A 115,343-nucleotide genomic window follows, 5' to 3' on the forward strand; every position below is an offset into this window, starting at 1 on the left:
TCTCGTCCGGGTCGCCGACGCGCTGAACCGGCTGGCCGACCACGACATCCGGGTGGCGACCCATGTGGTCCGGCGCCCCACCCTCGACGACGTCTTCCTGGCCCTGACCGGCAGCCGTGCCGCCGCGGCCGGCGCCGCCACGTCGTCCGCTCGGAAGGGAGAGGGCAAGTGACCGTCGACGAATCGACGACCCGGCAGCGGGACACCCCCACGCCGGCGTGGGAGGCGCCGCCCGAGCGGCGGGGGCCCGGCTGGTTCGTGGGTGACGTGCTGCTGCTGGCCGGCCGCAACATCCGGCACATGCAGCGCCGCCCCGACCAGCTGATGGCAGCGATCCTGCAGCCGATGATGTTCTTCATCCTCTTCACCTACGTGTTCGGCGGCGCCATCTCGGTGCCGGGCGGCGACTACAAGCAGTTCGTGCTGCCCGGCGTCTTCGGGCAGATCGTCGTCTTCGGCGGCATCGCCGGCATGTGCGTGGGCATCGCGGAGGACCTCCGCAACGGCATGATGGACCGGTTCCGCTCGCTGCCGATGAGCGACAGCGCAGTGCTGATCGGCCGCACCCTGGCCGAGACCTTCCGCAACCTGATCGCGCTCGTGGTCACCGGCGCGGTCGGGTACGCCTTCGGGTTCCGGCTGCACGGCACGTTCCTGCAGGTGCTCGCGGGGATCGGCGTGCTGCTGCTGTTCGGGTTCGCGCTCTGCTGGGTGCTGTCGATCGTGGGCGTCACCGCCTCCAGCGCCGAGGGTGCGCAGAGCACCGCGATGCCGTGGATGTTCCTGCTCGGCTTCGTCAGCTCGGCGTTCGTGCCGTCCGAGTCGATGCCCGGCTGGCTGCGGCCGTTCAGCGACAACAGCCCGGTCACGCTGACCATCAACGCGGCGCGCGACTACTTCAACGGCGTCTCACCGGGCGGCGACGCCCTGGCGTCGGTCCTGTGGTCGCTCGGCCTGCTGGTGGTCTTCGTGCCACTGGCGACGGCACTGTTCCGCAAGGCCACGGCGCGCACCTGACGGTGGGGGTCGACCCGGCGATCGGCAGGAGGAACCCACGACATGGAGGTCATCGGCGTCGGCTTCGGCCGTACCGGCACCGCCTCGCTGCGGGAAGCTCTCAACATTCTCGGGATGGGTCCCACGTACCACACGAAGGAGATCCTCAAGGATCCCGCCCGGCTGGCCGACTGGCAGGCGGCTGTGGGCGGGGCCGACGTGGACTGGGACCAGGTGTTCGCCGGCTATCGGTCCACAGTCGACTGGCCCGCCGCGGCGTTCTGGCGCGAGCTGGTGGAGCGGTACCCGGAGGCGAAGGTCATCCTGACCGTGCGCGACCCGGTGCAATGGCACCGCTCGTGCATGCGCACCATTTTCATGGCGTACCGGCAGGACCTGGTCAGCCGTCTCCTCGTCCCCGCCATGCAGTTGCCGCTGCGGGCCCTCGATCGCCGTTTCGGCGCGTTCAACGAGATCTTCGACGGCGTTTTCCGCCGCCATTTCGGGGACGGTCCGATTCAGGACGAGAAATACGCCGTCGAGGTGTTCGACAAGCACGTCCGCGACGTCCAGGAATGCGTTCCGGCTGAGCGCCTCCTGGTTTATCGAGTATCGGAAGGATGGCCCACCTTGTGTAAGTTCCTCGGTGTGGGAGTGCCCATCGTCGCCTTCCCGCACGACAACGACCAGGATGCCTTCCAGCGGGACAGCCGGCTGTTCGTCACCCGCGGCCTGGCCCGCATGGTGACCGGTCCGGTGCGCCGCGCGGTCGGCCGGTTCCGGCGGACGCAGGACGCCCCGGAGGCGGCCGGCCAGAACCGCTGAGGCCGCCGTCCCGGTCGTCCCGCCGGCCGCCCCGGCAGTCCGGTCGTGTCCGGCGCTGCCGCCGCGGCCGGCCTTCGGCCTGCGCGTTCGTCCGGCCGACCCGTTTGCACGATCCCTGCGACCGGACCGGGAGTGTCGATGGACAAGGAACTCGAGGAGTACGCGGACCGCGCCTGGCGCGGTGACGAGCCGCTGTTCGCCTACTACAAGGGTGAGCTTCGCCGGGACGGGCTCCGCCGGATCGACGACGGTGTGTGGATGTGGGCGGCAACCGGCAACGTCTACGTCTTCGAGACGGCCGACGGCCTGGTCCTCTTCGACACCGGCGACCGCAACACCGCGGCCGCGCTGCACGAGGCGGTGCGGGCACGCAGCACCGCGCCGGTCGTCACCGCCGTCTACTCCCACGGCCACATCGACCACGTCCTCGGGCTGTCGCCGTTCGAGGCGGAGGCCGCCGAGCGCCACGACCCCGGAATCTCGGTCGTGGCGCACGCCGCCGTGCCGGAGCGCTTCGCCCGGTACCGGCTGACCGCCGGGTACAACGCCACAGTCAACCGCAGGCAGTTCCGCGCTCCGGGCATCACGTGGCCGACCGACTACCGCGAGCCCGACCGCACCTACCTCGACACGCTCACGCTGCGGCACGGCGATCTGACGATGGAGCTGCGGCACGGCCGCGGCGAGACGGACGACGCGACGATGGCCTGGCTACCCGACCGGCGCATCCTGTGCTGCGGCGACTTCTACGCCTGGGTGGCACCCAACGCCGGCAACCCCCAGAAGGTCCGCCGCCACGTGGCCGAGTGGGTGCGGGCGCTGCGCTGGATGGCCGGCCTCGGCGCCGAGATCCTGCTGCCCGGCCACGGTCTGCCGGTGGTCGGTGCCGATCGCGTCCGCGAGACGCTGCTCGGGTCGGCGACGTTGCTGTCGACACTGCACGACGGTGTGGTGGCGATGATGAACGAGGGCTGCACGCTCGACGAGATCCTGCACGCCCCCCTGGTCACGCCGGAGTTGTCAGCCCTGCTGGCCCAGCCGTGGCTGCGCCCCACCTACGACGATCCGCAGTTCATCGTCCGCACCGTCTGGCGTACCTACGGCGGCTGGTACGACGGTGACCCGGCCACCGTGAGACCGGCGCCGCGCGCCGACCTGGCCGCCGAGGTGGCGCAGCTCGCGGGCGGGGCGTCCCGCCTGGCCGAGCGCGCCCTCGACGCGGCGGACCGCGGCCGGCTCGACCTCGCCGGTCACCTCGCCGAGTGGGCGGCGTTGAGCGCTCCCGAGGACCGTGACGTGCAGCGGGCCCGCGCCGACGTGTTCGGCCGGCTCGCCGCCGGCACGCCGGCGTTGATGGCGCAGGGCATCTACACCTGGGCGCAGGCCGAGGCCCAGGCCAAGGCCGACGACGTCGACCCGTGGTCGACGATGCGCGGGGGCCGCTGGGCGCCCTGACGCCGGGAACACGGCCGGACACCACAGTGGGGGCGGTACCCGGATCCGGGTACCGCCCCCACCGTCCTGCCGTCAGTCGCCGGACTCCTCGACGATCATCACGCCGTTGCCGTCCGGGTCCTCCACCGAGAAGAACGCGCCGAACGGGGCGTCGAAGACCGGCGACGCCTCCACGCCCGCCGAGGCCAGCTCGTTGTGCAGGCCCTTGACGTCCTTGCACGCCACGGAGATGTGCTGCGCTCCGGGGCGGAGGCCGCCCACGCCCCAGGTGGCGAGCACCACTGTGGTCTCGCCTCCCGGAGTGCCCAGCTGCAGCCAGCGCAGGCCCGGCTCCGGCGGCATCTCGTCCGGGGTCATCTCGTGGTCATTGATCACCTCGAATCCGAGGCGGGCGTAGAAGTCCTTCGCCTTGTCCTGGTCGGTGACCGGGATGGTGATCAATGTGATGTGGCTGATTCCCATGGAATTTCCCATCTCACGGCATATGGGCGAACAGTGCGATCATCCTACCGAACCGGTCCCCGTTGTGCATGCCTGAGACGCGCATGTCCGGCGCGGATTCTCATGGTCGCGCCGGACGAGTGCGATGGCGAGATCAGTTCGATTTCACCATTTCCCGGCGCAGGGTGTCGGCCGCGTTTCCGGTACGCATTTCACACACCCGGACGAGCGTGTCGTAGGCGACGAGCGCCCCGCGTACCGTCTCGTTGTAGAGATCCTGCGCGGCCACGCCGAGGTCGCGCATGGGCTGCATGAACAGCAGGAAGAACGCGTTGAAGTCGTACCCGTTCAGGATCTCCTCGCCGATCGGCTCCATGCGCTGGAGCAGCTGCACCCGCACCCGCAGCTTGCGCAGGTAGGCGATGCGCGCCTGGGCCATGCCGGCGAAGCCGCCCTCACCGGCCTGACGCAGCCGGTTCTCGAAACACTCGTCCCGGCCCTTCGCCAGCGCGAGCGCGCTGTACCGCTGCAGCTCCCCGTACTCCCGGACCGCGGTGTCGATCTGGTCCACGGTCCCGTCCAGGGCCCGGAAGGTCTGCGAGTAGGTCTTCAGGACGCCCGCCATCTGCGCGGCCACGTTGGCGGCGTCGAACGAGCCGTCCGGTGACACGGCTCCGGCGGAGGCTTCGACGACGTACCGCACCGTGTCGTCGAGGCAGGCCAGCGAATCGAGGCAGTCGCGAACGGCGCGCAGCGTCGCGCCGGTCGCCACCGCGTCGGACACCAGGCCGGTGACGATCTCGCCGGCGTCTCCGGCGGCGTAGTTGGTCGGGGGGCACTCATTGTGTAGACCCAGTACACCCACAGCTTCCTCCCTCACTGGTGATCGAGCTCTCCCTCGACCCTAGGGGCGCTGCGGGGGCCGGGACTTCTCCTGTGTTGCCCGCCGGTACGACCGGCCGGGATAGGCAAGCGGCGAGAAGCCGGGCCGCGGACGGGCGCGAAGAATGATCGCGGAGAGCGCGGCGAACCTGCGGAAAGGGTGGTGCCCGATGCCCGGCGACGCGACGACCGATGCGGTGTCGACTCCGGAGCTGGCGGAGGTGTTCGACCGGGCGGCGCCACGCTACGACCGCACCGGCGTCCGCTTCTTCGGCCCGATCGGCGCTCGCCTGGTGGCGGGGCTCGATCTGCGCCCGGGCGAGGACGTGCTCGACGTCGGCTGCGGGCAGGGCGCCTGCACCGTTCCCGCCGCCCGCGCCGTGGTGCCGGGCGGCTCGGTGATCGGCATCGACGTGGCACCGGCCATGGTGGAGGGGGCCCGCGCGGAACTCGCCGACGAGGGACTGACGAACGCGGAGGTACGGGTCGGTGACGCGGCCACACCCGGCTTCGCGCCGGCCCGCTTCGACGCTGTCGTCGCGGGCCTGGTGATGTTCATGCTGCCCGACCCGGCGGACGCCGCGGCCCGCTACCGCCGGCTGCTGCGCCCGGGCGGGCGCTTCGCGATGACCACGTTCGGCGCCGACGACCCCGCGTTCTTCCACGTCACCGACGCCGTCGTGCCGTACGTGGACGGTGGCATGCCCCCGGTACCCGGCCGCACCGACAACCCGTTGCGCTCCAAGGAGGGGATCCACCGCCTGCTGCGCGACGCCGGCTTCGCCGACACGCGGATCGAGGACGAGACGCTCGACCTGGAGTTCACCGACCCGCGGCAGTGGTGGGCCTGGCTGTGGCAGACGGCCGGCCGGATGGTGCTCGAGCGGGTGCCCGCGGAGCGGCTCGGTGAGGCGCGGGCGGCGGCCGAGGCCCGGATGGAGGAGGTCGCCGCCGACCGCGGACGCCTGGTCGTGCACTGGAACGTCTGGTACTCGTACGCCACCGCCGGCTGACTTCGAGCCCGTCCCGAAGGGGGATCCGTCATGGCCGCAACCAGCCCGCCGACGTTGCAGGGCCTGCCGCTGTTCGGCAACGCCTTCGCCTTCATGCGTGACCCGGTCGCGCTGGCCCGCGCCGGCTACGCCGAGCACGGTCCCGTGTTCGCGCTGCGGATGGGGCCGCGACGCTCGGTCGTCGTGGCCGGCGTCGAGGAGAGCCGGCACGCGATCGCGCTGCCCGAGACGATCCTCGCCGTCCAGCCGGTCTACCAGTGGCTGAAGCCCATGTTCGGCGCGGTCATGCAGGCCGCCGACCACCCGGACTACCTGCGTCAGCGGGCCGCGCTGCTGCCCGCCTTCCACAGCCGCAACCACGCGGACTACCTGGCCGCCATTATCGGCGAGACGAGCGACTGGATGGACCGGCTCGGCCCGCGCGGCGAGTTCGACGCGCGCGCCGACCTGGAACGGCTGAGCATGGACATCGCCGTACGCCTGTTCCTGGGGTCCGGCTTCCGCGCCCGGCACGGCGACCGGTTCCGGTCGCTCTTCCTCGACATCGCGGCCGGGATGGAGTTCTTCCTGCCGGCCAACCTGCCGACGCCGCGGCTGCGCCGGCGCGACCGCGCGCGCCGGGAGATGTTCGAGCTGATGGGGCCGCACCTGCGGGCCGTCCGGGAGGATCCGGACACCGGCCGGTACGGCTTCCTGCCGCACCTGCTCTCGGGTGGCGCGGACTTCGACGACGAGACCGTCATCGGGCTCATCCTGATCCTGGTGTACGCGGCGTACGAGACGACAGCGGCCCAGCTGGCCTGGTCGCTCATCCTGCTGCTGCAGCACCCGAAGGAACTGGCGGCGATGGAGGAGGAGATCGCCGACCTGCCCCGGCACGCCGGCGACTGGACCGTCACGGATCTGCACCGGCAGCGACGGCTGTTCGAGGCGCTGCTGGAGTCCCAGCGGCTGCGGCCGGTCACGACGCTACTGACCCGGCAGACAGTCACCGCGTACGAGGTCGGCGGTTTCACCGTGCCGGCCGGCTGGCAGACGCTGTTCTGCCCGCCCGTGACGCACCGCGTGCCGGAGGTGTTCCCGGACCCGGACCGGTTCGACCCCGACCGGTTCAGCAGGGACCGGGACACGGACGGCCGGGCGGCGGCCGGCCTGCTCAACCTCGGCGGCGGCCTGCACGCCTGCCTGGGCGCCCGCTTCGCCGACCTGGAGATGAAGGCGGTGCTGGCGATGCTGACCCGCTCGTACGACATGGAGCTGGGGATCGCCGAGCCGCGGCAGGCGCCGGGGCTGGGTGTGGCCCGGCCCGCGTCGTGCCCGGTGCGGTACACCGCCCGGTCCTGACCTCGTGGCCGTCGGTGGACCCGGTTCCACCGGCGGCCACGGGCACCGGCGCGGCCGGGGATCTCAGCGGACCTGTGCCCGCCGCGGCCCGGCCTGGGACTCGAGCATCAGCAGGGGGAACGCGAGCAGCAACGGCGGGTCCAGCAGGGCCGGCCGGCGCAGCGGGATGCCGACCGCGACGGTGGCCTGCGCCGCGACCGGCTCGTCGGGGATCTCGGCGGAGCCGACACAGATGCCGGCCGAGGGCTCCTCGGTGAGGACCTCGCCGATGGTCACGTCGGTGCGGGCGCTGACCGCGAGCACGCTCGCCCTGCCCGCCGCCGCGAGCGGTAGCGGGAACACCCCCGGCGAGAGGATCGCGGCGCAGGACGAGGGCCGTTGCTGCGGTATTCCGGACCGGAAGGTGGCGACCACGGTGAGGCCCGGGTGGTCGTCCGGGCGGGCCCCGACGTGGAGGAGCGCGAACGGCTGACGTGCGGGGGCCGGTGGGGTGGAGACCAGTTCGCGCAGGGGCACGTCCGCGACGGCGCGGCCGTACGTGCGGAAGCGGCCGGGTGACACACCGACGAGGCGGGTGAACTGGGTGGTGAAGGTGCCGAAGCTGGAGTAGCCGACCGCCATGCTGATGTCGGTCGCGCTGGCGTCGCTGCCGAGGAGCCGGCGTTTCGCCTCGGCCATCCGCACGGCGGTGAGGAACCGGCCCGGCGTGACGGCGGTCAGCATCCGGAACACGCGGTGGAAGTGGAACGGGCTCATCAGCGAGGCCCGGGCGATGTCGTGTAGCCGGTGTGGCTCGTCGAGGTGGCGCCGCATCGATGTCACCGCCTGGGTGATCGCTCCGATGTGTACGGAGGTCGCGGGCGCGGTGGTGGTCCCTGTTTCGTGGACGGCAGGCATGGGGCGTCGGACCTCCTGAGGGGATTGCGGAGATCGATCAACGACGGCAGCAGCAGGGCCGGATGGACGTCGGCGGAGCGCTGTCGGACTCGATGCTATAAATTCATATAGCAATCGGCAAGCCCATGAGAGCTATGTGTGAACAGTCCGCCACGGTAGGTGCTGCACCGGTTGGAGGGTAGCTGCGCCATTTTCGACACCGGCAATCGATTTCATAGGTTTGTTTCCCGACAGAGCGCATTCGCCACCGAAGGCGCCGCGCCGAAACGGTCGAGCAGTTGCAGGCCGATCCGGCGGATTGTCCGCAACATTCGATAGGACGTGCCGTGCTCGTCGTGCCGCGCCATCAGGAGCGACTTGTCGACCAGGCGGTTGAGCAGCGGGCGCAGATCGATCCGGACGTCCTGTTCGCAGTAGGAACGGGCCGTCTTCTCGACCATGTCCGGGCTCACCGGTTCCTCCATCCCGCTGACCAGCGCGAGGCACTGCTGCTCGGCGAGCGTGAGCCGGTCCACTGTGCGTACCACCGCCGCGTGCAGCGAACGGTGGTGCGCGGGCGTGCCCCGGCGGCTCGCGTCCAGCAGCCGCAGCGGATCGCGGCACTGCTCGGCCAGCTCGGGCAGACCGGTGGTGCGCAGCACGCGGGCGGCCAGTTCCAGCGCGAGCGGCAGGCCGTCGAGCCGGCGGCAGATGGTGGCGACCAGGGCGCAGTTGTCCTCGTCCACCGAGAAGGACGGGCACGCCTGGGTGGCGCGCCGCGCGAACAGCGCCACGGCGGGCACGCTCAGCAGCGCCGCCGGGTCGGCCGGTGTCTCCGGCCCGGGCGGGCGGAGCGGGCCGATCGTCAGGATCGTCTCGTACGGCAGGCCGAGCAGCTCCCGTGAGGTGACCAGGACGCGTGCCTGCGGACAGGACCGCAGCAGGTCGTCGACGAGCCCGGCGCAGGGCTCCAGGACGTTCTCGGCGTTGTCCAGGAGGAGCAGGAGCTGCCGGCCGGCCAGATCGTCGAACGGCCGGGCCGCAGCGGCGTGACGCTGCGGGAGCATCGGGTGCAGGGTCCGCCGTACCGCGTCGGCCGCGTCCGCGGCGCCGCAGGCAGTGGCCAGGTCCACCACCGCGACGCCGTCGCGGAAGTCCGGCCCGGCGGCTGCCGCCGCCGCGCGCGCGACGGCGCTCTTGCCCACCCCGGCGGGCCCGCTCAGCGTGATCAGCCGTTGCTGGACGAGCAGGTCACGCAGCTGTCGCAGCTCGGCCTCGCGGTCGATCAGCGGGTCGACCGCCGGTCCCGGCCCGAGCCAGCCGCCGGGTGGAGGGCCCGGGACCCGGCTCCCGCCGGCGGCGACCAGTTGCCGGTGCACCCGGCGCAGCTCGTGGCCGGGTTCGACGCCCAGCTCGGCCTGCAGCCGGGTGCGGATCCGGTCGTAGTGGGACAGGGCCGAGGCGCCGTGGCCGGCGCGTCGCTGGGTCTCCAGGTAGAGCGCCTGCGCGGCCTCGTTGAGGGGGTCCACCTGGGCGAGACGTTCGGCGGTGGGCAGGACCGCGACGGCGCCCTTGCTGGTCAGGCCGGCCCGGACGTACGCCATCGCCACGGTGGTCCACTTTCCCCGGAGCAGGGTGACGTCCTCGCACCCGGGCAGCAGGGACTCGAGACCGGTGGTCAGCGAGGCGGGCCACTCGCCGAGTGCCCGGCGCAGCAGACCGTACGCCTCGCCTGCGGCGCCGGAGGCCAGCAGTTGCAGCCCGTGGTCGGCGTGGCTGTGGAAACGGCTGACATCCACCGCGTCCGGTGGCAGCCGAAGCTGGTAACCGGTGCCGCTGTGCCCGATCACGTTGGTGCGGCGCCGCGCCGGAGTGTCCGGCTCCATCACCTGGCGCAGCCGGGCGATGTACGTGTGCACCAGCGACTGCGGCGTGCCGGGCGGCTGGTTCTCCCAGAGCGCCTCGATGATCTCGTCGATCGGCACCGGGGTGCCGTGGCGCAGGGCCAGCAGGGCGATGATTGCCCGTTGTTTGCGGGGCCCGAGGTCGACCTTGCGGGAATCGATTACTGCGTGGGTGGCGCCGAGGACATTAATCTCCACAATTGCCGCACGCAACACGTTGCCCCCAGGTCGCCCGTATCGACGTCAACCAACGTCAGCGTAGTAATTACTTCGGGAAACCTGAAGTGCACAAATATTGCGCCGGAAATTGGTTTCCTATATGTAGCCTGGGTTGCGTGCCGAGGACCGGGCGGCCGAAGGCCGAGTTGGTGTTGACCGACGAGGAGCGCGCCACGCTGGTGCGCTGGTCGCGTCGGGCGAAGTCCTCCCAGGCCCTGGCGTTGCGGTGCCGGATCGTCCTGGCGTGTGCCGAACCCGGGGCGACGAACGCCGCCGTGGCGGCCGACCTCGGGGTGTCGCGGCCGACGGTGGGGAAGTGGCGCAGCCGTTTCCTGCAACGGCGTCTGGAGGGTCTGGCCGACCGCGACCGGCCGGGCCGGCCGCCGTCGGTCAGCGCCGACCGGGTGGAGGAGGTGCTGGTGTCCACGCTGGAGGAGACGCCCCCGGGTGCCACCCACTGGTCCCGCAGGTCGATGGCCGAGAGGACCGGGCTCTCGCGGTCGACAGTCGGGCGGATCTGGCGCCGATTCCATCTCAGGCCGCACCGGGATCCCCCGTTCAACCTCTCGACCGACCCGGTGTTCATGGCGAAGGTGGTCGACGTGGCCGGGTTGTATCTGAGCCCGCCGGCCGGCGCGGTCGCGCTCGTCGTGCACGAGACGGCACGGATCCCGCCGGGGCCGCCGACGCCCGGCCGGCCTGCCCCGGAGCACCCGCGCGCCGGCGCCGCCGGCCTGTTCGCCGCGCGCACCGTCGCCGACGGCGCCACCGCGGGCCGCCGGTACCGGGCGGCGGATCTCAAGAGGTTCCTCGCCCGTGTCGACGCCTCGGTCCCCGCCGAGCTGGACGTCCACCTCATCTGGGACAACCACGGCGCGCACCACGCGCCGGCAGTCACGTCCTGGCTTGACCGGCACCCCCGCTTCCGCGCGCACGTCACCCCGACCGCTTCGGCCTGGGTCGCGCAGCTCGACCACTGGTTCGGCTTCCTCGCCGACCAGATGGTCCCGCGCGGCACCCCCCAGTCCGTGCAGGCCCTGGAGGCCGGCATCAGCGCGTGGGTCGCGGAGCGGGACGAGAACCCCGGCCCCTTCACCTGGACGAAGACGACCGACGAGATCATCGAATCCCTCGGTCGATTTAATCAACGGACATCTGACGCAGGCGAGTAGTGAGATCAGCCGCGGAAACGCGATTTCGTTACTATATGTAATTCAAGTTTTCTTCAAGAACGGATGTGCAGACTGGCGCCGCACGGACACTGTGGACCGACTCCGCGGGAGCGTCATGAGAACCGACAACGCCACGCTCGACGAAACCCGCCCCCGTAGCTGGCGCCGCCTGCTGCATCAGCCGGACCGCCTCGCCGACTTCACGGTCCGGGGCTTCGCGTCCGACCCGCCCGAACTGCGCGCCAGGCTGGAGACCGCCGCGGGAACCTTCCTCGACGGCTTCAACGAGGGACTCGCCGCCCCCGCCGGCGCGCCTCCGCGATTCGACGACCAGCCGGACCACCTGCGCGGCTTCGCCGTCGAAGGGCTGGCCATGCAGGCCGCCCTGCTCGACCTTCTCGTCCCGGGCAGCCGCCGGCTGCCGGCCGTGCTGCGCCTGCACGGCCCGGCCCACATCCACCTGATCCACGTCGGCGTGGGCTGGGCGATGGCCAAGCTGCGCTGGCCGTTCTGGGCCCGGCTGTCCGGGCTGGACCCGCTGCTGCGCTGGCTCGCGCTCGACGGCTGGGGCTTCTCCGCGGGCTTCTTCGCCGACGCCGGCGGGCTGCGCCGCATCACCGCCCACCCGCGCCGGTGCTCCGAGCGCTGCGCCATCCGCTACCAGGGTGTGGGCCGCAGCCTGTGGTTCCGGGGCACCGCGGAGCCCACCCGGGTGGCGGACCTCGTCGCCACGCTGCCGCAGTGGCACCACGGCGACGCGTGGAGCGGTGTGGGCCTCGCGGCCGCGTACGCCGGCGGGGTGTCGCCGGAGGGACTCGCCACGCTGCGCGAGCGTGCCGGAGCGCACGCCGGTGACCTCGGCCAGGGTGTGGCCTTCGCCGCCGCCGCCTGGCAGCGCAGCGGCTGGACCCCGCCCGAACTCGCCACCACCGTGCACGCGCTCGCCGGCACCGACCCGCGTACCGCCGCGGACTGGACCCGCGAGGCCGAGGCCGGGCTCCGCACGCCCGCCACCGGCCCGGTCGAGTACCAGACGTGGCGGCAGCGCATCCGGGCCCGCGTGCTGCTCGCGTCGCTCTGATCCGCCCGCGACCATCCGAGGGGGAACCTGTGCCGTCCGCTGTTCGTAGAACGCTCGTACCCGCCCTGGCCCTGCTGCTGTGTGTCGTGGCCGGTCTGTTCACCCGGCTGCCGTCGGTCTCCGCGTCCGACGCCGACGCCCTGAGCGCCCGCTTCGCCTTCACGCCCGCCCCGCTGAACGCCACCGGGGACACCCGCCGGCTCCGCGAGGTCCAGCCCGCACTGAACCATCTCGCCGCGTGGATCTCCGCGGTCGGCGCGGGCGTCGGCCTCGGCGACTTCGACGGCGACGGCCTGCCGAACGACCGCTGCCTGGTCGACCCCCGCGACGACTCGGTCACCGTGGCGCCGGTGCCCGGCACCGGCGAACGGTACGCCGCCGTCACCCTCCAGCCGGCCGGTGTCGCGTACGACGCCCGCACCACAGCGCCCATGGGATGCCTCCCCGCCGACTTCAACGGTGACGGCGCACTCGACGTCCTGGTGTACTTCTGGGGCCGCGTGCCGCTGCTCTACCTGCGTCAGCCCGGCGGTGGCGCACCCGGTGCCGCCGGCTTCCGGGCGAGCGACGTGGTCGCTCCCGGCGAGATCTGGAACTCGACCACCGCCAACGTCCTCGACGTCGACGGCGACGGCGGCCTGGACATCCTGATCGGCAACTACTTCCCGGACGGCGCCCGGGTGCTCGACCGGACCGCCGCCGACGACCCGGTGATGCGGATGCAGGACTCCATGTCCCTGGGCCGCAACGGCGGCCGCAACCGGCTCCTGATGTTCGACGGCAACACCTCCGCCGCGGGCGGCGCGGCCGTTCCCGCGTACGCCGACCGGTCCGACGCCTTCACCACCGACCAGGCGCGGGCCTGGACCCTGGCCACCGGGGCGCAGGACCTGACCGGCGACGGCCTGCCGGAGATCTACTTCGCCAACGACTTCGGGCCCGACAACCTGCTGGTGAACGAGTCCCGCCCCGGCCGGCCCGAGTTCCGCGAGGTGAGCGGCACGCGCGACCCGCTGGCCCCCAAGTCCAAGGTGATCGGGCACGACTCGTTCAAGGGCATGGGCGTCGCCTTCGACGACCTCAACGCCGACGGCCGGCCGGACCTGCTGGTCAGCAACATCACCTCGCCGTTCGCCCTGCAGGAGAGCAACTTCGCCTTCGTCAGCACGGGCGGCCGGTTCACCGCCGGGCGCGCGCCGTACCGGGACCGCAGCGAGGAACTCGGGCTGTCCCGCAGCGGCTGGGCCTGGGACATCAAGGCCGCCGACTTCGACGCCGACGGCCGCCGCGAGATCACCCAGGCGGTCGGCTTCCTGCACGGCGGGACCGACCGCTGGGCGGAACTCCAGGAACTCGCGATGGCCAACGACACCTTCCTGAAGTACCCGTGGGCCTGGCCGAACTTCCGGCCCGGCGACAGCCTGTCCGGGCACGAGCGGAACCCCTTCTTCGTACGCGGGCCGAACGGCCGGTTCGTCGACGTGTCGAAGCGGCTGGGGATGACGAACACCCAGGCCTCCCGAGCCATCGCCGTCGGCGACGTCGACCACGACGGGCGGCTCGACATGGCGGTCGCCAACCAGTGGGCCGCCTCGGAGCTGTTCCGCAACACCGGTCCGGCGGCGACCCACCTCGGGCTGCGGCTGGTGGTGCCCACCGCCAACGGCGCGACCCGGGCGGCGATCGGCGCCCGCGTCGAGGTGCGCCGCGCCGACGGTACGACGCTGACCGACCAGCTGTACCCCGCCAACGGACACACCGGCGTGAACGCCGACGAACTGTACTTCGGCCTCGGCGGCAGCCCGTCCGCCCAGGTCCGGATCACCTGGCGCGACGCCGCCGGACAGCACGAGACGAGCACCACGCTCGCCTCGGGCTGGCACACGGTCACGCTGCGACCCGAGTCCTGATCGAGGAGAGAACCATGGCCAACAAGGACCCCCGGATCGTCGCGCTGCGCCGGTTCGCCCTGTCCATCACCGTGTTCACGCTGCTGGGGCACACGGTCCTCGGATTCGAGCAGTCGTGGCTCACGCCGATCGCCGCGCTGCTCACCGCGTACGCCCTCGAGCTTCTCCTGGAGACGCTCGAGGCCCGCGTCGAGCGCCGCCCGGTCCGCTACCGCGGCTCCGCCGTCGATCTCCTCAACTTCCTGCTGCCCGCGCACATCGGCGGACTGGCCTGCGCGATGCTGCTCTACGGCAACGAGCGGCTGTGGCCCACCCTGTTCGCCGTCACCGTCGCGATCGCGAGCAAGTACGTGGTGCGGGTGCGCTTCACCGCCGGGGGACCGGCGAAGCACGTCCTCAACCCGAGCAACTTCGGCATCGTCGTGACGCTGCTGTGCTTCACCTGGGTGGGGATCGCACCGCCGTACCAGTTCACCGCGAACATCAACGGGATCTGGGACTGGGTGGTGCCCGGCGCGATCCTGGCCGCCGGCACGATGCTCAACGCCATGCTGACCCGGCGCGGGCCGCTGGTGGCCGCCTGGGTCGCGGGCTTCGCCGCACAGGCGGTGCTGCGGTCGGTGATCTTCGACCACGCTCTGGTGGCGGCGCTCCTGCCGATGACCGGCGTGGCGTTCGTCCTGTTCACCAACTACATGATCACCGACCCCGGTACCACCCCGCACGCGCCGCGCCGCCAGGTCGTGTTCGGCCTGGCCACCGCGGCGGTCTACGGCACGCTCGTGCTCCTGCACATCGAGTTCGGTCTGTTCTTCGCGCTCACCACCGTGTGCGTCGGCCGCTGGGTGGTGATCGTGACCGCCCGCCGGATCCGCGAGCGGCGGCAGCCGGTCACCGGAGCCGGTGCGCCGGAACACGCCTCCCAGCCCGCCGTCCCGGTCGGAGCCCAGGCATGACCGGCACCGGAGCCCCGATCGTCGTGGTGGGAATGGCCTGCCGGTACCCGGACGCCGCGGACCCCGGGCAGCTCTGGCAGACGGTGCTCGGACGCCGGCGTGCCTTCCGGCCCCTGCCGCCGGAACGGCTGCCGGTCGCCGACTACCACCGGCCCGGGCCCGACGAGGTCGACCACACCTACGTCGACCGCGCCGCCGTCCTCAGCGACTGGGTGTTCGACCGGTCCCGCTTCCACGTGCCCGGTGAGGTCTTCCGGGCGGTCGACCTGACCCACTGGCTGGCCCTGGAGGTGGCCGCGGACGCGCTCGCCGACGCCGGCTGCCCGGCTGGCGCGGGCCTGCCCAACGACCGGGTCGGCGTGATGCTCGGCAACTCGATGACCGGTGAGTTCAGCCGCGCCAACGGGCTCCGCCTGCGCTGGCCCTACGTGCAGCGGCTGCTCGCCGAGACGCTGGCGGGGCTGGACCTGTCGGACGCCGAGCGGGAGAAACTGCTCGCCACCGCGGAGGACCGGTTCAAGGAGCCGTTCCCGCCGCCGGGCGAGGAGACGCTCGCCGGGGCGTTGTCGAACACGATCGCCGGCCGGATCTGCAACCACTTCGACTTCCACGGCACCGGCTACACGGTCGACGCCGCCTGCGCCTCGTCGCTGATGGCGGTCGCCACGGCCGCCCGGATGCTCGCCGACGGCGATCTCGACGTCGCGCTGGCGGGCGGTGTGGACCTCAGCCTCGATCCGCTGGAACTGGTCGGTTTCGCCCGGGTGGGCGCGCTGGCCACCGGCGACATGCGGATCTACGACTCGCGGCCGACCGGGTTCCTGCCGGGGGAGGGCTGCGGGATCCTGGTCCTGTGCCGTGAGGACTTCGCCGCCGAACACGGCCTGCGGCCGTACGCGCGGCTGCACGGCTGGGGCACGTCGTCGGACGGCAACGGCGGGCTGACCCGGCCCGAGCCCGCCGGTCAGCTGCTCGCGCTGCGGCGCGCGTACGACCGGTCGGGTCTCACCCCCGAGCAGGTGTCGTTCGTGGAGGGGCACGGCACCGGCACCGCCGTCGGCGACGAGACCGAACTGTCCGCGCTGCGCGACCTGCACGCCGGCCGCCGGCTCCCGGCGGTGCTCGGCAGCGTGAAGGCGAACATCGGGCACACCAAGGCGGCGGCCGGGGTCGCCGGGATGATCAAGGCCGTACTCGCGATCCACCACCAGGTGATCCCGCCGACCACCGGCTGCGAGTCACCGCATCCCGCACTGGCCGCCGCCGGGTCGCCGCTGGTGGTGACCGACGAGCCGACGCCGTGGCCCGGCCCGGACCGGTACGCGTCGGTCAGCGCCATGGGCTTCGGCGGCATCAACGCCCACGTGGTGCTGGGCGGGATCTCGCCCACCACCCGCCGGGTCGTCACCGACGCCGAGCGCCGGGCCGCCCGCCCCCTGCCGTCCCACGAGGTGGTGGTGTGCGCGGCGGCCGACCGTGCGGCCCTGACCGCGCGGCTGACCGGCCTGGCCGATCTGGCCGGCCGGCTGTCCCGGGCGGAACTGGGCGATCTCGCGGCCACGCTGGCCGCGGAGCCGGTCGCCGCGGGCGCCGTCCGGTTCGCCGCCGTGGTACGCGACCCGGACGGCCTGGTCCGCGCCGCCCGGCGCGCCGTGACCGCGCTGGCCGGCGCGGGCACCGAGCTGTTCGACCCGGAGGCCGGTGTCTTCCTCGGCGCCGGTGACTCGCCCCGGATCGGTTATCTGTTCTCCGGACAGGGATCCCCGGTCCGTCCGGACGCGGGCGCGCTGGGGGAGCTGCTCGACGGGCCACTCGCCGGGTACGACTCGGAGGTCGAGGTCGCGGCGGGCGGCGTTCCGGACACCGCGGTCGCCCAGCCCGCCATCCTGCGGGCCTCGCTCGCCGGTCTGACCTGGCTGCGCCGGCTGGGCGTGGAGGCCGAGGCGGCCGTCGGGCACAGCCTCGGCGAGATCGGCGCGCTGTGCTGGGCGGGGGCACTGGACGACAAGGAGGCCCTCGAGCTGGTACGCGTTCGCGGCCGGCTGATGAGCGACGCGCCGGGTCGCGGCGCGATGGCCGCCGTCGCCGGGCCCGCGGACCGGGTTCGCGAGCTGCTCCGCCCGGGCCCGGTCGTGGTCGCCGGGGAGAACAGCGCGGGGCAGTGCACAGTGTCCGGCCCGGCCGCGGAGGTGGCCCGGTTCGTCGACGGCGCCCCGTCCGCCGGCCTGCGGGCCACCGCACTGCCGGTCTCGCACGCCTTCCACTCGCCGATGATGGCTCCCGCGAGCCTCGCCCTGCGCGATCACCTCACCGGACTCGCCGGGCGGGTACCGCGACGGCCGGTCTGCTCCACGGTGACCGGCGACTGGCTCGGCACCGGCACCGACCTCGCCGACCTGCTCATCCGTCAGCTCGTCGAGCCGGTCCGCTTCCGCGACGCGCTGGCGCGCCTGGCCGAGCGAACCGACCTGCTGATCGAGGTGGGCCCCGGCGCCGTGCTGGCCGGGCTGGCCGCGGATCTGCCGGAGGCCCGGGTGGTGGCTCTCGACTCGGGCGCGCCCGGCCCGCACGGCGTCGCCACGGTGACCGCCGCGCTGTTCGCCACGGGCGCCGGGCCGGACGTGGGCGCGTACTATGCGCGCCGGGCGTGCCGCCGGCTCACGCCGGACTGGCGGCCGGTCTTCCTGCGCAACCCCTGCGAGGGCACCGGCGGGCCGGCGCGGGCGCCGCAGCCGCCTCGTCCCCGTCCGGCGCCCGCCATGCCGACGTCCGCGCCGCCGGTGGTCACCGTGGACGACACCGACCTGCTGAGCGCCGTCACCCGGCGGGTGGCGGCCATGGTCGAACTCGACGCGGCCACGCTGCGCCCGGACACCCGGCTCGTCGCCGACCTGCACCTCAGCTCGCTGCGGGTCAGCCAGCTCGCCGTGGACGCCGCCGCGGCGGTCGGCCGGTCGGCGCCCGCGGTCCCGGCCGCCCTGGCCGACGCCACCATCGACCAGCTCGCCGCGATGCTCGCCACGCTGCCCGCGGCAGGGGAGGCCGACGCCCCGCCGGCCGGCATCGCCAGTTGGGTGCGCGCCTTCACCGACCGGTTCGTCGAGTCGGCCGCCCCGGCGGCCCGGCCGGGCGCCCGGCGCGGGTGGACAGTGCTCGGCACCGAGGACCACCCGCTGAGCAAGGGGGTGGCCGAGCACTTCCCGCTCGCCGACACCCCGGACGCGCGGTTGCTGCTGCTGCCACCGGGCCTCACGGTGCCGGCGGAGCTGGTCGTGACCGCGCTGCGCGCCACCGCGGCCGACGGGCTGCCGCTCGTGGTGCTGCACCACGGCGGCGTGGGCGCCGCGGTCGGGCGCAGCATCGCCATGGAGCGGCCGGGCGCCGCGGTGATGGTCGCCGAGACCCCGGTGGACGACCGCTGCCTCAAGCTCGTCGCCGAGGCGTCCGTCGACTGGACCGGCTACGTCGAGGCCGTCTACGACGAGGACGGTGTCCGCACCACCCGGGTCGCCGCTCCGCTCGCGCTGTCCCGCCGGGACGAGCGCATTCCGCTGGCTTCCGGCGACATGCTGCTGGTCACCGGCGGGGCGAAGGGCATCGGGCTGGAGTGCGCAGCCGCGGTGTGCCAGGCCACCGGCGCCACCGCGGTGCTCTTCGGGCGCAGCCCCGGCACGGACCCGGAGGTCCGGGCCGGCCTGGACCGGCTCACCGCGCTCGGGATCACCGCCGGCTACCACGCTGTCGACGTCAGCGACGGGCAAGCCGTCACCGCCGCCGTCACCGCTGTCGAGGAGCGGTACGGACCGGTACGCGGGCTGCTGCACGCCGCCGGCCACAACACGCCGCGGCGGATCGAGGACGTGACAGTCGAGGGTCTCCGCGCGACGCTGGCACCGAAGGCCGACGGCTTCGACCACCTGGTCGCGGCCCTCGGCGACGATCTGCGCTTCGCCGTCGCCTTCGGATCCGTCATCGGCCGCACCGGGCTGACCGGCCAGTCGGAGTACGCCGTCGCCAACGAGTGGCTCGCCCGGCGCTGCGCGGAACTGACGCGGGAGCGGCCCGGCACCCGATGGCTGACGGTGCAGTGGTCGGCCTGGTCGGGCGTCGGCATGGGGGTCCGCCTCGGGGTCCTCGACGCGCTGGTGCGCGACGGGCTCGAACCGATCAGCGTCCCGGCCGGCACCGACCTGCTGCTGCGCCTGCTGGCGGCGCCGGACACCGGGCCGTGCGTGCTGGCCGCCGGCCGGCTGCCCGCCGGACCGACCCTGCGCTACCGAGACGACGACCGCACCGGCGGGCGGTTCGCCGAGCGGGTGCTGGCGCTGACGCCCGGGGTGGAGAGCGTCCTCGGCGCCACCCTGACCGCCGGCACCGACCCCTACCTGTCCGACCACGTGGTCGACGGCGTCCCGCTGCTGCCCGCCGTGCTGGGCCTGGAGGCGATGACGCAGGCCGCCACCGCGCTCACCGGGGCGCCGGGGACGCCGGTGCGCCTCACCGGCGTACGGCTCGAACGGCCGGTGACGGTGACCGACCGGCGCGACATCCGGGTCGCGGCGCTGGTCCACGACGACGGCCGGGTGGAGACCGCGCTGCGCAGCGACGACACCGGCTTCGCGGTGGACCACTTCGCGGCGGTCGTGACCACCGGCGCCGTGCCCGCATCCGATCCGGCGGTGCCGGCGCCGGCCGTGCGGCTCGGGGAGCCGGGACTGCCGGCGGCGGGCCTCTACGGCGGCCTCTACTTCCACGGGCCCGCGTTCCGGCGGGTGCGCGGATATCACGCGCTGAGCGCGTACCGCTGCGTGTTCTCGGTCCGCGCCGAACCCGGCACCGCGTGGTTCGGAATGTACCTCGACGCGTCGCTGCGGCTCGGCGACCCGGGCGCCCGTGACGCCGTGCTGCACGGGCTGCAGGGCTGCGTCCCGGACCGGCGCGTGCTTCCGGTCTCCGTCGAGCGGATCACCGTGTGGCACCGGCCGTCCGGCGTGCTCACCGTCACCGCCCGCCAGCGCGCGGAGGACGGTGCCGAGTTCGTCTACGACGTGCTGGTGAGCGACGAGTCGGGACGCCCGGTCGAGGAGTGGACGGGGCTGGTCCTGCGCGCGGTGGCCGAGATCGGCTGGTCCGAGATGCCGGCGTTCCTCGCCGGTCCGGCCGTGGCCCGGCGGCTGCGTCACCGGCATCCCGGCATCGACGCCGCGGTGCTCCCCGCGACGCGCGGCGACGGCGGACCCACCGTCCGGTTGGCCGACTGGCTCGCCGGCGCCGTGCTGGGCGAGCCCGCGGGCGCACGGCACGCCGGCGACGGGCGGGTCACGGTGCCGGGCGGCGGTGGCGTCTCGGCCAGTCACCTCGACGACCTCGTGCTCGTGACGGTGGCGCCGGGCCCGGTCGGCGTCGACTGGGAACGTGTGGACGACCGCCCGCCGCCGCTGGAGGAACGGCACCGGGCCCTCGCCGTGCGGCTCGCCGCCGAGTCCAGGGAGGACGAGGCCGTCGCGGCCGTCCGCGTGTGGACGGCGATCGAGGTGACCCGCAAGCTCGGGCTCGGGCCCTCGGCGCCGCTGGTGTTCACCGGCCGGGAGCCGTCCGGCACGCTCGGCCTGCGCAGCGGCGACCACGTGCTGAGCAGCGTGCTGCTGCGGACGGCAGGGGACGCGCGGCAGGTGGCGGTGTGCGTGGGGACGCCGGCATGAGCGCCCCGGTCTACCGCTACCGGCACCGGGTGACGTTCGACGAGACGAACCTGGTGGGGAACGTCTACTTCGCCCACTACGCCCACTGGCAGGGGCACTGCCGGGAGCACTTCCTCGCCGAGCAGGCGCCCTCCGTGCTCGCCGCCCTGTCGGACGGGCTGGCGCTGGTCACCGTCTCGATGTCGGTCGAGTTCTACGCCGAGAGCCACGCCTTCGACACTGTCGAGATCGAGATGTCGCTCGTCGAGCTCAACGGCAATCGCATCACGATGAGCTTCGACTATCGCCGGGTCCGCCCGGATGGCGCTCCCGCCGAGCTGATCGCGCGGGGCCGGCAGACGGTGGCCGTGATGGAGCGGGTCGACGGCCAGTTGCAGCCCGCCCCGGTACCGGCCGACCTGGCGGCCGCGCTCGCCGTCTACCGCCGTCCCGCGGCGGGGGTGTGGGTCCGATGACAGTCGGCGTCATCGGCTGCGGGCGGATGGGCGTCGCCGTCACCCGCGCGGTCGCCGCCGCGCGCTGCAGCGTGCTGCTCGCCGGACGGACACCCGGCGCGGCGGCCGCCGCCACCGCCGGCGTACCGGGGGCCTTCGCCGCCGACATCCGCGTCGTCCTCGAACGGGCCTCGCTCGTCGTGCTCGCCGTTCCGCTCGGTCCGGCCTGCCGGGTGCTGACCGAAACCCCGGTGCCGGGCCGGGGCCGTCCGCTCCTGGACGTCACCAACCCGGCCCTCGGCGGCGAGGAGGTGCCGCCCGGCTCGTCGGGGGCCCACCTGATCGCGGCGGCGGCACCCCCCGGCTGGCACGTCGTCAAGGCGCTGAACACCGTGCCCGCGGCGATGGTCGGCGAGCCGCTCTGCGGCGGGCTGCCGGTCTCCCTGCCGCTGGCCGGCGACGACGCCGGGGCCAAGGGGGTCGCCGGTGCGCTGCTGTCCCGGCTCGGCTTCGCGCCGATCGACGTCGGGGGGCTCGAACACGCCCGGGAGCTGGAGTCGCTGGCCATGCTCCTCCAGGCCGTCAACCAGCGCCACGGCGTACACGGGCGGATCGGGCTGCACATCTGCGGCCCGGACGGCCCGGTGCGATCGCTCCACGCACCCGCGGTGCCGGGTGTGCGTCTCCCGTAACCGATCACCCATCGAGGAGGAACCATGTCCGTAGCCGACCGGGGAGCAGTCCCGGTAGTCACCGTCGACGCGACACCGCAGGGCCGCACCGCCACGGCCCTCGGCTTCGCCGTGGCGGGCGCGGTGGCCGGGGTGCTGCTCGCCGTCGCCTGGTCGTTCACCTTCGTCGACTCGGTGATCGGCGACAACATCGCCAACTCGCTCCTGGGTCACGACGCCAAGGCGACGGCGATCGGCGGCTCCGTCGCCGGGCTCGCCTTCGCCTTCGTGTCCGGCCTCGCCGGCACGTTCACCGCCTGCAACGTCGCCGCGTTCGGGATGGTCCCGCAGGTCACCAGGGAGACGACGAGGTCCGGACTGCGCGGACTGCTCGCCCCGCTGGGCTGGCTCACCGCCGGGAGCATGGCTGTCGCGCTGACCTACGGCGCCGTGGGCGTGCTGCTCGGGGACCGCCTGCCGCAACTGTCCACCGCGACCACGGCCGGCGGCGTACCGGTGCGGCTCGTGCAGGCGTCCGTCGTCTTCGGGCTGGCCGGCCTGGCCCTGCTCTACCTCGGCCTGGCGGCGTTGAAGCTGGTTCCGGACCCGTTCGCCGGCCGGCCGCGGGCCCGCCTGGTCGCGCTGGGCGTCATCATCGGCGCCTTCCTGATCGGCCGCCCCTTCCCGCTCTTCCACAAGCTCTTCCTCTACGCGGTGGCCGACGACAACCCGGCGTACGGCGCCGCCGTCTTCGGCCTGCAGACGCTCGGCAACATGCTGGTGATGGTCCTCGTCGTGGTGATCGCGTCGAGGCTGACCGGCGGGCGCCTGCTCACCGCCCCGAGCCGGCGCGGCACCGTGCTGTCGGGCGTCGCGCTGGTGCTCGTCGGCGTGTTCCTCATCGTCTACTGGGACGTACGCGTGCCGGCGCTCTTCGGCGTGGGGTGGTTCCCGACCGCGCCCTGGAACTGAGCCTGCCGCACCGGCGGGCAGGCGCGTGACCTGCGTTACCTCTCGCCGAGACGGGAATGTGATCACCGGGGGCGTATTTGACTCACTGTGTGAGTGCCGCACCCTCCCGCGCCCGGTCGCACGACCGGGCCGGGACGCCCCAGACGACAGATGCCGCCCCGACGCCCACCCCGGGTGACCTGATGAGCCGAGGCCAGCGGCTGAAGCTCGTGCTGGTCCTCGGCTCGCTGATCGCCGTGGGTCCGCTGACGATCGACATGTATCTGCCGGCGCTGCCCGCGATCGTCACGGACTTCGCGACCACGTCGGCGGCGGTCCAGTTGACGCTCACCGGCACGCTCGCCGGGCTCGCCGTCGGGCAGCTGCTGATCGGGCCGCTGTCGGACGCGGTCGGGCGGCGCCGCCCGCTGATCGCCGGCCTCCTGCTGCACATCGTGGCGTCGGCGCTGTGCGTGATCGCCCCGAACGTCGCCGTCCTCGGCGTCCTGCGCGTCGTGCAGGGCCTCGGCGTCGCCGCGACCGCCGTGGTGGCGATGGCGGTGGTGCGTGACCTGTTCAGCGGCGCGGCGTTCGCCACGCTGCTGTCCCGGCTGCTGCTGGTGATGGGCGCGGCGCCGGTCCTCGCGCCGACGCTGGGCGGCGGCGTGCTGCGGTGGACCGACTGGCGTGGCGTGTTCGTGGTCCTGGCCGTCTTCGGGGTGCTGCTCGTCGTGCTGGCCACGCTCGCGCTGCCCGAGACGCTGCCGCCCGCGCGGCGCCGGCGCGGCGGAGTCGTCGCGACCGTGCGGACGTACGGCGGGCTGCTGCGGGACCGGGTCTTCCTCGGGCTGGTCCTGGTCGCCGGGCTGGCCATGGCCGCGCTGTTCGCGTACGTCGCGGGGTCGTCGTTCGTGCTGCAGGACGGGTACGGGCTCGACGAGCAGCAGTTCGGCCTGGCGTTCGGCGCGGGCGCGATCGGCCTGATCGGCGCGACCCAGTACAACGTGCGGCTGCTGCGGCGCTACCCGTCGCAGTGGATCCTGGTGACCTCGCTGGCGGCGGGCACGGTGGCCGGGCTGGCCCTGGTGGTGTTCGCCGCGACCGGCTTCGGTGGGCTGCCCGCCCTGCTGGTGTCGCTGTGGCTGGTGCTGGCGGCGGCCGGCCTGGCCATGCCGAACGCCCCGGCGCTGGCGCTGTCCCGCCACGGGGAGGCGGCCGGCACCGCCTCGGCCCTGCTCGGCGCCGTGCAGTTCGGCGTGGGCGCGGTGGCCGCGCCGCTGGTGGGCGTACTCGGCACCGGCGCGGTGGCGATGGCCCTGGTGGTGGCCGGCGGGATGGTGGCGGCACTGCTGGTGCTGCTGGTCGTCGTCCGGCCGTCCCAGCTCGCCGGCCTGGAGGCGGCGCCGGCGGTCGCTGTCGCGCACTGACCCGGCCGCCCCGGATCGCGCCGGGTGCGCTCGGTGCCTACGCTGCTGCCATGACCGCCCCGGCTCGCATCCTGGTCGAGGGCATCCACGGCTCCGGCAAGTCGACGCTCGCCGCGCATCTGGCGCAGCGGTTCGGCCTGCCCTGGTATCCGGTCGACGACCTGCTGTGGGAGCCCGGCTGGGTCGAGGTGCCGGTGGCCGAGCAGCGTCGCCGGATCGAGGCGATCTGCCGGCGCGACAGCTGGATCCTCGACGGCGCGTACCACGGCTGGCGGGACGTGGTCCTCGGCCGCGCCGACCTGGTGATCGGCCTGGACTACCCGCGCGGCGTCTCGTTCCGGCGGCTACTGCGGCGCACGCTGCGGCGGCTGGCCGGCGGGGAGCTGATCTGCAACGGCAACCGGGAGACGCTGCGCAGCGTGCTGTCCCGCGACTCGATCCTGGTGTGGCACCTGACCGGGTTCGGCCGGGCACGCCGACGCCTGCGGGACTGGGCGGCCGACCCGGCCGGACCGCCGGTGCTGCTGTTCGGCGACCAGGCCGCGCTCGACGCCTGGCTGGCCCGCGGAGCGCCGGTGACACCGCATGCCGGTCCGGACCGGGGCGGCCCGCGGCCGCTGACGTGACTACATCGGGAAGCGGCCCCGGCGCCACTGCCAGTGGCGACCGGCCCGGAAGTGGTCGATCACCGCGCGCTGGAGCACGGTACGGCGCGGCAGCCGGTCCAGCGGCGTGTCCAGGGTGCGGAACACGAACCGCAGCACCTCGACGTCGCCGTCCAGGCCGGGCTGCTCCTGGTAGGGCTCCAGGGTGAACCGCCGCTGGAACCGGACGATGTTGGAGTCCTCCGGGAGGTATTCGCGCAACTGCGGGTCGAGCAGCCAGGAGCCGCAGGAGAACGCGGTGTAGCGCTCGCCGGGGAAGTGGCGCGGGAAGAACGCGCGGGCCCGGTCGAGCGACGCGTCGACCGCCGCCGGGGTCAGCGGTCCGGTGTCCGGGATGTGCAGGTCGATCGCCTCGGCGTCGCCGCGCTGGTGCTGGAGCCGGCCCAGCTCGTAGAGGCCGCCGCGCGCGTGCAGCGTCAGCCAGCACTGCATGACCGGCCAGCCCTCGCCGTTCATCCGCCGGTCGACGGCGAGGTTGTTGCCCAGGTCGGCCAGCGTCGCCCAGGACACGTCGTCGGGGACGCCGTGGTCGCGGTGGTAGGCCCGGACCACGTCGACGAGTGCGAGGTACGCGTAGACGTAGAGGTGCCGCCAGGCCGGACCCCGCTCGCGGGGCAGCGCCGGGCCCGGCGGCAGCCAGGCGTGGCCGCCGAGGTCGGCGCGAACCAGGGCGATCGAGCGGTCGAGCAGCCAGCGCAGCTCCGGGGTCCACAGTGGTGAACCCGGTTCCGGCCAGCCCGCGAGGATCTCGGCGGCGTCGTCGGGGCGGACCGCGAGCCGGTCCAGCAGGGCTGGTGCGTCCGCCCGGCCGGGCAGCGGCGCGGAGGGCAGGTCACCGGCGAGCCGGTGCACCCGGTCGACCTCCTCGGCGGGCACGCCGAGCCGGCCGGCGACGTCATCGACATCCATGGCGGTGACGCTACCGGCCGGCGCCTGCCCCGACAGCCCCGCGCGTGCTCAGCGACGTTGCTGGCACGGCACGCAGAAGCGGGCCGAGGGCAGGATCTCCAGGCGGGCGGTCGGGATGTCCTGCCCGCACCGCTCGCAGACGCCGTACGTGCCCTCGGACATCCGCTTCAGCGCCTGGGCGGTGTCCGCGATGCCCTGCCGGGCGGTCTCGACGAGCCGGCGCAGCGTGTCCGGGTCGTGGCCGCCGTAGTCGGGCTGCCGCGTGTGCAGCGTCAGCTCGGTGAGCTGGTCGGTGTACTCGCCGAACTGCCGGTCCAGCAGTTCGCGCAGCGTGTCGGTGCGGTTGAGGGCGTGCGTCATGATCAGGCGCTCCTTTCCGGGCGGCGCGGGGTGTCGTGCGGGTGTCGCAGGGCCGAGATGGCGGCCATGCCGGCGCCGGTCAGCGCGGCGGTACGGGGGGACGCGGCGCGGTGCACCGTCGCGCCGAGCGTGGCGACCAGGCGGGCGGTCACGTCGGGCCGGGTGGCGCCGTCACCGATGACGATCGGGCCACGGGCCAGCGCGTCGCGGACCACGGGCCGTAGCGTCCCGTCCTGCCGCAGCTCGCGTACCAGCCGGGCGGTGGTGTCGGCGAGCATGGCGGCGGTCGTCGCGTGGTTGAGGTCCCGCGTGCCGACGTCGGCCCGGCGGGCGGCGACCACCCGGCCGTCCTCCAGCAGCGCCACCTCGGTGAGCTGGGCGCCGATGTCGGCGACCAGCAGGGTGCCGGCGGCGGCGCCGGCGCCGATGGCGCCCGCCCGGACGCTGTCGAGGAACAGCAGCCGGGACGGCGCGAGCACGGCGGTGAGCACCCGGCGGGTCGCCTCCTGCTCGGCCGGCGCGGCGAGCACCGGACGGCAGGCCACGACCAGCGCGCCGACCGGGACCGGGGTGCGGTGGTCGCGCAGGATCCGCCGCAGCTCGGAGACGCAGGCCGGGCCGTCGATGATCCGGCCGCGCCGCACGACCGGGCTGCGCAGGCCGTGGCCGAGCGGGACGCTCAGCGTCCGGCCCGGTCCGAGCCAGATCCGCAGCAGGCTGCTGCCGAGGTCCACGGCGATCGGCGCCGCGTCGACGGTGACCGGCGGGCGGCTGCCGTGGGAGCGGCCGATCAGCATGCCGGTACGGACCGGTGGGCGAATGGCGGTGACAGGGTGCGGCATACCGACCTCTTTCGGATCAGGGTGCCCAACGGGCGGTGGACGTGCGGGGGAGGGGCGTGGCCGGGGCCGCGGGCGTCGGATTCACTCGACGACGCCGGCGGCCGGGGGCTCAGACGCGCTTCTGGTCGCCGCTCGCAGATCGGGACGCGAGGAGACCGGCGAACACCGGTGGCGGAGCCATCGACGTGCGGGTCATGCTCACCACCTCCTCGCTACTCGGGTACCGCCTCGGACCTCCAGCGTCGCCGGGAACCTCACGCGCGGCACTGCGCGCCACCGGCCAACAAAGGGCGCAATGATTGCCGGTCGCCGGAACCCGGATCCGCCCATACCCCCTGGCTATGGTTGACACATGGAGAACGCGAGCTCAGCTCGAACGTCCACCGCGTCGCCGTAGCTCCGGCCGGCTCCGGCCGGTCCCCGGCGGCCGCGTGCGAAGGAGGTCCCCGTGATCATCGAACGTACGAACCTCCCCGGCATCGGGGTCCGGCACACGCTGGTCACCGAGGAGGGCCGTCGCATCGGGGTGATCGACTACCAGGTGGGCGGCCGGCGCGATGTCGTCCACGACGACCCGGACGACCCGGACCGCATGGTCACGCTCACCCTGACCCGTGACGAGGCGTCGGCCCTGGCCAACCTGCTCGGCTTCCCGGAGCTGGTCGCCGTACCGGCCTGAGGCGCCTGTCACACCGGCGGCGGGCCCGGGCCGGCGGCGGCCCTACGCCGGCAGCGGCCGGCGGGGCCAGTCCAGCGCCCGCGCGCCGAGCACGGCGGCGTGCAGCGTGAACCGGTCCCGCGCGTCGGCGGGGTCGTAGCCGCTCAACGCCCGGATCCGGGCCAGCCGGTAGGTGACGGTGCGCACCGACACGTGCAACCGGCGGGCGGCCTCGGTCGACACCTCGCCGCAGGCGAAGTACTCGGTGAGCGTGTCCAGCAGCGGCTCGGCGCCGCCACGAGCCTGGGCCAGCGGCGTCAGCACCGCCCGCACGAGGTCGACCATGGCGGGCTGGTCGCGCAGCAGCACGCGGTAGATCAGCAGGTCGTGCGCGTCGATCACGGATGCCTCGCTGTGCAGGCGCCGCGCCGTGGTGAGCGCCTCCCGGGCCTCCTCGTACGAGCGGGCGATGCCGTAGACGCCCGGGTGCGGACGGCCCACCGCCACCTGCCACGGCCGGCCCCGCACCAGGCGGTCCAGCTCACCGTGCATCAGCGCGCCGAGGTTGCCGGCCGCGCCGGCGCCGCGGCCCTGGTCGGCGGTGACCGGGTCCGCCGGGGCGATCACCACGAGCAGCCCTTCCTTCGTGGCCACCAGCACGTCCCGGTCACCGAGCCGGTCGAAGATGACCCGCTCCAGCGCGCTGATCGCCGCCTCGGTGTCCGGCAGCCGCCGGCCGGGCGCGGCCAGCGCGACCTGGTGCACCCGGGCCAGGTCCAGGCCGAACGGCTCGGCCCGCTCCACCAGCCCGCCCAGGTCGGAGTCGCCGCGCAGCAGGTCGTCGACGAGTTCCCGGCGCAGCGACTCCTCCCGCCGGACCAGTTCCCGGCGGGCCACCGCGTACCCCTCGGCGAGCGTGGCCACCGCGGTGTCGACCACGTGCAGGACGGCGTCGGCGGCGGCGCGGACCGCCTCGCTGTCGTCGGACCGGTCCAGGTGCGGCAGCTGCCGCCAGACGCGCCGCGCCGCGGACAGGTAGAGACGTACCGCGCGGCCGGCGGAGATCCCCTGCTCGGCGGCGCGCCGGCCCAGCGCGCCGACCGCGTCGAGTTCGGCGCGGCGCGGGCGACGGCCGGTCACCGCCGCGTCGGTCAGCAGCCGCAGGTAGTCGCCGAGCAGCTCCACCGGCACGCCGCCGGCGTCGGCGCCCGCCGCGCGGGCCACCTCGGCCAGCCACTGCTCGTCCTCGCCGCCCGCGGCCGGAGCCGGACGGCGGACGCTGTCGGTCATCGCGGTCCCCCCGGGCGGGGCCGGCACCGGACGCCGGCCCATCGCATCAGCCTAGGCGGGCCGTCCGGCGCCCGGCCCGCGCGCGCCGCCTGTGTCATGCCCGCGACGACGGGTCGATCACCAGCGCCGGGCCGGTGCGCCGCCCGCCCCGGGGCCCGCGGGTCAGCAGCTCCGCCGCCCGCGCCGGGTCGCCGCCGGCGGCCACCTGATCGAGTACGCGCAGCCGGCGCTCGCCGTGCGCGTCGGTGAAGCCGGTGCCGACGACGGCGATCCGGCGGCCGGTGACCGGGCAGGGTGCGGCATGTTCGCCCGGCTCGGTGGAACCGATCGCCGGCCCGGCCGGCACCCCCGCGGGTTCGGCGCGGTCCCCGGCGGCGACGACGAGATCCGGTGATCCGCACCGCGTCGCGCGGACCGATCCGGCGCGGTCCACCTCCACGATCGTGGCCCGCAGGTGCCCCGCCGGGGCGAGGTCGCGGACCACCCGGTCGAGCGCGCCGGCCAGGTGCGGCACGGTGCGCCGCGGTCCGGCGGCGGCCCGGCGGAACGCCTGCTCGATCGCCCGGCGGCCGGCGGGCGTGTCCAGCGCGGCGCCGGTGACAGTGCCGAGCAGGACGCGCAGCCCGCCACCGCGGACAGGTACGGCGGCGCCGATCTCGCCGGCCGTGCCGCAGATCGCCAGCGCGGCGCTTCCCGGCCCGGCCGGCACGGTGAACACCGCGACGTCCGGCGGCGCGGCGGCGCGCGTCACCGCCGCGGTCCGCGTCCGGCGGCGGGCCCAGGCCAGGACCGGCACCACGGCCAGGCCGGCCGCCGAGGCGAGCAGCGCCTGCGGATCACTGCGGTGGCCGGGGATCACCGGTACGACGACGGACAGCGCGACCAGCACGCCCGCCCACGCCGACACCAGCGCCGCCACCCGGGGCCGGGCGGAGACGCCGAGCAGGCCCGGCAGCAGCACCCAGCCGACCGGCGTGCTGACCTCGGCGAGGCCCATCAGCATCGCGTTCCCGGTGGTGCCCGCCAGGGCGGCTCGCATCGGCAGCACGCCGACCACCCTATCGGGGTGACCGCCGGACGCCGACCGGTGTACCGGGCAAAGCAAACCTCACTCCTTACCCGAAACACAGCGCAGCCGACACGACACGTTCGCGTGATTCTCTCGACATACCGCCTCGCCGAATCGCCGGTTAGGGTTGACGTACCGCAGGTCGATCTTGAGGAGTGTGTGTGCTGGTTCTGGTGGCGGTCCATGCGTTCGCAGCCGTGACCGCCCCCGTGCTGGTACGCCTCCTTGGTCGGCGGGCTCTCTACCTGCTGGCGGCCGTCCCGGCGGCGGCCCTGATCTGGGCGGTGACCCGCACCGAACCGGTCCGTGCGGGCCGGCCCGTCGTCGAGACCGTCACCTGGGTGCCGCAGCTCGGCCTGGAACTCGCGCTGCGCATGGGCACGCTGTCCTGGCTGCTGGTGCTGCTCGTCGGTGGGGTCGGCGCCCTCGTGCTGGCCTACAGCGCGCGCTACTTCCGCTCCGACGATCCCGGCCTCGGCCGGTTCGCCGCGGTGTTCGTCGCGTTCGCCGGCGCGATGCTCGGCCTGGTCGTCTCCGACGACCTGCTGCTGCTGTACGTGTTCTGGGAACTCACCACCGTCTTCTCGTACCTGCTGATCGGCAGCGACCCGACCAAGCGGGCCAGCCGGCGCGCCGCGATGCAGGCGCTGCTGGTGACCACGCTGGGCGGCCTGGCGATGCTCGCCGGGTTCGTGATGCTCGGCCAGCACGCCGGCTCGTACCGGTGGTCGGAGATCGCCGGGAACCTGCCCGAGGGCGGCTACCTCACCGTCGCGCTGGTGCTCGTCCTGCTCGGCGTGACCAGCAAGTCGGCGATCTTCCCGTTCAGCTTCTGGCTGCCGCGCGCGATGGCCGCGCCCACGCCGGTCAGCGCATACCTGCACGCCGCCGCGATGGTCAAAGCGGGCGTCTTCCTGGCCGCGCTCATGGGCCCGGCGGTGGGCCAGACCACCGTGTGGCGCGGCGTCCTGCTGGCCGGCGGCCTGATCACGCTGTTCCTCGGCGGCTGGACGGCGCTGCGGCAGGTCGACCTGAAGCTGCTGCTGGCGTACGGCACGGTGAGCCAGCTCGGCCTGCTCATGGTGATCCTCGGCGCGGGCACCCGGGACACCGCGCTGGCCGGCGCCGCGATGCTGCTGGCGCACGCCCTGTTCAAAGCCACACTGTTCCTCGTCGTCGGCGTCGTCGACCACGTCACCGGCACCCGTGACCTGCGCGAGCTCAGCGGCCTGGGCCGGCGCGCGCCGGTGCTGGCGGCGGTCGCCGGACTCGCGGCCGCCTCGATGGCGGGCCTGCCGCCGCTGATCGGCTTCGTGGCCAAGGAAGCCGCGCTCGAGGCGTTCCTGCACGGCGGCGCCACCGAACTGGTCGTGCTCGCCGGGGTGGTGACCGGCTCGGCGCTGACCGTCGCGTACACCGCGCGGTTCCTCTGGGGCGCGTTCGCCGCCAAGCCCGGCGTCGCGGAGACCCGGCCGCACCGGATCGAGCCGGCCTTCATCGGCCCGGCGGCGGTGCTCGCCCTCGCCGGCCTCGCGGTCGGCGTGCTCGCCCCGGCGGTGGACCGGGTGCTGGCCCCGTACGCCGATCAGTTCCCGACCGCCGACCCCGGCTACCACCTGGCCCTCTGGCACGGCCTGACCCCGGCGCTGGGCCTGTCGGCGCTGGCGGTGACCGCCGGTCTCGGGCTGTTCCTGCTGCTGCACCGGCGCCGGCCCTACCTGCCGCGGCTGCCGTTCGACGGCGCCACCGGCTACGACCGGCTGGCCGGCGCGGTCGACCGCGCCGCGGTGGAGCTGACCGGCGCCACCCAGCGCGGCTCGCTGCCCTTCTACCTCGGCGTCATCCTGCTGGTGCTGGTCGTGCTGCCCGGCGGCGCGGTGCTCGCCGGCGCGCCGTGGGCCCGGCGGTTCCAGCTCTGGGACACCCCGTTGCAGGCGGTCGCCGGCGCGGTCATCGTGGTCGCGGCGCTGGTGGCCGCGCGCGCCCGCCGCCGGCTGACCGCGATGATCCTGGTCGGCGTGACCGGCTACGGCACGGCGCTGATGTTCATCCTGCACGGCGCGCCCGATCTCGCGCTCACCCAGTTCCTGGTGGAGACCGTCACGATCGTGATGTTCGTGCTGGTGCTGCGGCGGCTGCCGCGCCGGTTCTCGGCCCGCCCGATCCGCGCCACCCGGCGGTTCCGGGTCGCGCTCGGCGTCGCCGTCGGCGTGGTCACCGCCGGGATGGCGTACGTGGCGGCGGGCAGCCGGACCGCCACGCCGATCTCGGTCGGCTTCCCGGAGGAGGCTGTCTCCTACGGCGGCGGCAAGAACGTCGTCAACGTGACGCTCGTCGACATCCGGGCGTGGGACACGATGGGCGAGATCGCCGTGCTGGTGGTGGCCGCCACCGGCGTGGCCAGTCTGATCTTCCGCGGCTCCCGCGCGCTGGACCTGCGCAGCGGCATCCCCGGCGCGGGCCGGCAGCAGTCGTCGCGCCCGCGCTGGCTCACCAGTGGCGCGACCTCCCGGCAGCAGTCGGTGATCCTCCAGGTGGTCACCCGCCTGCTCTTCCACGCCATCCTGCTGTTCTCGATCTACCTGCTCTTCTCCGGCCACAACGCCCCCGGTGGCGGGTTCGCCGCCGGGCTGGTCGCCGGGCTGGGGCTCGCCGTGCGATACCTGGCGGGCGGGCGTACCGAACTCAACGGCGCCGCGCCGGTCGACGCCGGCCTGGTGCTCGGCGCGGGCCTGTTCGTCGCGGTCGGCACCGGCGTGGCCGCGATGCTGCTGGGCGGCGAGTTCCTGCAGAGCGCGACGCTCGACTTCCACCTGCCACTGCTGGGCCACGTGCACTTCGTGACGTCGGTCTTCTTCGACGTGGGCGTCTACCTGATCGTGGTCGGCCTCGTCCTGGACATCCTGCGCAGCCTGGGCGCCGAGATGGACCGCCAGGAGGAGGTCGACGAACAGGAGACCGAACCGGCCGGCGTACGGGAAGAGGAGCTGGTGTGAGCCCGAACATCCCCAACCTGGTCTACGTCGTGGTCATCGGCGTCCTGTTCGCCACCGGCGTCACCCTGCTGCTGGAACGCAGCCTCACCCGCGTCCTGATGGGGGTCATCCTGCTCGGCAACGGCGCCAACCTGCTGCTGCTCACCGGCGGCCGGGCCGGCGGCCCGCCGATCGTCGGCACCACCGCCGAGGAGGACATGTCCGACCCGCTGCCGCAGGCGATGGTGCTGACCGCGATCGTGATCACGCTCGGCATGACCGCGTTCCTGCTCGCGCTGGCCTACCGGAGCTGGCACCTCAACGGGCACGACGAGGTGCAGGACGATGTCGAGGACCGCCGGATCATGGTGCTGGCCGACCGGGACGAGGGGCCGGGCACCTCCGACTCCGACACCGCCGACACGCTCGACGGCAGCCCCGAGGCACGGGTGCTCGCCGCCGGTGAGGCGGAGGCCCTCCGATGACCTGGCTCGTCCCGCTGCCCGTGGTGATGCCGCTGCTCGGCGCCGCCCTCACCCTGCTGCTCGCCCGCCGGGCCCGCGCCCAGCGGTGGGTCAGCATCATCGTGCTCACCGCCACCGTCGCGGTGGCCGCGATGCTCCTGGTCCGCTCCTCGCTGGACGGCCCGCTCGTGGTGGAGGTGGGCGGCTGGGCCGCCCCGATGGGCATCGTGCTCGTCGCCGACCAGCTCGCCGCGCTGATGCTCGTCGTGTCCGCCTCGGTCACCCTGTGCGTGCTCGTGTACTCCATCGGGCAGGGCATGGCCGACGGCAACGAGGAGACGCCGCTGTCGGTCTACCACCCGACCTACCTGGTGCTGACCGCCGGCGTGTGCAACGCCTTCCTCTCCGGCGACCTGTTCAACCTCTACGTCGGCTTCGAGATCCTGCTCGTCGCCAGCTACGTGCTGCTGACGCTCGGCAGCACCGAGACGCGGATCCGGGCCGGCACCACGTACGTCGTGGTCAGCCTGCTCTCGTCGCTGATCTTCCTGGTGGCGATCGGCCTGGTCTACTCCGCCACCGGCACGCTGAACCTGGCGCAGCTCGCCGACCGCCTGGACGCGCTGCCCGACGACATCCGCCTGGTGCTGCAGGGCATGCTGCTGCTCGCCTTCGGCATCAAGGCGGCGGTGTTCCCGCTGTCCGCGTGGCTGCCGGACAGCTACCCCACCGCGCCCGCGCCGGTGACGGCGGTCTTCGCCGGTCTGCTCACCAAGGTCGGCGTGTACGCGATCATCCGCACCGAGACGCTGCTGTTCCCCGGCGGCCGCACCGCCGACCTGCTCATGGTGATAGCGGCGCTGACCATGGTGGTGGGCATCCTCGGCGCGGTCGCGCAGTCGGACATCAAACGGCTGCTGTCGTTCACGCTGGTCAGCCACATCGGGTACATGCTGTTCGGGGTCGGCCTGACCACCCCGCTCGGCCTGTCCGCGGCGATCTTCTACGTGGTGCACCACATCACCATCCAGACCACCCTGTTCCTCGCCGCCGGCCTGGTCGAACGACGCGGCGGCAGCACCGCGCTGGACCGCCTCGGCGGCCTGGCCCGGCTGTCACCACTGCTGGCGGTGCTGTTCTTCGTGCCCGCGCTGAACCTGGCCGGCATACCACCGTTCTCCGGGTTCCTCGGCAAGCTCGGCCTGGTCCAGGCCGGCGTCGACGACGGCGGGTTCCTGGCCTGGTCGCTTGTCGCCGGGGGACTGCTCACCAGCCTGCTCACGCTCTACGCCATCGCCCGGGTGTGGAACCTCGCCTTCTGGCGGGCACCGCACGCGGACATGCCGGAGCCCGGTGACGCCGAGCAGGCGGCCCGCACCGACGGCGCCGAGCAGCCGCACGACGGCCCGTCGCCGGCCGGAGCGGTGCTGCCCCGGCTGATGACCGTGTCCACCGCCGCCCTCGTGGTGCTCGGCCTGGCGTTGACGGTGGTGGCCGGGCCGCTGTTCGACATCAGCACCGACGCCGCCGACGACCTGTTGCGCCGTGCCCCGTACGTCGAGGCCGTGTTCCCGGAGGGACCGCCGTGACCAGTCAGCCGAAAGCGCCGCTGACCCGCCGTGACCGCTGGCGCAACCGGGCCATCGCGGTGACCGGCCTGGTCACCGTCTGGGTGCTGTTGTGGGGCACCTTCAGTTGGGCCAATGTGATCAGCGGACTCGTGGTCGCGGCAGTGCTGCTGGTGGTCTTCCCGCTTCCCCCTGTCACGTTCGCCGGCCGGATCCGGCCGGTACCGCTGCTGCGGTTCGTGGTCCGCTTCCTGTACGACCTGGTGGTCGCGTCCGCCCAGGTGGCCTGGCTGGCCGTCCGGTCCGGGCACCCGCACTCGGCGATCATCGCGGTGCGCCTGCGGGTGAACACCGACCTCAACCTGACCCTCAACGCCGAGGCGCTGTCGCTGGTGCCGGGCAGTCTCATCCTGGAGGCCGACCGGAGTACCGGGACGCTCTACGTGCACGTCATCGGAATCCGGAGCCCCGACGAGGTGGAACGGTTCCGGCGCAGCGTGCTGGAGCTGGAGGCGCGCATCGTCGCCGCCGTCGGCTCGGCCGAGGAGCGCGACCGGATCCGCCACGACGAGGCCGAACCCGCCGGTTCGGTCGAACTGGAAGGAGCACCGACGTGACCGTCGTCGCCGTGATCGTCACCGCGCTGCTCGTCGCGGCCGGTGGACTCACCCTCGTCCGCATCATCCGCGGGCCGTCCATCCTCGACCGGGCCGTCGCCACCGACGTGCTGCTCGCCGTCGCGGTCGCGGCCATCGCCACCGAGGCGGCCTACAGCCGGGACGCCACCGCGCTGCCGGTCCTCGTCGTCCTCGCCCTCGTCGGCTTCGTCGGCTCGGTGAGCGTCGCCCGGTTCGCGTCCCGGAGAAGCACGAAGTGATGATCGACGCGATCCTGGACATCGTCGCCGGCGTCTGCCTGATCGCCGGCGCGCTGCTCTGCCTCGCCGCGGGCATCGCGCTGGTCCGCTTCCCGGACGTGCTGTCGCGGATGCACGCGGCGGCCAAGCCGCAGGTGCTCGGGCTGCTGCTGGTGCTGCTCGGCTGCGCGCTGCGGCTGCGTACCGGGGTGGACATCACCACGCTGGTCCTGGTCGGCCTGTTCCAGCTCGCCACCGCCCCGGTGGCGGCGCACATGGTCGGGCGGACCGCGTACCCGCACGACGACATCCGGCGGGACCTGCTGATCACCGACGAGCTGGCCGACCACATCGACCGGATCCGCGCGGACCGGGCCGGTGAGCCGGAGGAGACGACGCCGGTCCGCACGTCCTGACACTCCGTACGAGCGCCGAGGCAGGGGAGCCCATGAGCGGCACGGTCTACGAGAACGCCCGCATCCACACCCTCGACCCGGACCGTCCGTACGCCGAGGCGATGCTGGTCCGCGGCGAGCGGATCGTCGCCGTCGGCGACCTCGCCGAGTGCCGGGACCGGGCCGGCGGCGGCGCGCGCCGGGTCGACCTCGGCGGCATGGCCGTGCTGCCCGGACTGATCGACAGCCACATCCACGCGGCGTCCTACGTGCGCGGGCTGGACCAGGTGGACCTGCGCGGCACGGCGAGCCTCGACGAGGCGCTGACCCGGATCGCGGGACACGCCGCCACGCTGCCGCCGGACGCGTGGCTGCTCGGCGGCGGGTGGGACAGCAACAGATGGACCCGGCCGGTGCAGCCGGCCCGCACCGACCTGGACCGGGTCTGCCCGGACCGGCCGGCGGCGCTGCCCAGCATCGACGGCCACACCATCTGGGTGAACACCGCCGCCCTGGCCCGCCTCGGCATCGACGCCACCACCCCCGACCCGCCCGGCGGGCAGATCGCGCGGGACGAGTACGGAGAGCCGACCGGCATCCTGCGCGAGGCGGCGGCCGACGCGGCGTACGCGGTGGTGCGCTCCCCGCACGCCGGTGACCTGGTGACGCAGCTGCGCGACCACCTGCCCCGGCTGCTCGCCGCCGGCCTGACCGGCATCCACGACCTCGACGGGCAGGACGCCCGCGCCGCCTACGAGACGCTGTACGCGCGGGGCGAGCTGCCGCTGCGGGTGCACAAGACGATCCCCGCCACCGCGCTGGACGAGGCGATCGACGCCGGCTGGGCCACCGGCGACGGGGACCGCTGGCTGAGCACCGGCCCGGTGAAGATCTTCACCGACGGCGCGCTCGGCTCGCACACCTGCCTGATGACCGAGCCGTACGACGGCGAGCCCGGCAACCACGGCATCGCCGTCACCCCGGCCGAGGAGTTCGAGCGGCTGGTGGCGACCGCCGCCGGGGCCGGGATCGCGGTGGCGGCGCACGCCATCGGCGACGCGGCGAACCGGATGGTGCTGCGGGCGTACGCGCGCTGGCGCGAGTCGGCCGGTCCGGGCCCGGTGGCGCGGCTGCGGCACCGGATCGAGCACACCCAGCACCTGCTGCCGGACGACGTGCCGCTGCTCGCCCGCCACGGCGTGATCGCCTCGATGCAGCCCACCCACTGCACCAGCGACATCCCGCTCACCACCCGGATGCTCGCCGGCCGGGGCCTGGCCTCGTACGCCTGGCGCAGCCTGCGCGACGCCGGGGCGACTGTGGCGTTCGGGTCGGACGCCCCGGTGGAGGACCCCGACCCGTTCTTCGGCATCCACGCAGCGGTGACCCGGCAGCAGCCCGACGGCACCCCGCCCGGCGGCGTCGACCCGCACGAGCGGCTCGACCTGGACGCGGCGTTGCGCTGCTTCACCGAGGCCGGCGCGTACGCCTCCTACGAGGAGCACCTGAAGGGCCGGCTGCGCCCCGGCATGCTCGCCGACTTCATCGTGCTGCCCACCGACCCGTACCGGGTCGAGCCGGCGCGGCTGCGGGACCTGACCGTGGCGCTCACCGTGGTCGGTGGCGTGGTCCGCTGGCAGCGCTGACCGTGTCCCGCCCGGACGCCGCTGTCCGGGCGGGACACGGCGGTCAGGCGCCCTTCACCCAGTCGAGGCTGAACCGGGCGAAGTAGATGCCGCCGGTGTTTCCCACCTCGTACAGGTTGCCGACCGTACCGTCGGCCAGGACCGCCATCGTCGAGTAACCGGCGCCGCCGGGCTTGACCAGCGCCCGCGCCGGCCAGGTCGCCCCGTCGTCGGTGGACAGCCGCACGGTGAGGTCGTTGCGCGCGGTCGGGTGCGCGTTGTTGCTGAACAGCGCCGTGCGGGTGCGTACCGGCGCCCGGTTCGCGCCGACCTCGGCCGGGCGCAGGTAGGACATCTCGTCGGCGTTGCAGAGCGGGTCGGGCAGCAGGGCGCTCGCCGTCGCCGTACCGAACGTCGCCGCGCCGTCGGTGGACGTGGCGTAGAAGCGGCTGCGTGTCGAGTTGTGCCGCATGTTCTGCACCACCGCGCCGGTGCCGCGCTCGATCGCCTTGCTCTCGTTGATGTTCCCGCCGGCGGATCCGCCGCGGCGCCAGGTCGCGCCGTGGTCGTCGCTGTAGATGTTCGCGGCGTGGCTGGTGCCCGCGGAGTCCCGGTAGGCGATCGGCTGGATCAGGCGGCCGGTGCTGGTCTGGATGCCGTGGCCGGAGGAGAAGAACACCTGCCGCCAGGTGGGGTCCTTGACGGCCGGGTTCAGCTCGACCGGCGCGCTCCAGGTGGCGCCGTTGTCCCGGCTGGTGATGTAGCGCAGGTGCATGCTGTTCGGGTCGTCGGCGGTGTTCAGGCCGGAGCCGCCGGACCAGAAGCTGATGCCGGGCCGGGGGGAGTAGGTGAAGAAGCAGTAGACGACGCCGGTGGCGCGGTCCACGAGCAGGCTGGGGTCGCCGACGCCCTCGCTGGTGGTGGGCGGGGCGTGGATGACGCGGGGCTGCTCGAAGGTGCGCCCGCCGTCGGTGCTGCGGATCATCACGATCTGGATGTTGTTGGTGCCGCCGCCGAGGTCGTACGAGCCGTCGACGCGGGCGTCGGCCACGGCGACGACGGTGCCGTTGTTGGTGACGGCCAGGCCGGGGATGCGGACCGAGGCGACGGTGCCGTCGTACCGGCCGCCCGCCCCGTTGAGGTCGCGGATCACGGTCTGCGTGGTCAGCAGCGTGGTGGTGGCGAGTTGCGGGTTGCCGGCGGCGAGGTCGCAGGAGGTGGTGCCGCGCAGCGTGGTGTCGAAGCCCGGCGCGGTGACCCGCAGCGTGTACGGGGTGCCGGCACCGACGGTCCAGTAGTGCAGGAAGTTGCCGCCGGCGGCGATGGTGCGGGTCCACGGCGAGCCGGTGCGTCCGGGCCAGGTGACGGTGAAGTCCCGGGCGGTCGTGGTGCGGTTCTCCAAAGCGAGCTGGAGGCGGCCGTTCGTGCAGTCGAAGCCGGCCAGCGCGGACATGCCGGTGCCGCAGTGGAAGATGCCGCTGGTGGTGTCGTCCAGGCCGGTCGGGGTCGTGGTGCGCAGCGTGTACGGCGTGCCGGGGGCCAGCGTCCAGTACAGCTCGGCGCCGGCGCCGGCGGCGACAGTGCGGGTCCACGGCGAGCCGGTGCGTCCGGGCCAGGTGACGGTGTAGGTCTGCGTGGTGGTGCTGCGGTTGTCGAGGTCGAGCAGCAGCCGGCCGGCGGTGCAGTCGGCGCCGACGGTGGCGGTCACGCCGGCGGGGGCGGCGGCCTGGGCGGCGGTGGCGGGCAGTACGGAGAGCAGGGTGAGGGCGGCCGCCGCGAGGACGGTTGCGCGGCGCGGTATGGCGCGGCGAGGGGACACGTGGTTCCTTCCGGGACGGGGGAGGGGGAATCGGAGCTATCCGACGTCAGATGTCCGATGTCCGCACGCTAGGCGGTTCACCCCGGCCCGTCAAGGATCGGTTCCGATCGACGTCGTCCGTCCGGCCTGGACGGTCGTCAGCGGTCCGGCCCGGACGCCTCGCCGAGCAGCGCCTCGCCCATCGCGGTGAGCCGGTGCAGCACCAGGTTGCCGTGCCGCTGGCTGGTGATCAGCCCGGCCTCGCGCAGGATGGTGGTGTGGTGGCTGGTGGTGGCCGGCGAGATGCGGGCACGCCGGGCCAGCTCGCCGGTGGTGGCGCCGGTCGCGGCGGCGCGCAGGACCGCCACCCGGGTGTGGCCGAGCAGCGGGCCGAGCCGGCGTTGCGGACCGGCCGGCGGCGCCGGTTCCGGTCGCTGCCGGCGTGCCGGATAGACGAGCGTCGGCGGCAGGTCGGGGTCGGCCAGCGTGATCGGCGCGTGCCAGCAGAAGTACGACGGGACCAGCGTGATGCCCCGGCCGTCCAGATGCATGTCCCGGTCCTCCGGGTAGCCGTGCACGGACAGCACCGGCGGATCCCAGGAGGTCTCCGGGCTCAGGTCGTCGAGGATCTGCCCGGCGCCGTTGTCGAGGACCCAGGCCCCGCGCAGGGCCCGGTCGCCGGAGACGGCGGAGGTGATCTGCGTCCAGTACGGAGCGAGCGCGACCCGGAAGTATGAGCGCAGCGCGTCGCCGAGGCCGTGCCGGGCAGCGAGCCGGCCGGCGGCCAGGTCGAGCATCCAGGCGCTGTCGACGGGCGTCACCATCCGTCCCAGTTCGGTGCGGATCCGCCGGGGCGGGGTGCCGAGCACCAGGTCGATCCCCTCGTCGAGGTCGGTGACCGGGCCGGGGGTGAGGAAGTCCGGGAAGTACCGCTTGAGCGGCGCGAGGGGCAGCAGCCGCTCGCGGACGACCGGTACGAGGCCGGCCCGCTCCAGGTCCGGCCGGATCCGCCGGTGCCACCGGGCGTAGCCCGCGTAACCGGCCCGGGTCTGGAGGCGGTGCAGGCTGCAGACGGTCTCCCACAGCGGATCGGGCCGGGCCGCCAGCCGAGTGCGGCTGAGATCCCCGGCCGTGAAGTGGATCCGTAGCGTCCCCATGACGCACAGTGTTCCGACGCGTGCTGCCGCGCTCAGTCTCGTCCGCGACATTGACATATATCACTAGAGGGTCAACGGGTGGGGCGGCAGCCGTACGGCTGCCGCCCCGCGGTGTCTCAGCCCGCGCTGCAACTCGTGCGCCACCGATGGGAGGCGATGTTGTCGTTTGTGGTCTGCCCGTAGCCGCTCCGGGTGGAGCCCCAGTTGAAGGTGTGCTGGGTGAGGTTGTCCCACACCTCGCCGGCGCCGAGACAGGCGTACGCGCCGGTGTAGTCGGGGTGGATGTAGAGGGCGACCGGCCGGCCGCCGTTCGAGTCGTTCCAGGCCGAGGACGCCAGGTTGCGCATGCTGGCCCGGTTGTTGTTGTCGCAGTTGGCGTTCTCCGCCGTGTTGATCGTGTCCCAGTTGTTGTCGGCGTTGTACCACCAGCACCACCGGCCGGCCCAGTTGGCGTCCTGGCTGACGTACAGGTAGCCGCTGCCCGCGGCGGCACGCTGCGCCGCGTCCGCGTGCGGGGTCGGCCGGGGTGCGGCCTGGGCGGCGGTGGCGGTGAAGGCCAGCGCGGCTGCCGCCGCGGCCACTGCGGCCAGCACGGACCGTACTGCTCTCATGGTGTTTCCCTCCGGTCGGGTCCTTCCGTGACGGGCCGCCACGGACATCGTGGGGTGGGTCAGCCGGCGGCCAGCACGGCGCGCGCCCGCGGCAGCGCGTCGGCCTCCAGCCGGAGCCGGTCGGCGACCTCGGTGTGGAACCGCCTGTCGAGGGCGCGGCGGTGCTCGGCGTCGAGCCGCCGGGTGAGCGGGCCGAGCCCGGTGCGCGTCGCGCAGGTCGCCTCGGCCACCGCCAGCCGGATCTCGCCGGGCGTGGCGGAGCCGGCCGCCGGCTCGGGCGCCGACGCGCGGGCCGACGCCGGGTCGGCGACGTCGTGCCCGGCGGCGCGCATGCACCGCCGCCACGCGGTCACGCCGTCGGCGTAGCGGGGGTCGGCGAGCACCCGGCCGACGCGCAGGCCGGCCAGGTTGTCGGTGATCCTGGTGACGCGGTACCAGGCGGGCAGGTCGCGGTAGAGCTGCCGCTCCGCCTCGGAGGTGCAGCTGTGACTGCTGCGGCGCAGCACGCCGCCGGCCGGCAGCGTGGCGCGCAGGGCGTCGGGCTCGCCGGGGTCGCCGTTCACCGCGCCTACGGCGGCGGCACCGCGCTCCGGGGGCAGGTCCCGGACGTACCGCGCGTTCGGGTCGGCCGCCATCGCCTCCTGGAGCCGGCGTTCCAGGGCGGCGCCGTATCCGTGCCGGCGGGCGTAGGAGACGTCGTCGAGGACGTACGGGAACTCGCGCAGCTCGGGCACCGGCTGCCGGGGCACCGGCCAGTAGCGGAACCCGCGCCGCTGCATGCAGTCGCGGATCAGCACCTGCGTGGCGGCGTACCGCACCTCGGCAGGCGTACCGGAGGTGGGCGGGACCGGCGTGGCGGCCGCGTTCGCAGCGGGCAGCCCGTGACCCCTGGGCGGCGGCGTGATGTCCGGGCGGGCGCCCAGCGCCCCGGCCACCGCCGCCGCGAGAGCGGCGGGGACCGCGATGGCGTACCACCAGGACCGCGCGCGACGCGACACCACCGCCATGACATGCCCCTCGGCCGTCCGGGGCGCCCGGTGCGCCCGTCAGAAGACAGCTTCGGCGCGGCGCGTGCGCCGGGACAGAGACCTTCGATCAGGCTCGAACGACAGGTCCGGGCGTACGGCGCATCAGGTCTGTGCGGCGCGGGCGATGCTCGCCCGGATGGGCGCGTAGTGCTCGGCGACGGCCGAGCGCAGCGCCGCCGCGTCGGCGGCGGTGAGGGCGGCGACGATCGCCTGGTGCCGCTGGGCGGTGATGACCCGGTCCTCCGGCTCGGTCTGCAGCGTGGGCGCGACGATGGCCTGCACCTGCCAGAACGCCTCGGTGAGCTGGACCAGCAGGTCGTTGCCGAGGGGTTCCATCAGCTTCAGGTGGAACGCGCGGTCGACGTCGAGGAAGTCCTCGCCGCGGGCGGCGCGGCTGTGCATCTCGTCGGCGAGCGCGGACAGCTCCGAGCGGTGCTGCTCGTCCAGGGCGTCGATGACGGTGGCGGCCAGGCCCTGCTCCAGCGTCTGGCGGACGTCGACGACCTGGGCCAGGACGCGGTGGTCGTCCTCGCCGCTGAGCAGGCCCCGGAACGTCAGGCTCTCCACCAGGGCGTTGAGGGACATGCGGCCGACGAACGTGCCGTGGCCGTGGCGCACCTCCACGATGTCGAGCGCGGAGAGGATCTTCACGGCCTCGCGGACGCTGGAGCGGCTGGCGCCGACGGCCTCGCACAGTTCCGTCTCGGTGGGCAGGAGGTTCCCCGGCTTGAGGCGGTTGCGCAGGATGTACTCCTTGATCCTGGTGGCGACCTCCTGCCGGCGAGGGCTCGGCCGCTCGGCGCCGCGTAGCGGACTGGCGTCAATGGTCGTCATCTGCCCCTTGCCCTTCGTTCCCGAATCTGACACCCTCACCCTACCGGCATCAGACGTCAGACGTCATACACCTTATGCTTCACATCCCCGAGCGCGAGCGGTCACGCGAGCGCATGAAGAGCCTATGGAGGCAGCTACGTGAGCACCACCGGTAAGCCGTCGAGGAGCCGGCGCGCCCTGCGCGGCCGCGTCCGCTCCCTGACCGTCGCCTCCCTCGCGGGCGGCCTCGCGGTCGCGCTGGCGGCCTGCAGTGGCGGTCCCGCCTCGACCAACGCCGTGGGCGACGGGAAGGGGGGCACGTCCATCGAGGCCACGCTGGCCTTCACGCTCTCCAGCGGTTTCGATCCCAGCAACGCCTCCTCGGCCGTGGCGACAGCGGTCAACCAGCACGTCTTCGAGGGCCTCGTCGACCTCGACCCGATCACGCGGGAACCCTACAACGCCCTGGCCAAGAGCGACCCGACCCCCGGGGCCGACGGCCGGACCTACACCGTGACGCTGCGTGACGGGGCGAAGTTCTCCGACGGCACCCCGGTCACCGCCGAGGACGTGGCCTGGTCCTTCACCCGCGTGCTCAAGCCCGCGGACCCGAAGGCGCCGCCGCTGATGCAGGGCTTCGTGTCGTTCCTGGACACCGTCACCGCCAAGGACGCGACGACCGTCGAGTTCACGCTGAAGTACCCGTTCGCGCTGTTCAGCGAGCGGATCGCGGTCATCAAGATCGTCCCCAAGGCGAAGACCGGTGACGCTGCCGCGGCCAAGGCGTTCGACACCGCCCCGATCGGGTCCGGCCCGTTCAAGGTGGACAGCGCGTCCAAGGAATCCGGCATCAAGCTGAGCAAGAACGCGAACTACAACGGCCCGCGCGCCGCCAAGGTCGAGACGATGACGTGGAACACCACCACCGAGGCGTCGGCCCGCGTGTCGGACCTGCAGGGCGGCCGGGTGCAGGCCATCGAGGCCGTGCCGTACCTGAACGTGGACTCGCTCAAGGACAAGTACACGATCGACGTGAAGCAGGCCTTCAACCAGGTCTTCCTCATGTTCAACAACTCCGCCGCGCCGTTCAGCGACAAGCGGGTGCGCCAGGCCCTGCACTACGCCATCGACAAGGAGGCGGTCATCAAGACCGCGCTCAACGGCTACGGCAGCCCGGCGACCAGCTACCTCGACGAGGGCAACAAGGCCTACCAGAAGGCCGCCACCGTCTACGACTACAACCCGGACAAGGCCAAGGCCCTGCTCCAGGAGGCCGGCGTCACCAACCTGTCGTTCCGGCTCGACACCACCGACAGCTCGGTGGTCAAGGACGTCGCTCCGCTGGTCATCGAGCAGTGGAAGAAGATCGGCGTCAACGCCACGCTGAACACCGTGCCGTCCTCGGCCATCTACGGCGACATCGTCCCCAAGGACACCTTCCGGGTGCTCATGGCCACCGGTGACCCGAGCGTCTTCGGCGTCGACACCGACCTGCTGATGCGCTGGTACTACTTCGGCGAGACCTGGCCGGGCCAGCGCTACCGCTGGAGCGACGCCGACCGCAAGGCCATGGGCGACCTGCTGGACAAGGCCGCGCAGACCTCCGACGAGACGGCCCGCAAGGCGCTGTGGAAGCAGGCCCTCGACATGGTGGCGGACCAGGTGCCGCTGTACCCGATCCTGCACACCAAGGTCGTCACCGCGTACGACCCGGCCAAGGTGGACGGCTTCTCCGGCGCCTCCACCACCGGCCTGTACTTCCTGGGCACCGGCCGGACCGGCTGAGCCCACGCGCGGGGTTCCGGCCCCGCAGACGTCCCGCCCGGCCCACGTGACCCGTGCGGCCGGGCGGGCGTCCCGGCGCCCCCGCCACGAGAAAGAGAATCCATGCTGACCGTCCTGAACCTGGTCGCACGACGATTCCTGACGCTGATCCCCCTGGTGCTGGGCATCACGCTCTTCGTCTTCGTGATCATGCAGTTCTCCCCGATCGACCCGGCGTTGTCGGTCCTCGGTGACCAGGCCACGCCGGCGCAGGTCGAGGCGTTCCGTGCCGCCAACGGCCTGAACGACCCGCTGCCGCTGCGCTACCTGCACTTCCTCGGCGACCTCGTCCGCGGCGACCTGGGCATGACGTTCCCGCCGTCGGTCCCGGTCGCCGAGAAGATCGCCATGGCGCTGCCGCTGACCATCCAGCTGACCGCGCTCGGCGTCGTCGGCGCGCTCGTCATCGCGCTGGCGCTCGGCATCCCGGCCGCCCTGTACCGGGACCGCTGGCCCGACCAGGTCATCCGGATCGTCTCCATGGCCGGCATCGCCACGCCGTCGTTCTGGCTGGCCCTGCTGTTCATCCAGGAGTTCTCCGTCCGCCGCCCGATCTTCCCGACCGGCGGCTACGTCAACCCCGCCGACTCGGTCGGTCTGTGGTTGCAGTCGCTGGCCATGCCCGCGCTGGCGCTGGCCGTACCGGTCGGCTGCTCGCTGGCCCGCATCGTCCGGACGTCCATGGTCGAGGAACTCGACAAGGACTACGTCCGCACCGCGATCGGCGCCGGACTGCCGCCGCGCGTGGTGATCGGCCGCAACGTGCTGCGCAACGCGCTGGTCAACCCGCTCACCGCGCTCGGCCTGCGGATCGGCTACCTCATCGGCGGCACCGTCGTCATCGAGGCCATCTTCTCGCTACCAGGCATGGGCACCCAGATCATGAGCGCCGTCCAGCAGAACGACACCGCGCTCGCCCAGGGCACCGTGCTGACCATCGCGCTCTGCTTCGTGCTGGTGAACCTGGTCGTCGACATCCTCTACCTCTTCGCCAACCCCCGACTGCGCGGAGGCCACTGATGCGCCGGTCCCTCACCACGCGGCTGTCCCGCCCCGGCATGGCCTTCGCCCGGCTCGGTCTCGCGGCCCGGTTCGCGCTCGGCTTCGTCGCGCTCATCGTCGTGGTCGGCGTGCTCGCCCCGCTGCTGCTGCGCCACGACCCCACCCAGACCGGGCTCGGACCGGCGCTGACCGGCCCGAACGGCGACTTCTGGTTCGGCCTGGACAAGCTCGGCCGCGACGTCTTCTCCCGGCTGGTCGCCGGCACCCGGCGCTCCCTGGTCGTCGGGTTCGGCGCGGCCGGCATCGCGCTGGTGCTCGGCGCGATCCTCGGCGCGATCGCCGGCAGCAGCCGCACCGTCGTCGACGAGATCATCATGCGCTGTCTCGACGTGGTCATGGCCTTCCCCACGATCGTGCTCTCCGCGCTGCTGATCATCTCGTTCGGCAAGAACAGCCTCCTGGTCCTCGTGATCGCGATCGGCTTCGTGTTCACCCCGTCGGTCGCGCGCATCGTCCGCGCCAACGTGCTGTCCCAGTACGGCGAGGACTACGTGGCCGCCGAGCGCATCATCGGCGCCCGGCGACCGCACATCCTCTGGCGGCACGTCCTGCGCAACTGCGCCGCCCCGATCCTCGTCTTCGTCACCGTCATGGTGGCCGACGCGATCGTCTTCGAGGCGTCGCTGTCCTTCATCGGCGGCGGTCTCGCCCCGCAGGAGGCGGCCTCCTCGTGGGGCTCGGTGATCGCGTTCGGCAAGGAGATGGTGCAGATCGGCGGCTGGTGGGCCACGTTCTTCCCCGGCCTGCTGATCCTGCTCACCGTGCTGGCGCTCAACGTGCTCTCCGAGGGCATGTCCGACGCGTGGGCCGCCCCGGCCGCGCGCCGTGCCACGTCCACCACCAGCGGTGACGCGCTGGAGCAGGCGAAGCCCGGCACCGGCGAGGTGGTCGAGCTGCCGGGTCTCGCCGAGGCGGCGCAGCGGCTGCGCGAGCGCGCCCGCCCGCTGCCGCAGGGCAAGCCGGTCCTTCAGGTCAGCGACCTGTCCATCGGCTTCGAGGGCCGCCACCGCGGCGTGGACATCGTCGACGGGCTCTCCTTCGACGTCCGCCCCGGCGAGGTCGTCGGCCTGGTGGGGGAGTCCGGCTCGGGTAAGTCGCTGAGCGTCCTGGCCGTGATGGGCCTGCTGCCGCAGGGCGCCCGGGTACGCGGCGAGATCCGCTTCCAGGACACGAACCTGCTGAAGCTGAACGCCAAGGGCCGCCGCGCCCTGATGGGCCGCGAGATCGCCATGGTCTACCAGGACGCGCTGTCGGCGCTGAACCCGGCGCTACGCGTCGGCGCCCAGCTCGCCCAGATGATCCGCCGCGGCGGCACCCGCTCGGCCGAGGAACTGATGCGGCTGGTCGGGCTGGACCCGCAGCGCACGCTCGCCGCGTACCCGCACGAGCTGTCCGGCGGGCAGCGGCAGCGCGTGGTGATCGCCATGGCGCTGTCCCGCGACCCGAAGCTGATCATCGCGGACGAGCCGACCACCGCGCTCGACGTCACGGTGCAGGCCCAGGTGATGAAGCTGCTGCTGGACCTGCGCGAGCGGCTCGGCTTCGCCCTCATCCTGGTCAGCCACGACCTCGCCCTGGTCAGCGACGTCTGCGACCGGGTCGTGGTGATGTACGGCGGGCAGATCGTGGAGACAGGCGTGACCGCCGACGTGATGGAGGCACCCGCCCACCACTACGCCCGCGGGCTGCTCGGTTCCGTCCTGTCCCTGGAGACCGGCGCGGAACGGCTCACCCAGATCCGCGGCGTGGTGCCGTCACCCGCCGACTTCCCGAAGGGCTGCCGGTTCTCCGACCGCTGCCCGATGGCGACCGAGATCTGCCGGGACACCGCGCCCGCCCTGGAGGGCACGGACGGCCACGGGTACGCCTGCCACCACCCCGCCGTCACCGTCAGCGAGAAGGAGCCGGCCCGATGAGCGCCACCGCCGAGCACCGGCCGATCGCCGAGCTGAGCGACGTGCACGTGGTGCACGCCTCGCGCGGCGGCGGCATGTTCAGCCGGGAGAAGGTCTACGCGCTCACCGGCGCCGACCTGGTCATCCGGGCCGGCGAGACGGTCGGCATCGTCGGCGAGTCCGGCTGCGGCAAGTCGACGCTCGCCAAGGTGCTCGTCGGCCTGCAACGGCCGACCGCCGGCACGGTGTCGTTCGCCGGCAAGGACGTGTGGTCGATGAGCGCCGCCGAGCGGCGCGAACACATCGGCGCGGGTGTCGGCATGATCTTCCAGGACCCGGCCACCTCGCTGAACCGCCGCATGCCGGTACGCGACATCCTGCGCGACCCGCTCGACGTGCACCGCCGGGGCACCCGGCAGCAGCGCGAGCAGCGGGTGTCCGAGCTGATGGCCCTGGTGGGCCTGCCCCGCTCGGTCGCCGACGTGCTGCCCAGCCAGCTCTCCGGCGGCCAGCGCCAGCGGGTGTCCATCGCCCGCGCGCTGGCCCTGGAACCGGGACTGGTCATCGCCGACGAGCCGACGAGCGCGCTCGACGTGTCGGTGCGGGCCCAGATCCTCAACCTGCTGCTGGACCTCAAGGACCGGCTCGGCCTGGCGATGGTGCTGGTGTCGCACGACATCCAGACCGTCAAGCGGGTCAGCGACCGGGTCGTCACCATGTACCTGGGCCGCATCGTCGAGCAGACGCCCGCCGACCTGCTGCCCGAGGGCGGCCGGCACCCGTACACCCGGGCGTTGTTCTCGGCCACGCCGGGCCTGCTGTCACCGATCGAGCCCATTCCCCTGGTCGGCCCGGTCCCGTCGGCCACCCGGCCGCCGAGCGGCTGCCCGTTCCGGACCCGCTGCTGGGCCGCCACGGACGGCTGCGCCGTGGACATGCCGGCGCCGCGCCCCGCCGAGGGCGAGGGCCACGAGTTCCGCTGCCACCACCCGGTGCCCGCCGGAACCGCGAACACCGAACTGGTCGCGCTCGCCACCCCGGCGGCCGGCCGCGCCACATCTGAGTCTGTCGAGGAGAACCTGTGACCACCCCAGCCCCGCGGTTCGCCGGAGTCGTGCCGCCGGCCGTGACCCCCCTGACCGAGGAGGGCGAGGTCGACGTCCGTTCCCTGGAACGGCTGGTCGAGTGGCTGCTCGACGCCGGTGTCGACGGCATCTTCGCCCTCGGCAGCTCCGGCGAGACGGTCTTTCTCACCGACCGGCAGCGGGACCTGGCCCTGGAGACCATCGTGAAGACCGCCGGCGGCGCCGTGCCGGTCATCGCCGGCTGCATCGAGCCCACCACCCGCCGGGTCGTGGAGCGGGCCGAGGCGTCCACCCGGCTGGGCGCGGACGGCCTGGTCGTGACCGCGCCGTTCTACGCCATCGTCGGCCCGCACGAGATCGAGCGGCACTTCCGCGCGGTCGCCGCGGCGGTCGAGCTTCCGCTGCTGGCGTACGACATCCCGGTCTGCGTGCACAGCAAGCTCTCCGTCGACCTGCTGACCCGGCTCGCCGCCGAGGGTGTGCTCGCCGGCGTCAAGGACTCCAGCGGCGATGACGTCGCGTTCCGCCAGCTGGCGCTCGCCGTCGCCGAGCACGCGCCGGAGCGAGACTTCAGCCTGCTCACCGGCCACGAGGTGGTGGTCGACGCGATGATGCTCGCGGGCGGCTCCGGCTCGGTGCCCGGACTGGGCAACGTGGACCCGGCCGGGTACGTGCGGCTGCACCGCGCCTGCGTGGCCGGCGACTGGGCCGCGGCCCGGCGGGAGCAGGACCGCCTGACCCGGCTGTTCCGCATCGTCGACGCGGCCGACCCGGCCACCTCGGCGGGCGCCACCCGGGGCGTCGGCGCGTTCAAGACCGCGCTGTCCCTGCTCGGCGTCATCGCCGGCAACGCGGTGTCGCTGCCGTTGCGGCCGCTGGACGCCGCCGAGACGGGCCGCGTGCGTACCCAGCTGGAACTGGCCGGGCTGCTCTGACCATGCCCGAGGTGAGCACGACCGGTCTGGTCGCCGCGCTCGACATCGGCGGCACCAAGACCACCGCCGCCCTGGTCACCGCCTCCGGAGAGGTCGTCGGCCGGCGCACCGCGCCGACACCTGGCCGCTCCGGCGCCGCCGCGGTGCTCGACACCGCCGCCGGTCTGGTGGAGAAGCTGCGGGCGGACGCGCCGGGTGTCGTACGGGCGCTCGGCGTCGGCAGCGCCGGAGTGATCGACAGTGGCTCCGGCCTGGTGCTGTCCGCCACCGACGTGCTGACCGGGTGGACCGGCACGGACCTGCGCGGCGACCTGAGCCGGCGCCTGGGCGTGCCGGTCACCGTGATCAACGACGTGCACGCCCACGCGCTGGGCGAGGCGCGTCACGGCGCCGCTGCCGGCTACGACACGGTGCTCTACGTCGCGGTCGGCACCGGTGTCGGGGCGTCGTTCGTCCTCGGCGACGCGGTGCTCGCCGGTGCGCACAGCGCCGCCGGGCACGCCGGGCACCAGCCGTCGTCGTACGCCGGAACGCTCGCCTGCACCTGCGGTGGGCGCGGGCACCTGGAGGCGATCGCCGCCGGGCCCGCGCTGGCAGCCGAGTACGTCCGGCGTACCGGCCGGCCGGTGGCCGACCTGCGGGCCGTCGCCGCGCTCGCCGCGGACGGCGACGAGACGGCCCGGGAGGTCGTCCGGCTCGGCGGCGCGGCTGTCGGCTCCGCCGTCGGCGGCCTGGTCAACGTGCTCGACCCCGCCGCGGTGGTGGTCGGCGGCGGCGTCACCGGCCTCGGTGAGCCGTGGTGGCGGGCGCTGCGCGACGCGGTGCCCGCCGAGACGCTGCCCGGCCTGGCCGGCGTGCCGGTCCTCGCCTCCACCCTCGGCCCCGACGCGCCGCTGCTCGGCGCCGCCTCGCTCGCCTGGAAGGTCTCATGAACGTGCTCATCGACCAGCTCCGTGACCGCCTGGTGGTCTCCTGCCAGGCGTACCCGGGTGAGCCCATGCGGGACCCGGACACCATGCGCCGGGTCGCGCTCGCCACCGCACGCGGTGGCGCCGCCGGCATCCGCGCGCAGGGGCTGGCGGACATCGCGGCCATCCGCGCGGCGGTGGACCTGCCGCTGATCGGGCTCTGGAAGGACGGCGACGACGACGTCTTCATCACCCCGACGCTGGAGCACGCGCTGGCAGTCGCCGACGCCGGGGCGCACGTCGTCGCGCTCGACGGCACGTCCCGGCCCCGGCCGGACGGCCGTACGCTCGCCGAGACGATCGCGGCCGTGCACGAGCGCACCGGCGCGCTGGTGATGGCCGACTGCTCCACGTTGGACGAGGGCATCGCGGCGGCCGCCGCGGGCGCCGACCTGGTCGGCACCACGCTCGCCGGCTACACCGCGTACACCACGAAGGGCGACGGGCCGGACCTGGACCTGGTCGCCCGGCTCGCCGCGGCGGTCGACGTCCCGGTGGTCGCCGAGGGACGCATCCACACGCCGGAGCAGGCCGCGCAGGCGCTGCGGGCGGGCGCGTGGACGGTGGTGGTCGGCACCGCCATCACCCACCCGAGCACCATCACCGGCTGGTTCGCCGCCGCCGTGCGGGAGGCCGCGTCGTGCCGCTGACCGACCTCGACCTGGCCGGCTGCCTGGCGTACCGGCCGAAGCTGGACGTGCCGGCGGACCTGGACGCGTTCTGGGCGCGCACGCTCGACGGCGGCGGCGACCCGGAGGCGGCGGTCTACGAACCGGTCGACACCGGGCTGACCCAGATCCGGACGTACGCCGCCACGATCCCCGGATTCGGCGGCGAGCCGGTACGCGGATGGCTGCACCTGCCCGCCGGTGCCGACGGGCCGCTGCCCTGCGTGGTCGAGTACCTCGGCTACGGCCGGGGCCGCGGCCTGGCGCACGAGAAGCTGTTCTGGGCCGCGGCGGGCTTCGCGCACCTGATCATGGACAGCCGGGGCCAGGGCTGGAGCGCCGCCACCGGCGGCACGCCCGACCCGCACCCCTACCCGGCCGGAACCGTGCCCGGCTTCCTCACCCGGGGCGTCGCCGACCCGGCCGACCACTACTACCGGCGGCTGGTCACCGACGCGGTGCGGTTCGCCGAGGCCGCCCGGCGGCACCCGGCCGTCGACCCCGCGCGGGTGGCGGTCACCGGCTTCAGCCAGGGCGGCGGCCTCGCCCTCGCCGCCGGCGCGCTGTGCCCGGACGTCGTAGCCGTCATGCCGGACGTGCCGTTCCTGTGCGACATCCGCCGGGGCGTGCGCGTCGCCGGCCCGGACAGCCCGTACGCCGAGGTCGTCGAGTACCTCGCGCTGCACCGCGACCGCGCCGACCGGGTGTTCCGCACGCTGTCCTACCTGGACGCCGCCGTGCTCGCGCCGCGCGCGACCGCTCCGGCGCTGTTCTCGATCGCGCTGCGGGACCAGGTCTGTCCGCCGTCGACCTGCTTCGCCGCCTACCACCGCTACGGCGGCGACAAGGACGTGCGGGTGTACGAGTTCAACGACCACGAGGGCGGCGAGGCCGAGCACCAGCGCGAACAGCTCACCTGGCTGCGCGGGGTCCTGGGCGGCTAACGCGCGCGTTCCACCACGTAGTCGGTCAGCTCCAGCAGGAACCGGCCGTCCTCGGTGTCCGCGGCGGCGCCCAGCGCCCGCTCACCCTCGCGCCGGGCGGCCAGCGCGAGATCCCGGGCGCTGCGCCGCGCCGACTCCACACAGTCGTACGCGAGCAGCCGCCCGTGCAGCCAGCGCACCTCGGCGTCGGTGCGCTCCGCCCGGGTCCGGCTCAGCAGCCGCACGAGCCGTTCGCGTTCCTCCGGTGCGCACCGCCGCATGAAGTCGATCAGGATCAGTGTGCGCTTGCCCTCCCACAGGTCACCGGCGATCTCCTTGCCGTACCGGGCGTAGTCGCCGGTCAGGTTGAGCGCGTCGTCCTGGATCTGGAACGCCGCACCCAGGTACCAGCCGTACCGGTCGAGCACGTCGACGGCGTTCTCCCGGCCGGTCGCCACGAGGATCCCGGTGCGGCACGGGTAGATGCACGTGTACCAGGAGGTCTTCTTCAGGCACATCCGGTAGTAGTCGTCGGCGTCCAGGTCGCACACGTTGTCGCGGATCCAGCCGATCTCGATGGCCTGCCCCTCCAGCGAGTGGCGCATCATCAGCTCGGTCTCGGTGAACAGCCGCCAGGCGATCCCCGAGCCGAGCGCCGCCCGGTTCGCCGCCAGCCGCCGCAGCGCCAGCAGGTTCGTCATGTTGCCGACGTTCAGCGCCACGCCCACGCCGTACTCGGCGTGCAGCGTCCGCCCGCCGCGCCGCTGCTCGCTTTCGTCCTGGATGTCGTCGTGGATGAGGAAGGCGTTGTGGAACAGCTCCACAGTCACGGCGGCGTTGAGTCCCACCGCCTCGCCGCCGCCGAACGCCCGGCACGTGGCCAGGCACAGCGCGGCGCGCAGCCCCTTGCCCCACCGCCGTGGGTACTCCGCGACCAGGTCGTAGAGGTATCGCGGGCCGCCGTCGGGCACGTCGTCGAGCAGCGCGCCGAGGGCGAGCCCGCGATAGCGCTCCAGCATCCGTTCCACGTGCCCGCCGGCCACCCCGGTGGTCGGCGCCATCGCGCGGCTACCGGTCCGTCGGCCGCTTCGGGGCCGGCGACGCCAGCCGGTCCGCGAGCCCGTTTGCGACCTCGGGGGCCAGCCGCGCCAGATTGAGTACGGTGTCCAGCGCGTCGTGCGCGTCCGACGTGTACCGCCGGATCACCTCGCCGCGCTGGTCGTCGGCCATCTTCAGTTGCCCGACCACGGTGTCGATCAGGGCGTGCCCGTCGGTGCGCACCCGGGCGACGAGTTCGTCGAACGCCTCCGGGTCCACGCGCCGGCTCTCGGTCAGCTTCTCCTCGAGCCGCCGGGCGCCGGCCAGCCCTGCCGCGAGTTCCTCCTCCAGCACCGTGGCCGCGTGGGTCACGGTCTCCGAGGTCTCCTCGGCCACCTTCTCGAAGCGCTCGTTCGTGCGCTCACGCTCCACGTTCTCCATGCGGCGGAGTCTCCACCCGGCTCCGGGCGGCGGGCTAGGCATGTGTCGCGATGGTGACTGACGGTAACGATCGGGTGCCGGGCTCGCCCCCGTCACGAGCCCGGCACCCAGCTCATCCGGCCAGCTCGGCGATCACCACGTCGTGGTCGGAGTGGACGGAGTCGACGGCCTGCACGCCCGGCGGCTGGATCCCTCTCAGCAACATGTAGTCGAACTTCTTGCGATGCGGGCTCGCGTCGGCAGTCGGGGTGCACAGCGGGTTCTCCTGCGCCCCGCAGTGCGGATCGGCGTCGCGGAACGTGCTCCAGACCGGCCGCAGCTCCCGCCGGTGCGGCTCGGTGTTGAAGTCACCGAGCACCACGGCCCGACGGTAGGGGCGGGTCGCGCGCAGCAGTTCGTTCACCTGGACGGCGCGGACATCGGCCTGTCCCGCTTGGGCGAGGTGGGTGTTGAAGATCCGGGTGGCCTTGCCGTTCACGGTGGTGGTGACTGCCATCCAGCCGCGCGGCTCGGTGCCTCCCTGCGAGTACCTGCGGTTGACGGGATTGCGGAGCGGAGTCAGCGAGAGGATCGCCTGGCCGTAGGCGTTGCCACCCCAGAAGCCGCAGTTCCAGCGGTCGTTCATCACCGTTCCGTACCGTACGTGGTAGTGCAGCCCCTGCTCCCGCAGGAGTGCCACGGTCTTCTCCACCGCCCCCCGGCAGGCCTCCTGCACCCCCAGCACCGCCGGCCTGTGCCGGGCGATCTCCCGGGCGTAGTCCGCAGGCTCCGCGTTGCCCGGTGCGAACAGGTTCCAGGTCATGAACCGCGTACCGGCCGCGGCCGACGGCTCGGCGGATGCTCCTGTCGGAGACGCGGTGATCAGCAGCAGGCTCGCCGACACTCCCGACAGTACGAGTCGCCACGCTCGTCTCATTCCGTACCTCAGCTTCCTTCGGCTCGCTCGTCCACAGCGGACGTTCTGTGCTCACAGTGACGGAGGCGGTACGCTCGAAACCTTGCCGGAACCTTGTATCCGCGGGTCTCGGCACACCGACGGGCGGCAATGGGGAGGTCTGCCGGGTGTCGAGGGCGTGGTTCGGTCTGCTCGGTGACCTCGAGTTCCGGATCGACGGCCGTCTCGTCCCGATCGGTCACGCCCGGCAGCGGTGCGTCCTCGCGGTGCTGCTGGCCGAGGCGAACGTCGTCGTCCGTACCGACCAGTTGATGGAACGGGTCTGGGGCGACCGGCTCCCGCAGCGCGCCCGCAACGCGCTGTACGCGTACCTGTCCCGGCTGCGCGGGCTCCTGGCCGGTGCTGCGGACGCCCGCCTGGAGCGGCGTTCCGGCGGCTACGTGCTCGTGGCCGATCCGGCCGCGGTCGACATGCACCGGTTCCGCGAGCTGACCGGGCAGGCGCACGCGGCCGACGACGACGAGAAGGCCGCACGTCTGTTCGACGAGGCGTTGGGTCTGTGGCGTGGGGAACCGTTCGCGCACCTGGACAGCCCGTGGCTCGACCTGGTGCGGCAGGCCCTGGAGCAGGACCGGGCGGCGGCCCAGCGGGACCGGACGGACAAGGCGCTGCGGCTGGGCCGGCACGCTGTGGTGCTGCCCGACCTGGTCCGGCGAAGCGCCGAGCATCCACTGGACGAGCAGTTGGCCGGGCAGCTCATGCTCGCCCAGTACCGCTGCGGGCAGCAGGCTGAGGCCCTCCACCGCTACCACCGGCTGCGGCGGGACCTGCGGGAGGCGCTGGGGCTGGACCCGCATCCGGACCTCCAGCAGCTCCACCGCCGCATTCTCAACGCCGACCCGTCGCTGGCGCTCTCCTGGGCCACGGCCGTGCCGCGCCGCAGCGTTCCGCGGCAGCTTCCCGCACCCCCGACCCGGTTCGTGGGCCGCGCCGGGGACCTGACCCGGCTGGACACCGCCGTCCGCGGAGCCGACGCGGAGGGGCGGATGCCCGTCGCGGTGATCAGTGGCGCGGGTGGGATCGGCAAGACCTGGCTCGCGTTGCGGTGGGCCCACGACAACCGGCAGAGCTTCCCGGACGGGCAGCTCTACGTCGACCTCAACGGCTTCGATCCGGTCACCGAGTCGACACCGGCCGCAGTGGCGCTGCGTGGCTTCCTCGACGCGTTCGACGTGCCGGCCGACGCCATGCCGGCCGACCCGGACGCCCTGGCCGGGCGTTACCGCAGCCTCGTGGCGGGCCGGCGGATGCTGATCCTGCTCGACAACGCCCACGCCACCGCGCAGGTCACGCCGCTGCTCCCGGGCACAGAATCGGCAACAGTGCTGGTCACCAGCCGACGCCGGCTCCTCGGTCTGGTCACCGGACACGGCGCGGTACCGGTTCCGTTGGACCTCCTCGGTGACCGCGACGCCCGTGAGCTGCTGACCGGCCGGTTGGGTCACCCGGCGGACGCCGACCCGGCCGCTGTCACCGACATCCTGGCCCACTGCGCGGGCCTGCCGCTGGCGCTCGGCATCGCGGCGGCGCACGCCGTCACGCACCCCGATCTCCCGCTCGCGGCATTCGCCGGGCAACTGCATGACCACGGCACCCGGCTCGACTACCTCAGCACCGACGACCTGAGCGCCGACCTACGCGCTGTCTTCGCCGCCTCGTGCCGTGTCCTGACCCCCGGCGCGGCACGCCTGTTCGACCTGCTGGGCCTCACCGCCGGTCCGGACATCGGCCTCGCGGCGGTCGCCGGCACGGCTGGCCTGACGGCAGGCAGGTGCGTGACGCTGTTGCGCGAGCTGGTCGACGCGCACCTGCTGGTGGAACAGACCCCCGGCAGATACCAGCTGCACGACCTGGTCCGCCTCTACGCGGCCGAACGCGCCGGGTCGACGGGGGAGCGGCACGAGGCATCACGCCGGCTGCTCGACCACTACGCGGACCTGGCCGAGGCCGCCGACCGGCGTCGCGACCCGGACGAGGCGGCGGGTTCGGGTGCGCCGGACCACTTCGCCGTACGCGACGAGGCGGTCGCCTGGTTCCGGGCCGAGCACGACGTCCTGGTGGCGACCTGCCACCGGGCGGCGGAAACCGGGTTCGACAGGCACGCCTGCCGACTCGCCTTCGCCCTGCGGTACCACCTGGAGGACGGCGGCCACTGGGACGAGCTGACCGCTGTGCAGCGCACCGCGCTCGCGGCGGCCCGCCGGCTGGCCGAACCGGCTGCGGAGGCACACGCCCGTCACACGCTCGCCCGGGCCGACGCCTACCTGCGCCGTACCGGCGAGGCCGAGGCCGGCTACCGCGCCGCCATCGACCTCTTCCGGTCGGTGGACGACATGGCCGGTGAGGCGCAGGCCCGGCGGAGCCTCGGCGGCCTGTGTGCCCGGCTCGGCCGCCGGGACGAGGCGTTCGCGCACAACCGGCGCGCGCTCGACCTCTACCGGCGCGCCGGTGACGTGTCGGGTCAGGCCATGTCGTTGAACAACGCGGCCTGGTTGCACGCGATGGACGGCGACTACGAGCAGGCCGTCGCCCACTGCGAGCAGGCGCTGGCGCTCCTCACGTCCACCGTGCACCGTCATCCCGTAGCCGCCGTGCACGACACACTCGGCTTCGTCCACCATCGCCGCGGCGACCATCGGGGGGCGGTGGCCGCCTACCGGCGGGCTGTGGACCTCAGCCACGACCTTGAGGACCGCTACGGCGAAGGCGGCTGTCTGCGACGGCTCGCCGAGACCTATCGGGACGCCGGCGACCACCAGGCCGCGCGCGAGGCGTGGCGGCGCGCACTGGTGATCTTCGAGCGGCTCGGGCACCCCGATGCCGACGAGGTCGTGGCCGAACTGACCGCGCTCGGCTGACGGCCGTCGCCCGGCTGGGTATGCGTACTCAGCGCGGTACCGTCTCGTCGCTCATGTGCGGGCGTCGCGGCGTCGACAGGATGCTTGTCATGGCCGAGACGCTGCACCGACACGCCGCTGCACGTACCGTCGACACGCCCCTGCCCGCCGAGGCCGCGCTGGCCCCCGCCGGCCGCGCGGTCGCCGCGCTGGCCCGGCTCGTCGCCCACCACCCGGCCGGCTGGCGCTGGCTGGCCCGGCGCCACCACCCGGTCCTCGACCGGCTCGCCGCCGCGAACGCGCGGTCGACCTGCGTGCGGGCCGCCCGGCGGGTGCCTGCTTACCAGGCGTTCCTGCGGGCCCGCCCGGGCGGCCTGCGCCGCCGGCTGCGGGACTTCCCGGAGACCGACAAGCGCGGGTACGTCATGGCGTACGACGCCTCCGCCCGGTGCCGGGACGGGCGGATGCCGGAGCGGGGCGTGGTGGTCGACGAGTCGGCCGGCTCGTCCGGGCGGCCGTTCAACTGGCCGCGCGGCGAGCGGGAGCTGCGGGCGGTCCACCGCGACATCGTCGGCTATACCGGACTGGCGTTCCCGATGCGCCGGCCGTTCGTCATAAACGCGTACTCGATGGGCGCCTGGGCGACCGGCACCACCACGGGCGCGGCGATGGCCCGGATCGCCACCGTGAAGAACACCGGCCCGGACCTCGGGAAGATCGTCGACACGCTGCGCGAGTTCGGTCCCGGCCACGACTACCTGGTGACCGCGTACCCGCCGTTCCTCAAGCACCTGCGGGACCGGCTCGACGCCGAGGACTTCCAGTGGTCGCGGTACCGGATCTTCGCCAGTTGCGGCGGCGAGGGGATGACCGAGGCGCTGCGCGACTACCTGGAACAGCGGTTCGTGCGGGTGCGGTCGGCGTACGGGGCGTCGGACCTGACCATCGGCATCGGCGCGGAGACCCGGTTCACGGTGTGGCTGCGGCGGCGGCTGCGCACCGACGCGGGACTGCGCGCGGAACTGCTCGGCCGGGGCGAGCAGCGGCTGCCGATGGTGTTCCAGTACAACCCGTTCGCCACCTACCTGGAGACCAACGAGCGGCGGGAACTGCTCTGCACGGTGACGAGCCCGTACGTGCTCCAGCCCCGGCTGCGTTACAACGTCGGCGACGAGGCGCTGCTGGTGCCGTACCGGCGGATCGTCGAGCTGGCGCAGGCCGACCCGGTACGCCGCGCCGAGTTCCGTACCGCGGTGGCCGAGGAGCGGATGACGCTGCCGCTGCTGCTGTTGTTCGGCCGCAGCGACTCGACCGTGTCCTACCTGGGCGCGAACCTCTACCCGCAGGACGTCGAGTACGGCCTCTACACCGGCAACCCGTACGCCGCCGAGATCAACAGGTTCTGCCTCACCCTGCACGAGGACGCGGCGCTGGAGACCCGGCCGGTGATCCACGTCGAGCTGCGCCGCACGCTGGACCCCGCGGCCCGCGCGGCGCTCGCCGAGGCGTGCCGTGACGGGGTACGCGCGCACCTGACCTCGGTGTCGCGGGACTTCGCGCAGTCCCTGGTGGAGGACCCGACCGCCGGCGACCTGCGGGTCGAGCTGCACGAACCGGACGGCGGCCCGTTCGCCGACATGCAGAAGATCAAGAACGTCTACCTGGTGAGGTGAACGATGCGTACCCGTGACTTCTCCCGCGCCCCGGCCCAGGCCCGCGCCGGCGCCATGTTCATCGGCGGCACCCGGTACGCGAACCCGCTGGTGCTGCTGCGCCTGGCCCCCGACTGGATCCGGATGGTGCGCGACATGCGCCGCATGTCCGGCTACTGCTGGCACACCGTCTACTGGCAGTTCCCGCTGACGCTCGGCACGATCGCGTTCTTCACCGACCGGGACGCGCTGCTGCGCTTCGCCCGGACCCGGCACCACCGCAAGCTGATGATGTGGCTGACCGACGGCACCCGTAACGCCACCGCCGGGTTCATCCGGCTCTACACCGCGTCCCCGGACGGCTACTCCAACGGCGCGTGGCGGGCCGAGGACGGCGCGATGGGCCACATCGAGCGGTTCACGCCGCTGGGCGCGGAGACGGCCGGACCGGCGGTGCGCCGGTGACCGGCCACCGGTTCGAGCGCGTCACCGGCCGGCGCGGCCTGCGCGACTTCCTCACCCTCACCGACCGGCTGTACGCGGACGAGCCCCGGTACGTGCCGACGCCCCGGCAGCAGATCCGCCGCTGGTGGCGCGACGGCGTGCCGATGTACGTGCTGCGCGACGCCACCGGCACCGTGGCCGGGCGGACCACGCTGCACACCGACGCGGACTTCGACGCCGAGCTGGGCCGCCGCTGCCAGCTGTTCGGGCTCACCGAGTTCACCGCGCCGGCCGCCCGGCCGCTGTTCGACGCGATCGCCGCGCACGCCACGCCCGGCCGGGACCTGCTGTTCGGGCCGGTGGCGCTGCTGCCCAACCAGGCCGGCGGCGTGATCACCTCCGGGTACGCCGACCGGGGTTTCGTGGACAGCGCGTGGAACCCGCCGTACTACCCGGACGCGTACGAGGAGAACGGGTTCACCGGGCGGTTCGTCTCCGACACCTGGATCTGCCCGGTGCCGCCACCGACCGGACCGGCTCCCGGCCTGGGCGTCCAGCCCGACGGCTCCCGGCTGGACCTGCACCGGGGGAACACCAGGCGGCTCGACGAGCAGCTCGGCCTGCTGCGCGGGATGCTCAACGACTCCTTCGCCCAGCTCGGCTACTACACGCCGATCTCCGAGGCGCAGTTGCGGCGGCAGACCGACGGCCTGGCGTACCTGCTGGACGAGTCACTCCTGCTCTACCTGACCCGCGACGGGCGGCCGGTGGCGTTCGTGCTCTGCGTACCGGACATCAGCGACTTCCTGGTCGCGGTCCGCGGCGACCTGAACCCGGTCAACCAGCTTCGTCTGCTGGCCACCCGCCACCGGTACCGCCGGGAGGCGGTGCTGATCGTCAAGGGCGTGGTGCCGGAGTTCCAGGGGCGCGGTTACCAGCGGCTGCTCTCCGCGCACCTGCACCGCAACCTGCACGACGGCGGCTACACGGCGCTGCGCAGCACGTACGTCGGGCGGGACAACCCGGCGTCGGCCGCCCAGTACCGGCGCCTCGGCGGACGCCCGCTGCACGGCTACACGTTCTACGCCAGGGAGCGGTGAGCATGGATCTCGCCGCGTTCCACGCGCTGGAGCCGCTGTGCTGGCGGGCGCCGAGCGCGCACAACACCCAGCCGTGGCGGCTGCGCTACGAGCGCTGGGCGATCACCGTCGGCTGGGACCCGGCCGACGCGCTGCCCGCGGGCGATCCGACCGGGCGGGACCTGCGGCTGTCGCTGGGCGCGTTTGTGGAGACCTGCCTGATCGTCGCCGCCGACGCGGGGCTGCGGCTGGACTGGGCCGCCGACCACGACGAGTCCGACCGGCGGGTGGGGCGGCTGCGGCCGGCACGGCGGCCGTACCGGACGCCGTTCCGCACCGCCGACGTGTGGGACCGGCGTACCCACCGGGGCCGCTTCACCGGCGGCCCGGACGCCGACGTGGTCGCGGCGGTGGACGCGGTCGCCCGCCGGGCCGGTGGCGCGGTCCGCGCCGTGCCGGCGGCCGGGCGGCTGCGCGCGCTGCTGCGCACTGCCGACCGGCAGGTGTACGCCGACCCGGCGGTGGTCGCGGAGCTGCGCCGCTGGCTGCGCCTGGACCGGTCGGGCCCGCGCTACCGGGCGGACGGGCTCAGTGACAGCTGCCTCGGGCTGGGCCGGGCCACTGCCGCCGGGCTGCGGGCGGCGCTGGCGGCGTACCCGGCGTTGCGCCCGCTGGGGCTGCCCCGGCTGCTCGCCGCCGCGGGCGGTGATCCGCTGGCGCAGGGCGGCGGGGTGCTGGCGCTCGTCGCGCCGCCCGGTCTGGACGCGGCCGGTCAGGTCGAGTTCGGACGGGTGCTGATGCGGATGTGGCTGACGCTGCACACGGCAGGGCTGGCCGCGCACCCGCTCAGTCAGCTCGTCGACGTGGCCGCCACCCGGGACGCGCTCGGCACGCTGCTGGACGTGGCGCCGGAGCGGATCGTGCACGTGGCCCGGGTGGGCCGGCCGGCCGCGCCGGCGCCCCGCTCGGCCCGCCGCGTGCGCCACGGATCGGATCTGTTAGCGGTAACACCCCTTGACGCGGTGTCACTTCATCCATGAGAGTCCATGTTGGCTGATGTGTCGCCCGGTCGGGAGCCCTGGGCGCGTAGTGGCAGGGAATGCGGCGTCCGGGTGCGCGAGATGGTCTGTTAGCGATAACAGGATTGTCGTGCACCCGGGCCCGCCTCTGATGCGCGCGGTTGGGAGAAAGCATGTCCGAAGTGACACGACGAAACATCATCAAGGCCACGGCGGCGGGCGCCGGTGCCGCGCTGGTGCCGGCCGCCTGGAGCGCCGCCGCACGCGCCGGCTCGGCGGCGCCACCACAGGTGCTGGCCGCGAACGACCTGGCACTCTGGTACGACGAACCGGCCGGCACCGACTGGCTGCGCGCCCTGCCGATCGGCAACGGGCGCCTCGGAGCGATGGTGTTCGGCAACGTCGACACCGAACGGCTCCAGCTCAACGAGGACACCGTCTGGGCCGGCGGCCCGTACGACTCGGCGAACACCAGGGGCGCGGCCAACCTGGCCGAGATCCGGCGTCGTGTCTTCGCCGACCAGTGGACCTCGGCCCAGGACCTGATCAACCAGACCATGATGGGCAGCCCTGGTGGTCAGCTCGCCTACCAGACCGTCGGCGACCTCCGGCTCGCCTTCGGTTCGGCGAGCGGGGCGACGCAGTACAACCGGACGCTCGACCTCACCACCGCCACCGTCACCACCACGTACGTGCAGGGCGGCGTACGGCACCAGCGGGAGGTGTTCGCCAGCGCGCCCGACCAGGTCATAGTGCTCCGGCTGACCGCCGACCGGGCGAACGCGATCACGTTCTCCGCCGCGTTCGACAGCCCGCAGCGGACCACCGTGTCCAGCCCGGACGGCGCGACCATCGCCCTCGACGGCGTCTCCGGGTCGATGGAGGGGGTCACCGGCTCGGTGCGGTTCCTCGCGCTGGCCCACGCCGCCGTCACCGGTGGCACGGTGAGCAGTTCCGGCGGCACGCTGCGGGTATCAGGTGCCACCAGCGTGACGGTCCTGGTCTCGATCGGGTCCAGCTACGTCAACTACCGCACCGTCAACGGCGACTACCAGGGCATCGCGCGCAACCGGCTCAACGCCGCCAAGAGCGTCGCCGTCGACCAGCTCCGCACCCGCCACCGCGCCGACTACCAGGCGCTGTTCAACCGGGTCACGATCGACCTGGGCCGCACTGCCGCCGCCGACCAGCCCACCGACGTACGGATCGCGCAGCACGCGAGCACCAACGACCCGCAGTTCGCCGCGCTGCTGTTCCAGTTCGGGCGGTACCTGCTGATCTCCTCGTCGCGGCCGGGCACCCAGCCGGCGAACCTCCAGGGCATCTGGAACGACTCGCTGACGCCGTCCTGGGACTCGAAGTACACGGTCAACGCCAACCTGCCGATGAACTACTGGCCGGCCGACACCACGAACCTGTCCGAGTGCCTCCTGCCGGTCTTCGACATGGTCAAGGACCTCACCGTGGCCGGCGCGCGGGTCGCCCAGGCGCAGTACGGCGCCGGCGGCTGGGTCACCCACCACAACACCGACGCCTGGCGGGGCGCGTCGGTCGTGGACGGCGCGTTCTGGGGCATGTGGCAGACCGGCGGGGCCTGGCTGAGCACGCTCATCTGGGACCACTACCTGTTCACCGGCGACAGCGGTTTCCTGCAGGCCAACTACCCGGCGCTCAAGGGTGCCGCCCAGTTCTTCCTCGACACCCTGGTCGCCCATCCGACGCTCGGCTACCTGGTGACGAACCCGTCGAACTCGCCGGAGCTGGCGCACCACGCGAACGCCAGCGTCTGCGCCGGCCCGACGATGGACAACCAGATCCTGCGTGACCTGTTCGACGCGGCGGCCCGGGCCAGCGAGGTGCTCGGCGTCGACACCACCTTCCGGTCCCAGGTACGCACCGCCAAGGACCGGCTGCCGCCGAGCCGCGTCGGTTCCCGGGGCAACGTGCAGGAGTGGCTGGCCGACTGGGTCGAGACCGAGCGCACCCACAGGCACGTCTCCCACCTGTACGGGCTGCATCCCAGCAACCAGATCACCAAGCGCGGCACTCCGGCGCTGTACGAGGCCGCCCGCAGGACGCTGGAGCTGCGGGGCGACGACGGGACCGGCTGGTCCCTCGCCTGGAAGATTAATTTCTGGGCCCGGCTGGAGGACGGCGCCCGCGCCCACAAGCTCCTGCGCGACCTGGTCCGCACCGACCGGCTCGCGCCGAACATGTTCGACCTGCACCCGCCGTTCCAGATCGACGGCAACTTCGGCGCCACCTCCGGCATCGCCGAGATGCTGCTGCACAGCCACACCGGCGAGCTGCACCTGCTGCCCGCGCTGCCCACCGCCTGGCCCGCCGGGCAGGTAGCGGGCCTGCGCGGCCGGGGCGGCTACACGGTGGCGCTGACCTGGAGCAGCGGCCAGGCCGACGAGATCACCGTCCGCGCCGACCGCGACGGCACGCTGCGACTGCGGTCCCGGCTGCTCACCGGCGCCTTCACCCTCGCCGACGTCACCGACGGCAGCACACCCGCCGCCACCCGGCCGGAGCCCGACGTCGTCGCGCTCACCGTCCGGGCCGGGCACACCTACCGTGCGGCCCGGTCCGGCGTGACGCCGTCGCCGACCCCTACCGTCACACCCACATCGGGTACGACGCCGAGCCCGGCGCCCACCACCAGCTCCCCGGCGCCGTCCGGCGCGCGTGCCACGTACGCGATCACCGGCTCCTGGTCCGGTGGCTTCCAGGCCGAGGTCACGGTGACCGCCGGCGCCACCGCGATCCGCGGCTGGACGGTCTCCTGGACGTTCCCGAACGGGCAGGTGATCAACCAGATCTGGAGCGGCACGCACACCCAGAGCGGCGCGAACGTGACGGTGCGCAACGTCGACTACAACGGCTCGCTGCCGGCCGGCGGCTCCACCACGTTCGGCTTCATCGGTGCCGCCAACGGCACCAACAACCCGCCGGCGAACCTCACCTGCACGACCACCTGAGCACAGGCGCGCCCCGCCGCGGCCACCGGCCGGGGCGGGGCGTACCGCCGGTCAGGCCAGCAGCGTCTCGCGCAGCCGCGCACCCAGGTTCAGCTCGCCGACCACCCGGGGACCGGCCGGGTCGTACACGGCGATGCGGTGGTTGCGGCGCATCATCTCCCGTACCGCCGGCGGCAGCCGGGGCGGGTCGTCCATCGTCGCGAGCACCCGCGCGCCGGTGCCCATCAGCCGCTCCACCAGCGTCGCGCTGTCGGTGTCCACACGCACCCGGCCGAACTCCCAGCCGGCGGTGGTCAGGTCGAGCACCTCGAACAGGCGCGTCACGACCGGCTGCGGGTCGGTCACCCGGTCCAGCCGGTCGGCCCGCCCGCCGACCACCGCCACGGCGGCGCTGACCTGCGCGTACGGGTGCAACCCGCTTGGTAGCGCGCCGAGCGGCCAGCGCAGCGCGGGCCCGGCCTCCTTCCACAGGGGCCGGTAGTTGCGGCGGTGCACCAGCAGCCGCCGCCCGGTACGCCGGAACACCTCCTGCGCCTGCCCCTGGAGGTCGGCGTGCGCCTGGTCGGCGGCCTCGCAGACGATCCCGGCGGCCACCACGAGACCGTCGTCATCGGACAGCAGCCGGGTGATCGCGTCGGCCTGCTCCGGGAACCGGAGGCGGGCGTGCGCCCCGTAGGACCGCCGCACGTCCCGCAGCAGCTCCTGCTGACGTGCGGGGTCCAGTTCGACCCGTCCGCCACCGAGCAACCGCTGGAGCCAACCCATCGCGCCTCGCTTCCGTCGCCGTCTGCGGACCGGGCAATGCTAGTTCGTCGGCCGATGCTCGTATGGTGACGGGGTGACCGATCGATCCCTGACCCTGATGGCGGTGCACGCGCACCCCGACGACGAGGCGACGAGCACCGGCGGCGTCCTGGCGCGCTACGCGGCCGAGGGCGTCACCACAGTGCTCGTGACGTGCACCGACGGGGGGTGCGGCGACGGTCCCGGCGGGATCAAGCCGGGCGACCCCGGGCACGACCCGAAGGCCGTGGTCGAGATGCGCCGCGCCGAGCTGGCCGCGAGCTGCGAGGCGCTCAAGGTCACCCACCTGGAGACGCTCGACTACGGCGACTCGGGGATGATGGGCTGGGCGACGAACGAGGCGCCCGGCGCGTTCTGGAACACGCCGGTGGCCGAGGCGGCCGGCCGGCTGGCCGAGCTGATCCGGCGCTACCGCCCCGACGTGGTGGTCACCTACGACGAGAACGGCTTCTACGGCCACCCGGACCACATCCAGGCCCACCGCATCACGATGGCGGCTGTCGAGCAGACCGGCATCCCGGCCAAGGTCTACTGGACCACCGTGCCGCGCAGCGCGTTCCAGCAGTTCGGCACCATCATGCGGGAGATCGGGGTGGAGTTCCCCGAGCCGGAGGCGACCGACGAGATGCCGGCGCTGGGCCTGCCGGACGACGAGATCACCACCTGGGTCGACACCAGCGGCTACGGCGGGCAGAAGTTCGCCTCGCTCGCCGCGCACGCCAGCCAGGCGGAGAACATCTTCTTCCTGCGGCTGGGGCAGGAGCGGTTCACCGAGCTGATGGGCATGGAGACGTTCGTGCGGGTGCGGGACACCACCGGCGCGGCCACCCCCGAGGACGACCTGTTCGCCGGGTTGCGCTGACCGGTCTCCGGTCCGGTCCGGGGAGGTCATCGACTCACGTCGAGACGGTCTGCGCGGCCAGGTGATCGAGCACGGCGCGGACGTCCCCGCCGGTCCCGGCCATGATCCGTCGTTGCCGGGTGGCGCCGGTGCCGTCCCGGCGCACCCGGTCCAGCTCGCGCCGGACCAGGTCCAGGTCGCCGTGGCGGGTCAGCGCGGGCGTGACGGTGACGACCAGGTCGTCGACGAGGTCCCAGGCGGGCCGGGGCCGTCCGGTGCGCAGGTCGACGAGCCGGCCGTCGACGCCGTCGTGGGCGGCCCGCCAGTGCGCGGCGGCGACCAGGCAGTCCCGGATGCGGGGTGCCGGCACACCGGCGCGGACGTCGTCGATCAGCGTGGCCACGAGCGCCCGGACCAGCCCGGCGACCAGCACGGTGTCGTCCACGGTGGGGCACACGTCGCCGACCCGGACCTCCACCGTCGGATACGACGCGGACGGGCGGGCGTACCAGTAGACCATCGCGGCGTCGAGCATGATCCCGGCGGTGATCAGGTCCGCCACCGTGGCGTCGTAGTCGGCGGCGGAGTCGAAGTGCGGCGTCGGTCCGATACTCGGCCACCGTTCCAGCTGCATCGATCGCCAGCTCGCGTGGCCGGTGTCCCGCCCGTCGTGCAGCGGCGAGTTCGCGGTGAGCGCCTGCACCACCGGCAGCCACGGGCGCAGGTGGTTGCAGACCTGCACTGCCAGTTCCCGGTCCGGCACGCCGACGTGGACGTGGCAGCCGCAGACCGCCGGGTCGTGGGCCACCGGGCCGAACCGGCGGGACATGTCGTGGTAGCGCTGCTCGTCGGGCACCGTGCGGTGGGCCTCGCAGACCGGGGTGGCGCCGACGGCGACCAGCCGCGCCCCGGCCGCGTCGGCCGCCCGCGCGGCCGCCCGGCGCAGCGTGACCAGGTGCTCCCGCAGCTCTCCGAGATCAGGACTGACCGGCGTCACCATCTCGACCATGCTGTGCCGGAACTCCTGCCGGCTCTGCTCGCGGGCGGTGCCGGACAGCGCGCCGCGTACCCGGTCGGCGACCGGCATGCTCTCGCCGGTGGCCGGATCCAGCAGCAGGAACTCCTCTTCCACCCCGAGGGTCAGGACGGTGGGGATCTGCGGGGTGGTGGTGGCGGTGGTGGTGGGCCGTGGCCTCACCGACGGCTCCACCGGCACGGAACGGTCGGCGTGTCGACGTGAGGCGGAGTCATGTCTCGACGGTACGAGGGCGGGGGCCGGCCCGAGGCCGTTTCCGCCGACCACCGCCCCCGCGGGTGGCGGGGGCGGTGGCGGTACGGCTCAGCAGTCGAAGTAGAGCGCGAACTCGTGCGGAGTGGGCCGCAGCCGGACCGGGTCGACCTCGTTGGCGTTCTTCCAGTCGACCCAGGTGGAGATCAGGTCGGCGGTGAAGACGTTGCCGTCGAGCAGGTAGTCGTGGTCAGTCTCCAGCGCCGCCAGCGCCTCGGGCAGCGAACCCGGGACCTGCTTGACGTCGCCCCACTCCTCCGGCGGGAGGTCGTAGAGGTCCTTGTCGATCGGCGCCGGCGGCTCGATCTTGTTCTTGATGCCGTCGAGACCGGCCATCATCATCGCCGAGAACGCCAGGTACGGGTTGCTGGACGGGTCGGGGACGCGGAACTCGACGCGCTTGGCCTTCGGGTTGCTGCCGGTCACCGGGATGCGGGTGCAGGCGGAGCGGTTGCGCTGGGAGTAGACCAGGTTGACCGGCGCCTCGAAGCCCGGCACCAGACGACGGTAGGAGTTCACCGTCGGGTTGGTGAAGGCCAGCAGCGAGGGAGCGTGGTGCAGCAGGCCGCCGATGTACCAGCGGGCGGTGTCGGACAGGCCGGCGTAGCCGGTCTCGTCGTAGAACAGCGGCTCGCCGCCACGCCAGAGGCTCTGGTGGGTGTGCATGCCGGAGCCGTTGTCACCGAACAGCGGCTTGGGCATGAACGTCGCGGTCTTGCCGGCGGCCCAGGTCTCGTTCTTGACGATGTACTTGAACAGCTGGAGCTGGTCGGCGGCGTGCAGCAGCGTGGAGAACTTGTAGTTGATCTCCGACTGGCCCGCGGTGCCGACCTCGTGGTGCGACCGCTCGACGGTGAAGCCGCCGTCGACGAGGCGCCGCACGATCCGGTCGCGCAGGTCGGCGTAGTGGTCCACCGGCGGCACCGGGAAGTAGCCGCCCTTGTAGGCGGTCTTGTAGCCGCGGTTGCCGCCCTCCTCGATCCGGCCGCTGTTCCAGGCGCCCTCGATCGAGTCGATGTAGTAGAACGACTGGTGCGCCGAGGTCTCGTGGCGGATGGAGTCGAAGATGTAGAACTCCGCCTCGGCGCCGAAGTAGGCGGTGTCGGCGATGCCGCTGGCGGCGAGGTACGCCTCGGCCTTCTTCGCGACGTTGCGCGGGTCCCGGGAGTACGCCTCGCGGGTGAACGGGTCGTGGATGAAGAAGTTCAGCGCGAGCGTCTTCTGGGCCCGGAACGGGTCGATGAAGGCGGTGGCGACGTCCGGCAGCAGGAGCATGTCGGACTCGTGGATGGCCTGGAAGCCGCGGATCGAGGATCCGTCGAAGGCGAGGCCGTCGGTGAAGACGCTGTCGTCGAACGACTCGACCGGCAGGTTGAAGTGCTGCATCACGCCGGGCAGGTCACAGAAACGTACGTCGACGAACTTCACGTCCTCGTTGGCGAGGTATCGCAGGAGTTCCTCGGAATTGGCGAACACACGTCCTCCTGGCAGGCGTCGTTGATCCTGGCCACGTCCCGTGGCCGGACCGCCCGGGGACATGGCCCGTACCGCCACCGTACGACGGCACGCCGTGCCCGGCTCGCCAACAGCCCATCCGGGTTTCCTTCGCCACAGGCCGGGTAGTCGCCGTACCCGGCGGACCGCCCGGGAGCGACGTGGCGGGAGGTTGGCGTGGTGGGTGCTCCTCGACCGACCGGTGGACGCTGAGATGTGCGGGATCAGCGGTGAGGCCAGATTCGACGGGGCCACCCCCGACGCGGCCGCGGTGAGCCGGATGACCGCCGCCATGCGCTCCCGCGGACCGGACGGCGAGGGCGCGTGGAGTGACGGCTGGATCACCCTCGGGCACCGCCGGCTCACAGTGATCGACCTGTCCGCGGCCGGCGCCCAGCCGATGGTCCGCGACGACCTCGGCCTGGCCCTGGTCTTCAACGGCTGCGTCTACAACTACCCGGAGCTGCGCGACGAGCTGCGCGCGGCCGGGCACACCTTCCACAGCACCAGCGACACCGAGGTGATCCTGGTGGCGTACGCGCAGTGGGGGGAGCGGTTCGTCGACCACCTGGTCGGCATGTTCGCCGTGGCGCTGGTGGACCGGCGGCGGCGCCGCCTCGTGCTGGCCCGCGACCGGCTCGGCATCAAACCGCTCTACCTCGCCGAGTCGCCCGGCCGGCTCCGGTTCGCCTCCACGCTGCCGGCGCTGCTGGCCGGCGGTGACGTGGACACCGGCGTCGACCCGGTCGCGCTGCACCACTACCTGTCCTGGCACTCGATCGTGCCGGCGCCGCGCACGATCCTGCGCGGCATCCGCAAGCTGCCGCCGGCCACCGTCCGGGTGGTCGAGGCCGACGGGCGCAGCCGCGAGCGTGTCTACTGGCGGCCCGAGTACCGGCGCGACCCGGCCCACGAGGGCATGGACGCCGCCGACTGGCGGGCCGCCGTCGGGGACGCGCTGCGCACCGCCGTACGCCGCCGGCTGGTCGCGGACGTGCCGGTCGGGGTGCTGCTCTCCGGTGGCCTGGACTCCAGCATGATCGTGGCGCTGCTGGACGGCGCCGGACAGCACCACCTCCAGACGTTCAGCATCGGTTTCGACAGCCGCGGCGACGAGACCGGCGACGAGTTCCACTACTCCGACCTGGTGGCCCGCACGTTCGGCACCGACCACCACCGCATCCGGCTCGCCGACGGCGACCTCGGCCCGGCCGTACGCGCCACCGTGGCAGCAATGACCGAACCGATGGGCAGCCACGACGTGGTGGCGTTCCACCTGCTCTCCGAGCAGGTCGCCCGGCACGTGAAGGTGGCGCAGTCCGGCCAGGGCGCCGACGAGGTGTTCGCCGGCTACGGCTACCACCACCGGCTTGCCGACGCGGCCCGCGAGGACGCGACGGCCGAGTTCACCGCCGCGTTCTTCGACCGCGACCACGCCGAGCTGACCGAGGTGGTCGAACCGGCGTACGCCTGCGACGGCGACGCCAGCGGCGAGCTGGTCGCCGCCGACCTGGCCGCGCCGGGCGCGCAGACCGCCGTGGACGCCGTGCTGCGCCTGGACACCCACCTGATGCTGCCCGACGACCCGGTGAAGCGGGTGGACAGCATGAGCATGGCGTGGGGGCTGGAGGTGCGTACGCCCTTCCTCGACCAGGACCTGGTCACCCTCGCCGCGGCGTGCCCGCCGGAGCACAAGCTGGCCCAGGGCGGCAAGGGCGTGCTCAAGGAGGTGGCCCGCGAGGTGCTGCCGGCCGAGGTCATCGACCGGCCCAAGGGCTACTTCCCGGTGCCGGCGCTGCGCAACGTCGACGGTCCCGTGCGACAGTTGGTGGTCGAGGCGCTGGGTGCGCCCGAGGCGCGCCGGCGCGGGCTGTTCCGCCGGGCGTACGTCGACGAGCTGCTGGCCGAGCCGGACCGGGCCCAGGCCGCCGCCGGCAGCAACAAGCTGTGGCAACTGGGCCTGCTGGAGCTGTGGTTGCAGACGCACGGCGTGAGCTGAGCGGGGCGGGAGGAGCACGGTGAAGTTCGTCATCGAGAGCGAGGCCGACGGCAGTGTGGGGTTCACCGTCGTCGGCGGAGACGGTCAGCTGCTCGCCACCGGGGCACCCTGCCCGGACAAGGGCTCGGCGCTCGCCGTGGTCGGCGAGCTGATGCACGGGCTGGGCGACGCCTGCGTGGAGGACCGCACCGAGGCCGGCGCCGGGCCGGTGGCCGGCACCCGCACCGAGATCGGCGACGACATGTCGGACATCGGCCGCTCCGGCATCCCGCCGGTCTGACCGCGGCACGTCCCGGCGACGGGGAGGTTCCGCCGGCCCGGCCGCGACACGTCCCGCCCGGCCGGCGGGCCGGGCGGGACGGTGCGGTCACTGCTCGTCGTCGAGCACGTCCGTGTGGCCGTCGCGGGTGACTGTGGGCGGCAGGTGCTCGTCCGGCTGGGGCGCCTCGGCGAGTGTGTGGTGCGGGTCGCCGTCGGGCGAGAACAGCACCCGATCGGTCTTGCGGGTCTTCTCCTGCTCCTCCTCCGGCTCCGTCACCGCGTTCTCCCTCCGCTCACCGGCGCCTCCGGCAGGCCGCCCCTCGTCCCACGCTAGGCGCCGGAAGGGGGCCGGGAGCGGGTTTCCGCGCGACGGCCCCAGGCCGGCCCCGACGCGCGCGACGGACGGGGGAGCGCACGGACCGGTCCGACTCTCATGATGGGCGGAGCGCCGCGGCGGGACAACGTGCACGCTGCCCGCCCCGCGCACCCGCGGATACGCTGCCAGCCGCAGGCACCAGCGACGGAGGGGCAGCCGTGGCGCTGACGATGACCGTCGACGGCCGCCCGGCCGCCGGCGCCGGAACCTTCGACGTCGTCGACCCCGCCACCGGCGCGGTGTTCGCCACCGCCCCGGCCTGCCCGCCCGAGCTGCTCGACCGGGCGATGGCCGCGGCGGCCACCGCGTACCCGAGGTGGGCTCACGACGACGAGGCGCGGCGCGGCGTGCTGCGCGCCGCGGCCCGGGCGGTCCTCGGCGCCGTCGCCGACCTCGCCGCGCTGGTCACCGCCGAGCAGGGCAAACCGCTGGCCGAGGCGACCACCGAGGTACGCGCCGCCGCCGCGTGGCTGCACTACTTCGCGGGCATCGAGACCGGACCACAGATCGTCGACGGGCGACGCGACACCGCGATCGTCACCGCGCGGCCCCTCGGCGTCGTCGCCGCCGTCACGCCGTGGAACTATCCGCTCGCGCTCGCCGCCTGGAAGATCGCTCCGGCGCTGCGGGCGGGCAACACCGTGGTGCTGAAGCCCTCCCCGCACACCCCGCTCGCCACGCTCGCCCTCGGCGAACTGCTTCGTGACCTGCTGCCACCCGGCGTGCTCAACGTGGTGACCGGGCCGGACCCGCTCGGGGCGTGGCTGTGCGCCCACCCCGTACCCAGGAAGATCACCTTCACCGGGTCGACCGCTACCGGCCGGCGGGTCGCGGCGGAGGCCGCCGCCCGGCTCCGGCGGGTCACGCTCGAACTCGGCGGCAACGACGCCGCGGTGGTGCTCGACGACGCCGACCCGGCGCGGATCGCCGACGACCTGTTCTGGGCGGCCTTCGCCAACAGCGGCCAGATGTGCATGGCGGTCAAGCGGGTGTACGTGGCCCGGCCCGTGCACGACGCGCTCGTCGAGGCGCTCGCCGACCGCGCCGCCACGGTCCGGATGGGCCCCGGCGCCGACCCCGGTGTCCGGCTCGGCCCGGTGACCACCAAGGCCCAGCGGGAGTACGTGGCAGGGCTCGTCCGCGCGGCCGTCGCCGGCGGCGCGACAGTCGCCGCCGGTGGTCGAGCCGTCGACGGGCCCGGTCACTTCCATCCGCCCACCGTCCTGTCCGGGGTGTCCGACACCGACCGGGTCGTCACCGAGGAGCAGTTCGGGCCGGTGCTGCCGGTGCTGGCGTTCGACGACGTCGAGGAGGCGCTCACCCGGGCCGACGCGACACCGTTCGGCCTGACCGCCTCGGTCTGGTCGGCGGACCCGGACCGGGCCGCCGCGGTGGCCGCCCGCCTGGACGTGGGCCAGGTGTCGGTGAACGCGCACGCCGCCGGGGTCCGGCCCGACCTGCCGTTCGGCGGGCGGAAGGACAGCGGCCCCGGGGTGGAGAACGGGCACTGGGGACTGGCCGGGTACACCCAGCCGCACGTCCTGGTCCGGCGGCCCTAGTCGAGCAGGTCCGGCTCGGCGTGCACGACGTCCTCGTACATCGGGCGGAAGTTCAGCCGGCCCAGCCCCGGGGTGCCGATGGTGGCCCGGGTGAGGCGGGCCTCGGCGGGCGCGATCGGCACCGGCGTGCCGGCCGCCTCCGCCGCGAGCTGGATCCGGCAGCACCGGTCCATGCTGAAGAACCACCAGGCCGCCTCGTCCACGCTGCCGCCCACGGTCAGCAGGCCGTGGTTACGCAGGATGACCGCCTTGCCGGGGCCGAGCGCCTTGGCGATCCGGTCCGCCTCGTCGCGGTCGAGGACCACCCCGGAGTAGCCGTCGTGCAGGCCGTGGTCCTCGTAGAACGCGCACGCGTCCTGGGTCAGCGGGTCGAGCAGCCGGCCCAGCGTGGCGAACGCGCGCCCGTACACGCTGTGGCTGTGCGCGGCCGCCACGACGTCCGGGCGGACCGCGTGGATGCGGCTGTGGATGGCGTAGCCGGCCGGGTTGATCGTGCCCTCGCCGTCCACGACGGTGCCGTCGGAGTCCACAAGCAGCAGGTCGCTCACCCGCAGCCGGCCGAACGACCGGCCGAACGGGTTGATCCAGAACCGGTGCCGCTCGCCCGGGTCGCGGACGGTGAGGTGACCGCCGGCGCCCTCGTCGAAGCCGTACCTGTGGAACAGCCGCAACGCCGCCGCGAGACGCTGCTTGCGGCGCAGCCGCTCCTCCGCGACGCTCCGGGCGCCCATCACGCCGTCCCGAGCAGCGCGGCGACGACCTCGTCGTCGAACTCGGCCAGCCGTCCCGCGTCCGGGCCGCGGCTGATCGCGTACCCGTGCAGGATGCGGGCGTGGGCCACCGGCACCCGCTCGCCGTCACGCCGCACGGCGAAGCGGACGTCGGCGTCGAACATGGTCCCGCGCAGCACGTCGGTGACGGTGAACGTGGTCTCGATCTCCTCCTCCATCCGCGCGGCGGCGAGGACCCGCACGGACGCGCGGGACACCACCGGGATCCAGCCGCGCACGTCGAGCATCCGGCCGACGGAGATGCCGCGCGCCGCCAGGAACCGGTCCACCACCTCCTCGACCGCGCGTACGTAGCCGGAGTGCTGCACCGGCTGCGAGTACTGGCAGTAGAAGTACGGCGCCCGCCACCGCCACTCGAACGGCGTACCGGCCGCGTCGGCGACGGGTGCGGGATCGTCCGCCCGGACCTCGGCCACGACCGGCACGTCACCGGGGACCGCGACGTCGACGGCCGGGCCGGTCCGGACCAGCGCCGCGCGGACCCGGCCGCGCAGCACCGGCACGCCGCGCGCGGTCAGCCGCACCGCGAACTCGCCGCCGCCGCGGTGCCGCGCCTCGGCGCTCACCTCGTCGTCCACGTCGAGCACCGCCGGCAACTGCACCGAGGCGTCGGTGATCACCAGGCCGAGGCCGTGCTCGTGGTACAGCCGCGACGGCCCGGCGCCGCGCTCGCGGAACCAGGCGAGCACCGCCTCCTCGGCCAGGTACATGAAGTGTTTGAACCCCACCCAGGTACGGATGTTGGCGCCCTCGAAGCGGGGGCGCAGCGCCACGGTGGTGGTCTCGTCCGGCAGGACCGCTGTCACCGGGTCTCCTCTCGACTGTCGGATCGGGGTGCGGGCCCGGGTTCCGCCGCGGCGCGTACCGTGACCGCGCGGAACCCGTCCTCGTCGTCGCCGCAGCGGACCTCCACCCGCACCGGCCCGCCGGGCGCGCGCAGGGCGTCCGCCGCCAGCGCGACAGGGACCAGGCCGTCGGCGCCGTAGTGGCCGCCCTCGCCGCCGGTGGCGTGGCCCTCCGGCGGGTCACCCGGCACCGTCCGCACCGGACCGACGACCAGGTGCGGCCCGGGCACCCGGTCGAGCGGCTCCAGCACCAGGCAGGCGGCGCCGGCACGCAGCGGACCCGGCCGGCCCGGGCGGGTCGCGTGCAGCGCGACGGCGGTGTCGTCGTCCGGCTCGGCGCCGACCACCACCACCCGGTCGGCCCGGCCCGCCGCCAGCAGCCGCAGCCCGGCGGCGAGCGCGTCCAGGCCGGAGGTGGCCCCGGAGCAGCACATCAGGTTCGGGCCGCCGAAGCCGAACCAGATCGCCACCGAGCTGGCCATCACGTTGGGGGAGGCGTTCGGCGCTGACAGCGGGGACACCGCCCGCCAGCCGTCGGCGCGGGCGGTGGTGACGATCCCGGCGACGGTGCCGACGTTGCCCAGGTTGCTGCTGGCCACCACCGCCGTACGCGGGTCGACCCGCTCCGGCGGGGTGCCGTCGCCGTCGGCCCGGCCGAGCGCCCGGTGCACCGCGCACAGGGCCAGCCGGGTCGCCGTCTCCTTGTACAGCAGTCCCTTGCGCCCGAGGACGGTCCGGGCCCGCTCCGCCGGCGGCGCGTCCGGCCCGGGCTGGTACGCGTACCAGGCGGTGAGCGCCGCCTCCGCGCCGGAGGCGGTCACCGGGCGGCCTCGACGAGCGTCGCCGCGTTGACCCCGCCGAAGCCGAACGCGTTCACCTGCGCCAGCGTCGCCCGAGTCCGGGCCGGACGGTCGCGGACCAGGTCGAGGCCCTCGGCCTCGGGCAGCGGCGTGCGCAACCCGGTGATCGGCGGCACCACCCCGGCGCGCAGGCAGCGGACGGCGACGTCGAGACCGTGCAGCGCGGCGGTGCCGGAGGTGTGCCCGATCGCGCCCTTGACGCCGGTGACGGTGGTGGGGCCGCCCAGCGCCACGAGCGCCGTCGCCTCCGTCGGGTCGTTGAGCGCCGTGCCCGTGCCGTGCGCCACCACCAGGCCCGCGTCGGCCGGCTCCCGGGCGCCCCGGGCGTACGCGTCGTCCATCGCCCGGCGGACGCCCTCGGCCGACGGCGCGGTCTCGTGGTACGCGTCGCAGGACAGTCCGGTGGCGACCACCCGGGCCAGCACGCGTGGCGCCAGCCCGGCCCGGGTCACCACGAGCGCGGCGGCCCCCTCGCCCAGCAGCACGCCGGCCCGGTCCCGGTCGAAGGGGCGTACCCGGTCGGCGGGCTCGTCGGCGACCCGGCCGATCATCGCGAGCATCGACTCGGTCATCGCGTCGGTGGCCGCGACGACGACGGCGTCGGCCTCACCGAGTTCGATCATGTCCTGCGCGAGCGCGAGGACGTGACCGCCCGCGCTGCACGCGTTCGCGACGGTGACCGCGCCGGGCACGCCGGCGTCCGCGACGGCGGACCGGAAGTGCAGCCCGCCCGCGCGGAACGGCGCCCGGTCGGCCACCGCCCGCTCGACCGCGCGCAGCTCGCGCAGCCCGGTGCCGACCAGCGCCGCGACGCGGTGCCGGGCCGGGTCGAGCGCCGCGTCGGCGAGCGCCCGCCGGACGCAGTCGCGCAGCCAGCCCGCGGCGGGCCACAACTCGCCGCCGGAGCCGTCCGGGATCGGGTAGCCGTGGCGCACGTGCACGGCGGCCGGGTCGTAGCCGGACAGCGGCGCCACCCCGCACCGGCCGCCGAGCAGCGCGGCGAACGTGGCGTCACCGTCGCCGAAGCAGGTCCGCACCGCGCTCGCCGCGATCTCCACCGGCATCGCGGCCTACCCCAGCTCCGCGAGCGCGGCACCGGGCCGGACGGCGGCGATCAGCTCACCGATCACCGCCGTGGTCCGCCCGCCGACCGTGACGGTGCCCGACGCGACGGCCGCGCCGTCGACGACCTTGTCCAGCCGTACGTCGTGGCGCAGCACGTCCCCCGGGTACGCGGCACCGGACAGCCGCAGTTCGCGCACGCCGACGAACAGCGGCAGCAGCCCGCTGCCCGGCCCCGGCACGCCGGCGCCCGCCCGCAGGAACCAGGCGAGCGCGGCGGCCTGGCCGAACGACTCCAGCAGCAGCGCCACCGGATACGCGTACGCCTCGGGCGGTGCGGTCTCGTCCAGGCCCGCGTAGCACCACTCGGCGGCGGTGACCGCCTTCTCGGCCACGATCCCGTCCGGCCGGACCTCCACCACCCGGTCCACGAGCAGCAGCGGGAACCGCTGCGGCAGCAGCCCGCGGATCGTCTCCTGCCCGACCGGCGCGCTCACCGATACCGCCCGGCGTCGAACTGCGCCTCCAGGCGGGCGCACTGCTCCCCGTCGCCCCGGTGGCAGCGGGCGCGGGCGGTGAGCGGTCCGGTCGCCGGATCACCCGTCACCTCGACTCGCATGGTGAACTCGCCCGGGGCCAGCACGGGCGCGGTGAACCGGGCCGAGCGCAGCACGGTCAGGCGCGCGCCGTCCACCCCGGCGCAGACGGCGCGCAGCAGCGTGTCGACAAGGAACACCCCGGGCAGGATCGGCCGGCCGGGGAAGTGACCGGACAGGTACGGGCCGTCCGGCTCGACGACGGTGCGGGTGCGGATGCGCACCCCGTGACCGGAGCGTTCGATCTCGATGCTGTCGAACGGGCTCAGTGGGGGCGGGTACACGCCGGGGCCTCCTGTCGGTCGGTGGCGCCGCACGCGCGCAGCCGCGCGAGCTCCGCCCGGTCGACGCCGGCCTCGGTGAGCAGCGCCTCGGTGTCCGCGCCGACGGCCGGCGCGCCGTGCCGCACCCGGGTCGGTGTCCGGGAGAACTTGGCGGCCGGGCCGGTCAGCGGGCCCGTGGTGCCGTTGCACAGCGGGACGGTCTGCACCATGTCGCGTTCCCGGACGTGCGGGTCGGCGGCGGCGTCGGCGAAGTCGCGTACCGGCTCGGCCGGGATGCCCGCGGCGGCGAGCCCGGCCGCCGCCTCGGCGACGGTCCGCGCCTCGCACCACGCGCCGACCAGCGCGTTGACCTCGTCGCGGCGGGCACGGCGCTCCTCGTTCGTGGCGAAGCCCGGGGCCCGGGCCAGCTCCGGCCGGTCCATCGCCGCGGCGAGCGAGCGCCAGTGCTTGTCGAGCGCGACCGCCAGGTAGAGCCAGCCGTCCCGGCAGCGGTACGTGCCGGCCGGCACGACGAAGTCGGCCTGGTCACCCCAGCGGCGCAGCGGCACGCCGGTCGCGCCGAGCGTCAGGTAGCCGCCGCTGTTGGCGAGCAACGCGTCCAGCAGTGACACGTCGACGTGCTGGCCCTCGCCGGTGCGGTCGCGGTGGCGCAGCGCGGCCAGCGCGCCGATCGCGCCGTGCAGCCCGGCGAGATCGTCGGCGAGGAAGGACGGGGCCTTCATCGGTGTGCCGTCCGGCTCGCCGTTGAGGCCCATCCAGCCCGCCGCTGCCTGCGCGATCGGGTCGAAACCGGCGTCGGTGGCGCGCGGGCCGTACTGGCCCCAGCCGGAGATGGAGACGAAGACGATGTCGGGATTGACGCGCCGGCACTGCGCGTAGCCGACGCCCCATCCGTCGAGCGTGCCCGGCCGGTAGTTCTCCACCACCACGTCGGCGGTGACCACCAGCCGCAGGAACGCCTCCCGGGCCGGTTCCCGGCGCAGGTCCAGCGACACGCTGCGCTTGTTGCGGTGCACCGTCTCCCGGAACCAGGACAGGCCGGTGCCGGGGATGTCCGGCGGCATCCGGCCCTCCCGGTTGCCGGGCATCTCGATCCGGATCACCTCGCAGCCCAGGTCGGCCAGGACCGCGCCGGTCATCGGCCCGGCCCACACCTTGCTGATCTCCAGCACGCGTACGCCGTGCAGCGGCCCGTCCACGTCGTGACGTGCTTCGCGGTAGAAACCGGCCTTGTCCATCTCACCGCCAGCTGTCTGGTATCTGCGATCGGTGTGCCGAGCTGCGGTGCAGCGCCTGCCGGCGCACCTTCCCGGAGTCCTCGCGGGGCAGCGCGGTGGACAGCTCGTAGGAGCGCGGCACCTTGAACCCGGCCAGTTCGCGGCGGCAGTGCCGGTCCAGCGCGGTGGTCAGGTCGTCGGTGAGCGCGTGGGTGTCCACCTCGACCACGGCCCGGACCTGCTGCCCGAACTCCTCGTCCGGCACGCCGAAGACGACCGCGTCGCGGACCGCGGGGTGGCGCAGCAGGACGGCCTCGACCTCGGCCGGGTACACGTTCACCCCGCCGGACAGGATCATGTCGTCGGCGCGGCCGGTCAGGTAGAGGTAGCCGGCGGCGTCCAGGTAGCCGCGGTCGCCGTAGGTGAAGCTGCCGTCGGCGCGGTGCGCGGCCCGGGTCTTCTCCGGTGCGTCGCGATACTCGAAGCCGTCCGGGCGGCGCAGGTAGACCCGGCCCTCGTGCCCGGCCGGCAGCGGCATGTCGTCGGCGCCGACCACCACGATCTCGGTACGCGGCAGCGGCCGCCCGACGCTGCCCGGGTGCGCCAGCCAGTCCTCGGCGTGGATGATCGTGGCGATCCCCGCCTCGGTGGCCGCGTAGTACTCGCTGAGCACCGGGCCCCACCAGGCGATCATCTGCCGTTTCACGTCCACCGGGCAGGGCGCCGCCCCGTGCCAGACGCGCCGCAGCGTGGTGCCGCCGAACGCGGCCCGTACCGCGGGGTCCAGCCGCAGCAGCCGCACGAACTGGGTCGGCACCAGGTGCGTCATGGTGACGCCCTCGTCGTCGATCAGCCGCAGCGTCGCGGCCGGGTCGAACCGGGGCCGGGTGACCAGCCGGAACCCGCGGATCAGCGGCAGCAGCGAGAAGAACAGCTGGCCGGAGTGGTACCAGGGGCCGCACAGCAGGTTCACCCCGTCCGCCGGCATGCCCAGCACCGTGCACAGCCGGTTCAGGCGTCCGCGCAGCCGGGGCAGCGGCTCGCCCTGGCGGAACAGCCGGCTGACCACCGCCTTCGGGGCGCCCGTGGTGCCGGAGGTGTAGAGGCCGGTGGCGCCGCTGCCCGTCTCCGGCGGCTCGGCGGCGTCGGCGTGCGCGAGCAGCGGCTCGGCGGCGGCGAACCCGTCCACCGGCTCGTCGCCGAGCACGACGCGCAGTCCGGGGCGGCGGTCGTTGCGCTGCCACGCGTCCCGGGCCGCCGGGAGGCGCTCGGTGTCGGTGACCAGCGCCCGGCAGCCGGAGTCGGAGAGCAGATACGCGACCTCGGCGCCGGTGAGGTGCCAGTTCATCGGCACGATCACCAGACCGGCGTGCAGGCAGGCGAGCAGCAGCTCGAACACCTCGTGCCGGTTCCCGGCGAGCACGCCGACCCGGTCGCCCGGGCGCAGCCCCTCCCGGTGCAGCAGGTCGCACCAGCGATTCACCCGCTGGTCGAGGTCCCGCCAGCTCAGCGCCGCGTAGCCGTCGTCGAGCGCGACCGCGTCCGGCGCGGCGGCCACCATCGGGTGCAGCAGCTGCGCCATCGCGGATCCTCCTCGCCCGGGCGGTGCCACCCGGCCCGTCGGTGACCCCAGCAACGTAGGTTTCGGCCGCCTCCTTTGTCGACTCTCGTATGTGTGGAGTCGTAACGTGTGCCCGGCCCGGTGAAGGGACGATCGGATGACACTGCACCTGCACTGGTTCCTGCCGTCGCACAGTGACGGGCGGGACATCGGCTGGCGTCCGCGGGGTGCCGGCGCGCGGCGCACGGTACGCCGGGAGCCCGACCTCGCCTACCTCGCCCAGGTCGCGCTCGCCGCGGAGCGGCTCGGCTTCGAGGGCATGCTGATCCCGGTCGGGATGTTCTGCGAGGATCCCTGGCTGGTCTCGGCCGCGCTGGCCGGGCGTACCGAGCGGATCCGGTTCATGATCGCGCTGCGGCCCGGGCTGATGTCGCCGACGCTGGTGGCGCAGATGGTGGCCACGTTCCAGCGCCTGTCCGGGGACCGGCTCATGCTCAACGTGGTGGTCGGCGGCGACCCGGACGAGCAGCGCCGCTACGGCGACTGGCTGGACCACGGGCAGCGCTACGAGCGCGCCGACGAGTTCCTCACCATCCTGCGCGGGGCGTGGACCGGCGAGCCGGTGGACTTCGAGGGGGCGCACCACCGGGTCCGGGCCGCCCTGGTGACGCGCCCGCCGCGGACCGCGCCGACGGTGTTCGTGGGCGGCTCGTCGGCCGGCGCGCAGGACACCGCGCTGCGCCACGGCGACGTCTATCTGGCCTGGGGGGAGTCGCCGCCGGAGCTTGGGGCGTTGCTCGGCGAGGTACGCGAACGCGCCGGCGGCAAGCTCTCCTGCGGCACCCGCTTCCACGTGATCACCCGGGACACGCCGGAGCAGGCGTGGGCCGAGGCGGACCGGCTGATCGCCGGGATGGACCCGAAGACGGTGGCCGCCGCCCAGGAGCGGTTCCGGCGCAGCGAGTCCGAGGGACAGCGCCGGATGGCCCGGATGAGCGCCGGCGCCGAGGGTCGGCTGGAGGTGTACCCGAACGTCTGGGCCGGGTACGGCCTGCTCCGGCCGGGCGCCGGGGCGGCCCTGGTCGGCAGCCACGAGCAGGTCGCCGACCGGATCGCCGAGCTGCACGGGCTGGGCGTGGAGCACCTGCTGCTGTCCGGCCAGCCGCACCTGGAGGAGGCGTACTGGTTCGGCGAGGGCGTGCTGCCGCTGCTGCGTGAGCGCGGCATCCTGGCGGAGGCCAACGGATGACGGCGGCGGTGAGCCCTGACGCGTCGCCGGAACTGCTCGCCGACCCGGCCACGTACGTGTCCGGACCGCCGTGGCGGGAGTTCGCCAGGCGGCGGGCCGAGGCGCCGGTGGCCTGGGTACGGGAGCCGGCGCTGCGCCGCCGGTCCGGGCGCGCGGGCGACGGACCGGCGGGCGAGGTGCTGCACCGCGGCGACGGGTACTGGGCGGTCACGCGCTACGCCAGCGTGGTGCGGGCCTCCCGCGACCCGGCGTTGTTCTCCTCGGCCACCCGCGGGCCGTTCCTCGCCGACCCGAAGACCCGGGGCGACCTTCAGCGCACCCGCCAGCTGCTGTCCGGCATGGACCCGCCCGGGCACACCCGCCTGCGCCGGGTGCTGACCGCCGCGTTCACGCCGCGCACGGTTCGGGCGCTGCAGGACTCCATCGACGCGCACGCCGCCCGGATCGTGGCGGCGGCGGCCGGCCGGGGTGAGGTCGACGCGGTACGCGACCTGGCCGCCGAGCTGCCCCTGGTGGTCCTCGCCGACCTGCTCGGCATGCCGCCGCAGGACCGGAACCTGATGTTCTCCTGGAGCAACCACCTGGTCGGCTTCGACGATCCGGAGTTCGGTGGCGGCGACGTCCGGACGTTCAAGCGGGCCATGGCCGACGCGTTCGGGTACGCGGCCGACGCCGCCGCCGCGCGCCGCCGCGACCCGGGCGACGACCTGACGAGCGTGCTGGCGACGGCAGAGGTGGACGGCCGGCCGCTGACCGAGCCGGAGCTGTGCGGCCTGTGGCTGCTGCTCGTGGTGGCCGGCAACGAGACCACCCGTCACCTGGTCTCCGGCGCGCTGGAGCTGGCCGCCGACGACCCGGCCGTCCGGGACGCGCTGGCCGACCCGGACGGGGTGCCGGTGGCGGTGGAGGAGCTGCTGCGCTGGGTCACGCCGATCATGCAGTTCCGCCGGACCGCCACCGCCGACACCGAACTGGACGGCCAGCCGATCCGGGCCGGTGACAAGGTGGTCCTGTACTACGCGTCGGCCAACCGGGACGAGGCGGTGTTCGCCGACGCGGACCGCCTGCGGCTGGACCGGGCGCCGAACCCGCATCTGGCCTTCGGCGTGGGCCCGCACTTCTGCCTGGGCGCGCACCTGGCCCGGGCCGAGGCGGTGGCGCTGCTGCGGGCGCTGCGCCCGCACCTGCCGCATCTTCGCCGCGCCGGCCCGACACAGCGGCTGGCCTCGAACTTCATGAACGGGATCAAGTCGTTGCCGGTGCGCCTGGTCCGGTAGCGGGGGTGTTCAACCGGGGAACGCGCCCAGTCGAACACGTGCCGGCAGGTGGTCGTACCCCCGGAAGCTCATGTGCCGGCGGCGTACCGGGACGCCGGCCGGCTCGAAGCCGGCCAGGCCGCGGGCGATCCGGTCGAACACCGCCGCCCCCTCCAGCCGGGCGAGCGTGGCGCCGAGGCAGAAGTGCGGGCCGGCGCTGAAGGAGACGTGCGGGTTCGGGGCCCGGGCGATGTCGAGCTCGTCCGGGTGGGCGAACCGCCTGCCGTCCCGGTTGGCGGCGGCGAGCAGCAGCACGACCAGCCGGTTGGCGTTGATCCGCCGTCCGGACACCTCGATCGGGGCGCGGGTCAGCCGGGCGGTGGCCTGGATCGGCGCGTCGAAGCGCAGGAACTCCTCGACCGCGCTCGGCACCAGCTCCGGCTCGGCCCGGAGCCGGGCAAGGACGTCCGGGCGGGACAGCAGGGCGGCGCAGCCGGTGGCGATGAGGTTGGTGGTGGTGTCGAAGCCGGCGAAGAACAGGAAGATCACGTTGTCCACCAGCGCCTCGGCGGTGATCGCGCCGCCCGGGTCGGCGGTGGCGAGCAGGCCGGCCAGCGGATCGTCGTCGCGGCCCCGGCGCTCGCGCTCGGCCAGCAGGTCCCGCACGTAGGCGCGCAGCCAGGTCACCGCGGCGGCGGTGGCGTCCCGGTCGCCCTCCACCCGGATGCCGGCGCCGAAGGCCCGGGCCAGCGTCATCGCGTACGGGCGCACCAGGTCGCGGTCGGCGACGGGGATGCCGAGCAGTTCGGCGGCGACGGTCACCGGCAGCGGCGCGGCCAGCCCGGTGACCAGGTCGGCGTCCCCGTCCATCGCGGTGAACAGCTCGCCGACCAGCTCGTCGACGCGGCCGCGCAGCCCGGCCACGGCCCGGGGCGCGAGCAGCCGGGACATCGCCCGGCGCAGCACGGTGTGCACTGGGGCGTCCCGGTTGAGCACTGTGGCCCGGAAGAAGCCGGTGACCGGGTCGGGCTCGCCCGAGGCCTGGTACACGACGTCGGGGAACTCGTGGCCGACGCGCGGGTCGGCCAGCAGCGCGGTGACGTCGGCGTGCCCGGTGACCGCCCACACGCCGGGACCGGCGGGCACGACCGGCCCGGCCTCCCGGAGTGCCGCGTAGGCGGGGTAGGGGTCGTCCAGTCCGGCGATCGCGGTCGCGTCGTATCGCACTCGCACGACGGGATCGTAGCGCCGGTGGGACGCTTGAAAGCGAGATAGTGCAGCGACGGCGATCACTGACCTGTCGCGATCCCGGCACGTCTGGGGCGTGTGCTCGGCTTCCCCGTCTGATTAGGATTCGCGTATCACGGCTCTTGCGACGCGACGAGAGACGTAAAAGCTAGATACGACATCCCCTGGAGGCGGCGTGACCAAGGGAGCAGCCATGACGGTGGTGGCGGACCTCGACGAGGAGCCGGCGGGGGCGACCGAGGGCGGGCCGGTGCAACTGCTGCCGATCGCCTGCCTGCGCGCGGCCGACTCGCCCCGGCTGGCCGGGGAGGACGACCTGCACGCGCAGACACTGGCCGAGACGGACGCGCCACTGCCGCCGATCCTGGTCCACCGCGGCACCATGCGCGTGATCGACGGCATGCACCGGCTGCGCGCCGCGGTCCTGCGCGGCGAGACGCAGATCGCCGCCCGCCTGTTCGACGGCACCGTCGAGGCGGCGTTCGTGCTCGCGGTGCAGGCCAACGTCACCCACGGACTGCCGCTGTCGCTCGCCGACCGCGAGGCGGCGGCCCAGCGGATCCTGCGGTCGCACCCGCACTGGTCCGACCGGGCGGTGGCGACCGCGGCCGGGCTCGCGGCGAAGACCGTGGCGAGCATCCGCCGGCAGGACATCGGGGCCCCCGACGTGCACGCCCGGCTCGGCCGCGACGGCCGGCTGCGCCCGGTCAACAGCGCCGAGGGCCGCCGCATCGCCAGCGAGCTGATCAGCCGCAAGCCGGAGGCGTCGCTGCGCGAGATCGCCAAGACCGCCGGCATCTCCCCGGCCACCGCGCGGGACGTACGCGAGCGGATGAAGCGCGGCGACGACCCGCTGCCGCTGCGTCAGCGCGGGGGTGAGCCGCGCCCCGCCCGGGCCGGCCTGAGCCGCCGGCCACCGATGCGGGAGCGCTCGGTCAACCTGCAGAACCTGCGGCACGACCCGTCCGTCCGGTTCACCGAGTCCGGCCGTGCACTGCTGCGCTGGCTCGACAGCCAGGCCACCGGGCCGCAAGGCTACGCGGAGCTGATCGGCACCATCCCGGCGCACTGCACGTACGTGGTCGCCGACATCGCGCGCAGCATCGCCGAGGAGTGGCTCGAGTTCGCGGACCAGCTCAGGCAGCGGGCGAACGAGGCGGCCTGACGTCGCCACCGGTGGGATTGGGGACAAATGGATACGCAGCACGAGCTGACGCTCGACCGGGTCCGCGCCGACATCGGTGCCGCGGTCGGCGACACCGACGCGCTCGACGCCTCGGACGGCGACCTCATCGCCTGCGGCCTCGACTCGCTGAAGGTGATGCGGCTGGCCAGCCGGTGGCGGGCGGCCGGAGTGGACGTCAAGTACGCCGAACTCATGGAACGGCCGACGCTCGCGGGCTGGATGGACCTGCTCACCGCACGCCAGGCGCCCGCACCCGCCACCGCCGCTCCCGCCGCCGCGTCCGGCGCCCCGGCGGACGACCCCGGAGAGCCGTTCGACCTCGCCCCGATGCAGTACGCCTACTGGGTCGGCCGGCACGAACAGCTCGTGCTGGGCGGCGTGGCCACCCACTTCTACGCCGAGTTCGACGGCGCCGCGATCGACACCGCCCGGCTCGACGCCGCCACCCGGGCGCTCATCGCCCGCCACGACATGCTGCGCGTGACGATCCTCGACGACGGCCGGCAGCGGGTCGCCGGCTCCTCGCCGTGGTCCGGCGCCACCGTCCACGACCTGCGCGACCTCGACGGGCCGGCGGTCACCGCGCGGCTGGCGGAGATCCGCGACCGCCTCTCGCACCGGCGCTTCGACATCGCCCGGGGCGAGGTCTTCGACCTGGCCGTCTCGGTGCTGCCCGGCGGCGCCAGCCGGCTGCACCTCAACATCGACATGATCGTCGCGGACGCGCTGAGCTTCCGGATCATCCTCAACGACCTGGCCGAGCTGTACGCCGACCCGGACGCCGCGCTGCCGCCGATCCGCTACAGCTACCGCCGGTACCTCGCCGAGCGCCGCGCCGCACCGGCCCGGGGACGGGAGGCGGCCGTCGCCTACTGGCGCGAACGCCTGCCGGAGATGCCCGCCGCGCCGCAGGTGCCGCTGGCGACCGCGCCCGAGCGCCTGGCGGTCCACCGGGTGGTCCGCCGCTTCCACCGTCTCGACGCGGCCTGGCGCGAACGCCTCGACGAGCGGGCCCGGGCGCACGGCGTCACGTCGTCGATGGTGTTCGCCGCCGCCTTCACCGAGGTGCTGTCCGCGTGGAGCGCCGAGCCCGACTTCCTGCTCAACGTGCCGCTGTTCGACCGGGATCCGCTGCACCCGGACGTGGCGCACCTGGTCGGCGACTTCACCAACCTGCTGATCGTGGCCGTGCACACCGGGGAGGGCACCTTCCTCGACGCCTGCCGCCGGCTGCAGGACCGCGTCCGCGCCGACGCCCTGCACAGCGACTTCTCCGGCCTGGAGGTGCTGCGCGCGCTCTCCGCCGAACGCGGCGCGCAGGCGCTCGCGCCGGTGGTGTTCACCAGCGCGCTCGGCCTCGGCGAGCTGTTCAGCCGCAAGGTACGCGACTGCTTCGGCGACGCCGGCTGGAACATCTCCCAGGCCCCGCAGGTCTGGCTGGACCACCAGGTCACCGAGGACGACGGCGGGCTGCTGCTCAACTGGGACGCCGTCGACGGCCTGATCCCCGCCGACGTGCTCGACGACATGTTCGCCGCGTACCTGTGGCTGCTCGACCGGATCGTCACCGACCCGGTGGCCTGGACCGAGCCGGTGCCGAGCCTGCTGCCGGAGGCCGCCGCCCGCCGCCGGGCGGCGCTGAACGACACCGCCGGCCCGCAGCGACGGACCACGCTCACCGAGGGGTTCCTGGCGCACGCCGCCGCCGAGCCGGACCGGATCGCGCTCGTCGCCGCCGGGGGCGGGGTGCGCTACGGCGACCTCGCCGCGCGGGCCCGGCGGATCGCCGGTCAGCTCGTCGCCGCCGGACTGGACCCGGGCGACACAGTCGCGGTGACCCTGCCGAAGGGGCCGGCGCAGATCGAGGCGGTGCTCGGCGTGCTGTGCGCCGGCGGCGTCTTCGCCCCGGTCGGCGTCGACCTGCCGCCGGTGCGCCGCGCCGCGATCCACCGGGCCGCCGGGGTGCGGATCGTGCTCACCGACACGGCCACCCGGGACCAGCCGATCTGGAGTCACGGGCTGCCGGTGCTCGCCGTCGAGGAGGCCGCCGACGCGCCTCCGCTCGCCGAACTCCGGCCGGCCGGGCCCGACGACCTGGCGTACGTCATCCACACGTCCGGCTCGACGGGCGGCCCGAAGTGCGTGGAGATGACGCACCGGGCGGCGATGAACACCATCGAGGACATCGGCGACAGGTGGGGCATCGGCCCGGACGACCGGGGGCTCGCGCTGTCCGCGCTGGACCACGACTGGTCGGTGTACGACATCTTCGCGTTCCTCACCGCCGGCGCCGCGCTGGTCTGCGTCGACGACACCGCCCGCCGCGACGCCGAGCACTGGCTCGACCTGGTCCGCCGCCACCGCGTCACGGTGTGGACGTCGGTACCGGCGCTGCTCGACATGCTGCTCGTGGCGGCCGAGGGCGAAGCGGCGGAGCAAGCCGGCGACCTGCCGTTGCGGCTGGCCCTCGTCGGTGGCGACTGGGTGGGGCTCGACCTGTACGACCGGCTCACCGCGCGGGCGCCCGGCGCCCGCCTGGTCGCGCTCGGCGGCGCCACCGAGGTCGGCATCCACTCCACCTGGCACGAGGTGACCGAGGTGCCGGCGCACTGGCGGTCGGTGCCGTACGGCGCCCCGCTGCGCAACCAGCTCACCCGCGTGGCCGACGGGCTCGGCCGGGACCGGCCCGACCTCGTGCCCGGCGAGCTGTGGCTCGGCGGCGTCGGCGTCGGGCCGGGCTACCGGGGCGACCCGCAACGCACCGCCGCGCGGTTCGTCGAGCGGGACGGGCAGCGCTGGTACCGCACCGGTGACCTGGCCCGCTTCCACCCCGACGGGCGCCTGGAGTTCCTCGGCCGCCTCGACGGCCAGGTGAAGATCCTGGGACACCGGCTCGACCTCGGCGACGTGGAGGCGGCGCTGCGCGAGCACCCGGGCGTGGCCCGCGCGGTCGCGCTGACCGTACCCGGCGAGGCCGGACCGCGGCTGGTCGCCGCGGTGACCCCGGTGGCCGGCGTGCCCGTCGACGCGCAGACGCTGCGGGCGTACGCCGGGGAGCGGCTGCCGCCGTACATGGTGCCGCACCGCGTCGACGTGCTGGACGCGCTGCCGCTCACCGCGAACGCGAAGATCGACCGGACCGCGCTCGCCGCCCGGTTCACCGACGACACCCGGCCCGCAGCCGAGGCGCCGGGCCGGCTGACCGGCCCGGCCGAACTCGCCGTCGCGGCCGTCTGGGCCGATCTGCTCGGCCGGCCCACCGTCGGCCCCGACGACAGCTTCTTCGCCCTCGGCGGCAACAGCCTGCTCGCCACCCGCCTGGTCACCGCCGTGCGGGCGGCTGGCTTCCCGGGCGCGCGCCTGTCCACGCTGTTCGCCGCGCCGACGCTCCGGGCGTTCGTGGACCGGCTCGGCGAGGCGTCCGCGCCGGTCGCCCCGGCCGCGCCCGCCACCGCCGTGCCGGTCGCGGCCCACCCCGAGCGACGGTACGAGCCGTTCGACGCCACCGAGGTCCAGCGCGCCTACTGGCTGGGCCGGCGTCCCGAGTTCACCCTCGGCGGCGTCGGCTCGCACTGGTACTGGGAGTTCGAGGGCGAGCAGGTCGACCTGGAGCGGTTCGAGGAGGCGTTCAACCGGGTCGTCGCCCGGCACGACATGCTGCGCGCCGTCTTCGACGACGACGCCCGGCAGCGGGTGCTGCCCGAGGTGCCGCGCTACCGGATCACGGTCACCGACGCCGACGGTGACGCGTACCCGATCGCGGTCGAGCGGATGCGCGACGACCTCGCCCACCTGGTGCACGACCCGGCCGCCTGGCCGATGTTCGCGGTCCGCGCGGTCCGCTCGGCGGACCGCACCCGCATCGGCCTCAGCCTCGACTTCCTGGTCCTCGACGCGCTCAGCATCATGATCGTGCTGGCCGACCTGGCCGAGCTGTACGCCGACCCGGCCGCCGCCCTGCCCGAACTGGGGATCACCTTCCGCGACTGCGTGGTGGCCGGGGATCCCGACCCGCAGCGCCGCGAGGCCGCCCGGCGCTACTGGACGCAACGGCTGCCGCACCTGCCGCCCGGCCCGCGGCTCCCGCTGGCCCGCGACCCCCGCCAGGTCGACCGGCCCCGCTTCACCCGTCGGGAGGGACGCCTGAACGACCAGGCGTGGTCGCGCCTGGTCGCGCGGGCCGCCGAGCACGGCGTGACCCCGTCCACTGTGGTCGCCGCCGCGTTCGCGGCCGTCCTCGGGCGGTGGAGCGCCACGCCGGACTTCACGCTGAACCTCACGCTGTTCGACCGGCCCGCCACCCACCCCGACATCCCCCGCATCGTCGGTGACTTCACCTCGCTGCTGCTGGTCGCGAACACGCCCGAACCGGGGGAGAGCTTCGCCGCCGCCGTCCGCCGGCTCCAGGGCCGCGTCTGGGCCGACATCGAGCACAGCTCCTTCTCCGGCATCGCGGTCCTGCAGGAACTGGCCCGGCACACCGGCTCGGCGGAGGTCGCCATGCCTGTGGTGTTCACCAGCACCATCGGCGTCAGCGCCGCCACCGATCGCCCGTTCGGCCTGACCACCCCGTTCGGCCGGTACGTCACCGGACTGTCCCAGACCCCGCAGGTGTGGCTCGACCACCAGGTCACCGAGCACGAGGGCGGGCTGCTGTTCAACTGGGACGCGGTCGAGGAGCTGTTCGCGCCGGGCGTGCTCGACGCGATGTTCGACGCGTACCGCGCGTTGCTGCGCCACCTCGCCACCGCCGGCTGGGACCGGCCCGCGCCGGTGCCGCTGCCGGCCGGGCAGGCGCAGGTGCGGGCCCGGGTCAACGACACCGGCGCACCGGTCACCGACCGGCTGCTGCACGCCGGGTTCGCCGCCGTCGCCCGCGACGACCCCGGCCGTACCGCACTGGCCTGGGGCGACGGCGAGACGCTCAGCTACGGCGAACTCGCCCGGCGGGCCCGCCGCGTCGCCGGCGCGCTCGTCGCCGCCGGCGTGCGGCCCGGCGACAACGTGGCCGTCTCGCTGCCCCGGGGACCGGACCAGGTGGCAGCGGTGCTCGGCGTCCTGCACGCCGGCGCCGCGTACGTCCCGGTCGCCGCCGACCAGCCCGAGCTGCGCCGGGAGCGGATCCACCGGGGCGCCGGGATCCGGGTCGCGCTCACCGCGTCGGCGGTGCCCGACGGCGTGACCGCGCTGCCGATGGCGCGGGCGCTGGCCGCCGCCGAACTCGCCGAACCGGTCACCGTCACGCCCGACCAGCCCGCGTACGTCATCTTCACCTCCGGCTCCACCGGCGAGCCCAAGGGCGTGGTGACCGCGCACGGCGCCGCCTGGAACACGGTCGACGACATCAGCACGCGCTTCGGCGTCGGCCCCGGCGACCGGGTGCTGGCGGTCAGCGCCCTCGACTTCGACCTGTCCGTCTACGACCTGTTCGGCGTCCTCGCGGCCGGCGGGGCCGTGGTGCTCACCGCCGAGGACGAGCGCGCCGACCCGGCCGCCTGGCTGCGCCTGGCCGACACCCACCGGGTCACCGTCTGGAACTCGGCCCCGGCGCTGCTGGACATGCTGCTCACCATGGCGGGCGACCGGCCGCCGCTGCCGCTGCGCCTGGCCCTGGTCTCCGGCGACTGGGTCGGGCTGGACCTGCGGCGGCGCCTCGACGCGGTGACCGCCGGCTGCCGGCTGATCGCCCTCGGCGGCGCCACCGAGGCGGCCATCTGGTCCAACGCGTTCGAGGTGACCGAGGTGCCCCCGGAGTGGACGTCAGTCCCGTACGGCTTCCCGCTGCGCGGCCAGCGCTACCGGGTCGCCGACCCGTCCGGCGCGGACCGGCCCGACTGGGTGCCGGGTGAGCTGTGGATCGGCGGGGCGGGCGTCGCGCTCGGCTACCACGGCGACGAACGCCGCACCGCGCAGCGGTTCGTCCGCCACGACGGCGGCCGCTGGTATCGCACCGGCGACCTGGGCCGCTACTGGCCGGACGGCACGCTGGAGTTCCTCGGCCGCGCCGACCACCAGGTGAAGATCCGTGGCCATCGGGTCGAACTGGGCGAGGTCGAGGCGGCCCTGGAGAGTCACCCGGCGGTGACCCGGGCGGTGGCCGTCGCCCCCGGGGGACGGCAGCGCCGGCTGCTCGCGGCGGTGGTCGCACCAGGCGGCGTCGATCCCGGCGACCTGCGCGCGCACCTGGCCCGCCGGCTGCCCGAGCACATGGTGCCGTCCCGCGTCGAACACCTCGCCGAGCTGCCGCTGACCGCCAACGGCAAGGTCGACCGGGCACGCGTCGAGGCGATCGTCGACCGGCCCGACCACACCGGCGGGGAACGGATCAGCGACCCGGTCGAGGAGGCGGTGGCGCAGCTCTGGACCGACCTGCTCGGCCAGCCGGTCACCGGCCGCCGGGAGAGCTTCTTCGCACTCGGCGGCAACAGCCTGCTCGCCACCCGGCTGGTGGCCGCGTCCCGGGCCCGGTTCGGGGTCGAGCTGTCGCTGCGCCAACTGCTCACCGCGCCGACGGTCGCCGAGCAGGCCGCCCTCGTCGCCGCCCAGTCCACCGTGGAACTCGCCGTCGAGGAGGGTGTGCTGTGACCGCAGCGCTGCGTGCCGACGCCGCCGCGATCCTGGCCGAGCTGGAGGCCGCCGGCGTCCGGCTGTGGGCCGAGGACGCCCGGCTGCGTTTCCGCGCGCCGCAGGGCGTGCTGACCGAGGAACGGCGGGCCCGGCTGCTCGCCGCCAAACCCGAGCTGCTCGCGTACCTCGCCGAGGCCGAGTCGGGACGCATCGAGCCCGAACCGGCGGCCCGCCACGAGCCGTTCCCGCTCACCGACATCCAGGCCGCGTACCTGATGGGCCGGCGCACCGTCTTCGCGTACGGCGGGGTCGGCTGTCACGCCTACGGCGAGGTGCGGCTGCGCGATCTGGACCCGGAGCGGGTCCGCGACGCCTGGCAGGCGCTGGTGGACCGGCACGACATGCTGCGGGCGGTGATCGACGCGAACGGCTCGCAGCGCGTCCTGGCCGAGGTGCCGCCGGTCCGGGTCGCCGCCACCGACCTGCGCGGGCGTCCCGCTGCGGAGGTCGAGGCACACGTCGCGGCCGTCCGGGCCGCCATGGACCACCGCGTCTACGAACCGCACGAGTGGCCGCTGTTCGACCTGGCGGTGACCCGCGCCGACGACGGCGCGCTGCTGCACGTCTCGATCGACTTCCTGATCGCCGACTTCGTCAGCATCCAGCTGTTGCTCACCGAGTTCCAGGAGCACTACACCGATCCGGACCTGGTCCGGCCGCCGCTCGACGTCACGTTCCGCGACTACCTGGCCGCCGAGCGGCGGCTGCGCGGCACCCGCCGCTACGAGCGGGACCAGGCGTACTGGTTCGACCGGATCGACAGCCTGCCGGCCGCGCCGGACCTGCCGGTCCTCGGTGACCAGTCCGCCGGCGACCCGGTCCGGTTCCGGCGCCACGAGCTGCGTCTCGACGGCGCCGGGTACGCCGCGCTGCGCGAGGCCGCAGCCGCGCACGGGCTCAGCCCGACCGCCGCCGCCCTCACCGCGTACGCCGAGGTGATCGGCCGGTGGAGCCGGCGGCGGCGGTTCGTGCTGAACCTGACGATGCTCAACCGGCTGCCGCTGCACCCGCAGGTGGACCGGCTGGTCGGCGACTTCACCTCGGCGGTGCTGCTGGAGGTCGACGGCGCCGAGGGGACCACGCTCGCCGAACGCGGTGGCGCCCTGCAACGGCGGCTCTGGCAGGACCTCGACCACCGGCTGGTCGGCGGCGTCACGGTGCTGCGGGAGCTGGCCCGCCGCCGGGGCGCCGACGCCGCGCTCATGCCCGTGGTGTTCACCAGCGCGCTCGGTCTCGGCGACACCACCGCGCCCGGGCCGGAGGCGGGGGAGACCGGCTACGGCATCAGCCAGACCCCGCAGGTGTGGATCGACTGCCAGGCGCTGGAACGCGGCGACGGCCTGGAACTGCACTGGGACGTCCGGCAGGGGGTGTTCCCGGACGGTGTCGCGGAGGACATGTTCGCCGCGTTCGGCGACCTGGTACGGCGGCTGGCCGGCGACGCGCCGCCCTGGTCGCAGCCGTCCCCGGTGGACCTGCCGGAACGGCAGCGCCGCCGCCGCGCCGAGGTCAACGACACCGCGGCGCCGCTGTCCGGGCGGCTGCTGCACAGCGGCGTGGTCGAGCAGTGCCGGCGCACCCCGGACCGCCCGGCGGTGCTGTCCGGGGAGCGCACGCTCACGTACGGCGAGCTGCTCGGCCGGGCCGGCGCGGTGGCGGCGGCGCTGCGCGAGCGCGGCTGCGCTCCCGGCGACATCGTCGCCATCGTCATGCACACCGGCTGGGAGCAGCCGGTCGCGGCGCTCGGCGCGCTGCTGGCCGGCGGCGTCTACCTGCCGATCGACACCCGCAGCCCGCGGGCGCGACGCGACGCGCTGCTGTCCGGCGCCGGCGCGCGGCACGTCCTGGCCACCGCCGCCACCGCCGACGGTCTCGACGCCCCGATCCTGGTCGAGCGGCTGGACCCGGTGGAGCCCGACGAGCGGCTGCTGACGCCCGCCGCCGGCCCGGAGGACCTGGCCTACGTCATCTACACGTCCGGCTCGACCGGCACACCCAAGGGCGTGATGATCGACCACCGGGGCGCGGTCAACACCGTCGAGGACGTCAACGCCCGCTTCGGCGTCGGGCCGGACGACCGGGTGCTGGCCCTGGCCAGCCTCGCCTTCGACCTGTCCGTGTACGACCTGTTCGGCCCGCTGGCCGTCGGCGGCGCGCTGGTGCTGCCCGACCACGACCGGCGCGCCGACCCGTCGCACTGGGTCGACACGATGCTGCTGCACAGCGTCACGCTGTGGAACTCGGTCCCGGCGCAGATGCAGATGCTCGCCGACTACCTGACCGTGGAGGCCGGCGGCGACCTGCCGTCGCTGCGGCTGGCGCTGCTCAGCGGCGACTGGATCCCGGTCACCCTGCCGGACCAGATCCGCGGTCGGCTGCCCGGGCTGCGGCTGGTCAGTCTCGGCGGCGCGACGGAGGCGTCGATCTGGTCCATCCACCACCCGATCGAGGCGGTCCCGCCGCACTGGCGCAGCATCCCGTACGGCACGCCGCTGACCAACCAGACGTTCCACGTGCTCGACGAGGCCGGCCGCGACTGCCCCGACTGGACGGTGGGGGAGCTGTACATCGGCGGGGTGGGCGTCGCGGCCGGCTACCTCGGCGACCCGGAGCAGACCGCCCGCCGGTTCAGCGTGCACGAGCCCGGCGGCGAGCGCCGGTACCGCACCGGCGACCTCGGCCGCTACCGGCCCGACGGCGTCATCGAGTTCCTCGGCCGGGAGGACGACCAGGTCAAGATCCGCGGCCACCGGATCGAACTGGCCGAGGTCGAGGCGGCGATGCAGTCGCATCCGGCGGTCGGTGCCGCCGTCGCGTTCGTGGAGGGGGAGCCGCCGCTGGACCGGCGCCTCGCCGCCGTGGTCGAGACCGCACACCGGGAGCCGGACCGGGAGGCCGCCGTCCGCGACACCGCCCGGCTCCTCGACGGCGCCCGGCGCCGGCTCGCCGAGGTACGCCGGGAGATGGACGCCGACGCCGCAGTCGCGTTCGCCCGCGAACTGGACCGCACCGCGCTGCTGGCGATGGTGACCACGTTGCGCGGCGCGGGCCTGTTCCACACCGCCGGGTCGGCGCACACGCTGCCGGAGGTGCTCGACGCCGCCCGCGTCGCCCCGAAGCACCACCGGCTGGTCCGGCGCTGGGTCAAGGGCCTGATCGCGGGCGGCATGATGCGCCGCGACGGCGACCGGCTCACCGGCGTACCGCCGGTCACCGCCGACGACGTGGCGGCGGCCTGGGCGCGGGTCGACGAGCTGCTGCCCGGCGGCGGGCACCGGCCCGAACTGGTGGAGTACTTCCGCGCGGCCACCACCCGGCTGCCCGAGCTGCTGCGCGACGACGCCGACCCGATCCAGCTGCTGTTCCCCGAGGGGCGGCTGGACATCCAGGAGTCGGCCTACCAGGGCAACTTCCTCAGCGACACGGTCAACCGGCTGGTCGTCGAGGCGATGTGCACGCTCGCCGCCGACTTCCCGGCCGGGCGGCCGATGCAGGTGCTGGAGGTGGGCGCCGGGGTGGGCGGCACCAGCATCGACCTGATCCCGGCGCTCGCCGCCCATCCGGTGCGCTACCTGTTCACCGACGTCTCCACCTTCTTCCTCAACGCCGCGCAGGAACGCTTCGCCGCGTACCCCTGGGTCGGCTACGGCATCTACGACCTGAACGCCGACTACCGGGCGCAGGGCCTGGAGTCCAACGCGTTCGACGTGATCCTCTGCGCCAACGTGCTGCACTACGCCCGCCACGCCGGCCGGGCCCTGGCACGGTTCAGGGAGATGCTGCGCCCCGGCGGCTGGCTGGTCTTCATCGAGACGACCCGGGACAACTACCAGATCCTCACCTCGATGGAGTTCCTGTTCGACGCCACCGCCGGCGACTTCGAGGACGTACGGGCCGGACAGGACGAGACGTTCATCTCCCGGCCGCAGTGGCAGACGCTGCTCACCGAGGCCGGCGCCTCCACTGTGGTCTGCCTGTCCGACGAGGACGAGGCCCTGGACCGGATCGGCATGCACGTGTTCGCGGTGCGGTTCAAGGCCGACCGGGTGCCGGTCACCCCGGCCGAGATCACCGCGCACCTGGGCGAGCGGCTGCCCGGCTACATGGTGCCGGGCACGATCGGGGTGGTCGACGCGCTGCCGCTGACCGGCAACGGCAAGGTCGACCGGGCCGCCCTGCCGGCGCTGCTTCGGGCGCCGGAGCTGGGCGGGGCCGCGCCGGTGTCGGCGGAGCCGTCCGGCGAGGTCGAGATCGCGCTGGCGAAGGCGTGGGCGGAGGTGCTGGGCGTGCCCACCGTGGGCCGCGACCACACCATCTTCCAGCTCGGCGGCGACTCGCTGCTGGCGGCGCAGCTCGTCGCCCGGATCCGCGAGTCGGTGCCGGCGGCCGCCGACGCCTTCTTCGACCAGATGCTGCGCGACCTGCTGGAGGGGTGCACGCTCGCCGAACTCGCGGCCGGTCTCGGCGCCGGTTCCGCCGCCGAGCCCCGGTCCGGTGGTGAGACCGGGCCGGACGGGCCGGTGGCACTGGTCGGCCTGGACGGTCCGGGGCCGGACGTGCTCGTGCACGACGGCACCGGCGGGCTCCCCCCGGTCGGCGGTGACCTCGCCGCCGCCGGGTCCGGCCTGGTGGTGACCGCGCCGCAGACGTATCTCGGCCTGGACCCGGCGGTGCTCGTCGACTGGCACGCCTCCGCCTGCGCCGACGTGCTGGCCGGGACCGTGCCGCTCGCGCTGGCCGGGCGGGACTTCGGCGCCCTGCTCGCGGTCGAGGTGGCCCGGCGCCGGCTGGAGCAGGGCGGCGAGGTCAGCCGGCTGGTCGCCGTCGTCACCGAGCCGTTCACCCCGGACCTGCGCGACGACCTGCTCGTCGAGTACGCCTTCACCAGGGCCCTCGGCGTGGCGCCGCCGGACGTCGGGCTGCCCGCCGAGGCGGACCTGGCACGTGCCGTCGAGGCGGCCGGTGGCGGTGTGCTGCCGCCGGGACGGCTCACCTATCCGCCGGCCGGGCAGGAGGCCCCCGGCGTGACCGACGTGCTGCTGCGGCAGGCCGAACGCCCGGCCGCCGAGCGGCTCGCCGCGATCGCCGCGCGGGCCGGCCTGACCGGGGCCGAGACCGAGCGGCGGTACGAGATGTTCCGGCACAGCCTCGACGCGGCGGCCCGGCACCGCGCCGAGCCGTACGCCGGGGACGTCACGCTCGTGCTCACGTTCGACGGTGAGCGCTGGCCGGCGGCGGCGGAGGCGATCCTGGCCCGCTGGCGCGACCAGTGCCTCGGCGCGGTCGACGTGCGGTGGTCGTGGTGACCGCCGGCCCGGTCGCCGTGGTCGGCGGGTACGGCGCGGTGGGCAGCGCCGCGGTCGCCCGGCTGCACCGCGACGGCGTCGGCCCGCTGCGCGTCGGCGGACGCAACCCCGACCGGGCCGCGGCGCTGGTCCGCGACCGGCTCGGCGGCGCCGGGGAGGCGGTCGCTGTCGACGTGTACGACAGGGACTCGCTGGCCCGCTTCTGCGCCGGCTGCCGGCTCGTGGTCTGCGCGGGCGGCGCGTCGCACCAGGTGCTCGACCGGGTGGCGGTGGCCGCCCTGGCCGCCGGCGCGGACTACGTGGACGCCGGCGGGGACGAGCCGCTGTACGACCGTCTCGCCGGGCGCGACCTCGCCGCGCAGGGCCGGATCGCGCTCGTCACCGCCGGGATGATGCCGGGACTCAGCGGGCTGCTGCCCCGCTGGCTGGCGGCGCGGGGCGTGACCCGGCCCCGGCGCCTGGTCGCCCACCTCGGCGTGATGGACAAGCTCACCCCGGCCGGCGCGGTCGACTACCTGCTCAGCCTGCACGACCGGGAGCGGGACTCGCGCGCGGTGTGGATCGGCGGCCGGCCGGTCGCCCGCGCCGCCGAACCACAGGTGGACGCACTGGTGCCGTTCTTCCCCAACCCGGTCGGCGTGCACCCGTACCTCGGCTACGAGGCGCGCCGGCTCGGCGCCGGACTCGGCCTGGACGAGGTCCGCTGGAACTCCGTCTTCGACGGCGGCGCCGCGATGATGGCCACGCTGGGCCGCCTCCAGGGGGCGATGGCCGGGCAGAGCGACCTGAGCCGGGCCGCCGCCGAGCTGGCCCGCGCCGCCGACCTGGACATGTTCTCGCGCCGCCCGTACCAGCTGATGCTGCTGGAGCTGTCCGGCGCGGACGCCGCGGGCGACCCGGTCACCCGGACCGTGCTGGCCCGCTCGACCGACACGTCCGCCCTCACCGGCACGGTCCTGGCGCTGGCCGCGCGGCAGGTGCTGGACGGGCTGGTGAAGCCGGGGACGCACTTCGCGGCCGAGGGCCTGCACCCGGAGCGGCTGGTCGAGGCGCTGCTGCGCACCGGCGCGCTGACCGCGTTCGAGACGTTCGACGTGCCCGCCGCCGAGGCGGCGTCGGCGGTCGAGGAGGGCGCGTTGTGACCCGCCCCCGGGTGGTCGTCGCCGGCACCGGGTTCGGCCGGGTCTACCTGGCCGGCGTCGCCGACCCGGCGTTCCCGTTCGAGCTGGCCGGCGTGCTCGCCCGTGGCAGCGAGCGGTCCCGGGCCTGCGCCGAACGCTACGGCGTGCCGCTGTGGACCCGGGTGGCGGACCTGCCCGGCGACGTGGACGTGGCCTGCGTGGTGGTCGGTTCCGCGCCCACCGGCGGCCCCGGCGCCCGGCTCGCGGTCGAGCTGATGCGCCGCGGCGTGCACGTCCTCCAGGAGCATCCGGTGCACCCGGGGGAGCTGGCGGAGTGCCTGCGCCAGGCCCGCGCCTCCGGGGTGCGGTACCGGCTCAACAGCCACCACGTCCACGTGGCCGCGGTACGCCGTTTCATCGCCGCGGTACGCGACCTCGCGGCCCGGCAGGAACTGCTGTTCGTCGACGCGGCCACCAGCGTGCAGGTGCTCTACACGCTGTTCGACGTGCTCGGCGAGGCGCTGCCCCGGCTGCGTCCGTGGACGTTCGCCCCGCCGGTCACGCCGCCCGGCGTACCGGCGGCCGAGGTGCCGTTCCACAGCCTCGCCGGCGTGCTCGGCGGCGTGCCGGTCACGCTGCGGGTGCAGCACCACCTCGACCCGCGCGAGCCGGACAACCACGCCCACCTGTGGCACCGGATCACCGTCGGCACCGAGGGCGGCACGCTGACGCTGGTCAGCAGCAACGGGCCGGTGCTGTGGTGCCCCCGGCCGCACCTGCCGCCGACGGACCGGATGGCCGGGTTCGACGAGCTGGCCGACGCGCACCTGAGCTACGGCGTCGCGGAGCCGGTCGGTCCGGCGACCGCGCCGACGTTCGCGGAGGTCTTCACACGACAGTGGCCGGCGGCGGTCCAGGCCGCCCTGACGGGATTGTGGGACGCGGTGACCGACGGCGAGGATCCGATGACCAGGGGCCAGTACCATCTCACGCTCGGCCGGCTCACCCAGGACGTGCTCGATCTGCTCGGGCCGATGCACCTGGTCCGGCGGGACACCCCCACGGTGCTGTCCGCGCGGCACCTGTCCGCGGGACCGGAGGCGGCATGACCCCGCTGACCCGCTGCCTCCAGCGGTACGCCGCGCCCGCCGCGCCGGCCACGCGGCTCGTCTGCTTCCCGCACGCCGGGGGCGGGGCGAGCGGCTTCCGGCAGTGGGCCGGACACCTGCCCGGCGGGGTGGAACTGCTGGCCGTGCAGTACCCGGGCCGGGAGGAGCGCATCGGCGAGCCGCCCGCCACCGACCTGTGCCGCCTCGCCGCCGAGGTGGCGCACGCGCTCGCCGGCCTCGACCCGGCGCCCACCGTCCTGTTCGGGCACAGCCTCGGCGCGGCGGTCGCGTTCGAGACCGCCCGCCGCCTGCCGTCGCCGGTGCTGCTGGTGGTGTCCGGCCGGCAGGCGCCGGTGGACCCGGGCCGCTCGGTGCACCTGATGAGCGGCGACGAGCTGTGGCAGGACGTCGCCCGCTCCGGCGGCACCCGGCAGGAGGTGCTCGACAGCGACGAGTTGCGGGCGCTGCTGCTGCCGGTGCTGCGGGCCGACTACCGGCTCAGCGAGACCTACCGGCCGGCGCCACTGCCGCTGCTGACCTGCCCGGTGCTGGCCTGCTCCGGCGACCGCGATCCGGAGGTCGACCCGGCCGCCCTGGGCGGCTGGCGGTCGGTGACCACCGGGGCGTTCACCGCCCGGCTGTTCCCCGGCGACCACTTCTACCTGGTGCCGCAGCGGGGCGCGCTGATCGCCGAGGTGCTGCGTACCGCGTGGGCGCTGCCCGCCGCCGCGGCCTGGCCGTCGACGCCGTGACCAGCGAGGCGCTCACCGGCGCGCCGGACACCGGCACGACCGACCGGATCGCGGCGCTGTCCGCCGTCGCCGCCGCCGGGGGCGAGGGGTTCGCCCGGCTGGCCGCCGCCGACCCGGCGCTCGTCGCACTCGCCCACCGGCAGCGGGAGCGGCGGTGCCGGCAGCTCAACCTGGTCGCGGCGGCCAGCCCGACGCTGCCGGCCGTGCTGGCCGCCGGTGCGCTGGGCTTCGGCGCCGTCACCGCCGAGGGATACCCGGGTCAGCGCTACCACTCCGGCGCCGAGACCGTCGACGCGGTGGAACGGCTCGCCCGGGCCCGCGCCGAGCTGCTGTTCGGCGCGGCGCACGCGAACGTGCAGCCGGCGTCCGGCTCGGCGGCGAACCTGGCCGTGCTCTACGGGCTGCTCGGGCCGGACGACACCGTGCTGTCGCTGGAGCTGAGCCACGGCGGGCACCTGTCGCACGTCTCCGGCGCGGCGAGCGTCTCCCGCCGGGTGCGGGCCCGGCACTACCGGGTCGGCCCGGACGGACTGGTGGACACCGACGCGGTGGCCGCGCTGGTCCGCGAGGTCCGGCCCCGGCTGCTCATCTGCGGCGGCTCGGCCTGCCCCCGGGCGGTCGACTTCGCCGCGTTCCGCCGCGCCGCGGACGAGACCGGCGCGCTGCTGATGGCCGACGTCAGCCACGTCAGCGGCCTGGTCGCCACCGGGCTGCACCCGTCGCCGTTCGACCACTGCGACGTGGTGACCACCTCCACGTACAAGCAGTTGCGCGGCCCCCGGGGCGGGCTGGCCCTGCTCGGCGCCCGGTCCCGGATCCGCGCCGCCGACCTGGACCGGGCGGTGTTCCCCGGCTTCCAGGGCACGCCCGACTTCGGTGCCATCGCCGGCAAGGCGGTCGCGCTGCGCCACGCGGCCCGGCCGGCGTTCGCCGCCGCGATGGGCCGGGTGGTGCGCTACGCCGGGCTGCTCGCCGACGCCCTCACCGGCCGGGGCGTACCGGTGCTGACCGGCGGCACCGACACCCACATGGTGCTCGTCGACCTGCGGCACGCCCCGGTGTCCGGCCGGTACGTCTGCGACGTGCTGGAGGCGCACGGCGTGCTCGCCAACCGCAATCCGGTGCCGGACGACCCGCGGCCGGTCGGGCAGACCAGCGGGCTGCGGTTCGGCACCAACGACCTGGCGTTCCGGGACGTCGGCGACGACCTGGTGACGACCGTCGTGGCGGCCGTCGCCGGTGCGGTGGCGGAGCTGGCCGAGACCGGCGACCAGGCGCGCTGCCCGTCCCTGGCCGTGCTGCCGGGCCTGGTCGCCGAGGTCGCGTCGCGCGGCTACCGGGAGGAGTGAGGCGCCCGGTCGACGCGCAGCGGCAGCGCGGTCAGCGCCCGCAGGCTGAAGCTCGGCACCGCCCGGCGCGGCGCACCGGCGAGCGCCAGCCCGGGCCGGGCGCGCAGCAGCGCGGTGAGCGTCGCGGCGGTCTCCAGCCGCGCCAGGTAGCCGCCCACGCAGGCGTGCGCGCCCCGCCCGAAGCCGAGGTTGCGGTTCGCGCCGGGCCGGCCCACGTCGAGCCGGTCCGGGTCGGGGAACGCCCGCTCGTCCCGGTTGGCGGAGCCGACCAGCAGCATCACCGGCTGCCCGGCCGGGATCGTGACGTCGCCGACCCGGTGCTCCCCGGTGGTGACCCGGGTCGCGGTCTGCACCGGGCTGTCGTAGCGCAGCAGCTCGTCCACCGCGCCCGTCGTCAGCGCCGGGTCGGCGCGGAGCCGGTCGAGCTGCTCCGGGTGCCGCAGCAGCGCCAGCATCCCGTTGCCGATCAGGCTCACCGTGTTGTGGTGCCCGACGATGAGCAGGAAGACGCCGTTCACCAGCAGCTCGGCGAGCGTCATCGTCCGCTCGGCGCGCTGCGCGGCCAGCCACCTGCTCATCAGGTCACCGGTCGGCTCGCGCCGGCGGCGGGTAAGCAGCCGGCCGAAGTAGTCGCCTGCTTCCCGGGTCGCCTCGGCCGCCGCGTCCCGCTGCGCGTCGCTGAGCAGCGCGTCCGGGTCGGAGGCGGCGCCGAACGCGCGCGACCACCGCTCCAGCAGCGGCCAGTCGGCCCGGGGCAGCCCGAACAGGCGTCCGATGACCGCGATCGGCACCGGGTACGCGACGTCGGCGACGAGGTCGATCTCGCCCCGGTCCGGCAGCGCGCCCACCACCTCGGCGACGGCCGCGTCGATCGCCGGGCGCATGGCGTCCACCGCCTGCGGCACGAACTCGTGACTCATCGCCGAGCGGATGCGCGGGTGGTCCGGCGCGTCGAGCGCGTTGAGCGGCAGCGGGAACCGGGCGTCGATGCCCCGGGTACGGAAGTACTCGTCGTACGCGGTCAGCCGGCCCAGGTCGCAGCTCAGTCGCGGGTCGCGCAGCCCGGCGCGGACGTCGTCGTACCGGGACACCAGCCAGATGCCCGCGTTGGTGCGTACCGCCGGCGCCTCGTCGCGCAGCCGGCGCAGGAACGGGTACGGGTCGTCGGCGTACGCGGCGCCGGTGACGGTGGCGAGGAAGTCCGCCGCGATTCCGGGCGGGGAGGAGGTGGTCATCGGTGGCCTCCGTCGACTGTGGTGCCTGCGGATCGGCTGGGCGAGAATACCGGGGGCCAGGGCTCCGTCACCCATTATCCGGAGGTGGATGGCCCTCATGAAAGTCGTGGTGACCTGCCAGCCCGCGGTCGGGCACTTCCATGCGATCGCCCCGCTCGCGCTCGCCGCCCGGTCCGCCGGGCACGACGTCACGGTGGTCACCGGACGGGGTCTCGGCCCCTGGGTGACCCGGGCCGGGCTGGACGTGGTGGAGGTCGGCCCGGCGTGGCTGGCCGACGGGCCGAGGACGTCGGCGTTCGACGACGAGCGCCGGCGGCTGCGGCTGATGGCCATGGCCACCGCCGCGCTCATCCCGGGCATCGTCGAGGTGCTCCGGGACACCCGCGCCGACGTGCTGCTGCACGAGTCGCTGGAGTGGGCCGGGCCGCTCGCCGCCGACGCGGTGGGCGTGCCCTACGCGGCGCTCGGCCAGCTCCCGCGCCTGCCCCGGGCGGTCACGGCGCAGACGATGGGCGCGGGCTGGAGCCAGGCCCGCACCCGCCTCGGACTGCCCGCCGACCCGGGCATGACGCGGCTCTACCCGTACCTCTACCTCGACGCGTACCTGCCGAGCATGCAGCCGCTGTCCGACGATCCGCTGCTGTGGTTCGGCGGACGGGCCGAGGACGAGGTGGTGCACCCGATCATGCCGCCGCTGTACCAGGTGGACGGTCCGGTGCCGGACTGGCTCACCGCCCCCGCGACACGGCCGCTGATCTACATGACCATGGGCACCGCGTTCAACCAGACGCCGCATCTGTTCCGCGCCGCCGCGCGGGGCCTGCGCGACGAGGACGTCGACGTGGTCATGACGCTCGGCTCCGGCGTCGACCTCACCGCCACCGGCATCGACGCGCCGAACGTGCGGCTGGCCGAGTACATCCCGCAGGACGAGGTGCTGCGCCGCACCGCCGTGGTGCTGCACCACGCCGGCTACCTGACCACCGTGGGCGCGCTGCGGCACGGCCTGCCGATGGTGGTCGTCCCGGTCGCCGTCGACCAGCCGTACCACGCCCACCGGCTCAGCGCGGCCGGGGTGGCGATCCGCCTGGACGAGGCGGCGGCCACACCGGAACGCATCCGCGACGCGGTGCGCGCCACCCTGGACGACGACCTCTACCGGCGCAACGCCGCCCGGCTCCAGGCGGAGATGGCCGGGATGCCCGGCGTGGAGCGGGGCATCGAGCTGCTGGAGCGGCTGGCCGAGGAGCGCCGGCCGCTGCGCGCGGCCGCATAGGACGGATCCCGGCCGCGTACGCCCGCACCTGTTCGCGCGGCCCCCTCGCAGAGAGGCGACAGCCATGCGCGTACCAGTGGAGACCGTCGACGCCGAGCCGGCGCCGCTCGGCCGGATCCTGCTCACCGGCGCGACCGGCCGGGTCGGTGCCCGGCTGCTGCCCCACCTCAAGCGGCTCGGCGGCGAGGCGCGCCTGCTGGTGTGGGGCCCCGGCCCGGGGCCGGGCGGCGGCCGGCTCGTCACCGGCGACCTGCGCGACCCGGCCGTGTGCCGCAGCGCGGTCGAGGGGGTCGACGCGGTGGTGCACATCGCGTCCGCGTTCGTCGGCCTGGACGGGCCGGGCGCCGAGGAGGTGAACCGGACCGCGACCGCGGCGCTGGCCCGTGCCGCGCTCGACGCCGGGGTGCGCCGGTTCGTGCAGATGAGCAGCTACCTGGTCTACGCGCCCGCCGGCGACCGGCCGGTACGCGAGGAAGACCCGCTGCTGGAGTCGCCGGAGTCGTCGTTCCCGGCCGCGAAGCTCGGCGCGGAGGCGGCGCTGCGGCAGTTCACCGGTGGGGAGCTGGAGGTGTGCGTGCTGCGTGTCGCGTTCACCTACGGCGAGGGCGACCCGCATCTCGCCGACGCGCTGAGCTGGGCCGCGCACCGGCCGGACGACGAGCGGCTGCACCTGGTGCACCACGCCGACGTGCGCGCCGGCATCTTCGCCGCGCTGCGCAGCCCGGCCGCCGCCGGGCACACGTACAACCTGGCCGACGACGAGCCGGCCTCGGCGGCGTTGCTGCGCCCGCTGGCCGCGGAGTTCACCGCGCGCGGCGCCGGAGCCGGCGACGCGGAGGAGGGCGGCCCGCTGGGCTGCGTCGTGGACACCACCGCCGCCCGCCGTGACCTGGGCTTCCGGCCCGACTACCCATCGATCGAGGACGCCCGCCGCGCGGGCCGCATGTGACGGAGGACGCCACCATGACCGCGACCGCTGAGCACGCCCCGGCGATGACGATCGGCGGCGTGGCCGAGGAGGCGGCCGCCGTCCTCCCGGTCGACAACCCGGCCACCGGCGCGCCGCTGGGCGCCGCCCCGGTCTGTTCCGGCCGGCAGCTCGACCGGGCGATGGACGCGGCGCTCGCCGCCGCCGGCGGCTGGGCCGCCGACGACGAGGCCCGGCGTGCCGCGCTGCTCGCCGCCGCGAAGGAGGTGTCGCGGGCCGCGTCCCGGCTGGGCGCCCTGGTCACCGCCGAGCAGGGCAAACCGACGGCGATGGCGATCGCCGAGGCGTACGGCGCGGCCGGCGCGCTGCGCTACCACGCCGGACTCGACCTCGGCGCCGAGCTGCTGCGCGACGACCGGCGCGGGCACGTCGAGCTGGCCCGCCGTCCGCTCGGCGTGGTCGCCGCGATCACCCCGTGGAACTTCCCGGTCGCGATCGCCGCGGCCAAGCTGGCCCCGGCGCTGCGGGCCGGCAACACGGTCGTGCTCAAGCCCTCGCCGTACGCGCCGCTGGCCGTGCTGGAACTGGGGCGGCTGCTGGCGCCACTGTTCCCGCCCGGCGTGGTGAACGTCGTGTCCGGCGGGGACGACCTCGGCGCGGCGATGGTCGCGCATCCGGTGCCGGCGCACGTGTCGTTCACCGGGTCGGTGGCCGCCGGGCGCCGGGTCGCCGCCTCCGCCGGGGCCGGGCTCAAGCGGGTCACCCTCGAACTCGGCGGCAACGACCCGGCGATCCTGCTCGACGACGCCGACCCGGACGCGATCGCCGAGAAGCTGTTCTGGGAGGCGTTCGCCAACAGCGGGCAGGCGTGCATGCTGGTGAAACGGCTGTATGTGCCGGCGTCGCGGCACGGTCGCGTGGTCGACGCGCTGGCCGACCGGGCCCGGGCCACCCGGGTCGGCGACGGTGCGGTGAAGGGCACCGAGCTGGGGCCGCTCACCACCGGGGCGCAGTTGCGCCGGGTCACCGCGCTGGTCGAGGCGGCCACCGCCGGGGGAGCGCGGGTAGCGGCCGGTGGCGCGCCGCTGCCCGGCCCGGGACGGTTCTTCGCCCCCACCGTGCTCGCCGGCGCCACCGACGACCTGGCGGTCGTGACGCAGGAGCAGTTCGGGCCGGTGCTGCCCGTCGTGCCGTACACCGATCTCGACGACGCGGTCCGGGCCGCGAACGCCGGCCCGTACGGGCTGGGCGCCTCGGTGTGGTCGGCGGACCCGCAGCGCGCCTGGGACGTCGCCGCGCGGCTGGACGCGGGCACGGTGTGGGTCAACTCGCACGCCGAACTGACCCCGGACCAGCCGTACGGCGGCCTGAAGTGCAGCGGGCTGGGCGTGGAGGGCGGCGTGGCCGGGCTGCACGGCTACACCGGCGCGCAGGTGCGTCACCGTCCCCGGTGAGCCGCCGTCCGGGCGCCCTCTCCGGGGCGCCCGGAGCGCGGGTCAGGTCAGGCCGCTGTAGAACAACGCGCCGATGACGGCCCGTTCCGCCTGCGGCAGGCGGGCGTGCGGCACCGCCCGGCCGGTCAGCGCCAGCCCTTCGCGCGGCTGGTAGATGAAGTCCAGCCCGCCGTCGGGGAAGTTGCCCGCCTCCCGCACCCACCGGTCCAGCCAGGCCGGGTCGTGGCCGGTCTCGTCGAGGTACGAGCGCATCGGCCCCGGGTCGCCGGCGATGGTGAACAGCAGCGACACCTCGCACGTCGGCTGGTCGGTGTGCACGCCCAGGTAGTCGCCCTTCTCGTAGCGCAGGTACGTGCACCGGGTCGGGTGCATGGGCCGGCCCATCCGGGCGCTGATCTCGGCGACCAGCGCCGGATCCTCGTGGATCTTGATGAGGGTCGGCCCGGCGCCCAGGTACGCGTTCATCGACCGGCTCACCAGCGCGTCGTGCTCGACGTCCCAGCCCGGCTGCGGCCCGCCCGCGAAGGACTCCCCGCGCGGGGCGGCCAGCAGCACCTCGACGTCCTTCATGCACTCCCGCGCGGTGGCCGCCGAGATCAGGTCCGGCATGTGCCAGTAGTACCCGGACGGGTCCAGCATGGACAGGTAGTCGCTGCGCCGGCCGCTGGACTCGCGCAGCAGCGCCGCGTACTCCTCGTCCACCTCGTGGTCGGTGGGCCGCCGCACCACCCGCGACTTCACCGCCCTGATGATCAGCGGGCCCTGCGGGAACATCTGGTCGTACGTCGCGTCGACCAGCGGGCCACCGCCGGCCAGCGGTGACACGTCGGCCGGCGGCACCCCGGCCGACACGGCCAGGCGCTCGTACAGCCGGATCGAGGCCGGCGGCTCGTCGCGCAGTCCGAGGTGGTGACGCAGCCGCCAGCGCCGCCACTCCAGCTCCACCTCGTTGATCCGGTGCCGGGGCCACCGGTACGAGCCGCCGGGCGCGTACAGCGCGTCCCGGATGTGCTGCACGTCGATCGCGCGGACCCGGTCCGCGGCGGTGCGGAACAGGGCCGACGCGTCGGCGCCGGACGCCCAGGTGGCAGTGGACATGGTGTCCCTCCGGTCAGGCCGGCGCCCGGCGGCGCCGGCTCACTCGTCAGGCCGGTCGGTGGTCCCGCCGCCCTGCGCCAGCGCGGCGGCGTCGCGGGCGCATCCCCACGAGAGCATGACGCCGTTCCCCGCGTGGCCGTAGTTGTGCACGACGAGCGCGTCCCCCCGGCGCTCGGCCTCCACCCGCGGGGCCGGGCGGCCGGGGCGCAGCCCGACGGTGTGCGCGAGCACCTCGGCGCCGGCCAGGGCCGGCTCGATCGCGGCGCACCGCGCGACGATGTCCCGCTCCTCGTCCGGGTCGGGCGTGGTGTCGTCGCTGCGCCGCTGCGCGCCGCCGAGCACCACGTGGTCGCCGTGCGGGAAGATCGACGCCCAGGTGGGCGTCATCGGCGCCTCCAGGAAGAACCGCTCGATCCCCGGGTTGCGCACCACGATCTTCGGGCCGCGCACCGGATACAGCTCGTCATCGCCGGTCAGCGCCCGGGCGGCCAGCCCGGTGCAGTTGACCACCACCGGCGCCACAGTCGCCGCCTCGTCGAGCGAGGCCACCGGCTCGGTGCGCAGCTCGCCGCCGGCGTCCAGGAAGCGCTGCTGGAGGTACGCGAGGTAGACGGGCATGTCGACGAGCGGCAGCCGGACGGTGAACGCGGTGCCGAAGCCCGCCGGGCGCTCGTGCTCGTCCAGCGGCCGGAAACCCGGGGTCTGCTCCACGAACGGCGGGGTGGCACCGGCGGGCCGGGCGGCGAGTACGCCCTCGCGCAGCGTCACGCCCGGCATCGGCTCGTCGCGCAGCACCCGCAGCGTCTCGTCGGTCCAGGTGCGCTGCGGGTCGTCCGGCGGTGACAGGTTCGGGCCGACCAGCGCCGAGGCCTGCATCGAGGTCGTCCGCGCGGGCGGTTCCGCGGTACGGATCAGCACCCGCGCGCCTCCCTCGGCCAGCCGGATGCCGGTGCTGAGACCGGTGACACCGGAACCGAGGACGACGACGTCCGGACGTGCGGTCATGAAGGATCCTCCGAGTGTGCGGCGGCTGCGGTCAGCTGTCCTGTCAGGAAGATTCTCCACAGCTCACGCCGCTTCGGCTTGCCACTCGTGGTTCGCGGGATGGTCCCGACGCCGGCCCGGACGAACACCAGGTCGGCGCCCTCGGTCACCCGGCCGACGAGCCCCTGCGCCGCCTCCAGCCGCAGCGGATCGGCCTGCTCGACCACCACCACCGCGGTCGGCCGGTCCCCGCGCATGCCCAGCAGGACGGTCTGCCGGTGACGCGGCAGGCCGGCCGACTCCAGCGCCGCCTCCACGTCCTCGGCCAGCAGCGTACGGCCGCGCACCTTCACGCTGTCGCCGATGCGGCCCAGCACGAACAGCTCGCCGTCGTGCAGGAACCCGGCGTCGCCGGTGACCAGCGGCCCGTCCCGGCGGCCGGTGTCGGCGTCCGGCGGCTCGTTGTGGTAGCCGTCGGTGAGGCAGGGACCGTCCACCACGATCTCGCCGACGTGGTCCTCCGGTAGTTCCCGGCCGTCCCGGTCCACGACGGTGACCCGGATCCCGTCCAGCGGGCGGCCGGAGCCGACGAGCGCGCCACCTGTCTCCGGCGCCAGCGGCACCGGCCCGTCGAGCACCACCCGCCGCGGGTCCAGCGGCACCGACGTCCACATCTCGTCCAGCGGCAGACCGGTGACGGCGAGTGTCGCCTCGGCCAGCCCGTACGCGGGCAGGATGGCGCGCGGGTCCAGCCCGTACGGGGCCAGCAGCCGCACGAAGCGCTCCACCGCGCCGGTGCCGACCCGCTCGGCGCCGACGATGACCGCCCGCCAGGCGGAGAAGTCCATGCCGTCCAGGTCCTGCGGGCGTACCTTGCGCGCGACGTGTTCCAGCCCGAACGTCGGCATCGCGGTGAGCCGCGCGCCGTGGACGCCGAAGCAGCGCAGGTAGCGCAGCGGGGACCGGACGAACTGCTCGGGGGAGAGCAGCCACAGGTCGCTCTGCCGCACCACCGGCGTGATGAGGCAGCCGATCAGCCCCATGTCGTGGTGCATCGGCAGCCACGACGCGGTCGGATCCTCCGGCCGCATCCGCAGCCACCGCGCGATGGCGGCCACGTTGGCCTCCAGCGCCGGCACCGGCACCCGGACCCCGCGCGGCGCCCGGGTCGAGCCGGAGGTGAACTGGAGCATCGCCAGCTCGGCCGGGGCCCAGCCCGGCCACGGGCCCGGGTCGGCGGTGGCGATCACGTCGTCGTCGACCCGCACCGGCACCGGCGGCGGCACCAGCCCGGCGAGCTGCCCGGCCAGCGCAGCGGACGTCACCACCATGCGCGGGGCGGCCCGGCCGACCAGGTGGGCCAGCGCCCGCGCGTACCCGGTCAGGTCCTGGCCGAACGCGGGCGGCGCGGTCGGCACCGGCACCGCGCCGGCGACCATCGCGCCGAAGTAGAGCTGGATGAACCGGGGCCCGGTGGGCTCCACGATCACCACCGTGTCGCCGTCGGCGGTCCCGGCCGAGCGCAGCCCGGCGGCGACCCGGCGGGCGCCCTCGGCGAGCCGCTCGTAGCTCCACTCGTCCCACCCGTCGCCGGGCCCGGCGAAGCGGACCGCCGCGTCCGGGCGCGGCCGGTGCACCCAGTCGGTCAGCGGCGAGCCTGCCGGCGCGGCGCGATCCTGTCCGTCCATCGGGGACCTCCTGGGCACGGGTGGGCGGAGCGTAACGCGGTGCCACGCGACGGCGGCAGGCCCGCGCGAGCCGGCCGGCGGGCACGCTTGCGGCGCCGGCCGGCCCGGCGCGAGCATGCGCTCGACGTGTGACGTGGGCGCGATGTCCCTGGCACGCCTGCCCGGTCAGGTGCGGGCAACTGGGCATTCTGCCCAGTTGAACGGACCCGGCGAGGAGGCTGCGAAGGTGCCTGGACGATCCCTGATCTGCGGACTGAAGGTCACGCACGACGGCGCGGTGGCCGTGATCGACGACGGTCGGCTGCTGTTCTCCACCGAGGCGGAGAAGCTCGACAACCACAACCGCCACTCGGAACTGCACGACATCGACGTGATCCACGACGAGCTGCGCCGGCACGGCCTGTCGGCGGGCGAGCTGACCGGCGTGGCAGTCGACGGCTGGGCCCGGGACCGGGACGGCACCTCGTACGTGTGGCTGCTCGACGGCGCGCGCCCGCACCCGCTGGACGTGGCCGGCTACGAGGACCCGGTGACCGACGCGGCGCGGCCCCTGGACGCGCGGCACGGCCCGCTGCCGCAGCGGTTCGGCCCGGCCGGTTTCGCCAGCTACACCCACGCCACCGGGCACCTGTTCGCCAGCTACAGCACCAGCCCGTTCGCGCAGCGCGGCGAGGCGGCGCTCGGCCTGGTCTGGGACGGCGGGATGCCGCCCTTCCTCTACCTGGTCGAACCGGACGGACCCCGGGTACGCGGCGTCGGCCGGGTCAACGAGTTCATCGGCGGCCTGTACCCGATCTTCGCCTCGCACTTCGACCCGTTCCGGGTCGACCGGCGCAGCGCCGACCCGGACCGCCGGTTCGGGATGGAGGCGCTGCTCCCGGTCTCCGGCAAGGCGATGGCGTACGCCGGGCTGGGCAAACCGGTGGAGGCGGTGATCGACGTGATGGGCGCCGTCACCGCGCAGTTCGGCGCGGTCGACACGCCGATGCGCTCGTTCCAGTGGAGCCAGCGGGTGCTCCAGCTCGCCCGGGGCCTCGGCGCCACCGACGCCGAGCTGCTCGCCTCGTTCCAGGAGTACCTGTTCCGGGCCCTGGTCACCGGCATGGTGGCGATGCTCGACCGGCACCCGGAGCTGCGGGCGCTGCCGCTGTGCCTGTCCGGCGGCTGCGCGCTGAACATCAAGTGGAACTCCGGCCTGCGGAGCAGCGGGCACTTCCCGCGGGTGTGGGTGCCGCCGTTCCCCAACGACGCCGGCTCGGCGATCGGCGCCGCGTGCGCCGAGATGGCCCGCACGACCGGCCGTACCGGTCTTCAGTGGAGCGAGTTCGCCGGGCCGGAGCTGCGCTGGGACGGCGTGGTGCCGCCGGGCTGGACGTCGCGGCCGTGCCCGGTCGAGGACCTGGCCGCGCTGCTGCACGAGCGCGGCGAGGTGGTCGTCGTGCTCACCGGGCGGGCCGAGCTGGGCCCGCGCGCGCTCGGGCACCGCAGCCTCATCGCGCCCGCCACCAGCCGGGACATGCAGCAGCGGCTCAACGAGATCAAGGGCCGGGAGTGGTACCGGCCGGTGGCGCCGATCTGCCTGGAGGAGCGGGCGCCGGAGGTGTTCGCGCCCGGCACCCGCGACCCGTACATGCTCTTCGACCACGACGTCCGGGCCGGCTGGGTGGAACGCATCCCGGCGGTGGTGCACGTCGACGGCAGCGCCCGGCTGCAGACCGTCGACGCCGGTAACCGGGTGGTCCACGACCTGCTACGCGCCTACGAGCGCCTCAGCGGCGTACCGGTGCTCTGCAACACCAGCGCGAACCTGCCGGGACGCGGCTTCTTCCCCGACCCGGGCACCGCCATGTCCTGGGGCCGCACCCGGTACGTGTGGTCCGACGACGTGCTCTACGAGCGTCTCTGAACCCGCCTCCGGAGGGTGTCCGCGGTCGAGTCCGCGCACGCTTCCGGGGGCGCTCGGGGCGGGGTTACGGTGCCCCCGTGCCGATTCCGAATGAGCAGCAGACGCGGAAGCGGGTGCGGGAGCTGGTCCTCGAACTGGCCCCCAACCCGGAGAAGGGCGACCAGGACGAGGTGCTCCTCGTCGAGGACCTGGAGTACCACTCCCTGGCCCTCCTGGAGCTCGCCTTCGCCCTGGAGGACGAGTTCGACCTGCCGCCGATCGACGAGCAGAGCGTGCAGAACATCCGTACCGCCGCCGACATCGAGAACCACGTGGTGCGGCAGCTGGAGAGCAAGGAAGCCGAGCCGCTGGCCGCCACGACGGAGTGACGGTCCACCACGGACCGTGCGAGCGCTGGCAACGATCGGTGGAGGTGCGGACTTGTCCGAGCACGACGAGGTCATCTGCGGGCTGAAACTGACCCACGACGGCGCGCACGCCCTCATCCGGGGCGACCGTCTGCTCTGGTCGGTCGAGGAGGAGAAGGTCGGCAACCGCCGCCGCCACGCCCGCCTCACCGACCTGAGCGGCGTGGTGGCCGAGCTGGAGCGCCACGGCCTGGGCATCGGCGACATCGACGCGATAAGCGTCGACGGCTGGGTGCAGTCCGGCGACGGACGGACCGCGGCGGAGATCGAGCTGCCCGACGGCGGGCGGCAGATGATCGACCTGGCCGGCTACGCGGTCATCGCCGAGCCCGGCAACCCGCTGCCGGCCCACCCGCGCACCACCGGCAGCGGCCTGCCGCTGGGCTCGAAGACCTTCGACTACTCCAGCTACCCGCACGCCACCGGCCACGCGTTCGCCGGTTACAGCACCAGCCCGTACGCGGCGGCGGACCGGGCCGCGCTGATCCTGGTGTGGGACGGCGGCATGCCCGCCACCCTCTACCGGTTCGACCCGGCCACGCCCGCGCTGCACTCGCTCGGCGTGGTGGTCCCGATCGTCGGTGCCCTCTACCCGATCTTCGCCTCGCTGTTCCCGCCGTTCGGCGTCCCCGCCGACGAGCGCCGCCGGCTCGGCGGGCTGGGCGACTTCGCCCAGCTGGAGGCGCTGCTTCCGGTCTCCGGCAAGGCGATGGCGTACGCCTCACTGGCCCCGGCCAGCGAGGAGGCGATCACGGTGATGACCGAGCTGGCCGAGTCGATGCTGCCGATCGGCATCACCGGCGCGTTCCTCTGGAGTCACCAGGCCCGGCGCCGGCTCGCGCCGCTGCGGCTCTCGGACGCGGCGATCCTCGCCTCGTTCCAGGAGTTCCTGTTCCGGCTGCTGCTGCGCGGGCTGCGTACCGGCCCGGGCGCCGCATACGTGCGGGCCGGCGAGCCGCTCTGCCTGTCCGGCGGCTGCGCGCTGAACATCAAGTGGAACTCCGGGCTGCGCGCCAGCGGCGACTTCAGCGACGTGTGGGTGCCACCGTTCCCGAACGACGCCGGCTCGGCCATCGGCACCGCCTGCGCGGAGCTGTTCCGCCGCACCGGCCGCGCCGCGCTGCGCTGGTCGGTGTTCGACGGCCCGGACCTCGTCGACTCGCCGGTCCCGCCCGGCTGGACCGGCCGCCCGTGCAGCGTCGCCGAACTCGCCGAGCTGCTGCACCGCACCGGCGAGCCGGTCGTGGTGGTCGACGGCCGGGCCGAGCTGGGCCCGCGCGCCCTCGGCCACCGCAGCATCATCGCCCCGGCGCACGACCCGGCGATGAAGGACCGGCTCAACGAGATCAAGCTGCGCGAGTCGTACCGGCCGGTGGCGCCGATCTGCCTGGAGGAGCGGGCGCCGGAGGTGTTCGACCCCGGCACACCCGACCCGTACATGCTCTTCGAGCACCACATCCGGCCCGGGTGGCGGGACCGGGTGCCGGCGGTGGTGCACGCCGACGGCAGCGCCCGGCTGCAGACCGTCGGCCCGGCCCATCCGCTGCTGTTCGAACTGCTCACCGCGTACGAGCGGCACTCCGGCATCCCGGTGCTCTGCAACACCAGCGCCAACCACCCCGGACGCGGCTTCTTCCCCGACGCCGCCTCCGCGATGCGCTGGGGCGGCGTGCCGCGGGTCTGGTCGCGGGGCCGGCTGTACACGGCGGACCGCTGACCATGGTCGCCCGTCGCGCCGACATCTCGGCGATGCTCGAGATGCTCCCGCCGTTCGCCGTGCGGGTCGCCGCCACACTGCGGCTGTCCGACCACATCGCCGACGGTCACACCGGGCTCAAGGCGCTCGCCCGGGCCGGCGGCGCCGACCCGGACGCGCTCGGCCGGCTCCTGCGCTACCTGGTCCAGCTCGGCCTCTACACCGAACCCGAGCCGGGCACGTACGCGGTCACCCCGGCCGGCCGGATGCTCGCCACCGCCCACCCGTCGGGCCTGCGGGCCTGGCTGGACCTGGACGGGCCGGGCGGGCGGATGGACCTGGCGCTGGCCGGGCTGCTGCACGCGGTGCGCACCGGCGAACCCGGGTACGACCGGGTCCACGGCCGCTCCTTCTGGGACGACCTGGCCGCCGACCCGGCCCGCGGTGACGCCTTCGACGCGCTGATGGCCGGCAAGTCC

General features: G+C 74.3%; 92 protein-coding genes and 3 pseudogenes (2 of these 95 only partly in view). 61 read left to right on the top strand and 34 right to left on the bottom strand.

Features of this window, described 5'->3' with window-relative positions; translation table 11 throughout:
* The 4 genes from CLT75_RS04565 to CLT75_RS04580 form a co-directional block, all read left to right on the top strand.
* Positions 1-172, top strand: the 3' end of a protein-coding gene (locus CLT75_RS04565) for an ATP-binding cassette domain-containing protein (protein ID WP_135239626.1). 815 nt of this gene lie to the left of the window's left edge; 172 of the gene's 987 nt are visible here — the last part of the coding sequence; the start codon falls outside the window, past its left edge; it ends in the stop codon at positions 170-172.
* Complete coding sequence (locus tag CLT75_RS04570; protein WP_135239627.1) at positions 169-1,017, top strand: ABC transporter permease; 849 nt, start codon at positions 169-171, stop codon at positions 1,015-1,017. The genes CLT75_RS04565 and CLT75_RS04570 overlap by 4 nt, the downstream gene beginning before the upstream one ends.
* A 42-nt stretch (positions 1,018-1,059) precedes the next feature.
* A complete protein-coding gene (locus CLT75_RS04575; protein WP_135239628.1) occupies positions 1,060-1,821 on the top strand; it encodes a sulfotransferase in 762 nt (253 codons plus the stop codon).
* A 138-nt stretch (positions 1,822-1,959) separates the two neighbouring features.
* Entirely contained in the window at positions 1,960-3,276 is a 1,317-nt protein-coding gene (locus CLT75_RS04580; protein WP_135239629.1) for an alkyl sulfatase dimerization domain-containing protein, read from the top strand.
* 72 nt (positions 3,277-3,348) lie between these two features.
* On the opposite strand, the gene CLT75_RS04585 is transcribed toward CLT75_RS04580, so the two are convergent.
* On the bottom strand, positions 3,349-3,738 hold the full coding sequence (locus CLT75_RS04585) for a VOC family protein (RefSeq protein ID WP_167796872.1): 390 nt from the start codon (positions 3,736-3,738) through the stop codon (positions 3,349-3,351).
* 133 nt (positions 3,739-3,871) lie between these two features.
* A complete protein-coding gene (locus CLT75_RS04590) occupies positions 3,872-4,582 on the bottom strand; it encodes a hypothetical protein (protein ID WP_135239630.1) in 711 nt (236 codons plus the stop codon).
* Between the two features lie 187 nt (positions 4,583-4,769).
* Here CLT75_RS04590 and CLT75_RS04595 point away from each other — a divergent pair, with 187 nt between their 5' ends.
* Both CLT75_RS04595 and CLT75_RS04600 read left to right on the top strand, forming a co-directional pair.
* Entirely contained in the window at positions 4,770-5,612 is an 843-nt protein-coding gene (locus CLT75_RS04595) for a methyltransferase domain-containing protein (protein WP_167796873.1), read from the top strand.
* Positions 5,613-5,642: 30 nt separating this feature from the next.
* On the top strand, positions 5,643-6,956 hold the full coding sequence (locus CLT75_RS04600) for a cytochrome P450 (RefSeq protein WP_135239632.1): 1,314 nt from the start codon (positions 5,643-5,645) through the stop codon (positions 6,954-6,956).
* 63 nt (positions 6,957-7,019) lie between these two features.
* Here the strand turns inward: CLT75_RS04600 and CLT75_RS33025 are convergent, their stop codons facing one another.
* Both CLT75_RS33025 and CLT75_RS04610 read right to left on the bottom strand, forming a co-directional pair.
* Positions 7,020-7,769, bottom strand: a complete 750-nt coding sequence (locus CLT75_RS33025) for a helix-turn-helix domain-containing protein (RefSeq protein WP_486485059.1) — start codon at positions 7,767-7,769, stop codon at positions 7,020-7,022.
* A 296-nt stretch (positions 7,770-8,065) separates the two neighbouring features.
* Entirely contained in the window at positions 8,066-9,934 is a 1,869-nt protein-coding gene (locus tag CLT75_RS04610; protein ID WP_167796874.1) for a BTAD domain-containing putative transcriptional regulator, read from the bottom strand.
* 137 nt (positions 9,935-10,071) lie between these two features.
* Between CLT75_RS04610 and CLT75_RS04615 the strand changes: the two genes are divergently transcribed.
* From CLT75_RS04615 to CLT75_RS04660, 10 genes are all read left to right on the top strand, one after another.
* On the top strand, positions 10,072-11,127 hold the full coding sequence (locus tag CLT75_RS04615) for an IS630 family transposase (RefSeq protein ID WP_135239634.1): 1,056 nt from the start codon (positions 10,072-10,074) through the stop codon (positions 11,125-11,127).
* A 115-nt stretch (positions 11,128-11,242) separates the two neighbouring features.
* Positions 11,243-12,208, top strand: coding sequence for a DUF1702 family protein (locus CLT75_RS04620; RefSeq protein ID WP_135239635.1), 966 nt, complete (start codon positions 11,243-11,245; stop codon positions 12,206-12,208).
* A gap of 29 nt (positions 12,209-12,237) precedes the next feature.
* Complete coding sequence (locus CLT75_RS04625; RefSeq protein ID WP_135239636.1) at positions 12,238-14,118, top strand: CRTAC1 family protein; 1,881 nt, start codon at positions 12,238-12,240, stop codon at positions 14,116-14,118.
* A 14-nt stretch (positions 14,119-14,132) separates the two neighbouring features.
* The gene (locus tag CLT75_RS04630; protein ID WP_135239637.1) at positions 14,133-15,074 is read left to right on the top strand and encodes an enediyne biosynthesis protein UnbU; all 942 of its coding nucleotides are present in this window, start codon (positions 14,133-14,135) and stop codon (positions 15,072-15,074) included.
* Positions 15,071-20,776, top strand: coding sequence for a type I polyketide synthase (locus tag CLT75_RS04635; protein ID WP_135239638.1), 5,706 nt, complete (start codon positions 15,071-15,073; stop codon positions 20,774-20,776). Before CLT75_RS04630 ends, CLT75_RS04635 begins: the two co-directional genes overlap by 4 nt.
* The gene (locus CLT75_RS04640; protein WP_135239639.1) at positions 20,773-21,231 is read left to right on the top strand and encodes an acyl-CoA thioesterase; all 459 of its coding nucleotides are present in this window, start codon (positions 20,773-20,775) and stop codon (positions 21,229-21,231) included. Before CLT75_RS04635 ends, CLT75_RS04640 begins: the two co-directional genes overlap by 4 nt.
* Entirely contained in the window at positions 21,228-21,902 is a 675-nt protein-coding gene (locus CLT75_RS04645) for an NAD(P)-binding domain-containing protein (RefSeq protein ID WP_135239640.1), read from the top strand. Before CLT75_RS04640 ends, CLT75_RS04645 begins: the two co-directional genes overlap by 4 nt.
* 24 nt (positions 21,903-21,926) lie before the next feature.
* Positions 21,927-22,853: a hypothetical protein gene (locus tag CLT75_RS04650; RefSeq protein WP_135239641.1), complete on the top strand. Its 927-nt coding sequence runs from the start codon at positions 21,927-21,929 to the stop codon at positions 22,851-22,853.
* 182 nt (positions 22,854-23,035) lie between these two features.
* On the top strand, positions 23,036-24,259 hold the full coding sequence (locus CLT75_RS04655; protein WP_135239642.1) for a multidrug effflux MFS transporter: 1,224 nt from the start codon (positions 23,036-23,038) through the stop codon (positions 24,257-24,259).
* A gap of 50 nt (positions 24,260-24,309) precedes the next feature.
* On the top strand, positions 24,310-24,885 hold the full coding sequence (locus tag CLT75_RS04660) for a GTPase domain-containing protein (protein WP_135239643.1): 576 nt from the start codon (positions 24,310-24,312) through the stop codon (positions 24,883-24,885).
* Here the strand turns inward: CLT75_RS04660 and CLT75_RS04665 are convergent, their stop codons facing one another.
* Genes CLT75_RS04665 through CLT75_RS04675 form a run of 3 tightly spaced genes read right to left on the bottom strand, consistent with a single transcriptional unit; the run spans position 24,886 to position 27,035 of the window.
* Positions 24,886-25,833, bottom strand: coding sequence for an acyltransferase domain-containing protein (locus CLT75_RS04665; RefSeq protein WP_135239644.1), 948 nt, complete (start codon positions 25,831-25,833; stop codon positions 24,886-24,888).
* Between the two features lie 48 nt (positions 25,834-25,881).
* Positions 25,882-26,193 (bottom strand): TraR/DksA family transcriptional regulator, encoded by a 312-nt coding sequence (locus tag CLT75_RS04670; protein ID WP_135239645.1) that lies wholly within the window; start codon positions 26,191-26,193, stop codon positions 25,882-25,884.
* 2 nt (positions 26,194-26,195) lie between these two features.
* A complete protein-coding gene (locus CLT75_RS04675) occupies positions 26,196-27,035 on the bottom strand; it encodes a rod shape-determining protein (protein WP_135239646.1) in 840 nt (279 codons plus the stop codon).
* A gap of 448 nt (positions 27,036-27,483) precedes the next feature.
* Here CLT75_RS04675 and CLT75_RS04680 point away from each other — a divergent pair, with 448 nt between their 5' ends.
* Positions 27,484-27,714 carry a cation:proton antiporter regulatory subunit gene (locus tag CLT75_RS04680; RefSeq protein WP_135239647.1) on the top strand — a complete coding sequence of 77 codons (231 nt, stop codon included), beginning with the start codon at positions 27,484-27,486 and terminating at the stop codon, positions 27,712-27,714.
* Positions 27,715-27,756: 42 nt separating this feature from the next.
* Here CLT75_RS04680 and CLT75_RS04685 read toward each other — a convergent pair whose 3' ends face one another.
* Positions 27,757-28,983 (bottom strand): helix-turn-helix domain-containing protein, encoded by a 1,227-nt coding sequence (locus CLT75_RS04685; protein ID WP_135239648.1) that lies wholly within the window; start codon positions 28,981-28,983, stop codon positions 27,757-27,759.
* A 94-nt stretch (positions 28,984-29,077) separates the two neighbouring features.
* Positions 29,078-30,022, bottom strand: coding sequence for a hypothetical protein (locus tag CLT75_RS04690; protein WP_135243902.1), 945 nt, complete (start codon positions 30,020-30,022; stop codon positions 29,078-29,080).
* A 191-nt stretch (positions 30,023-30,213) separates the two neighbouring features.
* Here CLT75_RS04690 and CLT75_RS04695 point away from each other — a divergent pair, with 191 nt between their 5' ends.
* Genes CLT75_RS04695 through CLT75_RS04725 form a run of 7 tightly spaced genes read left to right on the top strand, consistent with a single transcriptional unit; the run spans position 30,214 to position 37,956 of the window.
* A complete protein-coding gene (locus CLT75_RS04695; RefSeq protein WP_135239649.1) occupies positions 30,214-33,048 on the top strand; it encodes a Na+/H+ antiporter subunit A in 2,835 nt (944 codons plus the stop codon).
* The gene (locus CLT75_RS04700) at positions 33,045-33,512 is read left to right on the top strand and encodes a Na(+)/H(+) antiporter subunit C (protein ID WP_135239650.1); all 468 of its coding nucleotides are present in this window, start codon (positions 33,045-33,047) and stop codon (positions 33,510-33,512) included. The genes CLT75_RS04695 and CLT75_RS04700 overlap by 4 nt, the downstream gene beginning before the upstream one ends.
* Entirely contained in the window at positions 33,509-35,080 is a 1,572-nt protein-coding gene (locus CLT75_RS04705; protein ID WP_135239651.1) for a Na+/H+ antiporter subunit D, read from the top strand. The genes CLT75_RS04700 and CLT75_RS04705 overlap by 4 nt, the downstream gene beginning before the upstream one ends.
* Positions 35,077-35,676, top strand: coding sequence for a Na+/H+ antiporter subunit E (locus CLT75_RS04710; protein WP_135239652.1), 600 nt, complete (start codon positions 35,077-35,079; stop codon positions 35,674-35,676). The genes CLT75_RS04705 and CLT75_RS04710 overlap by 4 nt, the downstream gene beginning before the upstream one ends.
* Positions 35,673-35,936 carry a monovalent cation/H+ antiporter complex subunit F gene (locus CLT75_RS04715; RefSeq protein WP_135239653.1) on the top strand — a complete coding sequence of 88 codons (264 nt, stop codon included), beginning with the start codon at positions 35,673-35,675 and terminating at the stop codon, positions 35,934-35,936. Before CLT75_RS04710 ends, CLT75_RS04715 begins: the two co-directional genes overlap by 4 nt.
* Positions 35,933-36,331 (top strand): monovalent cation/H(+) antiporter subunit G, encoded by a 399-nt coding sequence (gene mnhG / locus CLT75_RS04720; protein ID WP_135239654.1) that lies wholly within the window; start codon positions 35,933-35,935, stop codon positions 36,329-36,331. Before CLT75_RS04715 ends, mnhG begins: the two co-directional genes overlap by 4 nt.
* Positions 36,332-36,363: 32 nt before the next feature.
* Positions 36,364-37,956: an amidohydrolase gene (locus CLT75_RS04725; protein WP_135239655.1), complete on the top strand. Its 1,593-nt coding sequence runs from the start codon at positions 36,364-36,366 to the stop codon at positions 37,954-37,956.
* Positions 37,957-37,999: 43 nt separating this feature from the next.
* Here the strand turns inward: CLT75_RS04725 and CLT75_RS04730 are convergent, their stop codons facing one another.
* The 5 genes from CLT75_RS04730 to CLT75_RS04755 all read right to left on the bottom strand — a co-directional run bounded on the left by CLT75_RS04730 (position 38,000) and on the right by CLT75_RS04755 (position 43,363).
* Positions 38,000-39,754: an exo-alpha-sialidase gene (locus CLT75_RS04730; RefSeq protein ID WP_167796875.1), complete on the bottom strand. Its 1,755-nt coding sequence runs from the start codon at positions 39,752-39,754 to the stop codon at positions 38,000-38,002.
* Between the two features lie 137 nt (positions 39,755-39,891).
* The gene (locus CLT75_RS04740; protein ID WP_135239657.1) at positions 39,892-40,890 is read right to left on the bottom strand and encodes a winged helix-turn-helix domain-containing protein; all 999 of its coding nucleotides are present in this window, start codon (positions 40,888-40,890) and stop codon (positions 39,892-39,894) included.
* A gap of 116 nt (positions 40,891-41,006) precedes the next feature.
* Positions 41,007-41,501: a hypothetical protein gene (locus CLT75_RS04745; RefSeq protein ID WP_135239658.1), complete on the bottom strand. Its 495-nt coding sequence runs from the start codon at positions 41,499-41,501 to the stop codon at positions 41,007-41,009.
* Positions 41,502-41,560: 59 nt separating this feature from the next.
* Complete coding sequence (locus CLT75_RS04750; protein WP_135239659.1) at positions 41,561-42,508, bottom strand: hypothetical protein; 948 nt, start codon at positions 42,506-42,508, stop codon at positions 41,561-41,563.
* A 123-nt stretch (positions 42,509-42,631) separates the two neighbouring features.
* Positions 42,632-43,363 (bottom strand): FCD domain-containing protein, encoded by a 732-nt coding sequence (locus CLT75_RS04755; protein ID WP_135239660.1) that lies wholly within the window; start codon positions 43,361-43,363, stop codon positions 42,632-42,634.
* Positions 43,364-43,501: 138 nt separating this feature from the next.
* Between CLT75_RS04755 and CLT75_RS04760 the strand changes: the two genes are divergently transcribed.
* From CLT75_RS04760 to CLT75_RS04795, 8 genes are all read left to right on the top strand, one after another.
* Entirely contained in the window at positions 43,502-45,127 is a 1,626-nt protein-coding gene (locus tag CLT75_RS04760) for an ABC transporter substrate-binding protein (RefSeq protein ID WP_135239661.1), read from the top strand.
* Positions 45,128-45,229: 102 nt separating this feature from the next.
* Entirely contained in the window at positions 45,230-46,186 is a 957-nt protein-coding gene (locus tag CLT75_RS04765; protein WP_013285836.1) for an ABC transporter permease, read from the top strand.
* Entirely contained in the window at positions 46,186-48,144 is a 1,959-nt protein-coding gene (locus CLT75_RS04770; RefSeq protein ID WP_135239662.1) for a dipeptide/oligopeptide/nickel ABC transporter permease/ATP-binding protein, read from the top strand. The genes CLT75_RS04765 and CLT75_RS04770 overlap by 1 nt, the downstream gene beginning before the upstream one ends.
* The gene (locus tag CLT75_RS04775) at positions 48,141-49,208 is read left to right on the top strand and encodes an ABC transporter ATP-binding protein (RefSeq protein ID WP_135239663.1); all 1,068 of its coding nucleotides are present in this window, start codon (positions 48,141-48,143) and stop codon (positions 49,206-49,208) included. Before CLT75_RS04770 ends, CLT75_RS04775 begins: the two co-directional genes overlap by 4 nt.
* Complete coding sequence (locus tag CLT75_RS04780; RefSeq protein WP_135239664.1) at positions 49,205-50,143, top strand: dihydrodipicolinate synthase family protein; 939 nt, start codon at positions 49,205-49,207, stop codon at positions 50,141-50,143. The genes CLT75_RS04775 and CLT75_RS04780 overlap by 4 nt, the downstream gene beginning before the upstream one ends.
* 2 nt (positions 50,144-50,145) lie before the next feature.
* Positions 50,146-51,075 (top strand): ROK family protein, encoded by a 930-nt coding sequence (locus CLT75_RS04785; protein WP_135239665.1) that lies wholly within the window; start codon positions 50,146-50,148, stop codon positions 51,073-51,075.
* The gene (locus CLT75_RS04790) at positions 51,072-51,761 is read left to right on the top strand and encodes an N-acetylmannosamine-6-phosphate 2-epimerase (protein WP_135239666.1); all 690 of its coding nucleotides are present in this window, start codon (positions 51,072-51,074) and stop codon (positions 51,759-51,761) included. The genes CLT75_RS04785 and CLT75_RS04790 overlap by 4 nt, the downstream gene beginning before the upstream one ends.
* Positions 51,752-52,723, top strand: a complete 972-nt coding sequence (locus CLT75_RS04795) for an acetylxylan esterase (protein WP_135239667.1) — start codon at positions 51,752-51,754, stop codon at positions 52,721-52,723. Before CLT75_RS04790 ends, CLT75_RS04795 begins: the two co-directional genes overlap by 10 nt.
* Here the strand turns inward: CLT75_RS04795 and CLT75_RS04800 are convergent.
* The 3 genes from CLT75_RS04800 to CLT75_RS04810 all read right to left on the bottom strand — a co-directional run bounded on the left by CLT75_RS04800 (position 52,720) and on the right by CLT75_RS04810 (position 55,064).
* Complete coding sequence (locus tag CLT75_RS04800) at positions 52,720-53,763, bottom strand: FPP/GGPP synthase family protein (RefSeq protein WP_135239668.1); 1,044 nt, start codon at positions 53,761-53,763, stop codon at positions 52,720-52,722. The two genes, CLT75_RS04795 and CLT75_RS04800, sit on opposite strands and share 4 nt — an antisense overlap.
* Before the next feature lie 7 nt (positions 53,764-53,770).
* Positions 53,771-54,181, bottom strand: coding sequence for a hypothetical protein (locus CLT75_RS04805; protein ID WP_013477142.1), 411 nt, complete (start codon positions 54,179-54,181; stop codon positions 53,771-53,773).
* A 112-nt stretch (positions 54,182-54,293) separates the two neighbouring features.
* Entirely contained in the window at positions 54,294-55,064 is a 771-nt protein-coding gene (locus tag CLT75_RS04810; RefSeq protein ID WP_167796876.1) for an endonuclease/exonuclease/phosphatase family protein, read from the bottom strand.
* Positions 55,065-55,243: 179 nt separating this feature from the next.
* Between CLT75_RS04810 and CLT75_RS04815 the strand changes: the two genes are divergently transcribed.
* The 6 genes from CLT75_RS04815 to CLT75_RS04840 all read left to right on the top strand — a co-directional run bounded on the left by CLT75_RS04815 (position 55,244) and on the right by CLT75_RS04840 (position 65,151).
* Positions 55,244-57,994, top strand: coding sequence for a BTAD domain-containing putative transcriptional regulator (locus tag CLT75_RS04815; protein ID WP_209310264.1), 2,751 nt, complete (start codon positions 55,244-55,246; stop codon positions 57,992-57,994).
* A gap of 89 nt (positions 57,995-58,083) precedes the next feature.
* Positions 58,084-59,646: a phenylacetate--CoA ligase family protein gene (locus tag CLT75_RS04820; protein WP_135239670.1), complete on the top strand. Its 1,563-nt coding sequence runs from the start codon at positions 58,084-58,086 to the stop codon at positions 59,644-59,646.
* 3 nt (positions 59,647-59,649) lie between these two features.
* Entirely contained in the window at positions 59,650-60,090 is a 441-nt protein-coding gene (locus tag CLT75_RS04825; RefSeq protein WP_135239671.1) for a DUF4188 domain-containing protein, read from the top strand.
* Entirely contained in the window at positions 60,087-61,169 is a 1,083-nt protein-coding gene (locus CLT75_RS04830) for a GNAT family N-acetyltransferase (protein ID WP_135239672.1), read from the top strand. The genes CLT75_RS04825 and CLT75_RS04830 overlap by 4 nt, the downstream gene beginning before the upstream one ends.
* A gap of 2 nt (positions 61,170-61,171) precedes the next feature.
* Complete coding sequence (locus tag CLT75_RS04835) at positions 61,172-62,188, top strand: nitroreductase family protein (RefSeq protein ID WP_135239673.1); 1,017 nt, start codon at positions 61,172-61,174, stop codon at positions 62,186-62,188.
* A gap of 152 nt (positions 62,189-62,340) precedes the next feature.
* Positions 62,341-65,151, top strand: a complete 2,811-nt coding sequence (locus CLT75_RS04840; RefSeq protein ID WP_135239674.1) for a glycosyl hydrolase family 95 catalytic domain-containing protein — start codon at positions 62,341-62,343, stop codon at positions 65,149-65,151.
* 51 nt (positions 65,152-65,202) lie between these two features.
* Here CLT75_RS04840 and CLT75_RS04845 read toward each other — a convergent pair whose 3' ends face one another.
* Positions 65,203-65,916, bottom strand: coding sequence for a hypothetical protein (locus CLT75_RS04845; RefSeq protein ID WP_135239675.1), 714 nt, complete (start codon positions 65,914-65,916; stop codon positions 65,203-65,205).
* 73 nt (positions 65,917-65,989) lie between these two features.
* Between CLT75_RS04845 and CLT75_RS04850 the strand changes: the two genes are divergently transcribed.
* Positions 65,990-66,817: a PIG-L family deacetylase gene (locus CLT75_RS04850; protein WP_135239676.1), complete on the top strand. Its 828-nt coding sequence runs from the start codon at positions 65,990-65,992 to the stop codon at positions 66,815-66,817.
* Between the two features lie 34 nt (positions 66,818-66,851).
* On the opposite strand, the gene CLT75_RS04855 is transcribed toward CLT75_RS04850, so the two are convergent.
* Both CLT75_RS04855 and glnA read right to left on the bottom strand, forming a co-directional pair.
* The gene (locus CLT75_RS04855; RefSeq protein WP_135239677.1) at positions 66,852-67,994 is read right to left on the bottom strand and encodes a glutamate--cysteine ligase; all 1,143 of its coding nucleotides are present in this window, start codon (positions 67,992-67,994) and stop codon (positions 66,852-66,854) included.
* Between the two features lie 141 nt (positions 67,995-68,135).
* The gene (glnA, locus tag CLT75_RS04860; RefSeq protein WP_135239678.1) at positions 68,136-69,560 is read right to left on the bottom strand and encodes a type I glutamate--ammonia ligase; all 1,425 of its coding nucleotides are present in this window, start codon (positions 69,558-69,560) and stop codon (positions 68,136-68,138) included.
* 232 nt (positions 69,561-69,792) lie between these two features.
* Between glnA and CLT75_RS04865 the strand changes: the two genes are divergently transcribed.
* Entirely contained in the window at positions 69,793-71,577 is a 1,785-nt protein-coding gene (locus tag CLT75_RS04865; protein ID WP_135243903.1) for an N-acetylglutaminylglutamine amidotransferase, read from the top strand.
* Between the two features lie 19 nt (positions 71,578-71,596).
* Positions 71,597-71,857 carry a YegP family protein gene (locus CLT75_RS04870; protein ID WP_135239679.1) on the top strand — a complete coding sequence of 87 codons (261 nt, stop codon included), beginning with the start codon at positions 71,597-71,599 and terminating at the stop codon, positions 71,855-71,857.
* A gap of 87 nt (positions 71,858-71,944) precedes the next feature.
* On the opposite strand, the gene CLT75_RS32530 is transcribed toward CLT75_RS04870, so the two are convergent.
* Entirely contained in the window at positions 71,945-72,115 is a 171-nt protein-coding gene (locus CLT75_RS32530; RefSeq protein WP_013285860.1) for a hypothetical protein, read from the bottom strand.
* A gap of 257 nt (positions 72,116-72,372) precedes the next feature.
* On the opposite strand from CLT75_RS32530, the gene CLT75_RS04875 reads away from it, so the two are divergent.
* The gene (locus CLT75_RS04875; protein WP_486485060.1) at positions 72,373-73,773 is read left to right on the top strand and encodes an aldehyde dehydrogenase family protein; all 1,401 of its coding nucleotides are present in this window, start codon (positions 72,373-72,375) and stop codon (positions 73,771-73,773) included.
* On the opposite strand, the gene CLT75_RS04880 is transcribed toward CLT75_RS04875, so the two are convergent.
* Genes CLT75_RS04880 through CLT75_RS04915 form a run of 8 tightly spaced genes read right to left on the bottom strand, consistent with a single transcriptional unit; the run spans position 73,770 to position 81,010 of the window.
* Positions 73,770-74,504, bottom strand: a complete 735-nt coding sequence (locus CLT75_RS04880) for a class II aldolase/adducin family protein (protein ID WP_135239680.1) — start codon at positions 74,502-74,504, stop codon at positions 73,770-73,772. The genes CLT75_RS04875 and CLT75_RS04880 overlap by 4 nt on opposite strands.
* Complete coding sequence (locus CLT75_RS04885) at positions 74,504-75,370, bottom strand: acyl-CoA thioesterase (RefSeq protein ID WP_486485061.1); 867 nt, start codon at positions 75,368-75,370, stop codon at positions 74,504-74,506. The genes CLT75_RS04880 and CLT75_RS04885 overlap by 1 nt, the downstream gene beginning before the upstream one ends.
* Positions 75,367-76,230, bottom strand: coding sequence for a beta-ketoacyl synthase N-terminal-like domain-containing protein (locus CLT75_RS04890; protein ID WP_135239681.1), 864 nt, complete (start codon positions 76,228-76,230; stop codon positions 75,367-75,369). The genes CLT75_RS04885 and CLT75_RS04890 overlap by 4 nt, the downstream gene beginning before the upstream one ends.
* Positions 76,227-77,333, bottom strand: a complete 1,107-nt coding sequence (locus tag CLT75_RS04895; protein ID WP_135239682.1) for a beta-ketoacyl synthase N-terminal-like domain-containing protein — start codon at positions 77,331-77,333, stop codon at positions 76,227-76,229. The genes CLT75_RS04890 and CLT75_RS04895 overlap by 4 nt, the downstream gene beginning before the upstream one ends.
* Positions 77,334-77,339: 6 nt before the next feature.
* Positions 77,340-77,828 (bottom strand): 3-hydroxyacyl-ACP dehydratase FabZ family protein, encoded by a 489-nt coding sequence (locus CLT75_RS04900; RefSeq protein ID WP_486485062.1) that lies wholly within the window; start codon positions 77,826-77,828, stop codon positions 77,340-77,342.
* Positions 77,825-78,211, bottom strand: coding sequence for an ApeI family dehydratase (locus CLT75_RS04905; RefSeq protein WP_167796877.1), 387 nt, complete (start codon positions 78,209-78,211; stop codon positions 77,825-77,827). Before CLT75_RS04905 ends, CLT75_RS04900 begins: the two co-directional genes overlap by 4 nt.
* On the bottom strand, positions 78,193-79,449 hold the full coding sequence (locus CLT75_RS04910) for a CaiB/BaiF CoA transferase family protein (RefSeq protein WP_135239684.1): 1,257 nt from the start codon (positions 79,447-79,449) through the stop codon (positions 78,193-78,195). The genes CLT75_RS04905 and CLT75_RS04910 overlap by 19 nt, the downstream gene beginning before the upstream one ends.
* A 1-nt stretch (position 79,450) precedes the next feature.
* Complete coding sequence (locus tag CLT75_RS04915; protein ID WP_135239685.1) at positions 79,451-81,010, bottom strand: AMP-binding protein; 1,560 nt, start codon at positions 81,008-81,010, stop codon at positions 79,451-79,453.
* Positions 81,011-81,146: 136 nt separating this feature from the next.
* Here CLT75_RS04915 and CLT75_RS04920 point away from each other — a divergent pair, with 136 nt between their 5' ends.
* Both CLT75_RS04920 and CLT75_RS04925 read left to right on the top strand, forming a co-directional pair.
* A complete protein-coding gene (locus CLT75_RS04920) occupies positions 81,147-82,238 on the top strand; it encodes an LLM class flavin-dependent oxidoreductase (protein ID WP_135239686.1) in 1,092 nt (363 codons plus the stop codon).
* Entirely contained in the window at positions 82,235-83,515 is a 1,281-nt protein-coding gene (locus CLT75_RS04925; RefSeq protein WP_135239687.1) for a cytochrome P450, read from the top strand. Before CLT75_RS04920 ends, CLT75_RS04925 begins: the two co-directional genes overlap by 4 nt.
* A gap of 9 nt (positions 83,516-83,524) precedes the next feature.
* On the opposite strand, the gene CLT75_RS04930 is transcribed toward CLT75_RS04925, so the two are convergent.
* Positions 83,525-84,727, bottom strand: a complete 1,203-nt coding sequence (locus tag CLT75_RS04930) for a cytochrome P450 (RefSeq protein WP_135239688.1) — start codon at positions 84,725-84,727, stop codon at positions 83,525-83,527.
* A 190-nt stretch (positions 84,728-84,917) separates the two neighbouring features.
* On the opposite strand from CLT75_RS04930, the gene CLT75_RS04935 reads away from it, so the two are divergent.
* From CLT75_RS04935 to CLT75_RS04965, 10 genes and pseudogenes are all read left to right on the top strand, one after another.
* Positions 84,918-85,907, top strand: coding sequence for a ParB/RepB/Spo0J family partition protein (locus tag CLT75_RS04935; RefSeq protein WP_209310266.1), 990 nt, complete (start codon positions 84,918-84,920; stop codon positions 85,905-85,907).
* Positions 85,908-85,934: 27 nt separating this feature from the next.
* Complete coding sequence (locus tag CLT75_RS04940) at positions 85,935-92,513, top strand: non-ribosomal peptide synthetase (protein WP_135239689.1); 6,579 nt, start codon at positions 85,935-85,937, stop codon at positions 92,511-92,513.
* Positions 92,510-93,976: pseudogene (locus tag CLT75_RS33030) on the top strand (condensation domain-containing protein); the annotation flags it as partial. The gene CLT75_RS04940 and the pseudogene CLT75_RS33030, both read left to right, overlap by 4 nt.
* 201 nt (positions 93,977-94,177) lie before the next feature.
* A pseudogene (locus CLT75_RS33035) lies at positions 94,178-95,308 on the top strand (amino acid adenylation domain-containing protein); the annotation flags it as partial.
* A gap of 723 nt (positions 95,309-96,031) precedes the next feature.
* Positions 96,032-96,499 (top strand): annotated as a pseudogene (locus CLT75_RS33040) (class I SAM-dependent methyltransferase); the annotation flags it as partial.
* A gap of 159 nt (positions 96,500-96,658) precedes the next feature.
* Positions 96,659-97,861 (top strand): phosphopantetheine-binding protein, encoded by a 1,203-nt coding sequence (locus CLT75_RS33045; protein WP_486485332.1) that lies wholly within the window; start codon positions 96,659-96,661, stop codon positions 97,859-97,861.
* Entirely contained in the window at positions 97,858-99,003 is a 1,146-nt protein-coding gene (locus CLT75_RS04950) for a saccharopine dehydrogenase NADP-binding domain-containing protein (protein WP_167796878.1), read from the top strand. Before CLT75_RS33045 ends, CLT75_RS04950 begins: the two co-directional genes overlap by 4 nt.
* The gene (locus CLT75_RS04955; RefSeq protein ID WP_135239692.1) at positions 99,000-100,091 is read left to right on the top strand and encodes a Gfo/Idh/MocA family oxidoreductase; all 1,092 of its coding nucleotides are present in this window, start codon (positions 99,000-99,002) and stop codon (positions 100,089-100,091) included. Before CLT75_RS04950 ends, CLT75_RS04955 begins: the two co-directional genes overlap by 4 nt.
* A complete protein-coding gene (locus CLT75_RS04960) occupies positions 100,088-100,843 on the top strand; it encodes an alpha/beta fold hydrolase (protein WP_135239693.1) in 756 nt (251 codons plus the stop codon). Before CLT75_RS04955 ends, CLT75_RS04960 begins: the two co-directional genes overlap by 4 nt.
* Positions 100,801-102,192 carry a serine hydroxymethyltransferase gene (locus CLT75_RS04965; RefSeq protein ID WP_167796879.1) on the top strand — a complete coding sequence of 464 codons (1,392 nt, stop codon included), beginning with the start codon at positions 100,801-100,803 and terminating at the stop codon, positions 102,190-102,192. The genes CLT75_RS04960 and CLT75_RS04965 overlap by 43 nt, the downstream gene beginning before the upstream one ends.
* Here CLT75_RS04965 and CLT75_RS04970 read toward each other — a convergent pair.
* Positions 102,177-103,427 (bottom strand): cytochrome P450, encoded by a 1,251-nt coding sequence (locus CLT75_RS04970; RefSeq protein ID WP_135239695.1) that lies wholly within the window; start codon positions 103,425-103,427, stop codon positions 102,177-102,179. The genes CLT75_RS04965 and CLT75_RS04970 overlap by 16 nt on opposite strands.
* A 97-nt stretch (positions 103,428-103,524) precedes the next feature.
* Here CLT75_RS04970 and CLT75_RS04975 point away from each other — a divergent pair, with 97 nt between their 5' ends.
* The 3 genes from CLT75_RS04975 (at position 103,525) to CLT75_RS04985 (ending at position 107,085) form a co-directional block, all read left to right on the top strand.
* Positions 103,525-104,703 (top strand): glycosyltransferase, encoded by a 1,179-nt coding sequence (locus CLT75_RS04975; protein WP_135239696.1) that lies wholly within the window; start codon positions 103,525-103,527, stop codon positions 104,701-104,703.
* Positions 104,704-104,767: 64 nt separating this feature from the next.
* A complete protein-coding gene (locus tag CLT75_RS04980) occupies positions 104,768-105,652 on the top strand; it encodes an NAD-dependent epimerase/dehydratase family protein (RefSeq protein WP_135239697.1) in 885 nt (294 codons plus the stop codon).
* A 14-nt stretch (positions 105,653-105,666) separates the two neighbouring features.
* Positions 105,667-107,085, top strand: coding sequence for an aldehyde dehydrogenase family protein (locus CLT75_RS04985; RefSeq protein WP_209310267.1), 1,419 nt, complete (start codon positions 105,667-105,669; stop codon positions 107,083-107,085).
* 42 nt (positions 107,086-107,127) lie between these two features.
* Here the strand turns inward: CLT75_RS04985 and CLT75_RS04990 are convergent, their stop codons facing one another.
* The 3 genes from CLT75_RS04990 to CLT75_RS05000 are packed head-to-tail and all read right to left on the bottom strand — an operon-like array spanning position 107,128 to position 110,855.
* Positions 107,128-108,183 carry a hypothetical protein gene (locus tag CLT75_RS04990; RefSeq protein WP_135239698.1) on the bottom strand — a complete coding sequence of 352 codons (1,056 nt, stop codon included), beginning with the start codon at positions 108,181-108,183 and terminating at the stop codon, positions 107,128-107,130.
* Positions 108,184-108,222: 39 nt separating this feature from the next.
* Entirely contained in the window at positions 108,223-109,188 is a 966-nt protein-coding gene (locus CLT75_RS04995) for an FAD-dependent oxidoreductase (protein WP_135239699.1), read from the bottom strand.
* Positions 109,185-110,855, bottom strand: coding sequence for an AMP-binding protein (locus CLT75_RS05000; protein ID WP_135239700.1), 1,671 nt, complete (start codon positions 110,853-110,855; stop codon positions 109,185-109,187). The genes CLT75_RS04995 and CLT75_RS05000 overlap by 4 nt, the downstream gene beginning before the upstream one ends.
* A 226-nt stretch (positions 110,856-111,081) precedes the next feature.
* On the opposite strand from CLT75_RS05000, the gene CLT75_RS05005 reads away from it, so the two are divergent.
* The 4 genes from CLT75_RS05005 to CLT75_RS05020 all read left to right on the top strand — a co-directional run.
* Positions 111,082-112,761, top strand: a complete 1,680-nt coding sequence (locus CLT75_RS05005) for a carbamoyltransferase N-terminal domain-containing protein (RefSeq protein WP_135239701.1) — start codon at positions 111,082-111,084, stop codon at positions 112,759-112,761.
* Positions 112,762-112,838: 77 nt separating this feature from the next.
* Positions 112,839-113,129 (top strand): phosphopantetheine-binding protein, encoded by a 291-nt coding sequence (locus tag CLT75_RS05010; RefSeq protein WP_209310268.1) that lies wholly within the window; start codon positions 112,839-112,841, stop codon positions 113,127-113,129.
* Between the two features lie 52 nt (positions 113,130-113,181).
* Positions 113,182-114,885: a carbamoyltransferase N-terminal domain-containing protein gene (locus CLT75_RS05015; RefSeq protein ID WP_135239702.1), complete on the top strand. Its 1,704-nt coding sequence runs from the start codon at positions 113,182-113,184 to the stop codon at positions 114,883-114,885.
* Positions 114,886-114,887: 2 nt separating this feature from the next.
* On the top strand, positions 114,888-115,343 hold the 5' end (the start) of the coding sequence (locus CLT75_RS05020; RefSeq protein ID WP_135239703.1) for a methyltransferase. It continues 567 nt past the right edge of the window; 456 of the gene's 1,023 nt are visible here — the first part of the coding sequence; the start codon lies at positions 114,888-114,890; the stop codon falls past the right edge of the window.

This window comes from Micromonospora sp. CNZ285, from assembly GCF_004637285.1.

Excerpts from the sequence above, each read along its gene's own strand:
- CLT75_RS04995 (WP_135239699.1), bottom strand. The coding sequence starts at position 109,188 with ATGACCGCACGTCCGGACGTCGTCGTCCTCGGTTCCGGTGTCACCGGT.
- CLT75_RS04635 (WP_135239638.1), top strand. The coding sequence starts at position 15,071 with ATGACCGGCACCGGAGCCCCGATCGTCGTGGTGGGAATGGCCTGCCGG.
- CLT75_RS04980 (WP_135239697.1), top strand. The coding sequence starts at position 104,768 with ATGCGCGTACCAGTGGAGACCGTCGACGCCGAGCCGGCGCCGCTCGGC.
- CLT75_RS04665 (WP_135239644.1), bottom strand. The coding sequence starts at position 25,833 with ATGGATGTCGATGACGTCGCCGGCCGGCTCGGCGTGCCCGCCGAGGAG.
- CLT75_RS04725 (WP_135239655.1), top strand. The coding sequence starts at position 36,364 with ATGAGCGGCACGGTCTACGAGAACGCCCGCATCCACACCCTCGACCCG.
- CLT75_RS04670 (WP_135239645.1), bottom strand. The coding sequence starts at position 26,193 with ATGACGCACGCCCTCAACCGCACCGACACGCTGCGCGAACTGCTGGAC.
- CLT75_RS04655 (WP_135239642.1), top strand. The coding sequence starts at position 23,036 with ATGAGCCGAGGCCAGCGGCTGAAGCTCGTGCTGGTCCTCGGCTCGCTG.
- CLT75_RS04845 (WP_135239675.1), bottom strand. The coding sequence starts at position 65,916 with ATGGGTTGGCTCCAGCGGTTGCTCGGTGGCGGACGGGTCGAACTGGAC.
- CLT75_RS04755 (WP_135239660.1), bottom strand. The coding sequence starts at position 43,363 with ATGACGACCATTGACGCCAGTCCGCTACGCGGCGCCGAGCGGCCGAGC.
- CLT75_RS33045 (WP_486485332.1), top strand. The coding sequence starts at position 96,659 with ATGGTGCCGGGCACGATCGGGGTGGTCGACGCGCTGCCGCTGACCGGC.
- CLT75_RS04645 (WP_135239640.1), top strand. The coding sequence starts at position 21,228 with ATGACAGTCGGCGTCATCGGCTGCGGGCGGATGGGCGTCGCCGTCACC.
- CLT75_RS04620 (WP_135239635.1), top strand. The coding sequence starts at position 11,243 with ATGAGAACCGACAACGCCACGCTCGACGAAACCCGCCCCCGTAGCTGG.
- CLT75_RS04770 (WP_135239662.1), top strand. The coding sequence starts at position 46,186 with ATGCGCCGGTCCCTCACCACGCGGCTGTCCCGCCCCGGCATGGCCTTC.
- CLT75_RS04660 (WP_135239643.1), top strand. The coding sequence starts at position 24,310 with ATGACCGCCCCGGCTCGCATCCTGGTCGAGGGCATCCACGGCTCCGGC.
- CLT75_RS04785 (WP_135239665.1), top strand. The coding sequence starts at position 50,146 with ATGCCCGAGGTGAGCACGACCGGTCTGGTCGCCGCGCTCGACATCGGC.
- CLT75_RS04705 (WP_135239651.1), top strand. The coding sequence starts at position 33,509 with ATGACCTGGCTCGTCCCGCTGCCCGTGGTGATGCCGCTGCTCGGCGCC.
- CLT75_RS04835 (WP_135239673.1), top strand. The coding sequence starts at position 61,172 with ATGGATCTCGCCGCGTTCCACGCGCTGGAGCCGCTGTGCTGGCGGGCG.
- CLT75_RS33025 (WP_486485059.1), bottom strand. The coding sequence starts at position 7,769 with ATGCGGCGCCACCTCGACGAGCCACACCGGCTACACGACATCGCCCGG.
- CLT75_RS04580 (WP_135239629.1), top strand. The coding sequence starts at position 1,960 with ATGGACAAGGAACTCGAGGAGTACGCGGACCGCGCCTGGCGCGGTGAC.
- CLT75_RS04880 (WP_135239680.1), bottom strand. The coding sequence starts at position 74,504 with ATGGGCGCCCGGAGCGTCGCGGAGGAGCGGCTGCGCCGCAAGCAGCGT.
- CLT75_RS04925 (WP_135239687.1), top strand. The coding sequence starts at position 82,235 with ATGACGGCGGCGGTGAGCCCTGACGCGTCGCCGGAACTGCTCGCCGAC.
- CLT75_RS04575 (WP_135239628.1), top strand. The coding sequence starts at position 1,060 with ATGGAGGTCATCGGCGTCGGCTTCGGCCGTACCGGCACCGCCTCGCTG.
- CLT75_RS04970 (WP_135239695.1), bottom strand. The coding sequence starts at position 103,427 with ATGACCACCTCCTCCCCGCCCGGAATCGCGGCGGACTTCCTCGCCACC.
- CLT75_RS04600 (WP_135239632.1), top strand. The coding sequence starts at position 5,643 with ATGGCCGCAACCAGCCCGCCGACGTTGCAGGGCCTGCCGCTGTTCGGC.
- CLT75_RS04685 (WP_135239648.1), bottom strand. The coding sequence starts at position 28,983 with ATGACCGACAGCGTCCGCCGTCCGGCTCCGGCCGCGGGCGGCGAGGAC.
- CLT75_RS04585 (WP_167796872.1), bottom strand. The coding sequence starts at position 3,738 with ATGGGAATCAGCCACATCACATTGATCACCATCCCGGTCACCGACCAG.
- CLT75_RS04775 (WP_135239663.1), top strand. The coding sequence starts at position 48,141 with ATGAGCGCCACCGCCGAGCACCGGCCGATCGCCGAGCTGAGCGACGTG.
- CLT75_RS04675 (WP_135239646.1), bottom strand. The coding sequence starts at position 27,035 with ATGCCGCACCCTGTCACCGCCATTCGCCCACCGGTCCGTACCGGCATG.
- CLT75_RS04805 (WP_013477142.1), bottom strand. The coding sequence starts at position 54,181 with ATGGAGAACGTGGAGCGTGAGCGCACGAACGAGCGCTTCGAGAAGGTG.
- CLT75_RS04630 (WP_135239637.1), top strand. The coding sequence starts at position 14,133 with ATGGCCAACAAGGACCCCCGGATCGTCGCGCTGCGCCGGTTCGCCCTG.
- CLT75_RS04910 (WP_135239684.1), bottom strand. The coding sequence starts at position 79,449 with ATGGACAAGGCCGGTTTCTACCGCGAAGCACGTCACGACGTGGACGGG.
- CLT75_RS04595 (WP_167796873.1), top strand. The coding sequence starts at position 4,770 with ATGCCCGGCGACGCGACGACCGATGCGGTGTCGACTCCGGAGCTGGCG.
- CLT75_RS04985 (WP_209310267.1), top strand. The coding sequence starts at position 105,667 with ATGACCGCGACCGCTGAGCACGCCCCGGCGATGACGATCGGCGGCGTG.
- CLT75_RS04895 (WP_135239682.1), bottom strand. The coding sequence starts at position 77,333 with ATGCCGGTGGAGATCGCGGCGAGCGCGGTGCGGACCTGCTTCGGCGAC.
- CLT75_RS04820 (WP_135239670.1), top strand. The coding sequence starts at position 58,084 with ATGGCCGAGACGCTGCACCGACACGCCGCTGCACGTACCGTCGACACG.
- CLT75_RS04940 (WP_135239689.1), top strand. The coding sequence starts at position 85,935 with ATGGATACGCAGCACGAGCTGACGCTCGACCGGGTCCGCGCCGACATC.
- CLT75_RS04920 (WP_135239686.1), top strand. The coding sequence starts at position 81,147 with ATGACACTGCACCTGCACTGGTTCCTGCCGTCGCACAGTGACGGGCGG.
- CLT75_RS04790 (WP_135239666.1), top strand. The coding sequence starts at position 51,072 with ATGAACGTGCTCATCGACCAGCTCCGTGACCGCCTGGTGGTCTCCTGC.
- CLT75_RS04640 (WP_135239639.1), top strand. The coding sequence starts at position 20,773 with ATGAGCGCCCCGGTCTACCGCTACCGGCACCGGGTGACGTTCGACGAG.
- CLT75_RS04990 (WP_135239698.1), bottom strand. The coding sequence starts at position 108,183 with ATGTCCACTGCCACCTGGGCGTCCGGCGCCGACGCGTCGGCCCTGTTC.
- CLT75_RS04865 (WP_135243903.1), top strand. The coding sequence starts at position 69,793 with ATGTGCGGGATCAGCGGTGAGGCCAGATTCGACGGGGCCACCCCCGAC.
- CLT75_RS04765 (WP_013285836.1), top strand. The coding sequence starts at position 45,230 with ATGCTGACCGTCCTGAACCTGGTCGCACGACGATTCCTGACGCTGATC.
- CLT75_RS04745 (WP_135239658.1), bottom strand. The coding sequence starts at position 41,501 with ATGAGAGCAGTACGGTCCGTGCTGGCCGCAGTGGCCGCGGCGGCAGCC.
- CLT75_RS04960 (WP_135239693.1), top strand. The coding sequence starts at position 100,088 with ATGACCCCGCTGACCCGCTGCCTCCAGCGGTACGCCGCGCCCGCCGCG.
- CLT75_RS05000 (WP_135239700.1), bottom strand. The coding sequence starts at position 110,855 with ATGGACGGACAGGATCGCGCCGCGCCGGCAGGCTCGCCGCTGACCGAC.
- CLT75_RS04740 (WP_135239657.1), bottom strand. The coding sequence starts at position 40,890 with ATGGGGACGCTACGGATCCACTTCACGGCCGGGGATCTCAGCCGCACT.
- CLT75_RS04750 (WP_135239659.1), bottom strand. The coding sequence starts at position 42,508 with ATGGCGGTGGTGTCGCGTCGCGCGCGGTCCTGGTGGTACGCCATCGCG.
- CLT75_RS04650 (WP_135239641.1), top strand. The coding sequence starts at position 21,927 with ATGTCCGTAGCCGACCGGGGAGCAGTCCCGGTAGTCACCGTCGACGCG.
- CLT75_RS04800 (WP_135239668.1), bottom strand. The coding sequence starts at position 53,763 with ATGGCGCCGACCACCGGGGTGGCCGGCGGGCACGTGGAACGGATGCTG.
- CLT75_RS04915 (WP_135239685.1), bottom strand. The coding sequence starts at position 81,010 with ATGGCGCAGCTGCTGCACCCGATGGTGGCCGCCGCGCCGGACGCGGTC.
- CLT75_RS04840 (WP_135239674.1), top strand. The coding sequence starts at position 62,341 with ATGTCCGAAGTGACACGACGAAACATCATCAAGGCCACGGCGGCGGGC.
- CLT75_RS04690 (WP_135243902.1), bottom strand. The coding sequence starts at position 30,022 with ATGCGAGCCGCCCTGGCGGGCACCACCGGGAACGCGATGCTGATGGGC.
- CLT75_RS04975 (WP_135239696.1), top strand. The coding sequence starts at position 103,525 with ATGAAAGTCGTGGTGACCTGCCAGCCCGCGGTCGGGCACTTCCATGCG.
- CLT75_RS04825 (WP_135239671.1), top strand. The coding sequence starts at position 59,650 with ATGCGTACCCGTGACTTCTCCCGCGCCCCGGCCCAGGCCCGCGCCGGC.